The organism is Amycolatopsis sp. A133 (genome assembly GCF_031082405.1).
Taxonomy (GTDB): domain Bacteria; phylum Actinomycetota; class Actinomycetes; order Mycobacteriales; family Pseudonocardiaceae; genus Amycolatopsis.
The window spans coordinates 401768-502085 of sequence record NZ_JAVHJU010000057.1 but is presented as its reverse complement, the minus strand read 5'-3'; the positions used below and the strand labels follow the sequence as shown (position 1 = coordinate 502085).

At 72.9% G+C, this 100318-nt stretch carries 75 protein-coding genes and 1 pseudogene; 48 read left to right on the top strand and 28 right to left on the bottom strand.

Annotated features, from left to right (window positions below; all coding sequences use genetic code 11):
- The first annotated feature begins 154 nt into the window (after positions 1-154).
- The gene (locus tag Q5425_RS34595) at positions 155-313 is read left to right on the top strand and encodes a hypothetical protein (protein ID WP_308676570.1); all 159 of its coding nucleotides are present in this window, start codon (positions 155-157) and stop codon (positions 311-313) included.
- Between the two features lie 7 nt (positions 314-320).
- Here the strand turns inward: Q5425_RS34595 and Q5425_RS34590 are convergent.
- Positions 321-3617, bottom strand: a pseudogene (locus Q5425_RS34590) (TM0106 family RecB-like putative nuclease); the annotation flags it as partial.
- 165 nt (positions 3618-3782) lie between these two features.
- Between Q5425_RS34590 and Q5425_RS34585 the strand changes: the two are divergent.
- From Q5425_RS34585 to Q5425_RS34555, 7 genes are all read left to right on the top strand, one after another.
- Positions 3783-6371, top strand: a complete 2589-nt coding sequence (locus Q5425_RS34585) for an alpha-glucuronidase family glycosyl hydrolase (protein WP_308676568.1) — start codon at positions 3783-3785, stop codon at positions 6369-6371.
- An 86-nt stretch (positions 6372-6457) separates the two neighbouring features.
- Entirely contained in the window at positions 6458-7399 is a 942-nt protein-coding gene (locus Q5425_RS34580) for an acyl-ACP desaturase (RefSeq protein WP_308676567.1), read from the top strand.
- Between the two features lie 22 nt (positions 7400-7421).
- Positions 7422-8180 (top strand): IclR family transcriptional regulator, encoded by a 759-nt coding sequence (locus Q5425_RS34575; protein WP_308676566.1) that lies wholly within the window; start codon positions 7422-7424, stop codon positions 8178-8180.
- Positions 8181-8265: 85 nt separating this feature from the next.
- The gene (locus Q5425_RS34570) at positions 8266-9297 is read left to right on the top strand and encodes an aromatic ring-hydroxylating dioxygenase subunit alpha (protein ID WP_308676565.1); all 1032 of its coding nucleotides are present in this window, start codon (positions 8266-8268) and stop codon (positions 9295-9297) included.
- Complete coding sequence (locus Q5425_RS34565; RefSeq protein WP_308676564.1) at positions 9294-9452, top strand: hypothetical protein; 159 nt, start codon at positions 9294-9296, stop codon at positions 9450-9452. The genes Q5425_RS34570 and Q5425_RS34565 overlap by 4 nt, the downstream gene beginning before the upstream one ends.
- The gene (locus tag Q5425_RS34560) at positions 9452-10372 is read left to right on the top strand and encodes a PDR/VanB family oxidoreductase (protein WP_308676563.1); all 921 of its coding nucleotides are present in this window, start codon (positions 9452-9454) and stop codon (positions 10370-10372) included. Before Q5425_RS34565 ends, Q5425_RS34560 begins: the two co-directional genes overlap by 1 nt.
- A gap of 51 nt (positions 10373-10423) precedes the next feature.
- Positions 10424-11881 carry a phospholipase D-like domain-containing protein gene (locus tag Q5425_RS34555; protein ID WP_308676562.1) on the top strand — a complete coding sequence of 486 codons (1458 nt, stop codon included), beginning with the start codon at positions 10424-10426 and terminating at the stop codon, positions 11879-11881.
- 27 nt (positions 11882-11908) lie between these two features.
- Here Q5425_RS34555 and Q5425_RS34550 read toward each other — a convergent pair whose 3' ends face one another.
- The 5 genes from Q5425_RS34550 to Q5425_RS34530 all read right to left on the bottom strand — a co-directional run bounded on the left by Q5425_RS34550 (position 11909) and on the right by Q5425_RS34530 (position 16974).
- A complete protein-coding gene (locus Q5425_RS34550) occupies positions 11909-12277 on the bottom strand; it encodes a hypothetical protein (protein WP_308676561.1) in 369 nt (122 codons plus the stop codon).
- A gap of 81 nt (positions 12278-12358) precedes the next feature.
- A complete protein-coding gene (locus Q5425_RS34545; protein ID WP_308676560.1) occupies positions 12359-13933 on the bottom strand; it encodes a succinic semialdehyde dehydrogenase in 1575 nt (524 codons plus the stop codon).
- Entirely contained in the window at positions 13930-15567 is a 1638-nt protein-coding gene (locus Q5425_RS34540) for a GMC family oxidoreductase N-terminal domain-containing protein (protein ID WP_308676559.1), read from the bottom strand. The genes Q5425_RS34545 and Q5425_RS34540 overlap by 4 nt, the downstream gene beginning before the upstream one ends.
- 154 nt (positions 15568-15721) lie before the next feature.
- Positions 15722-16180, bottom strand: coding sequence for a dihydrofolate reductase (locus Q5425_RS34535; RefSeq protein WP_308676558.1), 459 nt, complete (start codon positions 16178-16180; stop codon positions 15722-15724).
- On the bottom strand, positions 16177-16974 hold the full coding sequence (locus tag Q5425_RS34530) for a thymidylate synthase (protein WP_308676557.1): 798 nt from the start codon (positions 16972-16974) through the stop codon (positions 16177-16179). Before Q5425_RS34530 ends, Q5425_RS34535 begins: the two co-directional genes overlap by 4 nt.
- A 106-nt stretch (positions 16975-17080) precedes the next feature.
- On the opposite strand from Q5425_RS34530, the gene Q5425_RS34525 reads away from it, so the two are divergent.
- From Q5425_RS34525 to Q5425_RS34515, 3 genes are all read left to right on the top strand, one after another.
- Positions 17081-17533 (top strand): Fur family transcriptional regulator, encoded by a 453-nt coding sequence (locus tag Q5425_RS34525; RefSeq protein WP_308676556.1) that lies wholly within the window; start codon positions 17081-17083, stop codon positions 17531-17533.
- Positions 17530-19803 carry a catalase/peroxidase HPI gene (gene katG / locus Q5425_RS34520; RefSeq protein WP_308676555.1) on the top strand — a complete coding sequence of 758 codons (2274 nt, stop codon included), beginning with the start codon at positions 17530-17532 and terminating at the stop codon, positions 19801-19803. Before Q5425_RS34525 ends, katG begins: the two co-directional genes overlap by 4 nt.
- A gap of 177 nt (positions 19804-19980) precedes the next feature.
- A complete protein-coding gene (locus Q5425_RS34515; protein WP_308676554.1) occupies positions 19981-20745 on the top strand; it encodes a polysaccharide lyase family 7 protein in 765 nt (254 codons plus the stop codon).
- Positions 20746-20785: 40 nt separating this feature from the next.
- Here the strand turns inward: Q5425_RS34515 and Q5425_RS34510 are convergent, their stop codons facing one another.
- Positions 20786-21808, bottom strand: a complete 1023-nt coding sequence (locus Q5425_RS34510; RefSeq protein WP_308676553.1) for an LLM class flavin-dependent oxidoreductase — start codon at positions 21806-21808, stop codon at positions 20786-20788.
- A 128-nt stretch (positions 21809-21936) separates the two neighbouring features.
- Here Q5425_RS34510 and Q5425_RS34505 point away from each other — a divergent pair, with 128 nt between their 5' ends.
- On the top strand, positions 21937-22452 hold the full coding sequence (locus Q5425_RS34505; protein WP_308676552.1) for a hypothetical protein: 516 nt from the start codon (positions 21937-21939) through the stop codon (positions 22450-22452).
- Between the two features lie 136 nt (positions 22453-22588).
- Positions 22589-24256 (top strand): alpha/beta fold hydrolase, encoded by a 1668-nt coding sequence (locus tag Q5425_RS34500; protein ID WP_308676551.1) that lies wholly within the window; start codon positions 22589-22591, stop codon positions 24254-24256.
- Here Q5425_RS34500 and Q5425_RS34495 read toward each other — a convergent pair.
- Positions 24240-24443 carry a hypothetical protein gene (locus tag Q5425_RS34495; RefSeq protein WP_308676550.1) on the bottom strand — a complete coding sequence of 68 codons (204 nt, stop codon included), beginning with the start codon at positions 24441-24443 and terminating at the stop codon, positions 24240-24242. The genes Q5425_RS34500 and Q5425_RS34495 overlap by 17 nt on opposite strands.
- A gap of 93 nt (positions 24444-24536) precedes the next feature.
- On the opposite strand from Q5425_RS34495, the gene Q5425_RS34490 reads away from it, so the two are divergent.
- The 3 genes from Q5425_RS34490 (at position 24537) to Q5425_RS34480 (ending at position 29772) form a co-directional block, all read left to right on the top strand.
- A complete protein-coding gene (locus Q5425_RS34490; RefSeq protein WP_308676549.1) occupies positions 24537-27833 on the top strand; it encodes a DUF4132 domain-containing protein in 3297 nt (1098 codons plus the stop codon).
- Between the two features lie 657 nt (positions 27834-28490).
- The gene (locus Q5425_RS34485) at positions 28491-28868 is read left to right on the top strand and encodes a helix-turn-helix domain-containing protein (protein ID WP_308676548.1); all 378 of its coding nucleotides are present in this window, start codon (positions 28491-28493) and stop codon (positions 28866-28868) included.
- Between the two features lie 571 nt (positions 28869-29439).
- A complete protein-coding gene (locus Q5425_RS34480; protein ID WP_308676547.1) occupies positions 29440-29772 on the top strand; it encodes a MerR family transcriptional regulator in 333 nt (110 codons plus the stop codon).
- Positions 29773-29937: 165 nt separating this feature from the next.
- On the opposite strand, the gene Q5425_RS34475 is transcribed toward Q5425_RS34480, so the two are convergent.
- A complete protein-coding gene (locus Q5425_RS34475; protein WP_308676546.1) occupies positions 29938-30192 on the bottom strand; it encodes a hypothetical protein in 255 nt (84 codons plus the stop codon).
- On the opposite strand from Q5425_RS34475, the gene Q5425_RS34470 reads away from it, so the two are divergent.
- From Q5425_RS34470 to Q5425_RS34450, 5 genes are all read left to right on the top strand, one after another.
- The gene (locus Q5425_RS34470; protein ID WP_308676545.1) at positions 30161-34021 is read left to right on the top strand and encodes a tetratricopeptide repeat protein; all 3861 of its coding nucleotides are present in this window, start codon (positions 30161-30163) and stop codon (positions 34019-34021) included. The genes Q5425_RS34475 and Q5425_RS34470 overlap by 32 nt on opposite strands.
- 104 nt (positions 34022-34125) lie before the next feature.
- Positions 34126-35526: a cellulase family glycosylhydrolase gene (locus Q5425_RS34465; protein ID WP_308676544.1), complete on the top strand. Its 1401-nt coding sequence runs from the start codon at positions 34126-34128 to the stop codon at positions 35524-35526.
- Between the two features lie 115 nt (positions 35527-35641).
- Positions 35642-36001 carry a metalloregulator ArsR/SmtB family transcription factor gene (locus tag Q5425_RS34460; protein WP_308676543.1) on the top strand — a complete coding sequence of 120 codons (360 nt, stop codon included), beginning with the start codon at positions 35642-35644 and terminating at the stop codon, positions 35999-36001.
- Positions 35998-36486, top strand: a complete 489-nt coding sequence (locus Q5425_RS34455; RefSeq protein ID WP_308676542.1) for an SRPBCC family protein — start codon at positions 35998-36000, stop codon at positions 36484-36486. The genes Q5425_RS34460 and Q5425_RS34455 overlap by 4 nt, the downstream gene beginning before the upstream one ends.
- A gap of 1 nt (position 36487) precedes the next feature.
- A complete protein-coding gene (locus tag Q5425_RS34450) occupies positions 36488-37054 on the top strand; it encodes a TIGR03086 family metal-binding protein (protein ID WP_308676541.1) in 567 nt (188 codons plus the stop codon).
- A gap of 7 nt (positions 37055-37061) precedes the next feature.
- Here the strand turns inward: Q5425_RS34450 and Q5425_RS34445 are convergent, their stop codons facing one another.
- Positions 37062-37442 carry a VOC family protein gene (locus Q5425_RS34445; protein WP_308676540.1) on the bottom strand — a complete coding sequence of 127 codons (381 nt, stop codon included), beginning with the start codon at positions 37440-37442 and terminating at the stop codon, positions 37062-37064.
- A gap of 122 nt (positions 37443-37564) precedes the next feature.
- Here Q5425_RS34445 and Q5425_RS34440 point away from each other — a divergent pair, with 122 nt between their 5' ends.
- Positions 37565-40609: an MGH1-like glycoside hydrolase domain-containing protein gene (locus Q5425_RS34440; protein ID WP_308676539.1), complete on the top strand. Its 3045-nt coding sequence runs from the start codon at positions 37565-37567 to the stop codon at positions 40607-40609.
- A gap of 139 nt (positions 40610-40748) precedes the next feature.
- Here the strand turns inward: Q5425_RS34440 and Q5425_RS34435 are convergent, their stop codons facing one another.
- Positions 40749-41492 (bottom strand): alpha/beta hydrolase, encoded by a 744-nt coding sequence (locus Q5425_RS34435; protein ID WP_308676538.1) that lies wholly within the window; start codon positions 41490-41492, stop codon positions 40749-40751.
- Positions 41492-41860, bottom strand: coding sequence for a DUF1330 domain-containing protein (locus Q5425_RS34430; protein WP_308676537.1), 369 nt, complete (start codon positions 41858-41860; stop codon positions 41492-41494). The genes Q5425_RS34435 and Q5425_RS34430 overlap by 1 nt, the downstream gene beginning before the upstream one ends.
- 77 nt (positions 41861-41937) lie before the next feature.
- Between Q5425_RS34430 and Q5425_RS34425 the strand changes: the two genes are divergently transcribed.
- Positions 41938-42528 carry a TetR/AcrR family transcriptional regulator gene (locus tag Q5425_RS34425; protein WP_308676536.1) on the top strand — a complete coding sequence of 197 codons (591 nt, stop codon included), beginning with the start codon at positions 41938-41940 and terminating at the stop codon, positions 42526-42528.
- A gap of 252 nt (positions 42529-42780) precedes the next feature.
- Here Q5425_RS34425 and Q5425_RS34420 read toward each other — a convergent pair whose 3' ends face one another.
- The 4 genes from Q5425_RS34420 to Q5425_RS34405 form a co-directional block, all read right to left on the bottom strand.
- A complete protein-coding gene (locus Q5425_RS34420) occupies positions 42781-43626 on the bottom strand; it encodes an SGNH/GDSL hydrolase family protein (RefSeq protein ID WP_308676535.1) in 846 nt (281 codons plus the stop codon).
- Positions 43627-43805: 179 nt separating this feature from the next.
- Positions 43806-44816, bottom strand: coding sequence for a DUF5914 domain-containing protein (locus tag Q5425_RS34415; protein ID WP_308676534.1), 1011 nt, complete (start codon positions 44814-44816; stop codon positions 43806-43808).
- Positions 44817-45080: 264 nt separating this feature from the next.
- Complete coding sequence (locus Q5425_RS34410; protein WP_308676533.1) at positions 45081-45971, bottom strand: MerR family transcriptional regulator; 891 nt, start codon at positions 45969-45971, stop codon at positions 45081-45083.
- A 269-nt stretch (positions 45972-46240) separates the two neighbouring features.
- Positions 46241-47194, bottom strand: a complete 954-nt coding sequence (locus tag Q5425_RS34405) for a YhjD/YihY/BrkB family envelope integrity protein (RefSeq protein ID WP_308676532.1) — start codon at positions 47192-47194, stop codon at positions 46241-46243.
- Here Q5425_RS34405 and Q5425_RS34400 point away from each other — a divergent pair.
- Positions 47183-47809, top strand: a complete 627-nt coding sequence (locus Q5425_RS34400; protein ID WP_308676531.1) for a CDP-alcohol phosphatidyltransferase family protein — start codon at positions 47183-47185, stop codon at positions 47807-47809. The genes Q5425_RS34405 and Q5425_RS34400 overlap by 12 nt on opposite strands.
- Positions 47810-47927: 118 nt before the next feature.
- Here Q5425_RS34400 and Q5425_RS34395 read toward each other — a convergent pair whose 3' ends face one another.
- From Q5425_RS34395 to Q5425_RS34385, 3 genes are all read right to left on the bottom strand, one after another.
- Positions 47928-49439, bottom strand: coding sequence for a phytoene desaturase family protein (locus tag Q5425_RS34395; protein ID WP_396135300.1), 1512 nt, complete (start codon positions 49437-49439; stop codon positions 47928-47930).
- Positions 49440-49548: 109 nt separating this feature from the next.
- Complete coding sequence (locus tag Q5425_RS34390) at positions 49549-50673, bottom strand: glycosyltransferase family 2 protein (protein ID WP_308676529.1); 1125 nt, start codon at positions 50671-50673, stop codon at positions 49549-49551.
- Entirely contained in the window at positions 50652-51470 is an 819-nt protein-coding gene (locus Q5425_RS34385; protein WP_308676528.1) for a carotenoid biosynthesis protein, read from the bottom strand. The genes Q5425_RS34390 and Q5425_RS34385 overlap by 22 nt, the downstream gene beginning before the upstream one ends.
- Positions 51471-51796: 326 nt before the next feature.
- Between Q5425_RS34385 and Q5425_RS34380 the strand changes: the two genes are divergently transcribed.
- The 9 genes from Q5425_RS34380 to Q5425_RS34340 all read left to right on the top strand — a co-directional run bounded on the left by Q5425_RS34380 (position 51797) and on the right by Q5425_RS34340 (position 62140).
- Positions 51797-52897 carry a polyprenyl synthetase family protein gene (locus Q5425_RS34380; protein WP_308676527.1) on the top strand — a complete coding sequence of 367 codons (1101 nt, stop codon included), beginning with the start codon at positions 51797-51799 and terminating at the stop codon, positions 52895-52897.
- A gap of 321 nt (positions 52898-53218) precedes the next feature.
- Positions 53219-54694 carry a phytoene desaturase family protein gene (gene crtI / locus Q5425_RS34375; protein WP_308676526.1) on the top strand — a complete coding sequence of 492 codons (1476 nt, stop codon included), beginning with the start codon at positions 53219-53221 and terminating at the stop codon, positions 54692-54694.
- Complete coding sequence (locus Q5425_RS34370) at positions 54691-55653, top strand: phytoene/squalene synthase family protein (protein WP_308676525.1); 963 nt, start codon at positions 54691-54693, stop codon at positions 55651-55653. The genes crtI and Q5425_RS34370 overlap by 4 nt, the downstream gene beginning before the upstream one ends.
- A gap of 1 nt (position 55654) precedes the next feature.
- Positions 55655-55996 (top strand): lycopene cyclase domain-containing protein, encoded by a 342-nt coding sequence (locus tag Q5425_RS34365; protein WP_308676524.1) that lies wholly within the window; start codon positions 55655-55657, stop codon positions 55994-55996.
- On the top strand, positions 55993-56313 hold the full coding sequence (locus Q5425_RS34360) for a lycopene cyclase domain-containing protein (RefSeq protein WP_308676523.1): 321 nt from the start codon (positions 55993-55995) through the stop codon (positions 56311-56313). Before Q5425_RS34365 ends, Q5425_RS34360 begins: the two co-directional genes overlap by 4 nt.
- The gene (locus Q5425_RS34355; protein WP_308676522.1) at positions 56310-57041 is read left to right on the top strand and encodes a class I SAM-dependent methyltransferase; all 732 of its coding nucleotides are present in this window, start codon (positions 56310-56312) and stop codon (positions 57039-57041) included. Before Q5425_RS34360 ends, Q5425_RS34355 begins: the two co-directional genes overlap by 4 nt.
- Positions 57038-58579: an FAD-dependent oxidoreductase gene (locus Q5425_RS34350; RefSeq protein WP_308676521.1), complete on the top strand. Its 1542-nt coding sequence runs from the start codon at positions 57038-57040 to the stop codon at positions 58577-58579. The genes Q5425_RS34355 and Q5425_RS34350 overlap by 4 nt, the downstream gene beginning before the upstream one ends.
- A gap of 5 nt (positions 58580-58584) precedes the next feature.
- Positions 58585-59820 carry an NAD(P)/FAD-dependent oxidoreductase gene (locus tag Q5425_RS34345; RefSeq protein WP_308676520.1) on the top strand — a complete coding sequence of 412 codons (1236 nt, stop codon included), beginning with the start codon at positions 58585-58587 and terminating at the stop codon, positions 59818-59820.
- A gap of 445 nt (positions 59821-60265) precedes the next feature.
- A complete protein-coding gene (locus Q5425_RS34340) occupies positions 60266-62140 on the top strand; it encodes a Calx-beta domain-containing protein (RefSeq protein WP_308676519.1) in 1875 nt (624 codons plus the stop codon).
- Between the two features lie 45 nt (positions 62141-62185).
- Here Q5425_RS34340 and Q5425_RS34335 read toward each other — a convergent pair whose 3' ends face one another.
- From Q5425_RS34335 to Q5425_RS34325, 3 genes are read right to left on the bottom strand one after another with little or no spacing between them, the layout of a single operon-like run.
- On the bottom strand, positions 62186-63172 hold the full coding sequence (locus Q5425_RS34335) for a 3-oxoacyl-ACP synthase (protein ID WP_308676518.1): 987 nt from the start codon (positions 63170-63172) through the stop codon (positions 62186-62188).
- Entirely contained in the window at positions 63169-68565 is a 5397-nt protein-coding gene (locus Q5425_RS34330) for a condensation domain-containing protein (protein WP_308676517.1), read from the bottom strand. Before Q5425_RS34330 ends, Q5425_RS34335 begins: the two co-directional genes overlap by 4 nt.
- A gap of 13 nt (positions 68566-68578) precedes the next feature.
- Positions 68579-76999 carry a non-ribosomal peptide synthetase gene (locus Q5425_RS34325; protein WP_308676516.1) on the bottom strand — a complete coding sequence of 2807 codons (8421 nt, stop codon included), beginning with the start codon at positions 76997-76999 and terminating at the stop codon, positions 68579-68581.
- 254 nt (positions 77000-77253) lie between these two features.
- On the opposite strand from Q5425_RS34325, the gene Q5425_RS34320 reads away from it, so the two are divergent.
- The 4 genes from Q5425_RS34320 to Q5425_RS34305 are packed head-to-tail and all read left to right on the top strand — an operon-like array spanning position 77254 to position 80490.
- Positions 77254-77538, top strand: a complete 285-nt coding sequence (locus tag Q5425_RS34320; RefSeq protein WP_308676515.1) for an acyl carrier protein — start codon at positions 77254-77256, stop codon at positions 77536-77538.
- 5 nt (positions 77539-77543) lie between these two features.
- Positions 77544-78638 (top strand): acyl-CoA dehydrogenase family protein, encoded by a 1095-nt coding sequence (locus Q5425_RS34315; protein ID WP_308676514.1) that lies wholly within the window; start codon positions 77544-77546, stop codon positions 78636-78638.
- Positions 78635-79657 carry an HAD-IIIC family phosphatase gene (locus Q5425_RS34310; RefSeq protein WP_308676513.1) on the top strand — a complete coding sequence of 341 codons (1023 nt, stop codon included), beginning with the start codon at positions 78635-78637 and terminating at the stop codon, positions 79655-79657. The genes Q5425_RS34315 and Q5425_RS34310 overlap by 4 nt, the downstream gene beginning before the upstream one ends.
- The gene (locus tag Q5425_RS34305; protein WP_308676512.1) at positions 79654-80490 is read left to right on the top strand and encodes a 3-hydroxyacyl-CoA dehydrogenase family protein; all 837 of its coding nucleotides are present in this window, start codon (positions 79654-79656) and stop codon (positions 80488-80490) included. The genes Q5425_RS34310 and Q5425_RS34305 overlap by 4 nt, the downstream gene beginning before the upstream one ends.
- Here Q5425_RS34305 and Q5425_RS34300 read toward each other — a convergent pair.
- Positions 80478-81308, bottom strand: coding sequence for a PaaX family transcriptional regulator C-terminal domain-containing protein (locus Q5425_RS34300; protein WP_308676511.1), 831 nt, complete (start codon positions 81306-81308; stop codon positions 80478-80480). The two genes, Q5425_RS34305 and Q5425_RS34300, sit on opposite strands and share 13 nt — an antisense overlap.
- A 154-nt stretch (positions 81309-81462) precedes the next feature.
- On the opposite strand from Q5425_RS34300, the gene Q5425_RS34295 reads away from it, so the two are divergent.
- The 3 genes from Q5425_RS34295 to Q5425_RS34285 all read left to right on the top strand — a co-directional run bounded on the left by Q5425_RS34295 (position 81463) and on the right by Q5425_RS34285 (position 84823).
- Positions 81463-82776, top strand: coding sequence for an MFS transporter (locus tag Q5425_RS34295; protein ID WP_308676510.1), 1314 nt, complete (start codon positions 81463-81465; stop codon positions 82774-82776).
- Complete coding sequence (locus Q5425_RS34290) at positions 82773-84116, top strand: alpha/beta hydrolase (RefSeq protein ID WP_308676509.1); 1344 nt, start codon at positions 82773-82775, stop codon at positions 84114-84116. Before Q5425_RS34295 ends, Q5425_RS34290 begins: the two co-directional genes overlap by 4 nt.
- Positions 84117-84214: 98 nt before the next feature.
- On the top strand, positions 84215-84823 hold the full coding sequence (locus Q5425_RS34285; protein ID WP_308676508.1) for an SDR family oxidoreductase: 609 nt from the start codon (positions 84215-84217) through the stop codon (positions 84821-84823).
- A 184-nt stretch (positions 84824-85007) separates the two neighbouring features.
- Here the strand turns inward: Q5425_RS34285 and Q5425_RS34280 are convergent, their stop codons facing one another.
- On the bottom strand, positions 85008-85913 hold the full coding sequence (locus Q5425_RS34280; protein WP_308676507.1) for a LysR family transcriptional regulator: 906 nt from the start codon (positions 85911-85913) through the stop codon (positions 85008-85010).
- A 27-nt stretch (positions 85914-85940) separates the two neighbouring features.
- On the opposite strand from Q5425_RS34280, the gene Q5425_RS34275 reads away from it, so the two are divergent.
- On the top strand, positions 85941-86714 hold the full coding sequence (locus tag Q5425_RS34275) for an inositol monophosphatase (protein ID WP_308676506.1): 774 nt from the start codon (positions 85941-85943) through the stop codon (positions 86712-86714).
- A gap of 108 nt (positions 86715-86822) precedes the next feature.
- Here Q5425_RS34275 and Q5425_RS34270 read toward each other — a convergent pair whose 3' ends face one another.
- The 3 genes from Q5425_RS34270 to Q5425_RS34260 all read right to left on the bottom strand — a co-directional run bounded on the left by Q5425_RS34270 (position 86823) and on the right by Q5425_RS34260 (position 89403).
- Positions 86823-87701 (bottom strand): discoidin domain-containing protein, encoded by an 879-nt coding sequence (locus tag Q5425_RS34270; protein WP_308676505.1) that lies wholly within the window; start codon positions 87699-87701, stop codon positions 86823-86825.
- Complete coding sequence (locus Q5425_RS34265) at positions 87698-88240, bottom strand: alpha-L-fucosidase (protein WP_308676504.1); 543 nt, start codon at positions 88238-88240, stop codon at positions 87698-87700. Before Q5425_RS34265 ends, Q5425_RS34270 begins: the two co-directional genes overlap by 4 nt.
- 227 nt (positions 88241-88467) lie before the next feature.
- Positions 88468-89403 (bottom strand): PHB depolymerase family esterase, encoded by a 936-nt coding sequence (locus tag Q5425_RS34260; RefSeq protein WP_308676503.1) that lies wholly within the window; start codon positions 89401-89403, stop codon positions 88468-88470.
- A gap of 212 nt (positions 89404-89615) precedes the next feature.
- Here Q5425_RS34260 and Q5425_RS34255 point away from each other — a divergent pair, with 212 nt between their 5' ends.
- The 6 genes from Q5425_RS34255 (at position 89616) to Q5425_RS34230 (ending at position 97467) form a co-directional block, all read left to right on the top strand.
- Positions 89616-90452 carry a PaaX family transcriptional regulator C-terminal domain-containing protein gene (locus tag Q5425_RS34255; protein ID WP_308676502.1) on the top strand — a complete coding sequence of 279 codons (837 nt, stop codon included), beginning with the start codon at positions 89616-89618 and terminating at the stop codon, positions 90450-90452.
- Positions 90453-90528: 76 nt separating this feature from the next.
- Positions 90529-91977 carry a hypothetical protein gene (locus tag Q5425_RS34250; RefSeq protein WP_308676501.1) on the top strand — a complete coding sequence of 483 codons (1449 nt, stop codon included), beginning with the start codon at positions 90529-90531 and terminating at the stop codon, positions 91975-91977.
- A 303-nt stretch (positions 91978-92280) separates the two neighbouring features.
- Positions 92281-93882, top strand: a complete 1602-nt coding sequence (locus Q5425_RS34245; RefSeq protein WP_308676500.1) for a S8 family serine peptidase — start codon at positions 92281-92283, stop codon at positions 93880-93882.
- The gene (locus tag Q5425_RS34240; protein WP_308676499.1) at positions 93879-94472 is read left to right on the top strand and encodes a sigma-70 family RNA polymerase sigma factor; all 594 of its coding nucleotides are present in this window, start codon (positions 93879-93881) and stop codon (positions 94470-94472) included. The genes Q5425_RS34245 and Q5425_RS34240 overlap by 4 nt, the downstream gene beginning before the upstream one ends.
- Positions 94472-94930 (top strand): hypothetical protein, encoded by a 459-nt coding sequence (locus Q5425_RS34235; protein ID WP_308676498.1) that lies wholly within the window; start codon positions 94472-94474, stop codon positions 94928-94930. The genes Q5425_RS34240 and Q5425_RS34235 overlap by 1 nt, the downstream gene beginning before the upstream one ends.
- The gene (locus Q5425_RS34230; protein WP_308676497.1) at positions 94927-97467 is read left to right on the top strand and encodes a CHAT domain-containing protein; all 2541 of its coding nucleotides are present in this window, start codon (positions 94927-94929) and stop codon (positions 97465-97467) included. The genes Q5425_RS34235 and Q5425_RS34230 overlap by 4 nt, the downstream gene beginning before the upstream one ends.
- A 279-nt stretch (positions 97468-97746) precedes the next feature.
- On the opposite strand, the gene Q5425_RS34225 is transcribed toward Q5425_RS34230, so the two are convergent.
- The gene (locus Q5425_RS34225) at positions 97747-97992 is read right to left on the bottom strand and encodes an ATP F0F1 synthase subunit C (RefSeq protein ID WP_308676496.1); all 246 of its coding nucleotides are present in this window, start codon (positions 97990-97992) and stop codon (positions 97747-97749) included.
- A gap of 1538 nt (positions 97993-99530) precedes the next feature.
- Between Q5425_RS34225 and Q5425_RS34220 the strand changes: the two genes are divergently transcribed.
- A complete protein-coding gene (locus Q5425_RS34220; RefSeq protein WP_308676684.1) occupies positions 99531-100280 on the top strand; it encodes an AfsR/SARP family transcriptional regulator in 750 nt (249 codons plus the stop codon).
- Positions 100281-100318: the final 38 nt, after the last annotated feature.

Below are 100318 nucleotides of genomic sequence, written 5' to 3'. Positions count from 1 at the left end.
GCACGACTGGGACAGCCTGGCGTGGCAGCCGGAAGCCGCGCTGGCCGGCGCGGCGTCCGGGGTCGGAGGTCCCGAATGAGTCATTCGCGACACCGGATCCCTCCCCCGGGCCGCCTGCGGTGTGCAGAGCCGGCGCCCGGGGTAACCGCCTCCCATGACCGAATCCGAGAACCAGCCCCTGACCCCCGACGCCCCGCGGCCGCCGGGCACCCCGGAGCTCGACCTCGACGTCGAGATCCCCGAAGCCGACCGGAAGAAGCCCGACACGGAAGACGTCGAGGAAGACGCGGGCGAAGTCGAACCGCCCAGCTGACCGGCTACCCGGCCGGCCAGGGGCGCGCCGCGGCCGTCAGGCCGATCATGCCCGCGACCAGCCGCATCTGGTCCACCGTCCGGATGTCGGCCTCGACGAGCCGGGGCGAGCACACCAGGACCGCCAGCGCCTGCGCCCGCGACAGCGCCACGTTGAGGCGGTTGCGGGAGAGCAGGAAGTCGAGGCCGCGGGGCAGGTCGACCGCCGACGACGACGTCATCGTGGTGATCACCACCGGGGCCTCCTGGCCCTGGAACCGGTCGACCGTGCCCACCCGGACCTGCGCGAACCCGGCCTCCTCCAGGACACGGGTCACCGTGCGCGCCTGGAGGTTGTAGGGCGCGACGACCACGATGTCGTGGTCGCCCAGCGGCCGCGTCCGTCCGTGGTCGGTCCACAAGCGACCGTGCACTTCGGACACGATCCGCACGACGGCGGCCGCTTCTTCCACCGAGCGGGTCGTGTTGCCGCGGTGGTCGGTCTCGGCCAGGTACAGCCCCGCGTCGACGCCCTCGATCGCGCGGTCCGCGGCCGACGGGTGGGCGTGCAGCTGCCCGGCGTAGGACAGCTTCGACACCGGTTCGCACACGGCCGGGTGCATGCGGCGGGTCTCGTCGAGGAAGTAGCCCAGCGAAGGCGGCATGATGTCGGCGTCGCCGATCAGGTGGCCCAGCGCCGAAGCCTCGGCGCCCGCGGGATGCGTGCCCTGCACCACCTGGGGCAGCTGCTGCGGGTCGCCCAGCAGCAGGACGTTCTTGGCGCACATCGACACCGCGAGCGCGTCGGCGAGGGCGAACTGGCCTGCCTCGTCGATGATCAGCAGGTCGAAGGGTTCTTCGCGGATCGCGGCGTTGGCGAACGTCCACGCCGTCCCGCCGACCAGGTGCCCGGTGTCGTGCTCTTCGCGCCACTTGACCAGCGCGGGATTGCTCTTCGGCTGCTCCCACGGCGCGGCCGGGTCCGGGGTCTTCTTCGCGCGCTTGGCGCACGGCAGCTCCGGCGCGCTCTTCATGGCCGCGCTCAGCACGTTCTCCACCGCCTTGTGGCTGGTGGAGGTGACCGCGACGGTCCGCCCCGCCCGCACGAGCCGGGCGATCAGCTTGCCGGCCAGGTAGGTCTTGCCCGCTCCCGGCGGCCCCTGCACGGCGAGCGTCGAGCCGTCGAGCGCGTCGACCGCCTCGATCACCGTGGCGACCAGGTCCTCCCCCGGTGCCGGCAGCGCCGCGCCGCCGCGCAGCCGCGGTGGCGTCCGCCGGAGCAGGTCGACGCCGGGGTGCCGCGGCAGCTCCGGCAGCGTGTCGACGACCAGGCGCGCGAGGTCGGCGACCGCTTCGTCCTTGGGCGAGGGCCGCACCGGGCTGCCGGGCAGCACCGCGGTCGGCCGGTCGTTCGTGGTCGCGTCCGGCGGGCAGCTCTCTTCCAGAGTCAGTTCCACGGCCGACGCGGCGACGACCTTCGCGTCGCGGGCGGTGTCGCCGTAGCGCAGCCGCACGTCGTCGCCGGGGGCGAACGGGTGCGGCCGGTCGGGGTCGCACGCCAGCAGCAGCGTCCGCTTCGCGGTGCGCGCCCGCCCGGCCGGCGGCACCCACTCCCCCGCCTCCAGCGAGACCGGCACCGCGCACGCGGTGTCCACTTCGAGGTCGCCCAGCGGGGCGGCCAGCTGGCGGAAGTACTCCCACCACGCCGGGTTCGTCTCGCGGCGGTGGTAGCCGACGGACGCCGCCAGCAGCGCGCGGGCCCGCTCTTCGCCGGTGAAGTCGCCCGGGTCGTCCGGCAGCCCTTCGAGGAGGGGGTCGACCAGCGCGGCCAGCTGCGCGGCCCGTTCGGCGCGGCGCTCGGCGGCGACGTCTTCCTCGGCCGCGCGCAGCAGCGCGTCCTCGGCGGATTCCTCCGCCGGCTCCGGGACTTCGATCCCCGCCTCGGCGCGGACCCGGTGCAGGAACCCGAACAGCCGCTGCGCGGAGACGCAGTCGTCCTCGGTGTTCTCGCCGATGCGGCGCAGGACTTCCTCGGCGCGTTGCGGCTCCCCGGACTGGGCGAGCGCCAGGTACTCCTCGTACGCCTCGACGTCCGACACGGCGGTCTTCCCGCGGGCGCCGGGCTGGTAGAGCGGCTCGAGGTGCCGGATCGAGTACGACCGCTGCGACACGCGCAGCGCCTTGCGCACGACCGCGTGCAGGTCGACCACCGCGCCGCTGCGCAGCAGGTGGTCGACGGTCTCCTCGCGGGTCCCGTGCACCGCCGCGAGCCGCTTGATCGCGGTGACCTCGTAGGGCGCGTAGTGGTAGACGTGCGAGCCGGGGTGTTCGGCGACCTGCGCCGCGGCGAAGTCGACGAACTCCTCGAACGCGCGCCGCTCCTGGGTGCGGCTGTGCGCCCAGAACGGCGTGAACCGGCGCTCGCCGTCCGCGGTGACCGCGCCGAAGAGGTACTCCAGCCCTTCGCCCGAGAGAGCGTGCGGGTCGCCGGCGACCTCGACGAACACGTCACCCGGCGCGGGGGCCGGCAGGGTGGCCAGCGCGTCGGGATCGACGATTTCGTAGGCGATCTCGCCGGTGGCGTCCTGGCGGACCTGCAGCGCGGCCTGGGCGCGCAGGGCCGCGAACGACGTCACCGACAGGTCCCGCGGCCGGTCGTCCGGACCGGCCGCGGCCAGCGCGTCGATCGAGCCGAGCCCGGCGGCGGCCAGCTTGCGGCGCTGGTCGGCGCGCATCCCGGCGACCAGCGAGAGGTCCCGGTCGGCTTCCCGGGCCGACGCGCAGTGCCGGTCGAACCGGCAGCCGGCGCAGGCCGGGCGTTCGTCGGCCCACAGCGGGACCGGCAGCCGCGGCGGCCGGCCCAGCAGCCGGGCCCGCAGGCGGTCCACCAGCGGCCGGAAGTCCTCGACGCGCAGCGTGCGGGTGCCGCCGTCGGTCAGCCGGAGGTGCAGGTGCGGCCCGGCCGGCCAGCCCGCCCGGCTCACCGCGTCGGCGCACGCCGTCAGCCGGACCACCGCGGCGGGCGTCGCTTGCCGGACCGGGGTCGTGTCGTGGACCTCGTAGCGGCCTTCGCCGTCCTGAACCAGGAGGTCCGCCTGCGCCGAGAACTCGCCGTCGAGGAAGACGGCCCGGTGGATCACCGGCACTCCGGACCGCAATGCCTCTTCGGTCGCCTTCGCGGCGAGCGTGAGGTCTTCGACGCCGGCGATCCCGTGGCTCCCGGGGGCGGGCCGCGGTGCTCCCGGCAGGCCGGCGGCCAGCGCCTGGACGAGGATGCTGCGGTGCTCGCACTCGAGCAGGTCGGCGAGATCGGCTGGGGTGAGCATCGCCGCGCAGTCTGACACGGCCGGTCATCCGGGCCGGAGCACGGCGTGCCGACACGCCGAAACTTTCGAGAATTCCCTGGTATATCGCCAATTCTTGACAGCGCGGACCACGCCCGCAATAGTGCGGGAACCGAACTAAATACTCGTGAACACGATGGGGGCGCGGTGTCTTCCAGCGACGAGAACGAGCAGAGCCGGTTGCGCCGGCGTTCCTTCCTGATCGGCAGCGGAGCTGTCGTGGCCACCTCGATGTTCAGCGCCGCTCCGGCGCAGGCGAGTCCTCCGGGCGCCTTCCCGGGCGACTACGACGGCTCGGACCTGTGGCTGCGCTACGAGCCGGTCGCCGATCCCGGTCTGCTGGCCCGGTACCGGGCCGCGCTCGGCGCGATCGTCGTGGAGAACGCCGGCCGGAGCCCGGTCCACCGCCACACGGCGAACCTGAGCATGGCCCCCGGGTCCACCGAGCACCTGGTGCAGAGCACCCTGGAAGCGGCGCGGGACGAACTCGTCCGTGGCCTCGGCGGGCTGCTGGGGCGGTCCGTGCCGGTGCGGGACGGGTTCCCCGACCGCGCGGTGGTCGTGGGCACCCCGGACAGCTCGTCCCTGGTACGCCGGTACGTTCCCGCCCACGACCTGAAGCCGCTCGGTGACGACGGCTACCTCATCCGCTCGCTGTCGCGGGGCGGGCACCGGGCGATCGTCATCGCGGGCAACACCGATCTCGCCGCCCTGTACGGGACGTTCGCCTTCCTCCGGCGTCTGCAGGCCCAGCAGCCCGTCACCCACCTGGACCTCTCGTCGGTGCCCAGGATCAACCACCGGTACCTCAACTACTGGGAGACCGAGCGCCTCTACGCCGGGAACAACCCGGCGGGCACGGGCGGGCTGAACGGCGAAAACGGGGCGATCTTCGACTTCACCGCCACCGGCGCGTCCGCCGGGCTGAACCTGCCGGTGATCCTCGACCGCTACCTCGTGGCCGCACGGGCGATGGCTTCCGTGGGCATCAACGGCATCACGATCAACAACGTCAACGCCAACAGCTTCTACCTCACCCCGGCCGCCATCGAGCAGGAAGCCGCGCTGGCGGACGCGTTGCGCCCGTACGGGATCAAGCTGGCCGTGTCCATCAACTACGCGGCCCCGACAGACGCCCGGTTCGCGCCCGACACCCTCACCCGGGAACAGCTGGATCCCTACAGCGACCGGTTCCGGGACTGGTGGACCCGCCGGGCCCGGCAGCTGCAGGCCGCGATCCCCGACTTCATGGGGTTCACCGTCAAAGCCAACTCCGAGGGCCAGCCGGGTCCCCAGGACCTGGGCTACGACCACGGTGACGGCGCCAACGGCATGGCGGCGGCGGTGGCGCCGCTCGGGATGCGGATCTTCTGGCGGACGTTCGTCTACAACGCCGACGTGGACGAGGACCGACTGAAGCGCGCCTACCTGGAGTTCGGCCCCATCGACGAGGAGCCGCAGCCCGACGGGACGACGGGCCGGTTCGCGGAGAACGTCTTCCTGCAGACCAAGAACGGGCCGCTCGACTACCAGGCCCGGGAGCCCGCCAACCCGCTGTTCGGCCGGATGGAACACACGAACCAGGCCCTGGAACTGCAGGTCACCCAGGAGTACACCGGGCAGAACACGATGCTGTGCTACCTCGGCCCGTTGTGGGAAGAGGTGCTCAACTCCGACACCTACGCCACCGACGAGCACGGCAAGCTGCTGCGCCGGCGCCTGGTGGGCCACGTGGTGGACGGCACGGCCCAGGGCCACCCGGACAGCGCGATCGTCGGCGTGGCCAACTTCGGCAACGCCGGCAACCTGACCGGGCACCACTTCGCGCAGGCGAACCTGTACGCCTTCGGCAGGCTGGCGTGGGACTGGACCCTGGACTCCCGGAGCATCGCCGAGGACTGGGTCCGGCTGACCTGGGGCAACCGCGACTTCCTCGTCCGGACCGTCGTGGCGATGATGATGGGTTCCCGGGAAGCGCTGGTGAGCTACCAGACCCCGCTCGGCGTCGCGCACCAGTTCCGGTCCAGCGACCACTACGGCCCCAACCCCGCCGAACGGCTGGCGCGGGACGACTGGAGCCCGGTGTACTACAACCGCGCCGACCCGGCCGGGCTGGGTTACGACCGCTCGCCCACCGGGAGCGGCTTCACCGCGCAGTACTTCCCGGTGCTCGCGGCCCGGTACGGCGACATCGAGACCGTCCCCGAGAACCTGCTGATGTGGTTCCACCACGTGCCGTGGGACCGGCGGATGCGCAGCGGCCGGATCTTCTGGGACGAACTGGTGTACCGCTACCAGACGGGCGTCCACTACGTGAGCTGGATGCGCCGGGCTTGGGACTCCCTGGAGCCCCACGTCGACGCGCGGCGCTTCGCCGAGGTGAAGGCCAAGCTGGCCGCCCACGAGGCCGACGCGGGCAGCTGGCGGGACACCTGCGTGCGCTATTGGCAGGAGTTCAACGGCCGGCCCGTCCCGACGAACGGGCCGCTCGCGATCTCGATCGTGGTCGGCGGCCGGACGATCGGCGGGTTCGACGCCGGCGCCGCGTCCTCTCCGATCCCGCTGCCGGCCGGTGCTTCGCCGAAGATCACCAAGGTCGTGCCCGCCGATCCCACCGTCAGATGCGAGGTCCTCTCGCAAGCTCGTGAGGTGCCGGGGCGCGCCGTCGTGCGGGTCACCGGGAGGAGCTTCTTCGGGCCCATCCTCAAGGATTACGTGTTTGACCTCACGCACTGAGGGGAACCTCCGCGCACCCGCGTCCGTTGTCGTTATCCTACGGCACCGTAAGTTACGGTCGCGTAGGTACGGAAGGACGTCCCCTCATGCCGGTCCCCGAAACCACCCGCCTGCTCCACGAACTCGAAGGCACGGTCGAAGAGAACCTCAACCGGCACCTCGCCGCCGCCCAGGAGTGGATGCCGCACGAATACGTCCCCTGGAGCCAGGGACGCGACTTCGCCGAGCTCGGCGGTGAGGCGTGGGACCCGGAGCAGTCGCGGGTGACCCCGATCGCGCGGACGGCCCTGGAAGTCAACCTGCTCACCGAGGACAACCTGCCCAGCTACCACCGCGAGATCGAGCGCGCGTTCGGCCGCGACGGCGCGTGGGGCACCTGGGTGCACCGGTGGACGGCCGAAGAGGGCCGCCACGGCATCTGCATCCGCGACTACCTGCTGGTCACCCGCGCCGTCGACCCCGTCGAGCTGGAGCGGATGCGGATGGAGACGATGCAGGCGGGTTACGACACCGGCGACAAGCCGCTGCTGAACGTCTGCGCGTACGTCTCCTTCCAGGAGCTGGCGACCCGGCTTTCGCACCGCAACACCGGCCGCTACACCCAGGACCCGCTGGCCGAGCGGCTGCTCGCCCGCGTGTCGACGGACGAGAACCTCCACATGGTCTTCTACCGCAACCTCGTCAAGGCGGCCCTGGAGATCTCGCCCGACGCGATGATGCGGGCGATCACCGACGAGGTGCTGAACTTCGCGATGCCGGGCGCGGTGATCCCGAGCTTCCAGCGCAAGGCGGCGCTGATGGCCAAGGCCGGCATCTACGACCTGCGCATCCACCACGACGACGTCGTCCAGCCGCTGCTGCGGTACTGGAAGGTCTTCGACCTGACCGGCCTCGGCGCGGCCGGCGAAGCCGCGCGGGAGGAACTCGCCACCTTCGTCAAGGGGCTCGACACGCAGGCGTCCCGCTTCGAGGAACGCCGGGACGCGGCCGCCGCGCGCCGGGCGGCGCGGGGCATAGTGGACCTCTGAGCCGCACCCGCCGGAGGTCGCCGTGCCGCACCGAGGTCGCGTTCCCGGCACCACCGGGCCCGTGCTCGGGCGCGCACTGCGGGTGCTCGAGGCGTTCTCCCCGGACCGCCCGGAGCTGCGGTTGAGCGAGGTCGCGCGCCGGACCGGGCTGCCCGCCGCGACCGCGCACCGGCTGCTGCGGGAGTTCTGCGCGTGGGGCGCGCTGGAGCGCGACGAGGCCGGCGTCTACCGGGTCGGGCTGCGGCTGTGGGAGCTGGGCTCGCTCGCGCCGCGGGGCCTCGGCCTGCGCGAACGCGCCCTGCCGTTCCTGGAGGACCTCTCGCAGATCACCCGGGAGAACGTCCAGCTCGCCGTCCGCGAGGGGACCGAAGTCGTGTACATCGAGCGGATCGCCGGAACCGGGGCCGTGCCCGTGCTGACCCGCGTCGGCGGGCGGTTCGCGCTGACCGCGACGGGTGTCGGGCTCGTCCTGCTCGCCCACGCCCCCGCCGAAGTGCAGGAAGACGTCCTCGGCCGTCCGATCGAGCGGTACACCAGCGAGACCGTGACCGACCCGGACCGGGTGCGGCACCTGCTGGCCGACGTGCGCACCCACGGGTTCTCCATCAGCGAGCGCCAGGTCACCATGGACGCGCTGTCGGTCGGCGCGCCGATCCACGACGCGCGGGGCCGGGTGATCGCCGCGGTGTCGCTCGTCGTCCGGTACGGCAGCGTCCCGCCGCACGCCCTCGCCCCGCTGGTCATGACCAGCGCGCGGGCGATCTCACGGGCACTGGGCTGAACTTTTCATCTTATGGAATCGCCCTTCGTGGCGCCGGGCCGCTCCCCCAGGCTGTGACCCGGCCCACCACGAAAGGACGACCCCGATGAGCGCCATTCCCCGCGACCAGTGGTACGTCGCCGCCTACGGCTCCGAGATCGGCGCCGAGCTGTTCGGCCGGACGATCTGCGGCGAGCCGATCCTGTTCTGGCGGACCCGCGACGGGAGCGTCACCGCGGTGGCCGACCGGTGCGTGCACCGGCGGTTCCCGTTGTCGCAGGCGCCTTCCCGGCTGGTCGACGACCAGGTCGTGTGCGGCTACCACGGGTTCACCTACGGCGTGGACGGCAAGTGCGTGGCCGTGCCCGGGCAGACCCGGGTGCCGCGGACCGCGCGGCTGACGCACTACCCGCTGGTGGAGCAGGACTCCTTCGTCTGGGTGTTCATCGGCGACCCCGCGAAGGCCGACGCCTCGGCGATCCCGCGGGCGCCCTGGCTCGACTCGCCGGGCTACACCACGGTCGCCGGGATGGAACCGCTCAAGGCGCGGTACTCGCTGCTGGTGGACAACCTGCTGGACCTGTCCCATGAGACCTACCTGCACGGCGGCTACATCGGCACCCCGGAGGTCGCCGAAACGCCGATCACGACCGAAGTCGACGAAGAAGCCGGCATCGTCTACGTCTCGCGGCACATGGCGGACGCGGCGTGCCCGCCCTTCTACGCCAAGTCGACCGGCTTGGAGGGCCGCATCACCCGCTGGCAGGACATCGAGTACACGCCGCCGTGCCTGTACAAGCTGCACAGCCGGATCGCCCCGGTCGGGTCGGTGCCGAACCCGGACGGCAGCGACCCGGACGCCTTCCACGTCGAGGTCGTCTACGCGATCACGCCCGAGACCGAGCGCTCCACGCACGACTTCTGGGCGGTGGCCCGGGACTTCGCTCTCGACGACGAAGGCGTTTCGGCGTTCCTCGCGGAGAACAACCGCACGGTGGTGCTGCAGGACGTCGAAGCGCTGGACGTCCTCGAGCGGGTGATCGCCACCGAGCCGGACGGCTACCAGGAGCTGTCGATCAACATCGACACCGGCGGCCTCGCGGCCCGCCGCATGCTCCAGCGGCTGGCGGCCTCGTGAACCGGCCGATGCTCGCCGGCGACCGCGTCTACCGGATCCACTGGGTGCTGGGCACCGACCGGTTGCGCGCGGTCTGCCACTGCGGCGCCGAGCGCGAGTTCGAAGACCCCGTGCAGCTGTGGGACTGGCTGCTCGCCCACCCCGAAGGACACTGATGACCCTCGATCTCCTGGTGGACCACAAGGAAAAGGCGGCCGACGGCGTCGTCCGCCTCACCCTCCGCGCGCCGGGCGGCGGGCCGCTGCCGCCGTGGGAGCCGGGCGCCCACGTCGACCTCCTGCTGCCCGACGGCGTCGTGCGGCAGTACTCGCTGTGCGGAGATCCGGCAGACACGTCGGTGTACCAGGTCGCGGTGCTGCGGGAGCCCGGCGGCCGCGGCGGCTCGGCGTACGTGCACGACAAGCTGCTCGCCGGGGACCGCGTCCGGGTGGACGGCCCCCGCAACCACTTCGCGCTGGTGGACGCCGAGCGGTACCTGTTCATCGCGGGCGGCATCGGCATCACGCCGATCCTGCCGATGCTCGCCCGGGCCACGACGACCGGCCGCGACTGGCAATTGGTCTACGGCGGCCGCACGCGCGCGTCGATGGCGTTCACGGAGGAGCTGTCCCGCCACGGCGACCGCGTGACGTTCCGCCCCCAGGACGAGCACGGGCTGCTGGACCTGCCGGCGTTGCTGGCCGCGGCCGAGCCGGGCACGGCGGTGTACTGCTGCGGCCCGGAACCGCTGCTGGCCGCGGTGGAGGCACTCGCCCCGGCCGACCTGCACGTCGAGCGCTTCACCGCTCGGCTGGAGGAAGGTCCGCGCACGGCGTTCGAGGTCGAGCTGGCCGGGTCGGGGCGGGTGCTGCCGGTGCCGGCGGACCGGTCGATCCTCGAGGTGGTGGAGGAGGCGGGGGTCCCGGTGCTGTCTTCGTGCCGCGAGGGGACGTGCGGGACCTGCGAGACCGGTGTGCTCGGCGGCGAGCCGGACCACCGCGACTCGGTGCTGACCGCGGATGAGCGGCTGGAGAACGAGGTGATGATGCTCTGCGTCTCGCGGGCTTGTTCGCCGCGGTTGGTGCTCGACCTCTGACAGAGAGTCACTGCACGGCGAGCCGCGCCGATCTGTAGTGATATTGGACGGGTGAAGACCTTTCACTCTTTCCTGGACAAGGTGGACGAGCGGCTGGGCGACGGTTTGGAGGGCGCCCTGTGCGCCCACCACCGGCGGCGGCTGCGCGGGCTCGGCTGGGGCTCGGTGCTCGAACCGGGTGGTGCGGAGGACCGGCTCGGCGGGCGGGCGCCCGTCCGCGACGGCAACCGCGTCGAGGTGCTCATCGACGGCGAAGAGTCGCTGCCGGCCGTCGCCGAGGCCATCCGGCAGGCGAAATCGCACGTGCACATCGCCAACTGGCACGCGAGCGCCGACTTCCGGCTGACGCGGGAGCCCGGCTCACCCACCCTGCGTGAGCTGCTCGCCGAGGTCGCCGGCCGGGGGGTCGAGGTCCGGGTCCTGCTCTGGGCGGGGCCGCCCTTCCCCGCGTTCCAGCCGTCGCGGAAGCTGGCGCGGTCCGAACGGCGGAAGTTCACCGAGGGCACCGATGTGCGCTGCGTGCTGGATTCCCGCGAGCGGACCCTGCACTGCCACCACGAGAAGCTCGTGATCGTCGACGACGCCGTCGCGTTCGTGGGCGGGGTGGACTTCACCGCGCTGGAGGGCGACCGGCACGACAGCCCGGACCACCCGCCGCGGCAGATCGGGTGGCACGACCTGATGGCGCGGCTCCACGGCCCGGTGGTCGCCGACGTCGCCGACCACTTCCGGCGGCGGTGGACCGAGGTGGCCGGTGAAGAACTGCCGCAGCCTGCGGTGCCGGCACCCGTGGGTGGCAGCCGCGTGCAGCTGCAGCGGACGGTGCCGAACAACACGTACGACTTCCTGCCGAAAGGCGAGTTCACGCTCCTCGACGGCTACCTGCGGGCCCTGCGCTCGGCGCGGCGGCTGATCTACCTGGAGAACCAGTTCCTGTGGTCGCCGGAGATCGCCGAGGTGCTGCTCGACAAGCTGCGCAACCCGCCGGACGACCAGTTCCGCGTGGTCCTGCTGCTGCCGCGCAAGCCGAGCAACGGCTCGGACACCACGCGCGGCCAGCTGGGCAGGCTGCTGGACGCGGACGACGGCCACCACCGCCTGCTGGCCGCGACGATCAGCGCCCACGACGGCGACTCCGCGGCCCCGGTGTACGTCCACGCCAAGCTCGGCATCGTGGACGACGAGTGGCTGACGGTGGGCTCGGCGAACCTCAACGAGCATTCGCTGTTCAACGACACGGAGGTCAACATCGCGACCGACGACCCGGAGGTGGCCCGGGGCGCGCGGCTGCGGCTGTGGGCCGAGCACCTGGGCCGTCCGGTGGAGGAGCTGGCGGACCGGGACCCGGCGGACGTGGTGGACAACCTGTGGCGGCCGCTGGCCGAGGAGCAGGCCGAGCGGGAACGCCGCGGCGAGCAGCGGACCCACCGGCTGGTGCTGCTGCCGGGGGCCTCACGCCGCGCGGCCCGGCTGCAGGGCCCGCTGAGGGGACTGCTCGTGGACGGCTGAGCGGGTGTGCCTGGGGAAGCACTCCTCTCAGGGTGTGCGACCAAGCCGCTCCAGCGCGACGATGGCAACATTTCCCAGTCGTCTCGGGCAAGCTCTGCCAAGATGCTCCCGGGAGTGTTCCGGTGCCGCGCCACCAAGACGAACCAGCAGCTCCGAGGTCAGCTTCCTCTTCATGGCCACCGCCAACCGAACCCTTGAGCTCGGATCCTCGGCGAGAACGGCCAGCGCTTTGATCGGCACGGTCTTGTTGTGAGCCACCCACACCCGAGATTCCGGATACCGCTCGATGACGTCGAGCCAGACCTCCAACGGCGCCGATTCGCCGGCCGCACGCCGATAGTCGGCAGGGTCGGCACTGTGCCTGAGCCTGATGAACTCGTCAGCCGAGGTGATCATCGCCGGCGCATCCGCTCCGAAACAGTGGAAGCCAGGCGGATCTCCGCCATCCCGGCAACCATACCGGAGCGCCCGATGCGGCTACCGGATCCGCAGCTTCCGCATCAGCTTCAGCCCGGAAAGCATGCTCTCCACGTACTTCTCGTACCCCTGCCCCGGCCGGGGCCCCATCACCTGCTTCTTCAGCACGGCCAGGTTCTTCACGTCGGTGTACTTGAGCAGCCCCTGGTCACCGTGGCGCGCGCCGACGCCGGAGTTCTTCACCCCGCCGGACGGTGTCCCCTTGGCCGCGTACGCGGTCGCCAGGATGTCGTTCACGTTCACGTTGCCGGACTCGATCCGGGCCGCCACCGCGCGCGCCGCCGCGACGTCGGTGCTCCAGACCGAGGCGTTCAGGCCGTAGTCGGTGTTGTTGGCCAGCGCCACCGCTTCGTCGACCGTGCGGTACCTGTGCAGCGCCACCACCGGCCCGAACGTCTCGGTGACGCCGCAGAGCATGTCCGTGGTGACGCCCTCGAGGACGGTCGGCTCGAAAAAGGCCGGGCCGAGGTCGGGGCGGGGCTTGCCGCCGCAGAGGACCGTGGCGCCCTTGGCCACCGCGTCGTCCACATGGGACTTGACGCGGCGCATGTGGTCGACCGAGACCAGCGAGCCCATGTCGGGCCCGAAGTCGTACGCCGCGCGGAAGTCGAGGGCCGAAGCCGCCGCCACGAACGCCGTCTTGAACTCCTCGTAGCGGGACTCCGGCAGGTAGATCCGCTCGATGTGCATGCAGATCTGGCCGGTGTTGCCGAACGCCCCGAAGACCGCGCCCTGGACGGCTTCTTCGAGCGACGCGTCCTCCAGCAGGATCATCGGGTTCTTGCCGCCGAGCTCGAGGCAGCAGCCGATGAGGTTGCGGCCCGCCCGCTCGCCGATGACCCGGCCGGTCGCCGTCGAACCGGTGAACATCACGTAGTCCGCGTGGTCGATCAACGTCGGTCCGACGTCGGGCCCCTCGCCGCAGACCACCTGGAACAGCCCTTCCGGCAGGCCCGCTTCCTCCAGCAGCCGGACGCCGTAGAGCGGCGAAAGCGCCGTCTTGTTGTCGGGCTTCAGCACGACCGCGTTGCCGGCCATCAGCGCCGGCACCGCGTCGGAAACGCCGGTGGCGAACGGGAAGTTCCAGGGCGCGATGATGCCGACGACGCCCTTGGGCTGCCGGATCTCGGTCGACGTCGTCAGCAGCGGCACCGGGCCGCCGCGCCGGGTGGGTGCCAGCAGCCGGGCGGCCCGCTTCAGGTAATGGCTCATCACCATCGGCGGGTCGCAGGTCTCCTCGATCGCCATCCGCCGGTTCTTGCCGCTCTCGACCTGGATGAGGTCGGCGATCGCCCGCGCGCGGTCGACGAACAGCGCGTGCGCCCGCTTGAACACCGCCAGCCGGTCCTTGAGCGGCGTGGCCGCCCATTTCAGCTGGGCCTCGCGCGCGACGGCGAACGCCCGCTCGATGTCTTCCGGCGCCGACTGCGGTAGTTCGACGAGCACGTCGCCGGTGTAGACCTCGGTCAGCTTCCAGGTCGCGCCGGACGAGCCCGGCACGCGCGCCACGAGCTGCGCCAGGAACGCGTCCGTCACCGACGCCGGACGGGTGAGTTCGAGTGGCGTGAGGGTCATGGCCGGCTCCCGAGGACGAGCTGGGCGCCCATTTCCCCGATCATGATGCAGGGCGCGTTGGTGTTGCCGCCGGTGATCGACGGCATGATCGAGGCGTCGCAGACCCGCAGGCCCTCGACGCCGCGCACGCGCAGGTCGGAGCCGACGACGGCGAGCTCGTCGACACCCATCCGGCAGGTGCCGACGCCGTGGTAGACCGAGGTCGCGCGGTTGAGGATCGCGTCACGCAGCGGCTGGCCGCGCAGGTCCTTCCCCGGGTGGATCTCTTCCTTGACCGCACCCTTGAACGCCTTCGACGCGAAGATCTCGCGCACCATCTCCGAGCCTTCGCCGAGCAGCTCGAGGTCGGCCGGGTCGGACAGGTACCGGAAGTCGATGAGCGGTGCCGCGGCGGGATCGGCCGAGGCGAGCCGCAGCGTGCCGCGGCTCTTCGGGTAGATCAGCGTCGTCAGCACGGTGAGCGCGGGGCGCTTGTCGACGTCGTGGCGGATCGGCGCGTCCTGGTTGGGCGACACGTACGCCCACGGCAGCAGGTGCAGCTGCAGGTCGGGGATCGCTTCGGCCTGCGAGGTCCGCAGGAACGCGACGGCTTCGAAGACCGAGTTGGCCAGGAAGGTGGTGCCGGGCCGGAGCAGCTCCCGGGCCAGCCCGCGCGCGAAGTACGGCGCCGTGCCCTTGTTCTTGCTGGTGGACACGTGGAACGTCAGGGCGTGGAACATGTGGTCGTGCATGTTGTCCCCGACCGGCAGGTCGGCGAGCACGTCGATGCCGTGCTCCTTCAGGTGCTCGGCGTGGCCGATGCCGGACAGCATGAGCAGCTGCGCGGAGCCGACGAACCCGGCGGAGAGGATGACCTCCTTGCCGGCGCGGACGGTCCGGACGGTCCGCGGACGGCCCCGGTCGACGACCTCGACGCCGACGGCGCGGCCGTTCTCGATGAGCACCTTCGTCACCAGCACCCCGGACTGCAGCTGCAGCGTCGGGGGCGCGAGGTGGTGGAGGTAGCCGCGCGAGGCGCTGTAGCGCAGGCCGTCGGCGGCGTTCTGCTGCATCCGGCTGACGCCTTCTTGGGACTCGGCGTTGTAGTCGTCGAGGATCTTGCAGCCGAGCGCGTCGGCGGTGGCGTCGACGAACTGCAGCGAGCCCTCTTGGGGGTTCTTCGCACGGGTGACCCGGATCGGCCCGCCCGCGCCGCGGAAGGCGTTCTCGCCGTCCTCGAAGTCCTCCATCCGCTTGTAGGCGGTGTTGACGCTGTCGGCGTCCCAGCCGGTGTTGCCCTCGGCGGCCCAGGAGTCGAAGTTGGCGCGGTTGCCGCGGACGTAGACCATGCCGTTGATGGAGCTGGAGCCGCCGACGACCCGGCCGCGCGGCACCGGCATCCGGCGATCGAGAACGTGTTTCTGCGGGACGCCGTAGAAGCCCCAGTCGAGCGGTTTCTTCAGCTGCGGCACCGCGTGCATCGGACCGACCAGCCCGGGTTTCTTGACCAGCAGCCCCTGGTCGCTCTTCCCGGCCTCCAGGACGATCACGCTGGCCCCGGACTGGGCGAGCCGTCCCGCAATCGCGGCTCCCGAGCTCCCCGACCCGACGACGACGTAGTCGGCCTCGTCGCCGAGCGCCGCCCTTTTCGCCATGCTCGCTCCTCGGTACGACCGGTCACGCGAACTATAACGTGTTCTAGTTCAGTCAACCGTATAGCGTCCGCCCGGAGGTGCGCAACGGCCCGCCGGCGGCACTTTCACGTGAAAGTGCCGCCCCGAGGTGGGCACTTTCACGTGAAAGTGCCGGTCAGGTCCAGGTCAGGAAGCGGTAGTGCAGACCGGTCGAGGACTCCAGCCACTCCCCCGCCGATTCCGGCGCCCGCCCCACCTCCGGCGCGTAGGTGTCTCCCTCGAAGGACTCGCGGATCTCGGTAACCACGATCCGGTCCGCGAACGGCAGCGCCGCCCGGTACACCGCCGCCCCGCCGATCACCCACAGGTCCCCCGCCTCCGCGGCGAGCGCCGAAGGCAGGTCCGCGAATGTCTCCACACCCTCCTGCGGCGTACCGGACAGCACCAGATTCCGCCGCCCGGGCAGCGGCCGGAACCGCGGCGGCAGCGACTCCCACGTGCGGCGGCCCATCAGCACCGCCGCTCCCGCGGTCACCGCGCGGAAGTGCCGCAGATCCTCCGGCAGGTACCACGGCAGCGCGCCGTCCCGCCCGATGACCCCGTTCGCCGACTGCGCCCAGACGAGCCCGATCACACCGCCACCGGCGCCTTGATGCCCGGGTGCGGGTCGTAGCCGTCGAGCGCGAAGTGCTCGTACGTGTAGTCGAACAGGCTGTCCGCCGGCTTCAGGCTCAGCGTGGGGAACGGCCGCGCGTCCCGCGCAAGCTGCGTGCGCACCTGCTCGACGTGGTTGTCGTAGATGTGGCAGTCGCCGCCGGTCCAGATGAAGTCGCCGACGCCGAGCCCGACCTGCTCGGCGATCAGGTGCGTCAGCAGCGCGTAGCTGGCGATGTTGAACGGCACGCCGAGGAACAGGTCCGCGCTGCGCTGGTACAGCTGGCAGGACAGCTCGCCGCCGGCGACGTAGAACTGGAAGAACGCGTGGCACGGCGGCAGCGCCATGCGCGGGATGTCGGCGACGTTCCACGCGGACACGATGATCCGCCGCGAGTCGGGGTTCTCACGCAGCGTGCGCAGCACCTCGGCGATCTGGTCGACGTGTCCGCCGTCCGGGGTCGGCCACGAGCGCCACTGCACGCCGTAGACCGGCCCCAGATCACCGTCGTCGGCCGCCCATTCGTCCCAGATCGTGACGCCGTGCTCGCGCAGCCACGAGACGTTCGCGTCGCCGCGCAGGAACCACAGCAGCTCGTAGGCGATCGAGCGGAAGTGGACTTTCTTCGTGGTGACGAGCGGAAATCCCTCGGACAGGCGGTACCGCAGCTGGTGGCCGAAGATCGACCGCGTGCCCGTGCCGGTACGGTCGCCCTTGCGGGCCCCCGTGTCGAGGACGTGGCGGAGGAGGTCTTCGTACTGCGTGTCCGGCATGCCCGGGAGCCTAGCCATGCCGCTGACTCAGCGTGAATCCCGGATGGCCCAATCCCGCCGACCGATAACTTGACTCATTCCAGAAAACGCCCTAGGCTCGGCAGCAATGTCGGACTTCGAAGCTCAGCTGCGTGCGGTTTCGCTGCGGGTCACCCGGCCCCGGCTGGCCGTGCTCGCCGCGCTGCGCGACCATCCCCACGTCGACACCGAGACGGTGATCGACCTGGTGCGCGCCGAGCACCCGACGGTTTCGCACCAGACGATCTACGACGTATTGCGGGCGCTCACCGACACCGGGCTCATCCGGCGCATCCAGCCGGCCGGCGCGAACGCCCGCTACGAGGCGCGGGTGGGTGACAACCACCACCACGTCGTGTGCCGTTCGTGCGGGGCGATAGCGGACGTCGACTGCGCCGTCGGCCACACCCCCTGTCTCACCGCTTCGGACGACCACGGTTTCGTGATCGACCAGGCGGAGGTCGTCTACTGGGGCACCTGCCCCGATTGCGCGGCCGACCGTCCCCGAAAAGATTCGCCGCTCCCGGAAGGAAGTAAATGAGCTCCACCCAGGACACCCCGTCCAGCGCGCAGGGCGTGGACAAGAAGGCGGCGGCCGGTTGCCCGGTCGCACACGACTCGGTGACCTCGCACGGCAGTGAGAGCGAGAACCCGGCGATCGACTCGCCGAAGCCGAAGACGGGCGGACGTCCGCGCACGAACAAGGACTGGTGGCCCAACCAGCTCGACCTGTCGGTGCTGCACGCCCACTCCACCAAGGGCAACCCGCTCGGCGAGAACTTCAGCTACGCCAAGGAGTTCGCCAAGCTCGACGTCGACGCCCTCAAGCGCGACATCACCGAGGTGCTCACCACCTCGCAGGACTGGTGGCCCGCCGACTTCGGCCACTACGGCGGCCTGATGATCCGGATGAGCTGGCACGCCGCGGGCACCTACCGCATCCACGACGGCCGCGGCGGCGCCGGGGACGGCAACCAGCGCTTCGCCCCGCTCAACAGCTGGCCCGACAACGCCAACCTCGACAAGGCGCGCCGCCTGCTGTGGCCGGTCAAGCAGAAGTACGGCCAGAAGATCTCGTGGGCCGACCTGCTCGTGCTCGCCGGCAACGTCGCCCTGGAGTCGATGGGCTTCAAGACCTTCGGCTTCGGCTTCGGCCGCGTCGACGTCTGGGAGCCCGAGGAGATCATCTGGGGCCCGGAGGACGACTGGCTGGGTGACGAGCGCTACGTCAGCGACTCGGAGATGGCGCCCGAGGTGGGCGCGACCGAGATGGGCCTCATCTACGTCAACCCCGAGGGTCCCCGCGGCAGCGCGGACTTCGAGGCCGCGGCCCACTTCATCCGCGAGACCTTCGGCCGGATGGCGATGAACGACGAGGAGACCGTCGCCCTCATCGCCGGTGGCCACACGTTCGGCAAGACCCACGGCGCCGGCATCGCCGACGACCACGTGGGCCCGGAGCCGGAGGGCGCGAACCTGGAGGCGCAGGGCCTCGGCTGGCTGAGCACACACGGCAGCGGCAAGGGCCCGGACACGATCACCAGTGGCCTCGAGGTGACGTGGACCGACAAGCCGACCGAGTGGAGCAACCGCTTCTTCGAGATCCTGTTCGGCTACGAATGGGAGCTCACCACGAGCCCCGGTGGCGCCAAGCAGTACGTCGCCAAGGACGCGCCGGAGATCATCCCGGACCCGTACGACCCGAACAAGAAGCACAAGCCGACGATGCTCACGACGGACCTGTCGCTGCGCTTCGACCCGGTCTACGGCCCGATCTCGCGCCGCTTCCTGGAGAACCCGGACGAGTTCGCGCTGGCGTTCGCCAAGGCCTGGTACAAGCTGCTGCACCGCGACATGGGCCCGGTCGACCGCTTCCTGGGCCCGTGGGTGGCCGAGCCGCAGCTGTGGCAGGACCCGGTGCCGGCCGTCGAGGGCGACCTCGTGGGCGAGGCCGACATCGCCACCCTCAAGGCGAAGGTGCTGGAGTCCGGCCTGAGCACCGCCCAGCTCGTCACCACGGCGTGGGCGTCGGCCGCGAGCTTCCGCTCCACCGACAAGCGCGGTGGCGCGAACGGCGCCCGGATCCGCCTGGAGCCGCAGCGCAACTGGGAGGTCAACCAGCCCGAGCAGCTCGGCAAGGTCCTGGAGGTCCTCGAGGGCATCCAGCGCGAGTTCAACGAGGCCGGCGGCGCGAAGATCTCGCTGGCCGACCTGATCGTGCTGGCCGGCTCGGCCGCCGTCGAGAAGGCGGCGCGCGACGCCGGCGTCGAGACGACCGTGCCGTTCCACCCGGGCCGCACCGACGCCTCGCAGGAGCAGACCGACGTCGAGTCGTTCAAGGCGATGGAGCTGCGCGCCGACGGGTTCCGCAACTACCTGCGGGCCGGCGAGAAGCTGCAGCCGGAGGTGCTGCTCGTCGAGCGCGCCTACATGCTCGGCCTGTCCGCACCCGAGATGACCGTCCTGGTCGGCGGCCTGCGCTCGCTCGGCACCAACCACGGCGGTGCCGCGCACGGTGTCCTCACCGACAAGCCGGGCGTGCTCTCAGGCGACTTCTTCGCCAACCTGCTCGCGCCGGGCACCCGGTGGAAGGCGTCGGAGTCCGAGGAGAACGTCTACGAGATCCGCGACGTGGCGACCGACGAGGTGAAGTGGACCGCCACCTCGGTCGACCTCGTCTTCGGCTCGAACTCGCAGCTGCGGGCTCTCGCCGAGGTCTACGCCAGTGACGACGCCCGCGAGAAGTTCGTGGCGGACTTCGTGGCGGCGTGGACGAAGGTCATGGAGCTCGACCGCTTCGACCTCGCCTGATCAACCCCGGACGGGCCCGGCCGATCCTCGTGATCGGCCGGGCCCGTTCGCGTGGGCGGCGATCTTGACAAGGGGTGATCGCCGACCTACCGTGAGTCCCACGCCGCCGGGTTGTCCAGACCATTTATTTCACGTCTGTGAATGAATGGTGCGTCCCACCGCGAAAGGACACCCACGATGCGCGTGCGTGCCTTGCTCGTCCTCCTGGCGATCCCGGCCCTGGCCGCGGCGACCGCGTCCCCCGCACTGGCGGCGGACCCGTCCGTGGCCCCGGGCGGCAACTTCGACCTCTCGATCTGGCAGCTGCAGGAGCCGGTCGGCTCGCCGGGCAAGCCGACGACCATCTCCTCGTCCCGGCTGCAGGGGCCGAACGGCTTCCAGGACAGCTACTTCTACACCGACACCCGCGACGGCGCGATGACCTTCTGGGCGCCGGAGAAGGGCGTCACCACGCCGAATTCGAACTACGCGCGCTCGGAGCTGCGCGAGATGAACCGCGACGGGTCAGCGGCGAACTGGTCGCTGAGCGGGTCGCACAAGCTGAGCGCCACCCTGCGCGTGGTCTCGGTGACGTCGAACGTGTGCGTCGGCCAGGTGCATCTCGGCACCGGCGGCTCGTCGACGAAACCGCTGCTGGAGCTGTACTACCGGGCGAGCGGGGACATCGTGCTGGGCACGGAGAACTCCCCCGACGGCGGGCAGACGCCGCACACCGTCGGCCACGTCTCGCTCGGCAAGACGTGGACCTACACGATCGGCATCTCCGGCGGCAACACCATCGACCTCACGGTCAACGGGAGCACCACGCACTACAGCATCCCGTCGTCGTTCAAGCCCTACAAGCAGTACTTCAAGGCCGGCTCGTACAACCAGTCCTCTTCGAGCAGCACGACGAAGGGCGCACGAGTCGCGTTCTACGGCCTGAACGTCTCCCACAGCTGAGGCGGCGAGCGGCCCGGCCGCCACCGGGCCGCCTTCGGCGTCAGCGCCAGCCCAGTTCCGGGGCCACGTGGGTGAGGATGTTCTCCAGCACATGGGCGTTGTACTCGACGCCGAGCTGGTTCGGGATGGTGAGCAGCAGGGTGTCCGCGGCCTGGACGGCTTCGTCCTCCTTGAGCTGCCGCACGAGTTCGTCGGGCTCGCCGGCGTAGGACCGGCCGAAGATCGCCCGGGTGTTCTCGTCGATCATGCCGACCTGGTCGCGCGAGTGGCGGTCACGGCCGAAGTACGCCCGGTCCTGGTCGGTGGTCAGCGCGAAGATGCTCCGGCTGACCGAAACCCGCGGCTCCCGCTCGTGGCCGGCTTCCGTCCACGCCTCGCGGTAGGCCTCGATCTGCTTGCGCTGCTGGACGTGCAGCGGCTCGCCCGTCTCGTCGTCCTTGAGCGTGGAGCTCTGCAGGTTCATGCCCAGCTTCGCGGCCCAGACGCTCGTCGCGTTCGAGCCGGAGCCCCACCAGATGCGCTCGCGCAGGCCTTCCGAGTGCGGCTCGAGCCGCAGGAGCCCCGGCGGGTTGGCGAACATCGGGCGCGGGTTCGGCTGCGCGAAGCCTTCGCCGTCGAGCAGCTTGAGGAACACCTCGGTGTGCTGCCGCGCCATGTCGGCGTCCGTCTCGCCCTCGCCGGGGGCGTACCCGAAGTAGCGCCACCCGTCGATCACCTGCTCGGGGGATCCCCGGCTGATGCCGAGCTGGAGCCGTCCACCGGAGATGAGGTCGGCGGCGCCCGCGTCCTCGATCATGTACAGCGGGTTCTCGTAGCGCATGTCGATCACGCCGGTGCCGATCTCGATCTTCGACGTCCGCGCGCCGATCGCCGCCAGCAGCGGGAACGGGCTGCCCGCCTGCCGCGCGAAGTGGTGCACGCGGAAGTAGGCGCCGTCCACGCCGAGCTCTTCGGCGGCGACCGCCAGGTCGATCGACTGGTGCAGGAAGTCGGCGGCCGACCGGGTCTCGGAGTGCGCGCTCGCCGACCAGTGGCCGAACGAGAGGAAGCCAATCTTCTTCACGCCTGCTCAAGCGTCCGGCGGCCGGGTTTGATTCCCGGTCGGCGCGGGCCGGCCGGTCGCTCGTTCCGGTGAACCGGCGTCCGCGCGCGGCCCCACCGGGTACTCCACCGGAAACGAGGAGGAGACGCATGCCCGACAACGACCTCACGAGCTTCCTGATCATCGGACTGGTCATCGTGGTGGCCGACGGCCAGGTCCTCTACCGCGGTGGCCGGCGCTACCTCAGCGGGCCGGACGGCGGTGAGGGGACCGGCTCGATGGCGTGGATGGTGGTGACGGTCTTCCACCTCGTCTCGTTCGGCGTCCTCGCCCTGCTCTCGGTGGTCGGCCCGCAGTGGTCGGGGTCGACGGCCGCCCTGGTCGGCCGGCTCGGCATCTTCCTCCTGCTGATGGCCGTGGCGCACGTGCTCACGCTGGCCGTGCTCGCCCGCCGCCGTCAGGACCGGATCGTCGAGGAGCACTTCCAGGACCGGGAAAGCGAACGGCCCGGCGCCGAAACCTACGTCCGCCCGGCCACCGAGGTGCTCGTCGAGCCGTCGACGGATCCCACGTGGCGCCCCGCCGTCACCCCGGTGCCCGGCCAGGACGGCCCGCAGCCGCGCGTGAGCCCGGATCTCGGCAACCACGGCCCGTACCGGGTCTGACCACGGCTTCGCGTTCACCGGATCGAGCGGTTCGCGGCCTTCGCGCTGCCTCATCCGCACTGGCTGTGATTGGATCTTCACGGCCGGTGCGCGAGGAAGGAATACTGCGGTGCGAACGTCCCGAGCGGGGTTGGCGGTGACTGTCTCGGTTCTGGTGGCGGCCACGGCGCCCGCCGCCGCGACCACGCCCGACCCGCTCGCGCCGTACCGGGGCCAGGAGGTCACCTGGGGCGCCTGCCCCTTCAAACAGCGGACCCAGCCCCGGCAGGCGCAGTGCGCGCGGATCACCGTCCCCCGGGACTGGTCGGCCCCGGCCGGGGGCACCGACCTGCAGGTCGCGATCAGCCGCGCGCCGGCCACCGGCACCAGGCAGGGCGCGATCCTGGTGAACCCCGGCGGGCCCGGCGGCCGCGGCACGTCGCTCGCGGGCGCGCTGGCCGGCCTGGAGCCGTCGGTGAACGAGCACTACGACATCGTCGGCATGGATCCCCGGGGCACCGGCCAGGAAGGCGGCGACGACCAGGGGTACGTGTGCCGGGTACCGCTGGCGCGGCTGCCCCAGGAGGACGACCTCGACGCCCGCGACCGCTCGGCGGCCAGCATCGCGCTGCACCAGCAGACGCCGCGGGTCCTGGCCGAAGCGTGCCAGAGCGACGCGCGCGCACCCTTCATCACCACCTGGCAGACCGCGCACGACATGGACCTGATCCGCACGCTGCTGGGCGACGAGAAGCTGAACTACCTCGGCTTCTCCTACGGCACCTGGCTCGGCGCGAAGTACGCGTCGCTGTTCCCCGAGCGCGCCGGCAAGATGGTCCTCGACTCCAGCGTAAACTTCGAAGGCCGCCTCCAGGCCGCGTTCGAAGCGTTCCCGAAGATCGACCAGCGCCAGTTCGACCGCGTCTACGCGCCCTGGCTGGCCCGCCGGTTCCCGGACCAGCTGGGCAAGACCGCCGCGGAGGTCCGGGCCAAGTGGGAGCGGCTGCGGACCTATTTCAAGACCAAGGGCGTCCCGCCCGACGTCTTCGACCAGGTCTTCGTCGGCAACGGCAGCACCCGGCAGTGGATGACCGGCGCCCTGGTCCTGACCAAGGGGGCGGCGGCGCTCGACGGCGCGGCCACCCCGCCGCCGCCCGCCGCACTGAGGAACGACCTCGACCGGGCCTCGCGTGCGGTCTTCGGCCTTCCGGCGGACCGGCTGACCGCCACCGACGTGGCCGAGGACCCGCCGGAGCCCGACTACGCCGACGTGCCCGGGACCCGGCTGGCCGTGGCGTGCGGCGACCAGCCGGCGCGGACGGCGAGCTGGTACAAGCTGCTCAGCGACCTGCAGGGGCCGGCCTACCCGCTGTTCGGCTGGGCGTACGGCCTCAGCGAGCCGTGCGGCTACTGGTCCGACGAGCCCCGGCACGAGCTGCCGAAGCTCCCGGCGCGCGCCGCGAAGAACATCCTGGTCGTCCAGGGCGAGTTCGATCCGCAGACCGGTTACGAGCAGGCCGAGGCGGCGGCGAGGGCGGCCGGGATCCCGATGATCTCGGTGGCCGACTCGCCCTTCCACGGCCAGTACGCCGTCAGCGGGAACTCCTGTGTGGACGATCTGGTGAACGGCTTCTTCCTCGGCAACGCGCGGCCGGCGGCCACGATCTGCCCCGGGGTCCCGCTGCCCGGCGAGCACCAGGTCTTCCCGGTGCCGGGTCCGGCGGGCGAACCGGCCCAGACCACGGCGCCCGCACCGCGCGACGCCCGCTCGACGGTCCGCGAACGGCTGCAGGACAACATCAGCGCCGTCAACCGCCGCCAGTGACCTGGTACGCCACCCCGAGCCGTTCGATGTCGTCCAGGTCTTTCGGATAGCGGCCCCGAGCGCCGTCCCGGCAACTCCGGGACGGCCGGCTTCGCGTGCGACGATCATCGCGGTGTGCGGTCGCGATGGCCGCTTCGCCCACGGTGACGGGGTTTTCGGCCACCAAGCCGGCGGTCAGCTCCGCCACCAGCTCGAGCCGGGCTGGAGCCGCGGGCCACCGGAAATTGTCGGACCCGTCCCGTAGCCTCCGTCCCGAGATCGACCGACTTGGGGGGCAGCAGTGAGCGAGACGACGTTCGCACCGGATCCGTCGTGGAGACCGTTCGTCCACGTGCGGCGCGGCGGGTGGTTCCGGCCGGAAGCCGAACCCGCGGCGGACGCGGTCGCCTGGTGGCAGGCCGTACCGGCCGGGGACGACCTGGCGACCGCCGCTCTGCGGCACCCGGAGAGCGACCCGGAGCTGGTCGGCGCCGCCCGGGCGGGCGGCGAGGACGTCCTGGGTGCGGCCGTCCTGGCGGTACTGCTGCACCGCGGCCTGGCGCGGAAAACCGGCGGACCGCACGAGACGTGGCGAATCGCCGACGCGTGGTGGGCGCGCGGGCCCGGGTTCGCGGTCCGGGCCGCGGCCACGATGGCCCAGGTCGTCCACATCGACCGCTACGACCAAGGCACCTCGGTGCTGAAGCGGCGGCAATCGGTTCACCAGAGGTACTTCTCGCCCGGAGAACACCCGCTGTTCCGGCGGCTGCGCACGCTCCTCGCGGCGGCCGGCGACGCCGATTACGAGGCGGCGACGGCGGCATTGGCACCATGCCGGGCCGACCTGTCCGGCAAGGTGGTGGCCTCGTACCTGGTGCCGACGCGCGAAGACTGGGCCGACGAACTGGCGGCCGCGGTCCGGCCGGTCGACGACTTCCACTACTTCGACTGGCCATCGGTGCTGCAGGCACTGTCCACCCGGGACCAGCTCGAAGCGGTTCCCACCACGGTGCTCCGGTGGCGCCTGCAGGACAAGGAGGTCCGCTACACGCTGCTGGAGGCGATGGGGCCCGCTTCGGCGACCACGTTCGCCCGCGTCGCCGACGCCGATCCGAACGGCGGCGACTCCCGCAAGCTCCTGCTGTCCGCGCTGGCCGGCCTCCCCGGTGACGAGGCGTTCGAGCTGCTCGTGAAGCGGCTGGGACAGAAGCACGTGCAGCCGCTGCTGACCGCCGCGATGGCCCGCACTCCGGAGCGTGCGGTCAGGCTGCTGGCCCGGGGCGCGACCGCGCAAGCGGGTTACGCCGAAGAAGCGGGTTTTCTGCTGCGCTGCCACGTCGCCGCGCACCCGGACGTCGCGGCCGGCGTCCTGCCCGCTCTCGAAGGGGAGGATCACGCGCTGGTCGAACGCGCCCTGGCGGGCGAAGAACGGCTGCCGGTCGTGGCCGGGGAGGCGCTGCCGCGGGTGCTCGTGGATCCGCCGTGGGCTTCGGAGCGCCCGGCGCGGGAGCCCATCGTCCTCAATGGACTGACCGTCCCGGCCGAGCCGGAGCTGGTGTGGGCGCCGGGTGAACAGCGCGACTGGGCGGAGTGGCACACCCGGTTGCGCGCCGGCTTGTACGGCGGCTGGCAGCGCGCGGCCGAGACGTACGACGCCGGGAAGCTGTCCGGGTCGGCCGTGGCGACCCTGTTCGTGCAGGCCCCGGACGACTGGGTGCGTGCGCGGCTGGCGTCGTGGCGCCCGGACGAGGCGTCGCAGGGCCAGATCTGGGGCCGCGTCTTGGCGAGCCGGCACGGGTTGCTCGCCCACCGGCCGCTGGTGGCGATGGCGGCGGCCAATCCGGGGCACCGCGGAGAGGTGCTGCTGCCGTACGTGAGCCCGGAAGTCGCGCTGCTCATGGCGGATTGGCTGGTCCGGCTGAAGAAGGCCCGGCCGGTCGCGCTGGCGTGGTTCGGCCAGCACCCCGCGGCCGGGACGAAGTTCCTGGTGCCCCCGGCACTGGGGCCGGCGGGCCCGGCCAGGAGCACCGCCGAGGCCGCGCTGCGGGTGCTGGCCAAGAGCGGGCACGAGCAGGCGGTGTCCGAGGCGGCCGCCCACCACGGCGCGGAGGCGGCCGAGGCCGTCGCGGAGCTGCTCGCCGCCGACCCGCTGGACGTCCTGCCGGCGCGGCTGCCGGTCCCCGGAGCGTGGGCCGATCCCGCGGTGCTGCCGCAGATCCGCGTCCGCGACGGTGAACAGGCGCTGCCCGGCCAGGCGATCCCGCACGTGCTCACGGTGCTCGCGCTGTCGAAGCCCGGCGAGGTCTACCCGGGCCTGGCGCACATCCGCGAATTCTGCGACCCCGGTTCGCTCGCCGGGTTCGCGTGGGCGGTGTTCCGCCGCTGGCGGGCCGCGGACTACCCGGTCAAGGACGGCTGGGTCCTCACCGCACTGGCCGAGCTGGGTGACGACGACGTCGTGCGCGGGCTGAGCCCGCTGATCCGGGCGTGGCCCGGCGAAGGCGGCCACGCGCGGGCGGCCGCGGCGCTGGACGTGCTGGCCGGCATCGGCACCGACCTCGCGTTGCTGCACTTGAACTCCATCGCGCAGAAGGTGAAATTCAAGGCGCTGAAGTTGAAGGCGCAGGAGAAGATCGCCGCCGTCGCCGAGGGACTCGGCCTCTCGGCCGACCAGCTGGCCGACCGCCTGGTGCCCACGCTGGGCCTCGACGAAGCAGCAACGGCGGTGATCGACTACGGCCCGCGCAGGTTCGTCGTCGGATTCGACGAGCAGCTCAAACCGTACGTGACCGACACCGACGGCAAGCCACGCAAGGCATTGCCGAAACCGGGCGCAAAAGACGGCGCCGACTTGGCGGCCGCCGAGTACAAGCGGTTCGCGGCGTTGAAGAAGGACGTCCGCACGGTCGCCGCGGAGCAGATTTCGCGTCTGGAGTCGGCCATGGTCCTGAGCCGCCGCTGGCCCGCGGCGGAGTTCGAGCAGCTGCTGGCCGGCCACCCCCTGCTGATCCACTTGGTGCGCAGGCTGGTCTGGCGCACCACGGCGGGCGAAACGTTCCGCTGCGCCGAAGACCGCACGTACGCCGACGTCCACGACGAGGAGTACGCCCTGCCACGAACGGCGGAAGTGGGCATAGCCCACCCCATCGAGCTCGCCGACGAGCTGACGGCCTGGTCGGACGTGTTCGCGGACTACGAGATCCTCCAGCCATTCCCCCAGCTCGGCCGCCCGGCGGCGCGCCTGGAGGAAGCCGAGAGGTCGGCAACGACGTTGAAGCGGTTCGAGAACCGAACGGTCCCGGTGGGCAAGCTGCTGGGCCTCACGCAGCGTACCTGGGTCCGCGGAGCGGTCTTGGACAACGGAGTGGAGGGCTGGATCCTCCGCCCCCTCCCCGCCGGCGGCGCGGTGGTGGTGAACCTGGACCCGGGCATCACGGTGGGAAACCCGGCCGACGACCCGGCCCAGGAACTGACGGACATCTGGCTGGACGAAACCGCCACCGGCGCCTGGGCACCCCGGGGCGAAAGGGTTTTCGGCAACCTGGACCCGGTGACGGCTTCGGAGCTGCTCGGCGAGCTGACCGAACTGACCGGGTGAGCGCGGAGCCGGGGCTGCCGGGACGCCGGCGCCGAGGGGCTTGAGTGGGCCGGGCCCGAGCTCGGCTGGGCCTGGCCGAGCCGGGCCAAGCCGGGCCGGGCCGAGCCAAGCCGGGCCGGGCCGGGCCGGGCCGGGCCAGGCCAGGCCGAGCCGGGCCGAGCCAAGCCGGGCTGGGCCGAGCCGGGCCGGGCCGGGCTGGGCCAAGCCGGGCCGAGCCGAGCCGGGCCGGGCTGGGCTGGGCCAGGTCTGAGCCAGGCCGAGCCCAAGTGGGCGCCCCACCCTGAGCAAACCCGACCGGCGCTGGAACGAGCCGGCGACGAGTCGCCGGCCGGGAGCCTCGGTCGCCGCGTTCACCCACCCGGGACCTTGGTGTCCCCCTCCCGCGACAGCCAAGATCAACACACCTCCGGACGACGAACCCACCACAGCCCAGAAGGCGACCCGCAACCAGGAACACATCCGCGAACCGAGGGGCGAACCCGCGGTGACCACGGCCCACACACACCTCGCTCGTACGAGCGAACCGGTAGAACACGTCTGGCGGTGTACGCCTTCGCGTCCATCGTTTTGCCTGGAGGAACACCCCAGATCGCCGGGAACGGCAGCGACGCAAGCCCCGGCGATACCGGATCAGCTGTTCGGGGCGGCGATGATCTCGTGAACGAGGCCGGGGAAGAGCACGGACCGAACCGGCGGGCCCACCGGCTTCCCGCCGAGGTACCGGCCGACGAAGCCGCCGAATTGAAACGCCGGTACCTGGCCGGCGACACGTTGAGCACCCTGTTGGCCGACTTCGACGGCAGCTACCGGACGCTGCGCCTCGTCCTGCAGAACCAGGGCGTCAAGTTCCGGCCGCCACAACCGATCACACCTCCCGCGCCCCCGGGACTGGTCGAGACCTATCGCAGCGGCAAGTCGATCATCGAGACGGGGAAGGCCTTCGGCCTCGGCCGGGACATCACCAAGCGCATGCTGCTCGAAGCCGGCGTCGAACTCCGCGGACGCGGACGGCCCCCGCGGTCCAGGGACCACTGAGCCGAACCCCGGCGGCCTCGGAGAAAATCTACGCCGACCGCAGGAGACATTCCGCGCCGTCTGCGTGTAGAGTTCTCTTGTACCGAGAAAGACAACGTCCAGCAGGCGCGGGAGAGAATGCAACTACCCGCGAGGTGAGACAAGACGGACAGGCAGTGCGGGGCCGATCAAGGTTCGGGGTTCCGGCTGGTGTCCGTGGCAGTGAACCCGGGCCGGGTTGTGAAGAGGTTGCACCAGGTAGTACCGGCCCCGGGAGCTACACCCGGGCGGAGCACGTGCGCCCGGAGCGATCAGCAGTGTGCTTTGCGGTAGGAAGTGGAAACACGGAAGAAGGGAACGGGCACATCATTGGATCGCCCGCAGCGGTTCGGTAGCGCCGCGCGGGTGCCGTAGTCCCATCGAGTTCGGAGGTGGTGCTCGGTCACGAATGAGCGATCCCCGCGGGATCCGGCTTCGCGCCGGACGCGGGTGCAGGAAGCCGGCGGTCACGTCGGTTGACAATGGTGATACCCAACCCTGAGGACCCCGGGCGCCGCAACGGCGCCCGGGGTCCTCGTGACGCGGAGGTGGAATGATTCCTGAACAGGACAGACCGGCGACACCTGCCGAGACCGGCAAGTTCGACGATGAGAACTACCCCGGCTACACCATGGGCCGGGCCGCGGACATGCTGGGCACGACCCAAGGGTTCCTGCGCAGCCTCGACGAAGCGGGCCTGATCACGCCGCAACGGTCCGCCGGCGGGCACCGCCGCTACTCCCGGCACCAGCTGCGCCTGGCCGCCCGCGTCCGGGAACTGGTCGACCACGGCACCGCCGTCGACGCCGCCTGCCGCATCGTCACCCTCGAAGACCAGCTCCACGAAGCACGCAACCTCAACCGGTCCCTCCAAAGCGAACCCTGACTCCGCGATGCGGCACGCGGCCCCGGCGGCCGCGTGCCGGGCGACTCGGCGATCCACAGTGGACCGCAACCCGTCCTCGACTTCCGGCCGGTGCACTGGTTGCCGCCTTCGCCGAGGTAAGGGATCGCCCGTTCTCCTTGCCAGGCTGGACGAAGAACGCGTCGATCAGGCGTTCTCCCCGCCGTAGAGCAGACCCGGACGCGCGGCGCCCCGCGGGCACGACTTCTTCCACCGGCTTGCGCCAAGGCCACCACGACCGGCGGGTTCCACGGCGGTGTCGCCGTAGACCCACGTGCCGCCGGTGTGCACGTATCCCCCGCCGGGCAGCACCGTCCCGTCCCTCGAACGGCCGAAGCGCCCGGCCGGGCCGGTGTAGTCCACTACGCCGGTGAACGCGTCGGATCCCAGAACCCAGGTCACCTCCCTGCGCCGGGCCTGCCGGTACGCCGAGGCCGAAGAGGCCATCAAAAAGCTCCTGGACGGCGCCGACGCGCACGTGGAACTCGGGCGGATCGCGTTCGAGCGGGGACGTTCGGAGATCGCTTCCCGGCACTTCGCCCGCGCTTTGGAGCTTGACCCCCACAACGAGCCGGCCCAGGCGTGGCGGGTGGCGGGGCTGAGCAGGCAGCGGCAGTACACCGAGGCGCGGGCCATCGCGGACGCCGTGCTGGCGCAGCACCCCGAAGCGCACTTGGTCCGGATCGCCCGCGGCCGGGTGGCCGAAGACGAAACCGACGAGGAGCAGTACCTGCTCGACGAGCTCGAAACCGTGCTCGCCGCCGCCCCCGATCACCTGGAGGCGCTGGAGGTCCGCGTCCGCACGCTGGGGAAGCTGAACCGTCCCGGCGATGCGGCGGCGGCCGCCGAAAAGGCACTGGAGTGCCACCCGGACGCGGCGGAACTGTACGTGGCGTGGGGCGAGGCTTCGGCCTACGCCTGCCGGTTCACCACCGCGATCGAGAAGTACGACCAAGCCCTGGAAATCCGGCCGGAGTACGTGGAAGCGCACTACCGGAAGCTCCAGGCGCTGAACAACACCCACCACTACGACAAGACGTTCGCTCACGCCGAAGCGGCGGTCGAGCGGTTGCCCGGAGCGAGCCGCCTGTACTTCACCTGGGGCGTGGCGCTGCACCGGATCCAGGACTTCGCCGGGGCCCTGGCGAAGTTCGAGCACGCCGCCGGCATCGATCCCGACCGCGCGAACCACCACCGGTGGCGGGCCGTGACCCTGGACAAGATGGACCGGGGCGCCGACGGCGCCGAGGTCTTGCGGAGTGCGCTGGCCGCCTCTCCGGACAGCGTCAGCCTGCTGGTCGAACAGGCTTGGCACCACCACCGCCTCGGTGATCTCGAAGCGGCGGTCGCCATCGCCGAGAAGGCCGTAGCCCTCGCTCCGACGGACGGGCCCGCGTTGACCTGCCACGTCACGGTCCTGAGGACGTCCCATCGGTTCGCCGAAGCCGAAGCCGCTGTCCGGTCGGCGATCCGGGTGCGTCCGGGCGACGCGGAGCTGCACAACGACCTGGGCTGGATCCACGCCGACCAGGATCAGGACGAGGGGGCGCTGCACTGGTTCCGCCGGGCGAGCGAGCTGGAACCCTTCGATCCCGGGTACCTCACGGACGTCAGCAGGGCCGTCCGCTGGCTCTACCGGCACGACGAGGCCCGAGAGCTGCTTGCCGAAGCCTCCGCGCAACTGCCCGAATCACCCGAGATCCCGGAACAGCGCGCCCTGCTCCTCGAAGACACCGGCGCCACCGCCGACGCGGTCGAGATCTACACGGAGATGAACCGCCGCTGGCCGCAGTACCCGGGGGCGTGGATCGGCCGGATCCGCTTGCTGTCGAATCAGGAACGGCAGATCGAAGCGGAGCAAGTCGCGCAGCAGGCCGTGGAGCTCAATCCGTGCATCATCTACCTCCGAAGCTGGGCCGCGGGGATCCAGCAGAAGATCGGCGGCCCGGGCGCCGCGGCCGCATCGCTGCGCAGTGCCTGCACCGCCCTTCCCGGCCGGCTGACGCTGTCGCTGGAACTGAGCTGGTACCTCCGCGGTGCCGGGGATTACAGCGAGGCCCGGGCGGTGCTGTGGCAGCTGCCGGAGCACGCGGACGTCCTCATCTACCGCATCGGCCTGCTGCGTGACGTCCGGGAGCACGAGCAAGCGGTCGACGTCGCCGTGGCGGGCAGAGAACGCTTTCCCCGGGATCTGCGGTTCCGGCGGATCCTCGGCGACATCCGGGCCGACCTGGGCGAGGACGAGCAGGCGCTGGCGGAATTCGAAGCGAACCTGGCCCTCAATCCCACCGACCGCGCGAGCCTGCGCGGAAAGCTCCTCTGCCTGCGGCGGCTGCGCCGGTTCGACGAGGCCGTGCGCATCCTGCTCGGAGAGATCGCCCGCCGCCCGAACTACGTGGACCTGCGCGTCGAGCTGGCCCGGACCTACGCGCGGATGGAACGCCGCGAAGAGGCGATCACCGTCTACGAGAAGGCCCTCGAAATCGATCCACGGGACGGCTCGGCCCGGCTGTACCACGCTCGGGCCCTGTGGCTCGCCGGACGGCTCGAGGACGCGGAGGCCGCCTTGACCACCGCCCTGGACCTGTTGCCCGGCAACGCGTCGCTCGTCCTGGAGATGGGTGACCTGCGCGACGCGCAGAACCGGCACGAAGAAGCACTCACCTGGTTCGACCGGGGCCTCGCCTTGGCGCCGCGGTCCGTGTGGGCGCTGGTGTCGAAATCGGCCGCGCTGCGCTCGCTGGGCCGCTTCGGCGAGGCCGAGCGCCTGCTCGCGCCGGAGCTGGTCAATCCGACGGTCACCGCCGCCATCGTGATCGAGTGGGGCTGGGTGCTGCGCGACCGCGGCGAGCTCAACCGGGCCGGCGAAGCGTTCGAACGCGCCCTCGGGCTCGCCGTCGGCAAGCGGAGCCGGGCCGACGCCCGGCACGGCCTCGGCTGGGTCGCCTTCAGCGCGCGCGACTTCGAGCAGGCCGCCGTGCGGTTCCGGGCCGCGATCGCCGAGAACCCCCAGTCCCGCGACGCACGGGTCGGCCTCGCGTGGACGCTGGTGCACGAAGGGGAACCGAACGGCGAGGACGAAGCCGAACGCCTGTGCCTCGCCGTCTTGGCCGAAGCGCCGCGCCGGCACCTCGCGCACACCTGCCTCGGCGTCCTCTACGCCCGGCAAGGCAACCTTCCCCAGGCCGAGTACCACCTCCGCCGGTCCATCGAAATCGATCCCTACGGCGGGAGCTACGTCGACCTGGGTGCGCTCTTCGCCCAGATGGGCCGGTTCGAAGAGGCCGAAACCCTGCTGCTCAAGGCGTTGGAGCGCAACTGGTACGACAGCCAGGCCCACATCGAACTGGGTGCCCTCCACCTCCAGCGCGACTTCGACGGCACCGACGACCCGGCCGACGCGCGGCGGGCGGCCCGGCACTTCCGCCAGGCCCTGGTCATCGAGCCCACCCGCGGTGCCGCGGCCATCGGGCTGTCGCTGGCCCTGGTCAAGTCGCCCGGCGACCTGCCGGCCGCGGAACGCGTGCTGCGGGACGCCCTGCGGCGCCAGGACTGCGACCAGCCGCGGTGGCAGCTGCTCGTTGCGCTCGCGCGGCTGCTCATCGGGCGCGGGGACGAAACCCAGCGCCGCGACCTGCACCTGGAAGCGCTGAGCACGGCCCGCCAGGCGATCGAGCTGGCCGCCGGACGGCCCGACCCGCACTACGTCGCCGGTGTCGCGGCGTACAAGGCCGGGGAAAGCGGGCCGGAGGCCCAGGCGCGGCCGTACTACCGCCGCCGCGCCCTGCACCACTTCCGGCGCTGCCTGCACCACGATCCCGAGCACATCGAAGCGCGGCGGGTGATGACGCTGGCCGAACAGAGCCTGGCCATCACCCGGAACAGCCTCGCGGGCAGCGCGATGATGATCGCGGTGGCCGGTGGCCTGCTGATCACGTTGTGGCTCGGCTTCTTCCTCACCGGCAAGGTGACCACGGTGATGATCAGCACGCTGACGCCGATCCTCGTCGGCCTGGTGGCGCTGGGTTTTGTGCTGCCCTTCCTGGTGCGGCTGAAGCTGCCCGGCGGCGTCGAAGCCGACCTGTCCGCCAGCCTGAACCAGGTGTCGTCCGGCCCGACCGGTGAAGTGAGCATCGGCCCGGGACGGCTGGTCGGAAACAGTTCCGACAGCTCTCCGGCGTGGTCCCCGCTCGGCACCGGCCCGCGCGGCGAACTGCCGCGCCTGGGGTAACCGCCCGGCCGCCCGGCCCTTGACGTTCCCCGGCGGCGGATGTTCTCATCTGGGAGCGCTCCCAGCCCGTCGAAACGTTCGAACACCGGATCAAAGGGAGTTCAATGAAGCGCTCCATCGCTGCGCTGGCGGCCGCCGGCGCGACGGTTCTCGGTTCCGCCTGCCTGGTGCTGCTGCCCCAGGCCTCCGCCGCCACCGCGGGCTGCCGGGTCGACTACACCGTCACCAACCAGTGGCAAGGCGGGTTCCAGGCCGGGGTGAAGGTCACCAACCTGGGCGACGCGATCACCGGCTGGTCGCTCCGGTTCACCTTCCCCGACACCGGCCAGAAGGTGGCCCAAGGCTGGAACGCCACGTGGTCGCAGTCCGGCGCGACGGCGACCGCGGCCAACGCCGACTGGAACCGGCAACTGGCCACGGGTGCCTCGACCGACCTCGGCTTCACCGGCACCACGACCGGCGCCAACCCCGTGCCGGCGTCGTTCACCCTCAACGGCGTCACCTGCACCGGCACCACCGGCCCGACGACGACCACCACCCCCACCACCCCGACGACCACCACGACACCGTCCCCGGGCAGCACGCCGCTGGCGGCCAACGGGCAGCTGCACGTCTGCGGTGTCCACCTGTGCAACGAGGCGAACCGGGCGATCCAGCTGCGCGGCATGAGCACGCACGGCCTCCAGTGGTTCGACTCCTGCTACAACGACGCGTCCCTGGACGCGCTCGCGAAGGACTGGCACGCCGACCTGCTGCGCATCGCGATGTACGTGCAGGAAAAGGGTTACGAGACGAACCCGGCGTGGTTCACCGACCGGGTCAACAGCCTGGTCGGCGAGGCCGAGGAACGCGGGATGTACGCGGTGATCGACTTCCACACCCTCACCCCGGGCGACCCGAACTACAACCTCGACCGCGCCAAGACGTTCTTCGCGGCGGTGGCCGCGCGCAACGCGGCGCGGAAGAACGTGATCTACGAGATCGCGAACGAACCCAACGGCGTCAGCTGGAGCGCGATCAAGAACTACGCCGAGCAGGTCATCCCGGTGATCCGCGCCGCCGACCCGGACGCCGTCGTGATCGTCGGCACCCGCGGCTGGTCGTCCCTCGGCGTCTCCGACGGCTCGAACGAGACCGAGATCGTCAACAACCCCGTCAACGCCACGAACATCATGTACACGTTCCACTTCTACGCCGCCAGCCACAAGGACAACTACCGCTCCACGGTGAGCCGGGCGGCCGCGAAGCTGCCGCTGTTCGTCACGGAGTTCGGCACGGTGACCGCCACCGGCGGCGGCACGCTGGACCAGGCGAGCACCACGGCCTGGCTGGACCTGCTCGACCAGCTGCAGATCAGCTACGCGAACTGGACGTACTCCGACGCGGACGAAAGCAGCGCCGCGCTGCGCCCCGGCACCTGCGCGGGCGGTGACTACGGCACCGGCAGCTTGACCGCGTCCGGCGCACTGGTCAGGAGCCGCATCAGCACTCCCGACAATTTCTGATCCACTGGGGCGGGGTTCCGTGCGCGGAACCCCGCCCCCTTTTCTCAACCATCGAGTTGACAACGCCGGAGCGGCACCCTAGCGTCGTCCGCAACCGAAGAGTTGAGGAAGACAGGTGGACGAAAACACCGAGCGGCTGAACCGGGTGTTCGCGGCGCTGGCCGACCCGACCCGGCGCGATCTGGTCGCCCGGCTGGCCGGCGCGGACGCGACCGTGGGCGAACTGGCCGAGCCGTACGCCATGAGTCTCCAGGCGGTCTCCAAGCACGTGAAGGTGCTCGAGGAGGCCGGGCTGGTGACCCGCAGCAAGGACGCCCAGCGCCGTCCGGTCCACCTGGACGCGGAGGTGTTCGACCTGATGACCAAGTGGATCGAGCGGTACCGGCGGCAGGCCGAAGAGCGCTACCGGCGTCTCGACGCCCTGCTGGGCCGCATGACCGGCGAAGAAACCCGACCCCGTGAGGACGCATCATGACCCAGACGAAAGCCGGGACCGGGATCGAGGCGGACACGACGGTCCCGACGATCCGGATCGTCCGCGACTTCGACGCGGCTCCCGCGCAGGTGTTCCGCGCGCACGTCGACCCCGGGCTCTACGCGCAGTGGGTCGGGCCGCGCTCGGTCACCACGAGGATCCTGCGGTGGGACGCGCGCACGGGCGGCGAATGGGCGTTCGCCAACGACCGGGGCGGCGAGGAGATCGCCGCGTTCCACGGCAGCTTCCACGAAGTGCGGCCGGACGAGCGGATCGTGTGGACGTTCACCTACGACGGCGAGCCCGACGGGGTCGCCCTGGAAACGCTGACCCTCGAAGAACTCGAAGGCGGCCGCACCCGGCTGCGGGTGCTGAGTGTGGTGCAGGACTTCGAAACGCGGGACGGCATGCTGGCGAGCGGCATGGAAGTCGGCGTCGACGAGGGGTACGCAAAACTCGACGAACTGCTCGCGAAGGAGTCCTGAGATGACATCGACGCCCACGGGCCCGGCCCGCAAGCACGCCGGCGAAGCCGCCCGGTTCACCGAACTGGTCGAGTCGGCCGCACCGGGCGACTGGGCGCGGCCGTCCCCGGTCGCGGAGTGGACGGCGCTCGACGTCGTGCGGCACCTGGTCGAGTGGCCGCGCGGCTTCCTCCGCGGCGCGGGGATCGAACTCCCGGCGCTGGCGGTGGACGCCGACCCGGCCGGCGCCTGGAAGCAGCACGTGGCCGACATCCAGGCCATCCTCGAGGACCCCGCCGGGCGGGTGCTCAGCAACCCGCACACCGGCGACAAGCCGGTGGAGGAGGCGATCGACCAGTTCTACACGGGCGACGTCTGGCTGCACTCGTGGGATCTCGCGAAAGCGCTCGGCCGCGAGCCCGACCTGGGCGAGCAGCGGTGCGCCGAGGCACTGGCCGCGATGCGGCCGATGGAGCAGGTGTTGCGGGACAGCGGGCAGTTCGGCGCGGCAGTTCCGGTCGAGGACGGCGCTCCGGCGCAGGACCGGCTGATGGGCTTCCTGGGGCGCGACCCGGCTTGGCGGCCCTGAGGTCCGGTCAGGGCCAGGTGTTCGCGAGCCGGTGGAACGTCTCCGGATCGCTGTGGACCGGGACCACGCAGAGCAGGTGCCCACCGGGGGCCCGCAGGGTGTGGCACTCCAGCCAGCGGGAGACGGGTTCGGCGCCGAGCGCGATCAGGCGGGCGACCTCCGCCGCGACGTCGTCGGTCTCGATGTCGACGTGGTAGCGGGGGTCGCCGTCGATCGCCTGGATGTCGAGGATCAAGCCGGGAAGGGCACCGTCCAGCGCGGTGAACTGTTCTTCGCCGTCGACGGGACGAGCGGGCGCCCCCAGCGTGGCGGACCAGAAGGCCGCCGCCGCGCCGGCTTCGGCGGCAGGTGTGTCGACGAAGATCCCGAACAACCGGCTGCGATGCACGGCGTGAGGCTACCGGAACCCGGCCCGGCCCCGATACAACGTTGTAAAGCGCTATTTACAACGTTGTATCGGCTCGGCTACCGTCTCCCCACACCGGTCCCCGGATCACGAGGAGCGTCGGCATGCGCTCGCTTCGACGTCTGTGCACGGTTCTGACCACCGTCGTCACCCTGTCCGCCGCCGTGATCCCCGCCTCGGCGGGCGAGCCCGGCCCGCCGCCGCCGGTGTACCCGGACACCGGGCCCGGCACGCACCTGCTCGACCACGCCGGGAAACTGGCCGGCTTCGACGATCCCGGCTGGTACGAGGCCAACATCCCCTTCGTCGACCTGCCGGACCAGGCGATCGAAGACACCTACTACTACCGGTGGCGCACCTACAAGGAAGCCCTCAAGTACACCGGCCCGGAGGACGGCTGGATCGTCTCGGAATTCCTCGGCCCGGTCGGCTACTCCGCCCCCGGCGGCGGGATCGACGCCGCCGCCGGGCACCACCTCTACGAGGGGCGGTGGCTGCGCGACCACCGGTACCTCGACGACTACGTCGACTACTGGCTGCGCGGCAGCGGCGCGGGGCCCAAGCCGGCCACCGACGGCCTCAACGAGAACACCACCGACTGGGCCCACGAGTACTCGTTCTGGGCCGCCGACGCCGTGCTCGCCCGGGCCGCCGTCGACGGCCGGTGGGGGTTCGCCGTCGACCGGATCCCCGAACTGCAACGGCAGTGGGCCGCCTGGTCGCCCCAGTTCGACCCGCAGCTCGGGCTCTACTGGCAGGTACCCGTGTGGGACGCCATGGAGTACACCGCGAGCTCCTACCAGAGCCCCGACCCCTACCACGGCGGAGCGGGCTTCCGCCCCACTCTCAACGCCTACCAGTACGGCGACGCGCTGGCCATCGCGAACCTCCTGCGCCGGCGCGGCGCTCCCGGCGACCGGCAGCTCGCCGACCGGTACGAACAGCAGGCCCGCAGCCTGCAGGCGAACCAGGACCGGTCCCTGTGGGACAGCGGCGACCGGTTCTACAAGCACGTGATGCGGGACGGCAACCCCGAGCGCACCAAGATCGCGGACCGGGAGCAGATGGGGTTCGTGCCCTGGTACTTCCACATGGCCCCGGCCGGTGCCGCCGCCGCGTGGGCGCAGCTCACCGATCCGGCGGGGTTCGCGGCCCCCTTCGGGCCCACCACCGTGGAACGGCGGAGCCCGTGGTTCATGCACGACGCGCTCGTGGGGTGCTGCCGCTGGTCGGGTCCCAGCTGGCCCTACGCCACCAGCCAGACGCTCACCGCGCTGGCGAACCTGCTCGTCGACTATCCCCCGCAGCCCTACGTCTCCGCGCAGGACTACTACACCCTGCTGCGCGGGTATGCCCTCACCCAGCGGAAGAACGGCCGTCCGTACGTCGCCGAAGCGCACTCACCGGACGAAGACCGCTGGCTGTACGACTCCCCCGGGCACAGCGAGGACTACAACCACTCGACGTTCGACGACCTGGTGCTGTCGGGGCTGCTCGGCATCCGGCCCCAGCAGGGCGACCACGTGCGGCTCGCGCCGCTCGTACCGTCTGCTTGGGACCACTTCGCCGTCGAAAACGTGCCCTACCACGGACGCAACCTGACGGTCGCGTGGGACCGTGACGGCCACGTCTACCGGCAGGGCGCCGGGCTGAGCGTCTGGCTGGACGGCAAGCTCGTGCACCGCCAGGCCGGCCTGACGGCGGTCGACGTGCCGGTGCGCCCCGGCCGGGCCGCCGACGCCGCCCACGTCGTCGACGACCTCGCGAACATCGACCGCACCGGCTATCCGGCGGCCTCGGCCTCCTACACCTGGCGCGGGGACAGCCCGGCGAACGCCGTCGACGGCCAAGACTTCGCCCTCGCCGTCCCGTCGACGCGCTGGACCAGCTACGGCAGCCCGAACCGGAGCGACTGGCTGGCGGTCGACCTCGGCGCGGCCACCGACGTCTCCGACGTCCGGCTCTCCTTCTACGACGACGGCGGCGGTGTCCGCACCCCGGACGGCTACGCCCTGCAGTACCGCACCGCGGACGGGTCGTGGGCCGATGTGCCCGGTCAGCAACGGGAACCGGGCGCGCCGGTGCGGGGCAGGCCGAACCGCGTCGTCGTCCGGCCGCCGGTCCGCACCGACGGGCTCCGCGTTCTCCCGTCCAGAGTGGACGGTGGGGCGGTGGGCATCACGGCGGTGCAGGCGTGGCGCGCCGAGGACGACCGGCTCGCCGTCCGCCTCCAAGACGACCCGGCGCGGATCCGGCCCGGGCAGACGGCCGAGATCGGCGGTTCGGTCCGGAGCTCGCAGGCGATGACCGTGCGGCCCGCGCTCACGCTGCCCCGCGGCTGGACGGCCCAGCCGATCGGCCCGGGCGGCGACCTGCGGCTCACCCCCGGGCGGGCGGTGCCGCTGCGGTGGCGCGTGTCGGCCCCCGCGGACGTGCCGGTGGGCACCCGGGCCCCGGTGCGGCTGCTGGTCACCACGCTCGACCACGGCACCCCGGTGCGCAGCACCGCGGACGTGGTGCGGGCGGAGGTCGCGTTCGACCCCGCCGACTTCGGCACGCCGGTCTGGGACGACGACTTCACCGCGGACCGGCCGGGTGCCTACCGGATCGGCGCGCGGTTCGGGGAGCCCGTCCCCGAACTCACCCAGGCGGACGGCGCCTTGGTCGCCTCGGCGAGCCGGCAGTCCTCGGCCGTGCTCGTGGCGCCGGTGCCCGCACCGGCCGGCGATTTCGCCGTGATCCTCGAACCCCGCGCGTTCGCCGGCGGCGCCCCGGAGGACAGCGTGCTCCTCGGCCGCGCCGCGGGACCCGACGACCTGGCCCTGGCCTGGTACAACCACCACTTCGGCACGTCCGGCGCGGACGTGCGGGCGGACGGGCGCGACCACGGCGACGACGCGACCGGCGGGTGCTGTGCCTCCGTCACGTGGACCCCGGGCGACCGGTTCGCGGTCGTGGCCGACCACCGGGGCACGCTGACGAGCTGGCTGGGCCACCAGGGGCAGTGGCGGCTGCTGCGCACGATCCCGGCGGGCGCGGCCGTCGGCCCCCAGCGGCTCGCCGGCTGGTCCCCCGCGATCGGCCTGCGGCTGACCACGGGCCGGCTCACGCTCGACCGGCTGACCGTCGTGGCGCGCGGGCCGGCTTAAGGAGGGGGTTGAAAACCGGCGGGGGCGGGGAGCGCTTCGAGTCACCGGCGTGGCCGCCGGGGCGGCGACGACCTGGGGCGCCGTCGCCACCGGAGCGGCCCGGCCACCGGCCGGGTTGACCTGCACCCCCCGCTGCTCCTCAGCCGATCGTCGCCCAGAACCCGGTCAGCGCCGCGGCGGCGCGGGCCGGCTCGTGGGTCATCCACCAGTGGCCCAGACCGTCGAGGACGGCGACGCGGGCTCCCGCACGGGCGGCCGACCGGCGCCGTTGGTCTTCGCTGCCGGCGACGTGGTCGGCCGTGGCCAGGATGGCGAGGCCCGGGCGGGCCGCCGCGCGTTCCAGCGGCAGCCCCAGGCCGGGCACGTCGGCCGACCGGTACAGGGTGAGCACCGCACGGCCCATCTCCTCGTCCTGGCCCGCCGCGACGCGGGCCGCGACCGCCCGGGCCATGCCCCGTTCCACCAGGACCGCCGTGCGCTCCTCGAGCGGGCCACCGAACCGCGCCGCGACGTCGGCCTCGCCGATGCCCGGGGTCCGCCAGCGACGGGCGAGTTCGTGCCACTCGTAGCCCGGGTCGTACATCCCGAGCGCGTCGCTGACCCAGCTGCGGACCAGGTGCGGGTGACTCAGCACGACGTTCACGACGTGCCCGCCGCCGAAGTCGTGGCCCACCAGGTCCACCGGCTCGCCGAACGCCGCGAGCTCGCCGGCCAGCCAGTCCCGGTAGCCGGCGGGGGTGGCGGCGAACCCGGCGGGCAAGGGCGCGCCGAAGCCGGGCGGGGAAAGGCAGACCAGATCGGGCCGCGACGGCGTCAGCTCGGCCAGCAGCAGGTCCCAGACCGCCGGGGTCTCGGGGTTGCCGTGGACGAACACCGCGGGCATCAGGCCCCCACCGGCGTGGTCGGCTGCAGGACCGATTCCACCAGCGCCTCGGTGCGCAGGTGGGTGATCGCCCGGTAGTCGGGATTGCGGACCATGGCGGCGAACGCCTGCCGGTCCGGGTAGCGGACCAGCGCCACCATGTCCCAGGCCTGCCCGTCTTCGGCGACGAGCGCCCGGCCGCCGTGGCCGAGGTATTCCACCTCCAGGCCGTACCGGGCGTTGAGCTCCTTCCGGAGAGCTTCGGCGTAGCGCTGGTAGCTCTCGCGCCCGCCGTCCGGGCGGAACCGCAGCAGGTTGAGCATCACGACCGGGCCACCCGGGTCGTCGGCGAGCAGCGTGTCGAGGGCGTGGTCTTCGATTTTGATCATCGGAACCTCCTGGGTCTCGCCGCCACCCTACACTTACTTGTCGGTCAACACGCAAGTTACTTTGCTAGACTCCGGACATGCGCCGCACCCAGCAGGAACGCCGCGACCAGGCCGAAACCGCATTGCTGACCGCCGCCGCCGAGCTCGTCGTCGAGCAGGGCGTCCGTTCGCTGACCCTCGCCCGCGTCGGCGAGCGAGCCGGCTACAGCCGCGGCATCGTCACCCACCACTTCGGCGCGAAGCAGGCACTGGTCGAACGGCTGGCGCGCGCCACGCAGGCCGGATTCGTCCCGGGCCTCGAGAACGAGCCGCCGGGCCTCGACCGCCTGCTGCGGCTGATCGACGGCTACCTCGGCGAGCTCGGCCGGATCGCGGTGTTCAACCAGGCGTTCCTGCTGCTGTGGGCGGAATCGGCCACCCAGCCGGAACTGGCCCCGATCTTCCGCGAGCGGGACGCGGCCTTCCGCGCCGACCTGGCCGAAGACGTCGAGGCGGGCATCGCGGACGGCACGATCGTGGAAAGCGCCGTCGCGGACGAGGTCGCGATCGCCGTCGTCGGGCAGCTGCGCGGGATCGCGTTGCAGCGGCTGCTGGATCCGGGCAGTGTCGACACGGAGAAGCTGCGCCGGAGCGTCACCGGCTCGTGGAGGCGGGCCCTCCGGCGGTGAGCGATGGCGATTTGGTCACCTTCGCAACAAGCTGTCGCGCCAGACGACTGAGTGACTTCGCAGGCTTTGCCTACCGAAGGAGGACGGGCACACTCGGGCGAGTCATCATCGATGAACCGGAGCTCGTCCGACGCCTGATCGCCACGGATCGAGAGACGGCCCACCAGGAATCGGAGATGACCCACTCGTGCGCCACGAGCGGCCCATCCGCGGCGAGGGCGGAACCGGCTGACGCCGGCCCGCCCGGCCCGCCTACCTGAGATAGCTCGCCAACGAAATCCCCTGATCCCGCAACGCCTTCGCCACCACCCCGGCGATCTTGTCCGCGCCCGCGGCTTCGAAGTGCGTGTGGTCGTTGCAGAAGAACGCGCCCACCGCTCCCTTCGTGTAATCGCCGTCGTTCGGGCACAGCTTCAGCGTGTTGTACAGCGTGTAGCTCAGCCTGTGCAGGTCGATCAGCGGGGCTGCCGTCGCCGTGGCCGCCGCCGAGGTTTCGGTCAGGAAGCCGCGGTTGCCGACCGCCGTGCTGCCGTTGCACGTGATCGCCGCGACCGGGGTCAGCAGGATCGGGTGGGCTCCTCGGTCCTGGGCCGCCTTGGCCATCGTCGTCAGGAGGCTCTGGTAGCGGGCGCGGCCGACGTGGCGGGGGCAGTTCGGGTCGCCGTCGTTGATGCCGAACTGGACGACCAGGTAGTCGCCCGCGTGCATGCCCTGCGCCGGGTCGAGCATGTCCAGCCAGCGCTGGGCGTACGTCTTCGGGTTCACCACGCACTCACCGGACGAGTCCTTCGTCCCGGTCACGTTCGACTCGTACAACCACGTCTGGACGCTGCGCCCCGCCACCGCCTTGTTGACGACCGTCACGTCGTCGGTGAACAGCCGGTCGAAGCGGCTGCCCCAGCCCACCGGGCAGGCCGACTTCGGGTCCGCCATCGTCGAGTCGCCCGCCAGCCACACCTTGACCGGGGCCGCCGCCGTCTTCGTCACCGCCGTGCCGGCCGCACAGGGCGACGCGGCGGCCGTCCCCTCCCCCACCACCAGCGGCGTGCTCAGCAGCACCGAAAAAGCCACAACAGCAGTGCGTACTTTGTTCTTCACCACGGATGTCCCTCCACACAGGATTCGAGCCGGGCACGGTTCCAGGCGCCGCCGGCGACGACGACGCGGTAGCGCAAGTCCAGTGTCCCGCCCGGCGCAAGGCCGGACTCGTCGAAGAAGTCGAAGGGGTCGAAGATGTCGAAGGGGTTACCGTCCGGACCGCCGAAGGGCGCGGCGGGTCAGCGGTGATCGTCCCGCAGCGCGTAACGCCGTTCGGCGTAGGCGAGGTCGTCCCGCCACAACCGGGCGGCGGCGCGGCGCATGAGCGGCCGCAGCACCGGCGCCATCCGGGCCGCCTTGGCGAAGCCCGGCCGGCCGGACGCGGCGATCGTCGCTTCGATCACCGCCGTGCGCGGGCGGCCGTCGGGGCCGGGGCCGAGCGGGGTCGCGTGGGTCTCCACCACACTGCCGGTGCCCTCACCGTCCACAATGGTCATCAGGACCGTGCGCGGGCCGGGACAGGTGAATTCGGCGACCACCGGGACGCCGATCTTGCCCGCGAGCCGGAACGTCACCTCGACGACGAACCGGTCGTCGGCCTCCGCGACGTCGACCCCCTGCGGCGCCGAAAGCACCCGCAGCCGCGCGAACGAGTACGGGTGGAACCAGGCGCCGTGCCACGGGTCGAGGCGGTTGGCGACGACGTCTTCGGGCTCGCAGACGCCGGCCAGCGTCGCGACCGCGTCGACCGTGGTGCCGTCCGGGCGGACGGGCACGACCGGGCGATCGGTGGGTGGTTCGCCGCCGGCCCGGTCGAGCCGGACCCACGCCAGGACGCCGTCGTCGTAGGACGGCAGGGCCGTCCACCCGGGGCGGCCGGCACCGACGCGCAGGCCGTGCCACCGGCAGACCAGCTCACCGCAGTGCACGCGCGCCTGGTCCAGCGGAGCACCGAGGTGGGGGCACGCACCGGGACCGACGACCAGCGCACCGTCCGGCCCGCGCCACGCGACCAGTTCCCGGCCGCCCACGCGGACGCCGAGCGGCCGGTCGGCCCGCACTTCACGCCCGGCGGCGAAGACGAACCAGTTACCCGACGGCCGGGCGCCCGCCCGTTTGACCGCGGCTTCGATGAGGGCGGGGCTGCAGTCGGCGTAGGTCGGTTCCTGGCGAGCCCACGCCGGCTCCCGGAACGGCTGCACCGGCCACCGCGCCGGCCAGCGCTCGATCACCTGCCGTTTGAGGTCCACCGGACACGCTCCCGCCTGGAAAGGCCGGCCGAGCAGACCGGCACGCGAGCCATCCTCGGCCATCTGGAGCGATTCCGCAACGCTTTCGGGGGGACGGTGGGTGCGGGTTCACGCCTTCAGGGGTTCGGCGGCCAGGTCGGGAGCGGTCGCCAAGGCACCGGGCCCGTGGCAGGGTTCCGCCTTGGCGCGGCTCACGCCTTCAGGGCTCAGCGGCCAGGTCGGGAGCGGTCGCCAGGGCACCGGCCCGCGCCACCTCGACACGGTTCACGCCTTCAGGCGCTCCGAGGCCAGATCCAGCGCCCCGGCCAGGTCGTTGACCCAAGCCACCTCCCGCTCGGCGGGGTCGCCCCACCCCGGCCCGGCCACGGCGATGTCGAAACCACTCCGCCGGAGGCGCTGGACCAGCGAGTCGTCGATCGTGTCAGCGGACATCGACCACAGGAACAGCACGACCGGGTCGAGCTTGGCCGCGATCGCGAGCGTCGTCTCGGCCGGGACCATCTGGCCCAGGTAGACCGCCGGGATGCCGACCTCCACCATGGCCGCCCGCAGCACCTCCATCGGCAGGCTGTGCCGCTCCTCCGGGCAGCAGGCCAGCAGCACCGCCCGGCCGGGCGGGGTGTTCGCGAACCTGGCGCTGTAGCGCTGCAGGGCGAGCGAAATCTCCCCGGTCAGCGCCCATTCGGTCTCGAAGCACACGTCGCCGCGCAGCCAGCGGCCGCCGAGGTGGCGCAGCACCGGGACCAGCACCTCGGTCCACGCCGCGGCGGGGCCGAGCGCGTCCAGCGTTTCGTCCAGCAGCGCGGCCAGCGAGCCGAATTCGAGGCCCTCCGCGGCCCGCTCGAGCTCCTCGATGAGCCGGTCGACCGAGACCTCCGGAACCGCGTCCTCGACCCCGGAAAACGCGGCCGCGGCAGCTTCGCGGGCCCGCATGCCCCGGTCGATGAGCCGCTGCATGTACTGCAGGCGGCGGACGTCGGCGTCGGAGTAGCGCCGGTGCCTGCCGTCGTCGCGCAGCGTCGGGCCGACCCCGTAGCGCGCGGCCCAGGTGCGCAGCGTCACCGGCGAGACGCCCAGCAGTTCGGCGACCTTGCCCGGCGTCCACGAACCCCCGGCCCGGGGCCCGTCCCGGCCACTCACCGCGTCGACGTCCATCAACACCACGTTCCCACACGCCAGGGACGTCCACCGGTGCGGCCACCAGGCGGTGACGTCCCGGCGGAACAGCCTGCGATCGGCTGTGTCCGCTCTAACGGATACGGCATCCGACGGCCGTTCGACACTCCCCGTGGCCGAGAAGCACCCCAGGAGGGGACCTTTGTGACTCGAATCACAGTTTATTCGAGGCGCGACCGGCCGCTCAGAGCGGACGACGCGCTTGTGCAACGCTTGGAAGTGACGGTCGTCCAGCGAAGCCGGCCGACTCAGGCGAGGCTGCGGGAATGCTCCCACGTCCGGCTCGTTTCTGCATCGTTTTCCGGAGGCTCGGTCGCCCCGAGGCGCGTGCGCTCGGCGCTGAGCGTCACCCGGTAGCCGAGCAGGAGCAGCACGTGGAGCAGGTAGAGCCACAGGACCAACGCCGACACCGCACCGACCGGCGCGAGGCCGCCGAACGGCACGCTCCAGTCGAGCGGGATGGCCAGGAACAGGAGGAACCCGTGGAAGAACCCCGCGAGCACGGCGGCCACGGCGAACGCACCCGCCACCAGCGGCCCGCGGCGCACACCGCGCGGGGCGCTGCCGGCGAACACGATCGCGGTCACCACCGCGATGATCAGCCAGTCGATGTGGAACGACAGCGCGATGCCCCAGAACGTCGGCCAGCCGCCACGCGTGTAGAGGCCGGCCACCGTGTCGGCGGTGGCCAGCGGCGCGATCGCCAAGGTCGGGCTGAGGATCAGGACGGGCACGAACATCAGCCGCCCGCGCCAGCCGACGAGGGCGCCGGCGGGCCGTCTGGCGACCTGGACCAAGCCGCGCAGCAGGCCTTCGCCGTAGAAGGTGGCCGGCAGCAGGGTGACGATCAGCGCGGTCCACGGGGTTTCGAGCGCGGCCGAGGCCAGGGCTTCGAGCGCCGGTCCCGGTCCGTGGCCGGGGGGCAGCGCGTCCACCCAGCGCGCGACGCCGTGGCGGACGAACCCCGCCGACCCGAGGAACGCGGCGCCCCGCAGGGCGACCAGCGCCAGCGGGACGACCGCCAGCACGGCGAAGAAGGTGACGCCGGCGGCCCACAGGGACAGGTCGCGGCCACGGAGTTCCCGGCCGGCGTCCCGCAGGACCACGACCGCCCGGCGGGCCACCTCCCGGGCGCTCACGCCGTCGCCCCGGACCGCGAGGAGGACGACGGCGTGGCGGGGTGGTCCCGCGTGCACGAGCACGACGTGTCCGGCAGCGCGCTCGCCGTCGGCTGGCTGCGGGCGATCCACCTGCTGGCCCGCCCGCTGCTCGGCGTGCCCCCCGACGTGCTCACCGGCTGCGGGGTGCTGAGCGCGGCGGCCGCGGTCTGGCTCGCCTCACTGGGTGGCGACGCGCTGTGGCTCGCCCTCGCGGCGATCGTGGCCACGGGGATCTTCGACGGCCTGGACGGCGCGGTCGCGTTGCGCACCGGACGCGCCCGCCCGCTGGGCGCCGTCCTCGACGCGGCCTCCGACCGGCTGACCGAACTGTGCTTCGTGGCGGTGTTGTTCGTCCTGGGAGCACCCGGAGCGTGGTGCGCGGCGATGGCGGCGCTGCTCCTGCTGCACGAGTACGTCCGCGCCCGCGCGCAGGCCGCGGGCCTGCGAGGGGCAGGGGCGATCACCGTCGCCGAGCGCCCGACGCGGCTGGTCGTGGCGGCGGTCGCGGTCACCGGAGCCGCGCTGGCTCCGGGCGGCACCCCGTGGACGGGCTGGCCGTGGGGCACGACCTGCGCGGTACTGGGAACCGGTCTGTCGGTCATCGGCCTGGCCCATCTGTGGGTGGGGGTCGCGCGGGGGCTCGGGGGGCGTGGCTGACGGTGGGACGGCGCGGGGTCCGGGCTGCCCGGGCAACGCGGCTGACGGTGGAGGTCGCGTCCGGACGACCCGGCGAGCCCGGCTGACCGGTGACATGCGGAACCGTTCGACCCGTCGCTCATCGGCCCCCGGGCCCTCTCCGCGCCGGTTGCCCGGCCGGCCCGACGAGCCCGGCCACGATCTCCGCCGACATCGCCACCAACGGCAGCCCGCCGCCGGGGTGGGCCGATCCGCCGGCGAGGTACAACCCGGGCACCGGGCTCGCGTTCGCCGGGCGCAAGAGCGCCGCGCGCGGGCCGTTGGACGATGATCCGTAGATCGACCCGCCCGGCGCGCCCGTGTCGCGTTCCAGGTCGGCCGGTGTGCGGATCTCGCGCCACAGCAGGCGTTCGCGCACGTCCAGGCCGCGGGCGGCGAGGACGTCGAGCACCCGGTCCGCGTAGCGCTCCGCCCGTCCCGGCGTGGTCCAGTCCACTCCGGACACCGGGTCGTGGCGCGGGGCGTTCACCAGCACGAACCAGGCTTCGCAGCCCGGCGGGTGCAGCTGCGGGTCGTCGGGTGCGCAGAGGTACACCGTGGGGTCGTCGACCGGCCGGGGCGCCGGGCCGAAGATCGCGTCGAATTCGGCGTCGTAATCAGCGGGGAAGAGCACTCTGTGGTGACTGGGATCCGGTGTTGTGCCGCGCAACGCGAGCAGCAGGACGAACCCGGCCAAGGACGGCTGCGTCCGCCGCAGGGCCCGCCGCGCCCGGGCGTCGTCGAGCAGATCGTCGTAGACGTGCGTCGCGTCCGCGTTGGCCACGACGACCGGGGCGGCGAGCCGTTCGCCGTCGGTCAGCCGCACCCCGCGGACGCCCGCCGGGCCGGTTTCGATCGCGGCGACCTCCGCGCCCGTCCGGACTTCGACCCCCATCGCGACGAGCCGGGCCACCAGTGCGTCCCCCAGCCGGCGCAGGCCGCCGCGGACGTGCCACGCACCGAACTCCTGCTCCACGAACGGGACGACGCTGAGCACGGCGGGCAGCCGCCGCGGGTCCGAGCCGGTGTAGGTCGCGTAGCGGTCCAGCAGCATCCGGGCGCGCGGGTCGCTCAGCCGGCGGCGGCCGATCCCGCGCAACGTGCGCCACGGCGCGATCGCGGCCAGGTCCCGGATTCCCCTGGCGTGCCGCAGCAGGTCACGGGGGCCGTTCAACGGGCGGCGCAGCACCGGCTCGCCGACCAGGCCCCAAAGCCGTTCCGCGTCGCGCATCAGCCCGCGCCACTCTTCGCCGGCGCCACCGCCGAAGGCCGCTTCGAGCGCTTCGGGCACCGCCGCGCGCTCGTGGGGCACGGCCAGTTCGGTGCCGTCGGCGAACCGGTAGCGGCAGGCCGGATCGACCGGGACGATGTCGACCAGGTCGTCCAGGTCCGCGCCGGTGGCCGCGAAGAGCTCGCGGTAGACCGAGGGCAGGGTCAGCAGCGAAGGACCGGTGTCGAAGGTGAAACCGTCGCGCGTGCGGGTGCCGAGCTTGCCGCCGCAGTCCGCCGATCGCTCCAGCACGGTCACCCGGTGCCCGGCGGCGGCGAGCCGGGCCGCCGACGCCAGGCCGCCCATACCGCCGCCGACCACCACGACCTCGCTCACGCGCATCCCCCGCCCGGCAGCGGACGGTGCCGTCGGACCGGCCCCGCCGAGGACGCCGGGTCACCACCGAGCCGCCGTGCCACGGACCCCGCGCCACCACCGGCCACCACGCCCCTCACGCAGCACCCCCTCCCGGCACCGGACGTCCCTTCCACACCAGCCGGCCCGTGGCCCGGGCTCGCCACGACCGGCCGATCAGCCCGGTCAGCGCGAGCACCGATACGGGGTGGGCCAGGCTGTCCGGCCACACGCGGCCCCCGGTGCGCCGAGCCGCCACGACGCGGCCGGCCACGCCGGCCGCGTACCCGGCCATCCCGGCCCGCGAGCCGCCCAAAGCCGCTACGGCCGGCAGCACCCACACGACGAGGAACAGCCCCGCGATCACCAGCGCCGCCGGGGCCGAGCCGGTGGCCGACCAGAGCGACTTCGTGTAGCCGTCCCGCAGCTGCGGCCACGTCGAGTACATGTGGCACTCCGCGACCCCGCTGCCGTCGGCGACCACCCCGCGGCCGCCGGCGCGTTTCACCGCGCGCATCAGCGCGATGTCGTCCAGCACTTCGCCGGCGACCGCGGCGAACCCGCCGCACTTGCGCAGCATCGCGGCGTCGATGACGAAGAACTGGCCGTTGGCGGCGGCGAGCGACGGCCGCGGGGACGTCTCGGCGAGCCGCAACGGCAGCAGCACCAGCCACGACCACTGCAGCAGCGGCTGCACCAGCCGGGCGGCGAGCCCTTCGGCGCGCTGGCGGGGAAACGGCGAAACCGCGTCGAGGTCCGCTTCGCGCAGGAGCGTCACCGCGGCGGCGACCGCGTGGGGGGCCAGGACGACGTCCGCGTCGACGCAGACGAGCACACTCCCCCGCGCCCGCCGGGCGAGCTGGTGACACGCGTGCGGTTTGCCCAGCACCCCCGGCGGCGGCTCCGCCCCGGTCAGCAGCGTGACCCGCGGGTCCGGCCCGGCGATCCGGCGGACGACGTCGGCCGTGCCGTCGGTGGAACCGTCGTCCAGCACCAGGATTTCGGCGTCGTCGAGGCCGCGCTGCGCCAGCAGGGAGCGCAACGCCGGGGCGACGCGGGCGGCCTCGTCGCGCAGGGGCAGCAGGATCGACACCGGTTCGCGGCACCGGGCCGGCCCTTCCCGCGGCGCGCGGACGATCCGCGCGTTGTACGCCGCATGCCCCGCAGCGGCGACTGCGGCCAGTGCGGCGGCGCGCACGATCAGGCGGACACGCGAGCCCATCGCCACCCCTTTCCCAGCCGGATGGCGAACGGCACGGCCACCGCGCCCATGAGGACGCCCCCGGCGACGGCCACCCACGGCCTGCCGAAGAACGCGAAGTGCGCCCACACCGAGGAAAACCACGTCCAGAGGTACAACGCGGGCGCCGGGCCGGCGACCGGATCGGGGATCGGGTCCGGCGGCCGGGGCACCCACCGGTGCAACGCGGCCTGGATCAGCACGGCGACCAGCAGCCAGCCCGCGAAGTTCGTCACCGGGATGCCGTGCACCAGCGGCAACGAAGGCTCGGGCGAAGACCAGACCCAGTACCCTTCGTCGACCATCTGGGGGTCGAGGAAGACGTCCCACGCCGCCAGCGCGCCCGCCGCCACCGCGACCACGCCCGCCGGCTTCACCGCCAGTGCGCGCCCGGCGAGCAACGCCGGCCACGCCATCATCAGCCAGGCCAGCGGGACGATGCCCGGCACGCCGGCGACCGGCCAGCCGAGCAGTCCGGTGTATTCGTAGTGCCCGAAGGGAAACCCGGTGTGCAGGCCCGCCACCTCGGCCAGCAGCCCGCCGCCGCCCGCCACGGCCACCAGCGTGACCACCGCACGGGCCCCGGCGCGCGACCACGCGTCGGCGAGCGACGCGGCGGCGAAGCAGAGCACGGTGAGGACGGTCAGCGGGGTGCGGCCGCCGGGCTCGGTGACCGAGTAGAGGATCTGGCAGAGCACGGTCGCCGCGGCGCAGAGCCAGGCGACCAGCGCGGGCGCGGCCGGGCGGAGACGGGTGAATGCGGCAGTCCGCGAAACCATCACCCCTTCGGGAAAATCGGTGCGAAATGGGACTTGAAATGCCCGACAAACACCCGGCGACGCCCCGGTGTGGGCGGGGCGTCGCCGGGCGCCGGGCCCGCCGAAGCAGCCGGCGGACCCGCCGGGGCGGCGTGTGGCATCGCCGTCCCGGCCACAGTGAGGTCGCTCCCGGTCCGATCCACCCTGCCGCGCAGAGCGTGGCACCCAGCCCGGCGTACCGGGCGGATTCGGGGTGGTGGCCTGGTGTTCACCGGGTTCAAGTGGACAAGCTACACCACATGTGAAACGGTTGCGAATCGAATAGGCTGACAGCGGGAGGGCGGCTGATGACCGCGACCATGACGACGGGGGTGGCCCCCGTGGGCGACGCACCCGCCGAGCGGCTGGACGCACTGGGCCGTCGTTGCCTCGCCGAGGCGCACGGTTTTGTGAGCGCCCGGGCGGCGGAACACTTCTCCGGGCGCAGTGAGGGAGCGCTTGCGGAAACCGCGCTGCCGGAGTTCGTGGCGGGCGGGAAATGCCTCCGCCCGCTTTTTGCGTACGTGGGGTGGCGGTGCGGGCAGCCGGAATCCGACGCCGCGATCCGCGCGGCCGCGGCGCTGGAACTGCTGCATTGTTTCGCCCTGGTCCAGGACGACGTGATGGACGGCTCGCCGCTGCGCCGGGGCCGCACCGCGCTGCACGTCCGGTTCGCACGGTGGCACGAGGAGCAGGGCTGGGCGGGCTCGGCACCCCGGTTCGGCGAGTCCGCGGCGATCCTGTTCGGCGACCTCTTCCTGGTGTGGTCCGAGCAGATGCTGCGCGAAAGCGGCGTGGCGGCGGCGCAGCTGGCGCGCGGCTGGGCGCACTACGACGCGATGCGGGCGGAGCTGGCGGTCGGCCAGCTCGCCGACCTGGTGAACGACGCGCGGGCGTTGCCGAGCTGGGACACCCTGCTCGACGTCCTGCGCCGCAAGTCCGGCAACTACACGGTGCGGCGGCCCCTGGAATTCGGTGCGGCGCTGGCCGGCTGCGGCCCGGAGCTGATGGCGGGGCTGGCCGAGTACGGCGGCCTGGTGGGCGAGGCGTTCCAGCTGCGCGACGACCTGCTGGGCGTGTTCGGCGAGCCGGCGGTGACGGGCAAGCCGGCCGGCCAGGACCTGCGCGACCGCAAGGCCTCGAGCGTGGTGGTGCTCGCCGCGGCCATGGCCGACCGGCGCGGGCAGACCGAGCTCGCCGAGCTGCTCGACCTCCCCACGGTGGACGACGAGGCGGTGCACCGCTGGCGCGAGCTGATCGTGGCCACGGGCGCGCGCGAACGCCTGGGCGAGCTGATCAGGGAACGAGCGGACAAAGCCCTGGCGGCGATCGACCCCGCGGTGGTCCCGCGCCACGCGGGCGATTTGCTCGCCGCCCTCGCGGCCAGGTGCACGGAGCGCGACCGATGAGGAGCGAGCTGATCCGCGAACAAATCGACGCAACCTCCAGGCCCGCGGTGATCCCGCGGCACGCAGGTGATTTGCCCGCCGCCCACACAGCCCGCCCCACGGAGCACCACCGATGAGGAGCGAACCGATCCGCCGACGAACCCACGCAACCCCCAGGCCCGCGGTGATCCCACGGCACGCAGGTGATCTGCTCGCGGCCTCTGCCCCCGCGGTGATCCAACGACCGGTTCGCGACCTGCCAGCCGCCCCCGCAGCCCCCGCCGCGGTGATCCAACGACCGGCCCGCGACCTACCCGCCGCCCGAGGCACGGAGTGCGTCCGATGAAGACCGTGCCCGGGCCGGCCGACCGCGTAGTCGTCGTAGGCGCGGGCCTGTCCGGCCTCGCCGCGGCCCTGCACCTCGCCGGCCGCGGGCGGGAAGTCACCGTTCTCGAACGGGATCCCGGTCCCGGTGGCCGGGCCGGGCGGGTCGAACACCACGGCTACCTGCTCGACACCGGGCCCACCGTGCTCACCATGCCCTCGATCCTCGCCGACACCTTCGGGGCGGTTGGCGCGGCCCTCGCCACCGAACTCCCCCTGACCCGGCTCGACCCGGCGTACGTCGCGCGGTTCGCCGACGGCAGCACGCTGCCCGTGCACACCGACGGCGCCGCCATGGCCGATGCCGTCCGGGAGTTCGCCGGGCCCGCCGAGGCCGCCGGCTACACCCGGCTGCGGGACTGGCTGACCCAGCTCTACCGCGCCGAGTTCGGCCGGTTCATCAACGCCAACATCGACTCCCCGCTCGGCATGGTCCGGCCGGAACTGGCCCGGCTCGTGGCGCTGGGCGGGTTCCGGCGGCTGGACGGCCAGGTCGGCCGGTTCCTCTCCGACGAGCGGCTGAAGCGGGTGTTCACCTTCCAGGCGCTCTACGCCGGCGAGTCCCCGATGCGGGCGCTGGCCCTGTACGCGGTCATCTCCTACATGGACACCGTCGGCGGGGTGTACTTCCCGCCCGGCGGCATCGCGGCCCTGCCGCAGGCGCTGGCCCGCGTCGCGGCCGATGCCGGGGTGAAGTTCGGCTACGGCGACTCCGTGAGCGAGCTCGAACGCGCCGGGGCCCGCGTCACCGCGGTCCGGACCGCTTCCGGGGCCCGCTACCCGTGCGACGCCGTCGTCCTCACCACCGAACTGCCCGAGAGCTACCGGCTGCTCGGACGACGTCCACGACGGCCCGTCCCGCTCCGGGCCGCGCCGTCGGCGCTCGTCGTGCACGCCGGCGGTCCCGCCGGCCGTTCCGAGGTCGGCCACCACACGATCTCCTTCGGGCACGGGTGGCGGTCGACGTTCGACGAGCTCATCGTCCAGGGCAGGCGGATGAGCGACCCGTCGCTGCTCGTCACGCGCCCGACCGCGACCGATCCCGGGCTCGCCCCGCCCGGCCGCGAGCTCTACTCGATCCTCGCCCCGGTGCCCAACCTCGACCGCGGACCCGCGGACTGGACCGCCGAGTCGGGCTCGTATGCGGAAGAGGTCCTCGACGTGGCCCGTGAGCGGCTCCTGCCCGGCTTCGAACCGGAATTCACCCACGTCATCGGCCCGGCTGAATGGGCGGACCGCGGCCTGGTCGCCGGGACGCCGTTCAGCTACGCGCACTCGTTCGTCCAAACCGGACCGTTCCGGCCGCGGAACCTCCCCCGCGGCACGGACAACGTCGTCCTGGCCGGCGGCGCCACCGTCCCCGGCGTCGGCGTGCCGACCGTGCTGATCTCCGGCAGGCTCGCCGCCGACCGGATCACCGGAGGAACCCCATGACCCGACGCGAACTCGACGCCGCCGGCATCACCGACCCCGGCCTGCGCGCGGCCTACACGTGGTGCCGCGAGCTCAACGCCCGGCACGGCCGCACGTACTTCCTCGCGACGCGGATGCTGACCCCGGCGCAGCGGCCGGCGATCCACGCGCTCTACGGCTTCGCCCGCTGGCTCGACGACATCGTCGACGAGCCGGACGACGACGCCACCCCCGAAACGCTCGACGCCCGCCTGGCGGAGGTCGAAAAGCGCTTCCTGGCCGACCTCGACGCCGGCGCGAGCGACGACCCGCTGCTGACCGCGGTGATCGACACGGCGGCCCGCTACACCCTCGCGAAGGCGTACTTCGAGGCGTTCTTCACCTCGATGCGGATGGACCTCAGCGTCGCCGGCTACGCCACCCGCGAGGAGCTCGACACCTACGTCCACGGCTCGGCCGAGGTGATCGGGCTGCAGGTGCTGCCGGTGCTCGGCTTCGTCGCGCCGCGCGAGGAGGCCGAGCCGAGGGCCGCCGCGCTCGGCAAAGCGTTCCAGCTCACCAACTTCCTGCGCGACGTCGCCGAGGACCTGGCCCGCGGGCGCGTCTACCTGCCCGCCGACGAGCTGGCCGTCCACGGCGTCGACCGCGAACGGCTGGCCTGGTGCGCCGCTCGGGGGCAGGCCGACCAGCCGGTGCGGGCCGCGATCCGCAACCAGATCGCCGTGACCCGCGACGTCTACGCCGAGGCCGAACCGGGCATCGCCATGCTGCACCCGGTTTCCCGCCCGTGCGTGGCCACGGCGGCGACGCTGTACGGAGGCATCCTCGACCGCATCGAAGACGCCGGCCACGACGTTTTCGCCGGCCGCGCGGCCGTCTCCCGCGGGCAGCGGCTCGCGGTCGCGTGCGGTGCGGTCGCGCGCACGCAGTGGGCCCGGCGGCGCCACCCCGCGCCGGCGCTCCCGGTGGCGGTGGGCTGAGGTGGGCCAGGCCGAATACCTCGTCGTGCTGGCCGCGTGCGTCCTGGTCACCCTGCCGCTGGAGATCGCGGGCGCGCGCGTCTACCGGCAGCCGCGGCGGCTGGCGCGCGCGGTGCTGCCGGTCGCGCTGGTGTTCCTCGTCTGGGACGCGCTGGCCATCGCCGGCGGGGTCTGGGACTACGCGCCGGAACACGTCACCGGCATCCGCGCGCCCTTCGGCGTGCCGCTGGAGGAGATCCTGTTCTTCGTCGTGATCCCCGTCTGCGGGGTGCTGACCTACGAAATCGTCCAGCTCACGCTCGCGGTGCTCGGGCGGCGCAGCCGGCAGGAGGCCCGCCGGTGATCCCGTGGGGCTACACCGTGCCGGCGGTCGCCGCCGTGGCCGCGGTCGTCCTGGCCGAGCTGTTCCTGCTGCGCACGGGGCTGTTCCGCCGGCCCGCCTACTGGATCACGATCGCCATCGTGACCGGCTTCCAGATCCCGGTGGACGGCTGGCTGACCAAGCTTTCCGACCCGATCGTGCGGTACGCGCCCCAGCACATCACGAACTGGCGCCTACCGTGGGACATCCCCGTCGAAGACTTCCTCTTCGGCTTCGCGCTCGTGACCGCCGTGCTGCTGGTCTGGGAACGAGCCGACCCCCGTCGGGAGCGAGCATGAACGCGATGGCGAAGGACGGTCTCCCCCGCGGCGCCGTCCCGTCGGCCTTCGACACCGAAGCCCGGTGGTACGACCGGCTGGTCGGGGCCAACCCGGGCTACCACGAGCACCTCCAGCTCTCGGCGCAGCGGCTGGAGCTGCCGTCGGACGGGACCGGCCTGCGGCTGCTGGACGCCGGCTGCGGCACCGGCGCGTCGACGGCCGCACTGGTGTCGGTCGCGCCCGGGGCGCGGATCACCGCGTTCGACGCCTCCGGGGAGATGCTCGCGCAAGCCCGGGCCAAGGACTGGCCGGACGGGGTCACCTTCGTCCACACGCCGGTCGAGGACCTCGACGGGATCGACGGCCCCTTCGACGCGATCCTGGCGGCGTACCTGCTGCGCAACCTCACCGCGCCGACCCGGCAGCTGCGGCGGCTGCGCGGGCTGCTGCGCCCCGGTGGCCGCATCGCGGTCCACGAGTACTCCGTCCACGACTCGCGGCGCGCCCGGTGGGTGTGGAACGCGGTCTGCGCGGGCGTGATCATCCCGCTCGGGAAGGTCACCACCGGCGACGCGACCCTCTACCGGCACCTGCGCCGCAGTGTCCTGGAATTCGACGGGATCGGCGCACTCGCCCGCCGGCTCTCGGACGCCGGCTTCACCGACGTCCGCACCGCCACGATGCCGGGCTGGCAGCACGGCGTCGTCCACACCGTCCTCGGCACCAACCCGCAGGAGCACCCGTGACCCGCCCCCTCGGCACCGACCGCCGGATCGAGACGCGCCCGGCCCCACCCGGCCTCGCCGACGCGGGACTGCTCGGCCGCCGCCCGACCGCGGCGGTCGTCGGCGGCGGCATCGCGGGCCTCACCGCCGCCACCGGGCTGGCCGAGCGGGGCGTCACGGTGACGCTCTTCGAACGCGACGGCCACCTCGGCGGGCGGGTCGGCGGCTGGGCCGACCGGCTGCCGGACGGCACCGCGGTGACCATGAGCCGGGGCTTCCACGCCTTCTTCCGCCAGTACTACAACCTGCGGTCCCTGCTCATGCGCACCGATCCCGCGCTGGACCGGCTGGCCCCGCTGGCCGACTACCCCCTGCTGGACGCGCAGGGCCGCACGGACACCTTCGCGGGGCTCCCCCGGACCCCGCCGTGGAACGCGCTGGCGTTCGCCTGGCGCAGCCCGACGTTCACCCCGCGGGACCTGGTGCGGATCAACGGCCGCGGAGCCCTGCCGCTGGCGACGGTGAGCGTCCCGGAGACCTACCACCGGCTCGACGGCACCGACGCCGCGAGCTTCCTCGACACGATCAACTTCCCCGACGCGGCCAAGCACCTCGCGTTCGAGGTGTTCTCCCGCAGCTTCTTCGCCGACCCCCGCGAGCTGTCCGCGGCGGAACTGGCGACCATGTTCCACCTGTACTTCCTGGGCTCCAGCGAAGGCCTGGTGTTCGACGTGCCCACCGAGCCGTTCCCCCAGGCCCTGTGGGATCCCTTGGCCGGGTACCTGACCGATCGCCGGGTGCGCATCCGCACCGGCACCGCGGTGGCGTCCCTGGACCGCACGGCCGAGGGGTTCGCGGTCACGACGGCGGCGGACACCACGCAGTTCGACACCGTCGTGCTCGCCTGTGACGTCCGGGGGTTGCAGCAGATCATCGGCGCGTCGCCCACCGTCGGCACTCCGGAATGGCGAGCGGCCGTGACCGGGTTGCGGACGGCACCGCCGTTCCTCGTCCGCCGGCTCTGGCTCGACCGGCCCGTCGACAGCGCCCGGCCGCCGTTCCTCGGCACCGGGAGCGTGCCGCCGCTGGACAACATCAGCCTGCTCGACCGCTACGAGGGCGAGGCACGGCGGTGGGCGGCCCGCACCGGCGGCTCGGTCGTCGAGCTGCACGCGTACGCGGTCACCACCGACGACCGCGAGACGCTGGTGAAGGCCGTGGACGACCGGCTGCACACGATCTACCCCGAAACCCTCGACGCCACGGTCAGCGCGTCGATTTCCCTGTGGCGCGAGGATTGCCCGCTGTTCGGGCTGGGCGGCTTCGCGCGCCGCCCGACGGTGACCACGCCGGACCCGGCGCTGGCCCTGGCCGGCGACGGCGTGCGGATCGACCTCCCGGTCGCCCTGATGGAACGCGCGGCCACCACCGGCTGGGCCGCGGCCAACACACTGCTGTCCGGCTGGGGGCTCGCCGGGCACCCGCTGCGCTCGGTCCCCAACCGCGGCCGGATCGGCTGGCTGAACCGGCTCGCCTCGACCAAGCACTTCGGCGGGTGACCGGGATGGCCGACCACGAAGCCGTCATCGTCGGCGCCGGGCTCGCCGGGCTGGCCGCCGCCGTGACCCTGCACCGGGCCGGGGTGGCGTGCGTGGTGCTGGAAGCCGCCGACGACGTGGGCGGGCGGGTGCGCACCGACGTCGTCGACGGGTTCCGGCTCGACCGCGGGTTCCAGATCCTCAACCCGGCCTACCCGGCGATCCGGCGCCTGGTGGACGTCGGCGCCCTGGACCTCGGCCGGTTCTGGCGCGCGGTCCGGGTGGCCGACGACGACCGCGTCTCCCTGCTGGGGAACCCCCTGGACACGCCCAAGGCGCTGCGCGACATCGCGGCCCGGCGCTACCTGTCGGCGAAGGACCTGGCCGCGCTCGGCGCACTGTCCGCCCGCGTCGCCGCGGGGCCGGCCCAGGCGATCATCGACCGCGACGACCGCACGACGCTCGGCGAGCTGCAGCGCGCCGGGGTGTCCGCGCGGGCCGTGGAGACCGTGTTCCGGCCGTTCCTCTCCGGGGTGTTCCTGGAAGCCGGGCTGACCACCTCGGCCCGCTTCTTCCAGCTGGTGTGGCGCAGTTTCCTGCGCTCGGCCCCGTCGCTGCCGGCGCTGGGCATGGGTGAGCTGCCGCGGCAGCTCGCCCGCTCCCTGCCGACGGCGGCCGTCCGGACGGGCACCCCGGTCGAGGAGGTCCGGCCGGGCCGGGTCCGCACGGCCGGCGGCGAGGTCCGCACGGCCCGCGCGGTCGTCGTCGCGACCGACGGCTCGACGGCCGCCCGCCTCACCGGCGTCGCCGAGCCGCGGTGGAACAGCGGGACCACGTGGTACTTCGCGCCACCGCGATCGCCGTTGCGCGAGCCGGTCATCGTGATCGACGCGCGGGGCGGGCCGCTGACCAGCACCAGCGTGGTCAGCGAGGTGTGCCCGTCCTACGCCCCGCCGGGAGCCGCGCTCGTGAGCGCGTCGGCCCTGACCACGCTGCCGGAGGACGAGGTGCGCCGGGCGCTGGGCCGGATGTACCGCACGGACGCGACCCGCTGGCCCCTGGTCGGCCGGTACGAGATCACCCACGGGCTCCCGGCGATGCCGTCCCCGCACGAGCTCCGGCGCGAGGTCCGGCTGGGCGAGGGCCGGTACGTGTGCGGGGATCACCGGGACACGAGTTCCCTCCAGGGCGCGCTGGCTTCCGGAACGCGAGCGGCCCGGGCGGTGCTCGCCGACCTCGGCCCCCGGCCTCGCTCCGGCTGATCGGGACAGGCCCGGGTCCGGCCCGGGTCCGGGGGTCGCGAATGACTCATTGGGGACCTCCGGCGTCGCGAATGACTCATTCGCGACCTTCCGGCAGCCGAGCCGGACCCGCGGCGAGGCACCGGAACGGCGCTGCGCGTTACGACATCCGGGCGTAAATCCACGTCACGCACGGCGAAAACCGCCAAGATCCCGCCCACCGGCCGGTACCGATCGTGCCGGTCCGGTCCGGCTTCATCGCTGGATCGAGTGAATCCCATCCCGTGATCTTCAGTGTTCCGGCCCAGCGCGCCCGTGGTCCGGGTGGCCCCGATCCGGTGGCGTGCCCCGTTGAGCTCCTTGACACAGGGCGCTCCGGGTGACGTTCTCCCGGCTCGCTAACAAAATCCCCGCCGTTCCGTCTTCCCGAGGCAACCCGCAGTAATCCGGCCTTCGAAGGGAAGTCATGTCGCGGAGATCATCGTTCGTCGCGCTGATCACGATCAGTGCCTTGCTCACCCCGGCCGCGGTGGCGGCCGCGGCGCCGCCCGGGGTCGATCCGGCCACCGTCGACCTCACGCTCGCCGCGGGGCAGAGCACCGGCATCACCAAGCACGTCACCACCTCCGCCGTCCCCCCGAACCCCGACCTCGTCCTGCTCGCCGACACCACCGGCAGCATGAGCGGCGCGATCACCGACGTCCGCACGAACGCCGGCGCCATCACGAGCGACGTGCTCGCCGCGCAGCCGACCGCGCGGTTCGGCGTCGCCGAGTACAAGGACTTCACCGACTCCGTGCCCTTCAAGGTCAACCAGGGCATCACCGGCGACACCGCCGCGGTCCAGGCCGGGATCAACCAGTGGTCGGCGGGCGGTGGCGGCGACTTCCCCGAAGCCGACCTCAACGCCCTCTACGAGCTGGCCACCGGCGCGGTCGCCTTCCGCCCGGACGGCACCCGCATCATCGCCTGGTTCGGCGACGCGCCGTCGCACGACCCCAGCGGCGGGCACACCCTCGCCCAGACCGTCGACGCGCTCAAGGCGGCGAACATCCGCGTGGTCGCGGTCAACGTCGGCGCGCTGGACGCCGACGGCCAGGCCAGTGCGATCGCCACGGCCACCGGGGGCGTGCTGCTGAACAACGTGCCCTCGGACGAGGTCTCGCAGGCCATCCTCGCCGGCATCAAGTCCATCGAGGTGACGGTGACGCCGAAGGTCACCACCTGCGACCCGCAGCTGACGGTCACCAACGCCCCGGCGAGCGTCAAGGTGCCCAGCGGGGACGTCGCGACGTTCACCGAAACCGTCACCGCCGCGGCCGACGCTGCGCCCGGCACCTACCACTGCACGGTCGACTACCTGGTCGACGGCGTGTCCCGCGGGTTCGTCGAGACGACGACCGTGCGCGTGCTGGGCCTGAGCATCAACGACGTCACGGTGGCCGAGGGTTCCGGCGGCGCGCCGGTCCCGGCCACCTTCACCGTGTCGCTGCTCGGCGGCGCGAGCCCGAACCCGGTGTCGGTCCACTACGCCACCGCCAACGGCACCGCGACCGCACCGGCCGACTACCAGGCGGCGAGTGGTGACGTGACCTTCGCACCCGGCGAGACGGCCAAGCCGGTGACCGTGCTGGTCAACCCGGACACCGTCGACGAGCCGGACGAGACGTTCACCGTGACGCTCTCGGCCCCGGCCGGCGCCGGGCTGGTCGACCCCACCGGTGTCGGCACGATCGTCGACGACGACCGCGACGGCGTCTTCTCCTGCACCGGCACCGCCGCGAACGTCATCGGCATCACCGCCGCCGTGGCGAACCCGGCGAACCTGCCCTGCGCCGACGACAGCAAGTCCGTCCTCGACGCGACGCTCAACGCCGGCCTGATCAACGTGCAGACCCACGCGCTGACCTCCGCGACCGACCTGACGCCGGACAACCAGTCGGCGGCTCCGGCGGCCGGTGACCACGCGCAGGCGTCGGCCAAGATCGACAAGACGGTGATCAGCACGCTCGGGCTGACCATCGAGCTGGGCGTGATCCAGTCCCAGGCGGCGGCGACCTGCCAGCCGGCTCCGGGCGGGCTCGCCCCGGCGCTGACCGGCAGTTCCAGCGTTGCTTCGCTGAAGATCAACGGCGTCTCGGTCGCGGTGGGCTCGGCGCCGCTGACCATCGCGCTGGTCGTCGGCTCGCTGAAGCTGAACGGCCAGACGATCGCGGACGGCGTCGTGAAGCAGCAGGCCGTCGCGCTGGAAACCCCGCTGGCGAAGATCGTGCTCGCGGAGTCCCAGGCCGACGTGCACGGCACCGCCGCGCACCCGGCGGGCCACCCCTGCAAGCGGTGATCCGGTGAACTCCCCGGGGCGGGCGGCTTCCGCCCGCCCCGGGGCTCACAGCTCGTGGGCCGTCGTGCCGCCGGTGGTGACCAGCAGCGCGCTCCAAGCCGCGGAGGGGCTGATGTTGAGCAGCACCGCGCGGCCGTCGAACTCTCCGGTCTCCCGGGCGCTGGAGAGGTTGAAGAAGACGTCGTTGGGTCCGAGGTGGCCGTAGCGGGCCAGGTTGTCGAAGCACGCTTTTGCGATCGGGACGCCGATCGCCTCCGACCAGTTCCGGAACGCGGCCGTGGACAGGTTCTGCGTCAGGCAGCACGGGACGTCGCCGAGGCTCAGCCCGTTGCGGCCGAGGAGGCGGGTGACCAGCCCCCGCAGCCGGTTGCGGGTCTCCACCGCCAGCCGGAACGAATAGACCGCCGGATCGGTGCACTCCTCCCGCCACCGCGCGAACTCCTCGTCGCGGTATTCGACCCGGAACAGGTCCGCGTAGGCACCGTTCGTCTCCAGCAGGATGTCCCGGATCCGGAGCGATCCCCGGCGGCGCAGCAGAAGCGCGCCGCCGCTGTCGCCGTTGACCGTGACGGGGTGGCGGTAGCGCCCGGGGGTGGCGGGTTTGCTCCCGTGCAGGACCAGAACGTTCGCCAGGCCCGGATCGGCGCGCAGCAGCCCGCTCGCGGCGAGCAGCGCCGGGGTCAGCGACGCGCAGCCGAGGCCACCGACGGAAAACGCCATCGCGCGCCCGGCGCCGAGCATCGCCTGCAGCCGGGTCGCTTCCGAGCTGACCAACGTCTGCGGGGCCCGCGGCTCCACCGTCAAGACGACGTCGACGTCGTCGGCGCCGAGGCCCGCGGTGGCGAGCACCCGCCGTCCCGCGCGGGCGGCCAGCTCGGCCGCGGTGAGCGTGTCGTCGGCGGGCACCCGGTCGATGCCCAGTGCGGCGCAGGTCGCGCGCTCGGTGTCGGACAGCGAAGCCAGCTCGGGCAGCTCGGTGACGGCGATGGACGTCTCCGGCAGGTACCACGCCGAGGCGGCGAGGGCGATCACGCGCCGGGCAGTTCGGTGAAGGCGCCCGTGATCTCGTCGGCGAGCGCGTCCAGCCGGTCCTGGCCGACGCCGCCGGCCACGGCCAGCCGCAGTGCGCCGTCGCGCACCGCGCTCGTGACGACCAGCGGGAACCACGACGCGACCGCGCGTTTGAGGTTCACCGACAGGTCCCAGCGGGTCCGCAGCAGGCGGACGCCGGAGTCGAACGCGGAGGTGTCGCTCGGCCCGTGCAGCACCAGGACCTCCGGCTCGGGCAGGGCGCGCAGCCGGGCGGTGCCCGGCGAGTCCGGCGAGAGGTGGCGCAGGATCCCGTACCCGACGCCGTCGTTCGGCACCGACCGCGCGCGGTCGGCGATCTCCGGCAGGCCGTCCCGGGCCGCGCTGCCCGCTTCGACCGGCAGCACCAGCGGGTGCAGGGTGGTGAACCAGCCGACCGACGGGCCGCGGCCGGCCAGCCGGAACGGGTTGGGCGTCGCCTCCCCCTCGGTCATCACGAACGCGATCGGCGCGTCCTGCCACCGGGCCAGGCCGTACGACACCGCGCACAGCGCCGCCTCCCGGCCCTCGGCACCGCCGGCGGACAGCAGCGCGGCGACCGCCGGATCCGCCAGCGTCCGGGTGGTGATGCCGTCGCCGGGCGAGCCGCCGACGGTCCCCGCGGCCGCGGCCGCCTGCAGGGTCGCCGTCCAGTAGGTGAGTTCCCCGGACAGCTCGTCCGAGGCCGCCATCGCCCGCAGGTGCTCGGCCCACTCCCGCCACCGCGCCGGCCGCGGCGCCGGGGCCGGGCTGCGGCCCGCCGTGAGGTCGGCGAGCAGGACGTCGAGGTCGTCGAGGACGACCACAGTGGACATGTTGTCGAAGACGAAGTGGTTGACCAGCAACACGAGCAGCCCGCCGCGGGCGCGCCCGCGGTCGTAGTGGCGGACGCGGAACAGCGGCCCGCGCGCGGGGTCCATCTCCGCCTTCATCGCCAGGCAGTCGTCCGCGACGATCCCGAGTTCCTCGTCGGTGCTCAGCGGCGGGAGCACCTTCGTGTCGAACACGTCGGCCGCGGTGACGTCCGCGACCTCGAGCCGGGCGCCCAGTGCGTTGCGCCGCAGCCGGTAGCGCAGCGGCTCGTGCAGGGCCAGCAGGTGCCCGACGGCCGTCCGGATCGCGGCCGCGCCGATCTCGGGGGTGGTCTCCACCGTGTGCACGTCGACGAAGTCGCCGACCTCGTCCGGCACCCGCTGCAGGAAGCTGTGCATGATCGGGGTCGGCGGGATCGCGCGGAGGGCTTCGGGGACGGGAACCGGTGCCCCGGACGACACGGGCCCGGGTACCGGCGCCGGGCCGTCGACGACCGCGGCCCGCGCCAGCTCGGCGAGCGTGCGGCACTGCAGCAGCTGCTGCGGGGTGAAGTGGACGCCGTCCTTCGCCGCGCGGGCGGCCACCCGGACGCCGAGGACCGAATCGCCGCCGAGGTCGAAGAAGTTGTCCTTGGGGCGGACCGGGTCGCCGGCGGTCAGCAGGTCCGCGCAGATCGCGGTGAGGACCCGTTCGGCGCGGGCGACGGTGTCACTGTCCACAGGGGAAGGTGCGGTCATGGCGGGCTCCCGGTGGGTGGTGGCGGGGACCGGCTCGCCGTCGACGGCCGGGAGTGCGTCGAGTGGGCGGCCGGGTTCGCGCAGCACGGCGTCGAGCAGGCCGGGCAGCAGGCGGGCGAGCGCCGCCGCGGTCTCCCGGTCGAACAGCGCCGTCGCGTACTCGAAGTAGCCGTCCATCGGCCCGTCCTGCTGGTCGATGACGCCGACGGTGAGGTCGAACTTCGCGGTGCCCGGCGCGATCCCGGCGATCGTGCCGCCGTCGGAGAAGCGCGAGCAGCCGAGCCCGCCCAGTTCGGCGGTGTCCTGCGGGACGTTCTGGTAGGTGTAGGCCACGTCGAACAGCGGCTGCCGGCCGGGCTCGCGGGGTCCGCACACCGCCGAGACGATCTTCTCCAGGGGGATTTCCTCGTGGTCGAGGACCTTCGCGACGGTGTCCGCGCAGCGCCGGACCAGATCGGTGAACGTCAGCGAGCCCTCGACGCGCGTGCGGAACGGCGGCAGGTTGTTGAAGTACCCCATGAGGTCATGCGTCGCCGGGTGCGTCCGGCCCGAGGTGGCCACGCCGACGACGACGTCGGTGAACCCGGCCCAGCGGTGCAGCAGGGCGTCGACCAGCGCGAGCATCGTGACGAACGTCGTCACGCCGTGTTCGCGGCTGAACTTGCGGGCGGCCTCGGCCGCCGGTTCGGCCACGGTGAACTCCACGAGCCCGCCGTCGAAGCGCTGGGCCGCGGGGCGCGGCCGGTCCAGCGGGAGCTGCCCGGACGGCAGCCCGGCCAGCTCGGCGCGCCAGAACCGCAGGCCGCGCTCGAGGGTCTCCCCCGACAGGCGTTCCCGTTGCCAGGCCGCAAAATCGGCGAACTGGAACGGCAGTCCGGGCAGCTCCGGCTCGCGGCCGGCCAGCCGTGCGTGGTACAGCTCGGTGAAGTCGCGGAAGAAGATCGTCGGCGACCAGCCGTCGAAGACGATGTGGTGGTAGGTCCACAGCAGGACGTGGTCGTCGGCGGCCAGGCGCAGCAGCGTGACGCGCACCAGCGGGCCCGTGGCGAGGTCGAACGGGCGGACGGCCTCTTGGTCGGCCAGTTCGCCCGCCGCCGCGTTCCGCTCGGTTTCGGGTAACCCGCTCAGGTCGTGCACCACCAGCCGGGGCCCGGGATCGGCGAGCGCCACGAAGGGCACGCCGTCCTCGTCGGGGATGCAGGTGCGCAGCACCTCGTGCCGGGCGAGCAGGTCGTGCACCGCGCCGGTGAGCGCCGTTTCGTCGAGCGGGCCGGACAGCCGCAGGTCGTGCGGGATGTTGTAGAGCGCGCTGCCGGGGTTCAGCCGGTCCAGGTACCACAGCTGTTCCTGGCCGGACGACAGCGGCAGCGGGCCGCCGCGCGGCAGCGCCGTGATGGCGGGGAGGTTTTCGGACGGGCCGCGCTCGGCCCGCACCGCCTGGATGCGGGCGGCGAAGGCCCGCACGGTCGGGTAGCCGTACAGATCGGCGAAGGTCAGCTCGACGCCGAAGTCGCGTTCCATGGTGCGCAACGCGGTGATCGCTGCGATCGACGTCCCGCCGAGGGCGAAGTAGTCCGATCCGGACGCGAGCCCGTCCTCGCCCAGCGCGCGCCCCCACACCTCGGCGACCCGGCGCTCGGTGTCCACATCGGACACCGCCGCGGGTGGGGGTGCCGGGGCCGGGGTTTCGGCGGCCGGCGCACCCGGCGGGCGGCACCAGCAGCGGACGTTCTCGAGCGGGTACGCCGGGGCTTCGATCCTCGGCACGGCCGCGCCGTCGTAGTGGCGGTCCCAGTCGAGGCGGACGCCGAGCCGGTAGAGCGACGCCACCTGCCGCAGCACCGGCCGCCGTCCGGCACCGGCGACGAGCTCGACGCAGCCGAGCTCGGGGGCGAGGCGGCGCATCGTCCGCGACAGCACACCGCCGGTGCCCAGCTCGACCAGCACCGCGCCGTCCCGGACGAACCCGCGGACCGCCTCGGCCAGCCGTCCGGCGTCGTGCCCGGGACCGACGGCCCGGCCCGTCGCGGCCTGCAGCCCGCCCTGGAGCGACATCTCCCCGCGCGCGATCCGCACCGACAGGTTGCCCGCGCCGGAACCGACGAGGTGGGTGTCGGGGATGCCCAGCGACCGGGCCAGCCGGTGCAGGGCGTGGTGGACGGCGACCAGCCGCGGGCCCGGCTCATCGGGCAGCGGGTCCTCGCCGAGGACCGGCCACGCCGCGCACAGCCGGTCCCAGAGCTCGGGTTCAACCCCGCCGTCGCCGGAGAAGAGCAGCACCACCGGCGGGTCGTCCGCGGCGGGGGCGTCCGGGAGGGCGGCGGATCGCAGGGCCGCGGCGAGAGCGCCGGGTCCGTCGGCGACGACGGCGAGCCGGAAGGGGTGGTCGTCGCGGCCCCGGTTCATCGCGTGCCCGACGGCGAGCACGCCGTGCCCGCTGTCCTCGGCGAACGCGGCGAGCCGGTCGCGGTAGCGGGCGAGCGCGGCCGCCGACTTCGCCGACACCGTGACCAGGTGGTCGGTGCCGTCCGGTTCCGCGGGCACCGGAGCCGGCGGGGCCTGTTCCACGACGGCGTGCACGTTGGTCCCGGTGAGCCCGAACGAGCTGAGGCCCGCGCGCCGCGGCACGGCGTCGTCCCACGGCCCGAACGCGGGGTTGACCCGCACCGGGCCGCCGAAGTCGATCAGCGGGTTGGGCGTCTCGAAGTGCGCGGTCGGGTACCGGACGCCGCGCCGCACGCTGAGCAGTACCTTCACCAGCCCGGCGACCCCGGCGGCGTTGTCCAGGTGCCCGATGTTGCCCTTGATCGAGCCGATCGCGCAGTGCGGGGCCGTCACGCCGGCGTCGACGAACGCCTGGCGCAGGGCCTCGACCTCGACGACGTCGCCGAGCGGGGTGGCCGAGCCGTGGCACTCGACGTACCCGACGGTGGCCGCGTCGACGCCGGCGTCGCGCCAGGCCGCGGTGATCACCTCGGTCTGGGCCGCCCGGCTCGGCGCGCTCATGCTGGCCATCCGGTAGCCGTTGTGGTTGACCGCGATGCCCTTCAGCACCGCGTGCACGTGGTCGCCGTCGGCCAGCGCGGCCGGCAGCGGCTTGAGCACGACGATCCCGCCGCCTTCGCCGCCGACCGCCCCGGTGGCCTTCTCGTCGAACGGGCGGCACCGGCCTTCGGGCGACTCGACCCCGCGGACCGGGACGTGCCCGGCCTCCCGGATCGGCACCGGCCGCACGCTGATGCCGCCCGCCAGTGCCAGTTCCGCGGCCCCGCTGCGCAGCAGGGCGACGGCGTGGGCGACCGCGACCAGGCTGCCGCTGCACGCGGTGTCGAGGACGAGCGCGGGACCGGTGAAGTCGTGGCGGTAGCTGATCCGCGCCGCGAGCGAGGCCCCCAGGATGCCCAAGATCTGCTGCGGGTCTTCCTCGTCGAAGAGGTCTTCGTAGTCGGAGCGGGAGTTGCCGAGCACGACGGCGGTCCGCGAGCCCCGCAACGCTTGAGGCGCGTAACACGCGTTCTCCAGGGCTTCGTGGGCCAGCTGCAGGATCAGCCGCTGGTGCGGGTCCATCCACGTGGCCTCGGCCGGCGGCACCCCGAAGAACCGGTGGTCGAACCGGTCGATCCGGTCGAGGTAGCCCATCGGCAGGTAGCCGGGGCCGTCCGCGAAGCCGTTCTCCCGCAGCCGCTCCGGATCGGGTTGCCCGACGGTGTCCCGGCTTTCGGCGAGCAGTTCGTGCACGGCGTCCAGCCCGTGGGCGCCCGGGAGCAGGGCGGACACCCCGATGATCGCCACGTCGTCGTTGCGCACCGGCTCCGACCTCCTAGAGCTCGTAGTCCTTCGGCGGGTTCAGGCCGCGGTCCACCGCCCGGCCCAGTGCTTCGAGCGTGGGGTGTTCCAGCATCAGGGCCAGCGCCCCGACCGTCGGGTTGTCGAACAGCGCCCGCGGCGGCAGCGCCGCGCCGAAGTCCGCACGCAGGCGGGCGGTGACCCGCAGGCACAGCAGCGAATCGCCGCCGAGGGCGAAGAAGTCGTCGTCGACGCCCACCCGTTCCACGGCGAGGACCTCGGCCCAGATCCGGCTCAGCGTCCGCTCGGTCGCGGTGCGGGGCGCGAGGTAGGCGGCGTCGGTCCCGGCCGGGGCGGGTGGTGCGGGCGGGCGGTCACGCGGCGGCAGCACGGCCGGCCGGGCCGGTTCCCGCAGCAGGTCGGCGAGTTCGACGGCGAGGGCCTCGGCCGTGCCCGGGTCGAAGAGCGCGGGGTCGTAACCGAGCTGCAGCGTCAGCGGTTCGTCGTCGCGGGCGCTGCCGTGGGCGACGAGGGCCAGCGGGTAGTTGGTGATCTCGACGGCGGTCAGCTCCGCCACGTGCAGCCCGCGCTCGGCCAGGCTGTCGCGGTCGAAGGGGTAGTTCTCGAACACGACGATGCTGTCGAAGAGGCTGGTGCGGGCGGGCAGCCCGCTCCAGCGGCGCAGCGCGGCGAGCGAGACGTGCCCGAACCGGCGCGCCTCGGCCTGATCGGCCTGCAGCCGCCGGAACCAGCCCGGCCGGTCTTCGCCCTCGGCCACGGTGACGCGGACGGGCACGGTGTTGACGAACATGCCGACGATCGCGTCGACGCCGGGCAGTTCGGCCGGGCGGCCGGACACCACCGCACCGAAGCAGACGTCCGGGTCCCCGCCGTGCCGGGCGAGCAGCCGCGCCCACGAGCCCTGCACCACGGCGTTGACGGTCAGGCGGTGCCGCCGGGCGAAGGCGGCCAGCCGCGCGGAGTCCACAGCGGACAGTGTTCGTTCCACTGTGGACGTCGAGCGGGTGCGGTGGGCGCGACCGGGCGGCCGGTCGAACGGCAGCCGGGTCGGCGTGAGGCCGGAGAGGACCTTCCGCCAGTGGGTTTCGGCGGCCGCCGCGTCCTGCCGGGCCAGCCACGCGAGGTGGTCGGCGAAGGGACGGCGCCGCTTGGCGGGCCGCCCGGACAGGTGGGCCAGGACGTCGGTGAGCACCTCGAAGACGCTCCAGCCGTCCAGGATCACGTGGTGGAAGGTCCAGAGCAGCCGGATCCGGGCGCCGGCCAGCCGGATCAGGGCGACCCGCATCAGCGGCGCCACGGCCGGGTCCAGCCCGGCGTCCCGGTCGGCGGCCAGCAGCTGCCGGAAGGCGGCGTCGGGGTCGCTCCGCTGCCGCCAGTCGTGCACGGTCACCGGCAGCGTCACGGATCGGTGCACCACCTGGACCGGTTCGCGGACGCCGGTCCAGCGCACGGCGGTGCGCAGGGCCGGGATCTCCTCAACGGCCCGCCGCCAGGCGCGTTCCAGTGCGGCCGGGTCGTCGGCGCCGCTCAGGGTGAAGGAGACCTGCTCGAGGTAGGTGCCCGGTTCCGACAGGCTGTGGAACAGCATCCCGGCCTGCATCGGGGTCAGCGGGTAGACGTCTTCGACGGCGCGGCCGTCGCCGAGGAGCCGGTCGAGTTCCGCCTGCGTCGCGGCGGCGAGCGGGAAGTCGGAGGGGGTACGGCCACCGGCACCCGGCTCGGTGCAGTGGGCGGTGATCTCGCGCACCGCGGCGAGGACACCGTCGGCGAGGCGGGCGACGGTGCCCGGTTCGTGCGCGCCCGGGGAGTAGGTCCATTCGAATTCGAGTTCCCCGGCGGCGGTGACGGCCGCGGTGACGTCGAGCCGGGCGGTGCCGGTGAGGTGGGGTGCGCGGCTCAGGCCGATCGCCGAAGGAGCGGAACGGAACAGCTCGCCGGCCGGGGCGGCGGTATCCGGCCGCCCGGCGCCGGGAACAGCGTCCGGCTCGCCGGCCGGGGCAAGGGCATGTGGGCGCTGGGCCCCGGCAACACCATCCGGCCCGCCACCGGCCGAGGCCACGGCATCCCGCCGCCCCGCCTCGGCGATAATCGCGGTCCCGTACCCTTCACCGTCGGCGAGGTCGAACCGGCCGAGGTAGTTGAACGCCACCACCGGCCGGGGCGCTCCGAGCGGTGTCTCCCCCAGGTACCGCAGCGCGCCGTACCCCAGCCCGCGGTCCGGTGCCGCTCGCAGGCTCTCCTTCACCGACTTCAGCACCGCGCCCCAGCCGCCGTCCCGCGGGATCTGCACCGGGCACGGGTACAGCGTCGTGAACCAGCCGACCGTCCGTGACAGGTCCACGTCACCGAAAATCTCCTCGCGGCCGTGGCCCTCCAGCTCCAGGACCACCCGGTCGTGCCCGGTCCACCCGGCCAGTACCCGGCCGAGCGCGCTCACCAGCAGGTCGTCGATGCGGGTGCGGTAGGCGGCCGGGGCGTCGCGCAGCAACGCCCCGGTCTCCCCCGCGTCGAGCCGGACCGTCACCGTGCGCTGCGGGCCCGGACGGCCGTCGGGCGGTGCCTCGGCGCCGTCGATCGCCCGGTTCCAGAACGCGAGCTGGTCGTCGAAGCCGCCCGCCGCCACGTGGGCCGCCAGGCGGCGGGACCACTCGCCGAACGAGGTCGTCCGCGGGGGCAGCTCCACCGGCCGTCCGGCGCGGGCCGCCCGGTAGGCCGTGCGCAGGTCCGCCAGCAGGATCCGCCACGAAACGCCGTCCACGACGAGGTGGTGGGCGGCCAGGAGCAGGCGCGAGCCGTCCGCCACCGCCGTGAACAACGCACCGCCGTCGAGCTCGAAGAAATCCATAGTGGACACAGGACCAACGCGGAACACAGTGTCCGGCACGGTTTCCGCGTACTCCTGCCGCCACTCGCCGCCGACGTGCCGGAAGCGCAGGCGGAGCGCGTCGTGGTGGCGGACCAGCGCCTCGACGGCCGTGCGCAGTACCGTGAGGTCGGTGTCCGCGGCGAGTTCGGCCGACACCCACTGCGTGAAGTGCCCGGGGTGCTCGGTGATCGTCGCGAAGAACCAGTGCTGGACCGGGGACAGCGGCACCGGCCCGGACGGCCGGGGCGCCTCGCGGGCCGCCGGTTCCGCCCAGACCCCGGCCGCGGCCAGCTCGGCCGGGGTCTGGCGGAGGAAGACGTCCTTGGCGCTCAGCCGCAGCCCGAGCTGCCGGGCCCGCGCCACGACCTGGATGCCGAGGATCGAATCGCCGCCGAGCTCGAAGAAGTTGTCCGCCGCCCCGACGTGCTCCACGCCGAGCACCTCGGCCCACACCCGGGTCACCAGCTCCTCGGCCGGCCCGCGGGGCGCGGTGCGGGCGCGGGCGGTCCCCGGCCGCGGGGCCGGCAGCGCCCGGCGGTCGATCTTGCCCTGCGGTGTCAGCGGGAACCGGTCGAGCAACACCAGCGCGCCGGGGACGAGGTGGCCGGGCAGGCTCTGGCCGAGGAATTCCCGCAGCACACCGGCCTCGACCGGGCGGCGCGGGACGACGTAGCCGGCCAGCCGCTTGTGGCCGGGGGTGTCCTCCCGGGCCAGCACGACGGCTTCGGCGACGTCCGGGTGCCGCCGCAGCGCCGCCTCGACCTCGCCCACCTCGATCCGGAAGCCGCGGATCTTGACCTGGTCGTCGGACCGGCCGAGGAAGTCCAGCACCCACTCCTCGCCGGCGCGCCAGCGGACGACGTCGCCGGTGCGGTACAGCCGGGTGCCGTCGCCGAACGGGTCGGCCACGAACCGGTCGGCCGTCAGCCCGGGCCGGTCCAGGTAGCCGCGGGCCAGGCCGCTGCCGCCGATGTACAGCTCGCCGGGCACGCCGGCCGGCACGGGGTCGAGGTTGCGGTCCAGCACCAGGCAGCGCGTGCCGGTGATCGGCCGCCCGATCGGCACCGGGCGACCCCCGTCGGCGGCCCGGACCCGGTGGCAGGCGGTGAACGTGGTGCCCTCGGTGGGCCCGTAGCCGTTGACCAGCTCCAGCTCCGGCCACCGGCGCAGGACGGTCGCGCACTGCTGCGGCGACAAGACGTCGCCCCCGGAAACGAGCCGCCGCAGGCCCGCGAACACGCCGGGGTCGGCCGCCGCGACCTCGTGGAACATCCCCGCGGTCAGCCAGAGCGCGGTCACGCCCTCGGCGCGGGCGAACGCGCCGAGCGCCTCGACCGACGGCACGTCTTCGGAGTCGATCGCCAGCCGCGCCCCGGACAGCAGCGCACCCCAGATCTCCAGCGTCGAGGCATCGAACGACAGCGGCGCGTACTGCGTCGAGACGTCGTCCGGGCCGAGCCGGGCGTACGGGTCGGCGCACAGCCGGGTCACCGAACGGTGCTCGATCAGCACGCCCTTCGGCCGGCCCGACGAACCGGACGTGTAGAGCACGCAGGCCAGGTTCCCCGGCCGGGCCCGGCTCACCGGGGAGTCACCGGGCCGGTCGGGTTCCCACCCGTCGTCCAGGGTCAGCACGCGCGCCCCGCGAGGCACCCGGTCTCGCACCTCCGGCGTCGTGAGCACCACCGCGGCCCCGGAATCCGCCAGCAGCAACGCCAATCGTTCGTCCGGGTAGCGGGGGTCGAGCGGGACGTAGGCGCCGCCGGCCTTCAGGACGGCCAGCATGCCCACAACCGCGTCGATCCCCCGCGGTACGCACAGGCCGATCCGGACGTCCGGATCGGCGCCGTGCGCGCTCAGCCTGCGTGCGAGCCGGTCGGCGCACGTGTCCAGCTCCCGGTAGGTCAGGGCGGTGCCGGCGCAGGTCACCGCGACCGCGTCCGGGCGCTCGCGGACGCGCTCGGCGAAGACGTCCGGCACGGTCAGCCCGGGCCCCTCCGCCGTCGAACGGCCCACCGCCAGCAGCTCCCGCCGTTGCCCGGGCGCCGGGAACGTCAGCCGGGACAACCGCCGCCCCGGGTCGTCGGCGATGCCCGTGAGCAGCGTGAGCAGGTTTTCGGCCAGCCGCCGGATCGTGCCGGGCTCGAACAGCTCGGTGCTGTACTCGACGGTGGTGCGCAGGCCGCCGTCCCGCGGCTCGAACTCCACCGTGAGGTCGAACTGCGCCGACCGCCGGGGCAGGTCGAGCTCCTCGACCACCAGCCCGCTCAGTTCCGGCACCGCCGACGGCGCGTTCTGCAGCACCACCATCACGTTCACCAGCGGCGACCGGCTCGCGTCGCGGTCCGGGGCGAGCAGCTCGACCAGGCGGCCGAACGGGACGTCGTCGTGGGCCATCGCGTCGAGCACGGTGGAGCGGACGCCGGCCAGGAAGTCCGCGAAGGACGGGTCGCCGTCGAGGCGGGAGCGGATCACGACGGTGTTGACGAAGAAACCGACGAGGCCCGCGAGTTCGTCCCAGGACCGCCCGGCGGTGACCGTGCCGAGCGCGACGTCGCGCTGGCCCGTGTAGCGGGCGAAGAGCACTTGCGCCGCCGCGATCAGGGTCATGAAGAGCGTGGCGCCGCGTTCCCGGCCGAGTGCGGCCAGCCGCGTGGTGGTGGCGGCGGGCACGGTGAACCGGTGGGTCGCGCCCGCCGTCCCGCGCACCGCGGGCCGCGGCCGGTCGGTGGGCAGCTCCAGCGCGGGCACCCCGGACAGCTGCCGCTCCCAGTAGGCGATCCGGTCGTCCGGCTCGGACCCGGCGAGGCGGTCGCGTTGCCAGGCGGCGAAGTCGGCGTACCGCAACGGCAACGGGGGCAGCTCGGCCGCCGCGTCGGAGTACAACCGGCCGAGCTCGACGGCGAGGACGCCCATGGACCAGCCGTCGGTGACGATGTGGTGCAGCACCAGCACCAGGAGGTGGTCGTCCTCGCCGAGCTCGAACACCGTCGCGCGGAACAGCGGGCCGCGGGCGAGGTCGAAGGGCCGCTGCACCTCGGCGAGCAGGTCCCGCTCGATGTCTCCGGCGGCACGGACGTCCGGCCGGACCTCCCGCGGCGGCCCGACGACCTGGACCCCCCGCCCGCGCACGGTGGGGAACGTGGTGCGCAGCGACTCGTGGCGCTCGGCCAAGGCCGTGAGCGCGGCGGACAGCGCGTCGAGCGACAGGGGCCCGCGCAGCCGGTAACCGGCGCTGGTGTTGTACTCGGCCCCGCCCGGAGAGAGCTGGTCGAGGAACCAGAGCCGCTCCTGCCCGGACGAGAGCGCGGTGCCCGGTGTCGTCCGGGCCGGTGCGCGGCCGGTGTGCGCGGCGGGGAGCGCCGCCGCGAGCCCGGCGACCGTCCGGTGTTCGAAGACGGCCTGGGCGGGCAGCGCCGTCCCCCAGCGCCGGTTGAGCGTGCCGGCCACCCGCATCGCGAGGATCGAGTCCCCGCCCAGCTCGACGAAGTCGTCCGAGACGCCGACGTGGGGTACGCCGAGTGCCTCGCGCCAGATCCCGGCGACCAGCTCCTCCGCCGGGTTCCGCGGCGCCGTGACCGTTTCGGCGGGGCCGGCGGGCTCGGGCAGCGCCCGGCGGTCGAGCTTGCCGCGGCCGGTCAGCGGCAGGGCGGCCAGCTCGACGAACCGGGCGGGCACCAGGTGCTCCGGGACGCGGCCGCGCAGGAAGGCCCGCAGCCGCGCGGGCGGCGGTGCGGGAGCGGTGACCGGGACGACGTAGGCGACCAGGTGGTCGGCGTCGCGGCCGTCCCGCCGCGCCACGACCGCCGCGGCGGCCAGTTCGGGGTGGCTCAGCAGGGCCGCTTCGGCTTCGGCGGGGTCGACGCGGATGCCGCGGATCTTGACCTGCCCGTCGGCGCGGCCGAGGAAGTCCAGCAGCCCGTCGTCCCGCCGGCGCACCCGGTCGCCGGTGCGGTACATCCGCGAGCCGGGCGGCCCGGCCGGATCGGCCACGAACGCGGCCGCGGTCGCCCCGGGCCGGCCGAGGTAGCCGCGGGCGAGCCCGTCTCCGGACAGGCAGAGCTCTCCTTCCGCGGCCGGCCGCAGCCCGGCGTCCAGCACCTGGGCGCGCGTCCCGGCGACGGGCCTGCCGAGCACCGGAGGTCCTTCGGTCCGCGCCGGGCAGAGCAGACTGTCCACAGTGGTCTCGGTGGTGCCGTAGACGTTGTGGACGGTCACCCCGGCGGCGGCGAGCGCGGCACCCAGCTCCGGATCGACCGGCTCCCCACCGGCGAGGACGACCCGGGGCCGCCCGGGCCCGTCGAGCAGCCCGGCGAGCAGCAGCACCCGCAGGTAGGAGGGGGTCTCATCAAGAACGTCGACCCGCGCGGCCGCCAGCGCGGCCACCGTGGCCCGCGGATCCCGCCGGTCCAGGACGTGCAGTTCGTGGCCGTCCAGCATCCACAGCAGCGGAACCCAGGAGGCGTCGAAGGAGAGGGGGGCGGTGTGCGCAACCCGCAGCCGCCGCCCGCCCGCGGCCCGGGCGGCGGGCTCGAAGAGGGCCACGCGGTGGGCGGCGAAGAGGCGGCGCAGCCCGCGGTGGGTGCCGAGCACGCCCCGGGGGCGGCCGGTCGAGCCGGAGGTGTAGAGCACGTAGGCGAGGTTGTCGGGCCGGGTCCGCGGGCGGGGTGGGGTGGTGGTGTCGGGCCGGGTTGCGCCGGTGTCGCCGCTCGCCACCGAGTCGGGTGGGGTGCCGGTGGAACCGCCGGGCGCGACCGGGGCGGGAGTGCTCGTCGGCGGGACGCAGTTCGGCCGGGTTGCGCCGGTCTCGCCGCTCGCCACCGAGTCGGGTGGGGTGCCGGCGGAACCGCCGGGCGCAGCCGGGGCGGGAATGCTCGACGGCGGGACGCAGTTCGGCCGGGTTGCGCCGGTCTCGCCGCTCGCCACCGAGTCGGGTGAGGTGCCAGCGGAACCGCCGGGCGCGGCCGAGGCGGGAGAGCTCGTCGGCGGCACGCAGTCGGACCGGGTTGCGCCGGTCTCGCCACTCGCCACCGAGCCGGGCGGGATCCCAGCGGAATCGCTGTGCCCCGGCGCGGCCGTCGCCGGCATGCAGTCAGGCTGGGTCCCGCCAATCTCGCCACCTGCCCCGCAACCGGGCGAGATCCCAGCGCCGCCATCCGGGGCACCCGCGCCACTGTCCGTCACGAACACCGGTACGCACCCCGGCGGCAACCCACCCGCCAGCCCCGGCTCGGTCAGCACCAGCGTCACCCCGGCGTCGGCGAGCAGCGAAGCCCGGTGCCGCTGCGGGTGCTCCGGCTCCAACGGCACGTACGCCGCCCCCGCTCGCAACACTCCGAACACCGCCACCACCATGTCGACCCCGCGCTCGACGAGGAGTCCGACCCGGCTCTCCGGGCCGGCGCCCCGCGCGGCCAGGCGCGCCGCCACTTCGTCGCTGCGTGCGGCCAGTTCCGCGTAGCTCAGGCGGTCCCGGCCGCAGACCAGTGCGGTCGCCGCGGGGTCGCGGGACGCCCGGTCCGCGAGCACGTCGCCGATGCCGCTCGATGGTTCAGTCGTGGCTGTCATCCCCAGAATTTCCCCAGACACAATGCCGGAATGGTTTTTCCCGGCGGTGACGAACTCCGGATACTTCCAGCGGCCTCGCACCAGCGGCAAGCCGCCGAACGAGGGACCGGCCGTCACTGTCCATAATTGCACTCGGCCACAAGGGAAATTGATCGTCCACTAAGGACATATTAGGCGATTACGCCGTTCGGCGCCGTCGGCCGCACCCGGGGCGTGTTAGCTTCGGGGCGGGGGAAATCGTCGAGGGAGGGCGCGTGGCAGGCCAGCAGCCGGTGGGCGCGGACGTCGCCGCCGAAGAAATCCTGGCGGAGCTGACCGGGTTCTTCGCCACGGCGACCGGCGGGAACGCCCCCGGGCCCGACGAAGACTACTTCGCACTGGGACTGGTGAATTCGCTGCTGGCCCTGGAGCTGGTGGCGCACGTCGAACGCCGGTTCGGCATCGAAGTCGCGGTCGAAGACCTGGACCTCGACAATTTCCGGACCATGAACCGCGTCACCGGCTTCGTGCTCCGGAAACGCGCGGGCGGGCTCCCGTGACCACAATGGACTCCGCCGCGTTCGCGGCCGAGGTGCGGCTTGGCGCCGCGGACTGGGACGCCCGCGGCGCCGTGCCGGCGGACGTCGTCAAAGCCCTGGCGCACGCGGGTTTCCTCGCCGCCGACTTGCCCGCCTCCGCCGGTGGCGCCGGCCGCACCCAGGCCGAGCTCGGCGAGCTGTGCGCCGATTTCGGTGGTGTGTGCAGTGCGTTGCGAGCCCTGATCACGGTGCAGGGCATGGTCGCCGCGGCCGTCCGGCGCTGGGGCACCCCCGAGCAGCGCGCCCGCTGGTTGCCGGGGCTGGCCCGCGGGGACGTGCTGGCCGGGTTCGCGGCCACCGAACCCGGCGCCGGGAGCGACCTGTCGGCCGTGACCACCTCCGCCGAGCGCGAAGCCGGGCAGGTGCGCCTGCGGGGCCGCAAGCTGTGGGTCACCTTCGGGCAGGTCGCCGACGTCTTCCTGGTGCTCGCCACCTGCGCGGGCCGTCCCGTCGCCGTGCTGGTCGAGGCCGACCGGCCCGGCACGGCGATCGAGCCGGTGCGGGGCCAGCTGGGGCTGCGCGCGGCCCAGCTCGCCCACGTCCGCTTCGACGGCGTGCTCGTGCCGGCCGGGAACCTGCTCGCCCCGCCGGGGTTCGGCCTGTCCCACGTCGTGGCGACGGCGCTGGACCACGGGCGGTTCACCGTCGCCTGGGGCTGCGTCGGCATGGCGGAGGCCTGTCTGCGCGCCGCCGCGGCCCACGCTTCGGACCGCGTCCAGGGCGGTGTGCGGCTGGCCGAGCACCCGGCAGTGCGGGCGCTGCTCGGGCGCAGCTTGGCCGACACCAGCGCCGCGCGCGAGCTGTGCATCCGCGCCGCGGCCCAGCGGGACGGCGGCGAGCCGGCCGCGGTGGCCGGGACCGTGCTGGCCAAGTACGTCGCGGCCGGTGCGGCCGCCGCGGTCGCCGACCGGGCCGGGCAGGTCCTCGGGGCGGCGGGCTGCGCGGAAGACAGCCTGGTGGGCCGGTTCTTCCGCGACGCCAAGGTCATGCGGATCATCGAAGGCGCCGACGAGGTCGCCGAACAGCAGCTCGGCGGGTACGCGTTGCGGTGGCGGCCGTGAACCCGGTCAAGTGCCTGGTGTGGGACCTCGACGACACGCTCTGGGACGGCGTCGTGCTCGAAGGCGACCGGCCCCGGCCGTTCCCCGCCGCGGTGGCCGCGCTGCACACGCTGGACCGGCGCGGGATCCTGCACGCCGTGGCGGGCCGGGGCGAGTTCGCGCGCGCCACCGGGCACCTCGCCGAACACGGCCTGGCGGAGCTGTTCTGCGCGGTCGAAGTCGGCTGGGGCGAGAAGTCCGCGGCCATCCGCCGCATCGCCGCGGAGCTGAACCTCGGCCTGGACACGATCGCCTTCGCCGACAACGACCCGGCCGAGCGCGCCGAGGTCGCCGCCGCGCTGCCGATGGTCCGCTGCTACCCCGCCGAGCGGGTCGGCGAGTTCCCCGGGCTGGCCGAGTTCCGGCCGGAGGTGGTGACCGGCGAGTCGCGGCGCCGCCGCCACCGGTACCTCGCCGAACGGGACCGGGCCGCGGCGGAACGCGCGTTCCCCGGTTCGCCGCCCGAATTCCTCGCCTCGCTCGGGCTCGCGATGACCGTGCGGCCCGCCACCGAGGACGACTTCGCCCGCGCGCACGAACTCACCCTCCGGACCCACCAGCTCAACACCACCGGCCGCACCCTCGACGCCGCGCAGCTGCGCGAGCTGTGCGCTTCCCGCGAGCACGAGGTGCTGGTCGCGGACGTGGCCGACCGGTTCGGCGCGCACGGCACGGTCGGGCTCGCCGTCCTCCACCACAACGGCCCCGACACGGTCCTGGAACTGCTGCTGACGTCGTGCCGGGTGCTCAACCGCGGGATCGGCACCGTGCTGCTCGGCCACCTCGTGCGGGACGCCCTCGCGCGCGGACGGCGTCCCGTCGCCCGTTTTGTGCCCACCGCCGCCAACCGGGTCATGCTGGTGACGCTGCGGTTCGCCGGCTTCGAACCGGCCGGGCCCGGGGTGCTGGCGTTCGACCCGCGGCGACCGCCACCCCCGCGGCCGGGGCACGTCCGGATCGTCGACGGGAGAAGCCGGTGAAGGTCGGGATCGTGGGAGCCGGGGTGATGGGCACCGGTGTCGCGCAGTGCTTCGCCGCGGCCGGGCACGACGTCGTCGTCGCCGACACCGACCCGCGGGCACTGGACCGGGGTCCGGCGCGGATCCGGGACGGCCTGCGGATGGCGGCCCTGCTCGGCCGCCGTCCCCCGGCCGCGGTGGCGGACCGGATCCGCTGGACCGGCCGGCTCGGCGAACTGGGCGCCAGCGAGTTCGTCGTCGAATGCGCCGCCGAACGCCTGCCGGTGAAGGAAAAGCTGTTCGGGGACCTCGACCGCCTCTGTCCCGCCGCGACGGTCCTCGCTTCCTGCACCTCCGCCGTCCCGATCGGCAGGCTCGCCGCCGCCACCGCACGCGCGGAGCGGGTCGTCGGCACCCACTTCATGAACCCGGCCCCGCTCAAGGACGCGGTCGAGGTGGTCCGCGCGGCGGCGACCGGCGAGGAAGCGGTCCGCACCACCACCGACGTGCTGGCCGGCCTCGGCAAACGGGCGATCGTGGTCGCCGACGGCCCCGGCTTCGTCGCCAACCGCGTGCTGATGGCCACGATCAACGAGGCGATCGCGACGGTCGGGGACGGCATCGCCGACGCCGTCACCGTCGACCAGGTCTTCGAAAACTGCTTCGGGCACACGATGGGCCCGCTGCGCACGGCCGACCTCATCGGGCTCGACGTCATCCTGGACACCTTGGTGGTGCTGCTGGAGTGCACCGGAAATCCGATGTACCGCCCGTGCCCGCTGCTGACCGAGCTCGTCGGCACCGGCAGGCTGGGCCGCAAGACCGGCCGGGGCCTGCACGCCTACCCGGGCTGATCCGCCGGCAGCAGTTCGAGCGTCTCGTCCGCCAGCCGGGCCGCGCCGTCGCGGTAGTCTTCGTCGAGCTTGCGGAACAGCGTCTCGGCCTGGATGGCCGGCCAGTCGCGGGGCAGGTGCCCGGCCGGGAGGTGGGGATCCCGCCGGACGACGTGCAGCCAGTCCGAGTGCAGCATCAGCTGGCGCGTCAGGTCGTCGGGGAACGACGGCTTCCCGGCGTCCCACTTGTCGAGGAAGTCGTGGTAGCGCGAAGCGATCGTCGCCGTGTCGAAGGCTTTGCCGACGAGCTCGGCCGCTTCCGTCGGCTTCGCCGGCTGCGCCGTGAAAACCGTCACGTGCCCGTCGAGACCGAGCTGCTCGACGATGGCCGCGACGTCCCGGACGCCGGGGGCGACCCACAAACCGTTCTGCAGCAGGCCGAAGCCCGCCCAGGTCAGCTGACGGCGCAGGTCGTGGCGATCGCCGCGGCGGGTGTCCGGCAGCGAGAAGCCGACCAGCGTCCAGCCGCCGTCCTCGGACCGGTTGACCGCGCCGGTCTCCCAGATCCGCCGCCTGCCGTCTTCGAGGACCGCGGCCAGCCGCGCGCTCAGACCGAAGTAGACCTTCCGCCCGTTCCGGTGCCGGGTCAGCAGTCCGGTGCCCGCCATGCGGGTCAGCGTCGAGCGGACCGCCTCCTCCGACACGCCGACCCGCGCGAACACGTCGATCACGCTGCCCGAGTAGATCGCCGTCTCCCGGCCGAGCAGGTGGATGCCCAGGAACGTGAGCATGACGGACTTCGGGCGGGGCCCGGAGCCGGTCTCGGCGGAGTGCGTCACGAGCGCCAGCCTAACCCGGCCCGCCACTTGATGTTGTGCAGATTATTGACGGCCGTCATGGCCCTGACTAACGTTGGGGCCCGCTCCTCCGTCGTCCGCCACGGACGAACCTGTTCCCCCGCAGTGCCCCGCCCCCGACGACGAGGGTGTCCCCATGAGCACTCAGCTCCGCAGAGCGGTCGCGTCCAGCTTTCTCGGCAGCCTCATCGAGTACTACGACTTCCTCCTCTACGCCACGGCCAGCGCAGTGGTCTTCGGCAAGGTCTTCTTCGCCGACCTCGATCCGGCGCTGGCCACCGTCGCCAGCTTCGGCACCTTCACCACCGGTTATCTCGCCCGCCCGCTCGGCGGCCTGATCTTCGGCCACTTCGGCGACCGGCTGGGCCGCAAGCGGATGCTCGTGCTCACGATGAGCATGATGGGCGTCGCGAGCTTCCTCATCGGCCTGCTGCCCGGCTACGACCAGATCGGTCCGGTCGCCCCGCTCGGCCTGGTCCTGCTGCGCGTCGTCCAGGGCATCGCGGTCGGCGGCGAGTGGGGCGGCGCCGTGCTGATGTCCGCCGAACACGCGCGGTCGCGCCGTGGCCTGTGGGCGGGCTTCACCAACGCCGGCGCGCCCAGCGGCATGGTCGTCTCGACGCTGGCCATGTCCGGCACCGCCGCCCTCACCTCCGAGGCGGACTTCCTCGCCTGGGGCTGGCGGATCCCGTTCCTGCTCAGCATCGTCCTGCTCGCGATCGGCCTGTTCGTGCGCTCCCGCGTCGACGAAACCCCCGCGTTCCTGGCCGCACGCAAGGAAGAACGCCGGCGGCTCCCGGTCGTCGCCGTCCTGCGGGACCACCCGCGCGTGCTGCTGCTGAGCGTCGGCGTCGGGCTCGCCGCGTTTGTCGTCCAAGCCACGCTGACCACCTTCGTGCTCGCTTACGGCGTCCAGCACGGGCACCCGCGGCAAGAGGTGCTCAACGCGCTCACCCTGTCCTCGGCCTGCGCGGTGGCGGGCATCCTGCTGTGGTCCGCGCTGTCGGACCGGATCGGCCGCCGCCCGGTCGTCCTGGCGGGGGTCGCCGCCATGGCGGTGTTCGGGTTCCTGCTGTTCCCGATGGTCCGCAGCGGCAGCGGGCTGCTGCTCGTCCTGGCGCTGGTGATCGGCCAGGGCGTGATCCACCCGATGATGTACGGCCCGCTGGCCGCCCTGTACACCGAGCTCTTCGCCACCGAAAACCGGTACACCGGCGCGTCGCTGGGCTACCAGCTCGCCGGGCTCGGCGCCGGCTTCGCCCCGCTGATCTTCGCCGAGCTCCAGCGCGCCAACGGCGGCGGTTCGACCACCCCGGTGTCGTGGACCATCGCCGCGTTCTGCGTCCTGTCCGCCGGCTGCGTCCTGGCGCTGCGGGAAACCCACCGCCGCGAGCTCTCCCCCGAGCCGTCCGTCCCCGCGGCCGCCCAACCGGAAGGGAACCGAGGATGAGCAAGTGGCTCCGCCGGGCCGGCGCCCTCGTCGCGACGACGCTGACCGCGTTCGGCCTCACCACGGGAAGCACGGCGCAGGCCGCCACCCCCGCGCACTACACCGGCGTGCTGCCGGACGGCGCGAGCTGGGTGGCGGACGTGCCGTCGGCCTGGAACGGGACCATCATCCTCTACAGCCACGGCTTCGGCCCGCTCGTGGCGCGCAACGCCCCGGACGAGCCGACCGGGCAGGCGCTGCTCGCCGGCGGTTACGCCCTGATCGGCTCGTCCTACAGCGGGCCGTCGCTGTGGGCGCTCGCCTCCGCCCCGCGGGACCAGTTCGCCTCGCTGGACGAGCTCGTGCGCAAGATCGGCGAGCCCCGCCGCACCATCGCGTGGGGCACCTCGATGGGCGGGCTGGTCAGCGCGCTCGAAGCCGAGTCCGGCACCCGGCGGCTCGACGGTGCGCTGACCACGTGCGGCCTGGTCGGCGGCGCGCTGAACCTGAACAACTACCAGCTCGACGGCGAATACGCGCTGTCGCGCCTGCTCGCCCCGGCCCAGCCGGTGAAGCTCGTCCGCTACGCGAGCGCCGACGAAGCGAGCGCGGCGGGCGCGGCGCTGACGAAGATCGTCACCGACGCCCAGGGCACCGCGGCCGGCCGGGCCCGGATCGCCCTCGGGGCCGCGCTGATGAACATGCCGCCCTGGCTGACCGGCGACGCACCGCCCGGCCCCGCCGACTACGCGGGCCAGGAACAGCAACAGCAGCAGGCGCTGAGCCAGTTCGTGCTCGGCTTCGTCGTGCCCGGCCGCTACCAGATCGAACTGGCGGCCGGTGGCAACAGCGCGTTCACCGCCGGCGTCGACTACCGCACCCTGCTGGCCGGCAGCCCGCTGGCCCGGCAGGTCCGGGCGCTCTACCGCGCCGCGGGGCTCGACCTCGACGCCGACCTGGCCGAGCTGACCCGCCACGCGGACATCACGCCCGACCCCCACGCCGTCCGCACGCTCGCCCGCACTTCGACCGCGACCGGCCGGCTCAGCGTTCCGGAGCTCGCCATCCACACGACCGCGGATCACCTGGTGCCGGTCGAACAGGAGAACTCCTACGCCCGCCGGGTGCGCGCGGCGGGACGGGAATCGTTGCTGCGCCAGGCTTACGTCGGCGCGGCGGGGCACTGTGCCTTCCAGCCGTCGGAGACCTTGGCGGCCCTGCACGCCCTCGAATCCCGGATCGAGACCGGCCACTGGCCGGACCTGCGGCCCGAACGCCTCAACGCGGCCGCGGCCGCGCTCGGCGCCCCCGGGCGCTACCTCCGCTACACCCCGGCGCCGCTCACCGGCGAACGCCGCTGACGCAAGGGGCGGCTTCGGCCGCCCCTTGCGTCTGCGTAAATCTTTCCTTTCCAAACTTGCATTTGAAGTTAACGACCTGAGTCCCTAGCGTGGTCGGTATGAACCTCACCGTCCTCGCGGCGTCCGGCCGGACCGGCCTCGCACTCACCCGGGAAGCATTGCGGCGCGGGCACACCGTCACCGCGATCGCCCGCGACCCCGGCCGCATCGACCTTCCCGACACGGCCGGCCTGCACAAGGTGGCGGGTGACGTCGAGGACCCGGCGAGCATCGCCGCCGTCACCGGTGCGGACTCGGTCGTCCTTTCCGCACTCGGCACGGAGCGCGCGGGCATCCTGCTGGCCGGCGCCAAGGCGGTGGTCGCCGCCGGGCCGCGGCGGATCATCTGGCTGGGTGCGTACGGCACGGGCGAGTCCGCCGGGGCGGCGGGCGAAGCCGCCGGGATGCTCGGGAAGCTGCTGGGCGACCGGCTCGGCGACAAGGTCGAGGCCGACGGGACGATCCTCGCGGCCGGGGGCACGGTGTTCCACGCCGGGCTGCTCGCCGACGGCCCGGAAGACCCGCAGCGTCGCACGGTCGGGCTCGACGCCGCACCGGAGTTGGACCTCCGGACGTCGATCAGCCGGGACACCGTCGCGGCCGCGATGCTCGACGAGGCCGAGAACCCCCGCTTCCCGGGAGTGGTCGCGGTACCGCTGGCCGGCTAGCTCCCCGGTTGCCCGAGCGCCCCAATGTGGCGTTCGGTGCTCCATCCATGCCCCCGCCACCACCCTCAATGGAGGCGCTCCGCGCCGCAGTGCCGATTCAACGCACCCAATGTGGCGTTCGGTGCGTTGAACGCAACCAACGCCACATTGGGGCGCTCGGGACCGGGCCGGGCCGGACGCGGGGTCAGTGCTCGGCGGTGGTGATCTCTTCCAGGGCGGACCGGACCTGGTCGCGGAGCCAGGCGTGGGCGGGGTCGGAGTCGTAGCGCTGGTGCCACGTGCAGCTGACCTCCGCCTCCGGGGATTCGGCCGGCAGCGGGCGGGTGATCAGCCCGAACGCGTCGATGAGCGGTCGGCCGAGGAGCGCCGTGCAGCTGACCAGCGCGTCGCTGCGGGCGGCCATCTGCAGCGCCGTGGCGAGGGTCGCCACGGAGGCGATCACCCGGCGGCGCAGCCCCTCGGCCGCCAGCACGTCGTCGATCGGGGCGCTGAGCCGGCCGCGGCGGGACACCAGCACGTGCGGGTACGCGGCGAACGACGGCAGGTCGAGGCCGCCGGCGCACGGGTGCCCGGGGCGCATCGCCACGACGAGCGGGTCGCGCCCCAGCACTTCGGACCGGAACTCGGGCAGGTGGGGCCGTCCACCGCCGAGTTCGAGGTCGACGCGGCCGTGGCGCAGGTCGTCGGTGTCGGCGGAGTGTTCGGCCAGCACCCGCAGCTGCACGCCGGGAGCCTGCTCCTGGATCCGGCAGGCCAGCACCGGCACGACCGACGCGCTGAGCGCGTCGTGGCACTGGATCGTGAAGGTGCGGTCCAGTTCGCCGAGGTTCAGCTCGCGGGCCGGCCGGAGCACCTCGCGGGCCCGCCGGACCAGCCGGTGCACGTCCTCGCGGATCGCCACGGCGTACGGCGTCGGCACCATCGTGTGGCCGGTGCGGACCAGGATGTCGTCGCCGGTCACCGCCCGCAGCCGGCCGAGGGTGCGGCTGACCGCGGGTGACGACAGGTGCAGCCGCTCGGCCGCGCCCATCACGCTGCCCTCTTCGAGCAGCGCATCGAGCACCGTGAGCAAGTTCAAGTCGAGTTGCACGAACGCAAGACAACCACAGGAGGACCCATGAGCCAGGACCTGCTCGCCGACACCGCCGCCGCCGTCCGCGCCGCCGGCGCCCGGATGCTGGAGCGCTACTCCCCCGGCGACCGCCAGCCCGGGCTGACCGAGCTGCTGGCGAGCCTGCACCAGAACGACTCGGCCGTCGCCGACGTGCTGCGGCCGGCGTTGGCCGGGATCCGGCCGCAGGCGCGCTGGCTCGACGACGAACACGGATCCGGGCCCATCCCCCCGGGCGAGTGGTGGCTCATCGATCCCGTGGGCGGCAACGTCAACGCCGTGCACGGCATGCCGGACTGGAACATCGGCGTGAGCCTCGTCCGCGACGGGCGCCCGGTGCTGGCGGTGCTGTACTTCCCGGTGCTCGGCGAGGTGTTCACCGCCGCCGAAGGCGCCGGGGCGTACCTGAACGGCGAGCGGCTGCAGGTCTCCGCCAAGACGTCGCTGGACGGCGCACTGGCGGGCACCGGCCAGGCCCGGCCCGGCCACGGCTTCCTCGAGGAGATGGGCCGTTCGTTCGCCGCGATGTCGCAGGCGGCGCTGTACGTGCGGATCTCCGTGCCGGTGACCCACCAGCTCGCCCAGGTCGCCGCGGGCCGGATGGACCTGCACTGGCAATTCGGCAACGTCCGCGCCCACGCCGCCGGGGTGCTGCTGGTCCAGGAGGCCGGCGGCGTCGTCACCCACTTCGACGGAACGCCGTGGGACCTGGCGGGCGAGGGTTACCTCGCCGCCGCGCCCGGGGTGCACGCCGCCGCGTTGAAGGTGCTCACCGCCTGACGGCTTCGGCCGGGGCCGGCCGGTCTGCACCAGAACCGCCATCTGGGGAGCAGATCTGGTTCCCGGCGGTGCCCCGTCCGGAACAGTCCTCCTGAAGCGCAGCCGCGGTCAGGACCGGCCGCAGTCGAGCTGGCTCGCCACCGCGGCCGCGCCGTTCGCGGCCGTTGCCGTGAACCGGACGTACCGCGCCGCGCGGGGGCTGAACTTCGTGTGCTTGAGCGCCTTGTCCGCCGGCCAGCCGCCCCGGGCCGCCGGGGTGAAGCGGACGCCGTCGGTGCTCGTCTCGACCCGGAAGCCGGTGACGTTGCCGGTGGTGACGTACCGGCCGGCCACCTCGTCCTGGCGGGGCAGGTAGGTGAGCATGTCGATGCCGGGCCGGACGGCGCCGAGGTCCAGCGTCACCGACTGCGGCAGCCGCGCGGCGGACTCCCAGAGCGTCTGCTGGGCTCCGCCGTTGTAGTCGCTGTAGCCGTCGATCGCCTTGGCCGCGTCACCGCTCGTGGCCGTCGCGGACACCGGCGCCACCGGGTGGGTCAGGGCCGGGCGCTGCCGCGGCAGCGGTGGCCGGGCGGGGTCCGGCCGCCACATCGTGCCGACCTCGCGCAGCCGCCGGACGATGTTGTCGTCGAGCAGGCCCCGCGGCCCCGGTGGGCAGTTCAGGATGAACGTCGACCACCGGGGCTCGAGCTGGGCCAGGTGCCCCCGCACGATGTCGTCCGCGGTCAGCAACGACGTCGTCGGCGTGTCCGGGTGCCAGAACCAGCCGTTGGCGGCGATCGTCTGCCCCTGGCAGGCCGCGTACGAGTTGTCCGGCGCCGTCCACACGCCCTTGGGCTCCTCGTAGAACACGACGTCGGTGCCCCACGGTTCGGTGATCCCGGTCAGGCAGACCACCGCGCACCGCGGCTGCAGCGACCGGATGTGGTCGCGGATCTCCCCGTAGGGCACCTCCCGCAGCCCCATCTGCCACGACCAGCCGTCGATCACCAGCGCCGGGATCTCCCGTAACCGGTCAGCAGCTCGGTCAGCTGGCCCTTGACGAAGTCCAGGTCGGCGCGGCCGACCGAGCCGGCCGCGACCCCCTGCGTCCGGTCCCAGATGGAGAAGTACAACGCGGGGACCAGGCCCCGGGACCGGAACGCGCGGACGTACTCGGCGACCACGTCGCGGCGGTGGGAGCTGTTCGCCACCGTGTAGCCGGTCAGTTTCGACGGCCACAGGCAGAAGCCGTCGTGGTGCTTGGTGGTGAGGACCCCGAAGGTCATCCCGGCCGCCTTCGCCGCATCCGCCCACTGGCCGCAGTCCAGCGCGGCGGGGGCGAACGTCTTCGGGTCCTGGCCCGGCTCCACCCATTCCGCGTCGTGGAAGGTTCCCATGTTGAAGTGCAGGAACATCCCGAACCGCAGGTTCACGAAGAACGCCGCGGGATCGTCCACCGCGGACGCACCGGCGAGCGACGGCCACCCCAGCAGCATCGACGTGGCGGCGGTCGCTTTCAGCAGGCCACGACGGGAAAGTCCGGACACGGCGCGAAATCCCTTCGGGAGCGGCGGACCCGCGTCTGCAAGCGCTTTCTCGCTCGACACCGGCAGCGGATCGACATCGCACTATGTCCCCGGATTTTGTTTCGTGTCAATGTTTCTGCGGCCGGCTCCCACCACCGGCCGAGTATTCGACGCTTTCGGCGATTATTCCGCACGGCAGCGCCGGCGGGGGCGGCCCCGCCGGCGCGTTCCGGCGTCCCGCGAAGCGGTCAGCCGGCCAACCCGAAGAAAGTGATGGCGGCCGCGGCCATCCCGGCCGCGGGCAGGCTGTGCCCGGCGCCCTGGATGCTGTAGGCCTCCACCCGGACCGTGCCGGCGCTGTCGGCGTAACGGCGGCGGTTCCAGCCGGCCTGGGGCGTGTCGGACGAAGTCGGCGTCTGGCTCAGGCCGAACACGTTGGTCCACTGCTCGATTTCCTCCTGCAGCAGCGAATACGGCACGAGCGTGTCGGCGGTGCCGTGCCACAGCTGGACCCGCGGGCGGGCGCCGGTGTAGCCGGGGTAGGCCTGCCGGACGGCGTCACCCCACTGCTGGGGCGTGCGGTTCATGCTGCCGCCGGTGCACTTGCTGCTCCACGGCGGGAAGTCGGCGGCGTTCGCGAAGCAGCCGAAGGGCACGCCCATGAACGCCGCACCCGCTTTGAACACGTCCGGGTAGAGGGCGAGCATCTCGTTGGTCATCATGCCGCCGGAGGACGAACCCGTGGCGAAGACGCGGTTCGGGTCGCCGCCGTAGCGCTGCTCGGCGTAGGTCACCATCGACGCGATCGAAACCGGGTCGCTGCCGCCGCCGCGCCGCTTCGCCGCGTCGGACCAGGTGTCGAAGCACTTCCCGAAGCCGGCCTGCTGCTGGGCGCTCGGGTAGATGACGAGGAACCCGTACCGGTCGGCCAGCGAAGCGAACTCGCTGCCGGAGTAGAAGCCGGGCCCCGAACCGCCGCAGCCGTGCATGGCGACCACGATCGCGGGATTGGCCGGCCGGGTGTCGGGCACGTAGACGTGCATGCGCATCCCGCCCGGGTTGTTCCCGAAGCCGGTCACTTCCACCAGCGATGCGGCCGCCGCCGGGGCCGGCGCCACAGCTCCGGCGGCGGCGATCAGCAGGGTGCTGGTCAGTGTCACGAACGCCGTTCTGAATCCACTCATCGGTGACCTCCGGTCGGCGAAGCCCCCTCGCGAATGAGGTTAGGCAGATCGACAACGACCGTCAACGATTCATCAAATATCTGCGTCGACCGATAGTTTCGAACTCCGAGAACACCCGAGAAAGTGCGACAAATGGATGATGATCGCTAGCGAAACGGTGAACAAATCTCCACGGTAGGTTGGAGCCCGGCGATCAGGCGAGGAGGCGGCGCATGCTCGAAGCGGCCGGCTGGGCGGAGGACGAGGGTGTTCCGGGCGTGCGGCCCGAAGCCCTGCTGCTCACCCTCTTCGGCGACCACGTGCTGGACCGCGGGATCGCCGTGTCCACCGGCGGGGTCATCGCCGCGCTCGACCGCCTCGGCGTCGGCGAACACGCGACGCGGGCGACGCTGAGCCGGATGACCCGCCGCGACCTGCTCCGCACCGTCCGCCGGGGCCGCCAGGCCTTCCTGGCCCTCACCGGGCACGGCACAGCCGTGCTGCGCGACGGGCAGCGCAAGCTCGACGGCGACGTCGTCGAACGGCACTGGGACGGCCGGTGGACCCTGCTGACGTTCTCGGTGCCGGAAACCCGCCGCGCGGACCGGTACGCCCTGCGCACCCGGCTGGGCTGGTTCGGTTTCGGGCCGCTGCGCAGCGGGCTGTGGGTCTCGGCCAGTGCCGCCGACATCGCGCCGGCGCTGGCCGAACTGGACCTGCTCGACCACGCCGAAGTGTTCCGCGCCGAACCGTTCATGTGGACCGATCCCGCGCGGATCGCCCGGGAAGCCTGGGACCTGCCCCGGATCGCGGCCGGCTACGAGCAGTTCCTCCGCCGGTGGTCCGGCAGCGCCGGCGACGAGCTCGGCGACGCGCTGTCCCGGCGCATCCGGCTGGGCGCGGAATGGCTGCTGCTCATCCGCCGCGACCCCGTCCTGCCGCCCGCGCTGCTGCCGCCGGACTGGCCGGGCACGCGCGCCGCGGCGTTGTTCCGCACCCTGCGTCACCAGTGGACGCGGCCGGCCGAGGAACAAGCCGGCGAACTCCTGGAGTCGCTCGTCGAGGAATGAGGCCGACGGCGGTTGCCACGTTGCATGCCACGTTGCAAACTGGGAGCCCCGCCGTCCCCTGCCCCGGAGGTCAAAGGTGACCGACTTCGATCGACGCGACGTGCTGCGTGCCCTCACCGCGCTGGGGGTGACCGGGGTGACCGCGAGCCTGTTCGGCGGCACCGCCGAAGCAGCCGGCACGAGCCCGCTGGACCTGGAGTTCTCCGTCGCGGAGCAGTTCCGGCCGTTCGACCTGATCGCGCCGAAGTTCGTCCAGCTCGACACCGCCGCCCGGCCGGGCCGGCTCGTCAAGACCGGCATCCGGCCGAAGGCGCCTTACGGGACGGTGACCGTGCAGGTGCGCGACGACCGCGCCCCCGTCGTCGCCGGGCTGGCCGGGGACGGCGTTTCGGTGCTCGGCACCTACGACGCCGCCGCGGGACAGGCCGGCATCGAGATCACCACCCCGGCCGGCACCACCGTGGTCAAGACCGCTCCGGCGGACCTGCGGGCGCCGTTCGGCTTCGCCGTCGTGGTCAACGAGAACGCCGTCACGGTGCTGGCCGACCGGGGCACCGGCTGGCAGCCGCTGCTGACCGAGCGCGACCAGGTCCGCGCCCGCATCGACCTGCGCGACCCGGCGGTGCTGGGCCGGCTCGGCTACGCCTACGGCAGCCGGGGGCCGGCGCGGCTGGGCCGGGTCCGGGCCGGGTACTTCGGCCAGGCCGGCGTCCGCGACCCGCACGTGGTGCAGCACGCCGACGGCCGGCCCTACATCCGCCACGGCAAGCTCTACCTGACCATGACCAACGCCGGTCTCGGGTTCTTCCAGCAGGCGCACTGGGCGGTGTGGACGCTCGACCTCGCCGACCCGACGAGGCTGGAGCAGGTGGCGACGCTGTTCTTCGCGCGCGACGGCGTCGTGCTCGGCGACCACGCCGGCCAGATCGTCCGCGACGACGAGCACGACCGGTTCATCCTGCTGATGAGCTCCTGGGGCGACTTCGCCTTCACCGGCGTCCACGTGCGCCACACCGTCACCCGCGCCGACGTGCTTTCGGGCGTCCACGTCCTGCCGACCGAGCAGCTGGCGCTGCCCACGACGGTGAGTTCGTGGGACCCGGCGCTGACGAAGATCGACGGCCGCTGGCACCTTGCGTTCGTCGAAAGCCCCGCCCAGCAACCGGCGTTCGTGTTCCACCCCGCGCTGGCCGCCGCGCCGCGCGGCGCCGACTACGACCACGGCTTGACGCTGCTGGGCGCCGACACGTCCGTCGACCAGACCGAAGGCACCATCCTGCAGCGGGTGGGCGGCCGCTGGTACCTGTTCGCCAGCGACGGCGACGCCCGCGAATACCCGATCTACGACCTGAAGCTGCGCAAGCTCGGCACGCTGAACGCGCCTTACGGCACGAACATCCCGCACCCGATGCTGGTCCGCATCGGCAACCGCTGGTGGATGCCGACATTCGACGGCACGCAGTACGCCGAGGACGTCCTCGGTTATGGCGGCCACGGCGACTTCATCCTGATGCAGACGCACTAGCCGGACCACACCGGATTCTTTCCGCATTCGCCGCCGAAAAAATTTGGCACACCCACCCCATTCGACAACTATTGATCACCTGTTTCAACGCTTTTTACACCGGTCGGGTGAGTGAGATTACGACACCCGATAGCCGTGTTATTCTCGATGCCGCGCCGACGGGCAGCCGAGCCGGTTCGAGGGGCCGCCGGGATTTATCGCATCGTGACCGGGGGGCGTATCTGCCGGGTCGCGCGCCGACCTTCCCGACAGTGGCAGCGGTTCCGGCAGCAGGCCGGCCGCACCGGCTCGAGGGAGCGAAGCATGGTGGTCCGATTCGATCCGCCGGAACCGCAGCGGCCCGGGGACCCGGGTCCCGGCACCCCGGGGTTCGTACCCGCGATTTCCCCGGAACTGCTGGACCGGCACGGCGGCCGGGTGCTCGACCCCGACGTGAACGTCGTCGAAGGGTGGCCGGTGCGCGGCGGCCGGTACCGGCCCACGGTCTACCGGCCAGGCGTGCTGCTGGTCCCCGCCGAAATCTGGGAGGCGAAAAACAGCGCGATCAACGACGTGCTCGGCCAGATCGAGCTGCGCGCGGAAACCCCGGAAATCCTGCCCTCGCGCGCGCCCGTCCGGATCGCGCTGCGGCCGCGGGAGGACGGCATTTCCGTGTCCGTCGATTCCTGGCGCGCGCTGCAGCACCTGCGGGCCTCGGTGCCGCCGCCGGACGTCGACGGCGAGCCGGACGCGGACCGCCAGGGGGCCGCGCTCACCCGGGCCGACGTGCTGCGGTGCTCGCTGGAACACCTCATCGCCACCACCGACGACACGCTGGTGCTGAAGCCGTGGGCGATCAGCGACACGCCGGCGACGAACTCGCTGCGGTCGTCGTTCCGCGGCCGGTTCCCGGTGGTCCTGCCCGGCGCGGCGCCGCACCGGGAGCCCGCCGCCCGCCGTCCGGTGATCGCCGTCGTGGACAGCGGCCACGCCGCCCACCCGCTGCTCGACGTCCACGAAGCCGGTCCGGGCAGCCCGTTCGCCGACCAGTTCGTCACCGTGTCCCCGGACATCCAGGACGAGATCGCGCGGAACCACTCCGCCGGCGCGTTCCCGGCCACCCGGATCATCGAGGGGTACACCGACGCCCCGGAATCCACCGAACCGCTCGTCGGCGCGCTCGAGGACGCCTACGGGCACGGCACCTTCATCGCCGGCCTCATCCGCCAGGCCGCGCCCCGGGCCCGCGTCCTCGCGATCCGGGCGGTGCACAGCGACAAGATCGGCTACTCGGGCGACGCGTTGACGGCGTTGCACGAGATTCTGGCCCAGGTGATCGACGCGCAGGACAACGGCCGTCCGGAGCGGATGGTCGACGTCGTCTCGTTCTCGGCGGGGTACTACGACGAATGGGACGGGACGTCGGCGCTCATCGAGGTGGTGGACGGGCTGATCGGACGCGGTGTCGTGGTCGTGGCCGCCGCGGGCAACGAATCGACCGCCCGGCCGTTCCTGCCGGCGGCGCTGGCCGACCGGCCCGGCGACCCGGACGGCGGCCCGCAGGTCATCGGGGTCGGCGCGCTGAACCCGGATGGCAGCAAGGCCCTTTTCTCCAACGAAAACCGGTCCGTGACGGCGTGGGCCAGCGGCGTCAACGTGGTCAGCACCTACCCGCCGGCGGCCGACGGTTCGGAAACGCCGGAACGCGCGGTGCCCGGATTGGACCGGTATTCGCTGGATCCGGACAAGTTCACCGGTGAATACGCCGTGTGGAGCGGCACGTCGTTCGCGACGCCGCTGGTCGCCGCCGAAATCGCGAACCGGCTGCTGCGGGTCGGGGAAGAGCGGGCCGAGCTCGCGCTGACCCGAGTGGACCGGGACACCACCGTCGAACGCGCCCGCGCGGCGCTCCCGGAGATGCCATGAGCACTGCCGAAGCCGGCCGGTCGCCGGCGAATCCCCTCGACCACGACCGGGTGGCCGCGGTCTTCACCGCCGCCCGCGCCGGGGACCACCGGGCGTTCGACGAGCTGATCGGCCTGCTCACCCCGCTGCTGTGGAACGTCGCCCGCGCCCAGGGCCTCGACCGGGACCGCAGCGGCGACGTCGTCCAGTCGGCGTGGCTGCGGCTGCTCGGCTCGCTGGAGGAGATCCGCTCCCCGGTGGCCCTGACCAGCTGGCTGGTCACCGTGACCAAGCGCCAGGCGTGGCGGACGCTGGCGCAGAACCGGGCCGAGCTGCCGGTCGACGAGCGGTGGTTCCCCGTCCGCGAAGACGCCACTCCGGGCCCGGAACACCGCGTGCTGACCGACGATCGCCGGGCGCGCCTGTGGGAGGCGGTGAACCGGCTGCCCGAGCGGTGCCGCCGGTTGCTGCGCATCGTCGCGTTCGTGCCGCGGCCCGACTACGACGAGGTCAGCGCCGCGCTCGGGATGAAGAAGGGCAGCATCGGCCCGACCCGGGGCCGGTGCCTGAGCCGGCTGCGGTCCCTGCTGGCGGACGGGGACTGGGCGTGATGCCGGAGCCGGCGACCGCGGAAGAGCACGAGCTGCTGGCCGACCTGCGGCAGCTGTGGGCGGACGCCGACCCCGTACCGCCGTCGCTGACCGGCCGGATCCGCTTCGCGGTGCGGCTGGCGAACCTGGAGTCCGAGCTGACGTCGATGCCCGTCCTGCTCGAGGTCGCGTCGGTCCGGGGAGACGGCGGCACCCGGGTGCTGACGTTCGAACGGGACGGGCTCGCCGTGCTCGTGAACGTGACCACCGGCGAACCCGGCACCGTCCGGGTGGACGGCTGGCTCGCCCCGCCGGCCGCGCACGAAGTCGAGCTCCTGACGACGGCCGGCACGCGGACGACGCGGTGCGACGGGGACGGGCGCTTCGTGATCAAGGCCGCGCACGCCGGCCTGGCCCGGCTGACGGTCCGGCCCGCCGGGGACGGCCGCCGGGTGGCCACCCCGGTCATCGACCTGTGACGGCGCAGGCGCTTCCGGAGCTCGGCGACCAGGTGCGGGCGCTGCAGCAGCGGGCGGTCGAGGCGACCAACAACGGACGCCCGCTGGCCGGACGGCGCCTGCTGCTCACCGCGCTGCGCCGGCTCGGCTGGGCGTCGCCGGAAGAGCCGCCGGCGCCCGGGCCGGACCGGCTCGCGGCCCGGGTGCTGACCAGCCTGGCCGGCGTGGAGGTCGTGCTCGGCCACAGCGAGCACGGCTTCCACCTGCTCGACACCGCCGCCGCGGCGGTCGCGCCGGAAGACCGCGGCGTCCTCCTGCAGCAGCGGGGCCTGCTGCTGGTCCTCGTCGGCCGGATGGGCGAAGCGCTGCCGTACCTCGACGATGCCATCCCGCTGCTCCGCCGCGCCGGCGAAGAAGTCGTCCTGGCGAGGTCGCTGCTCAACCGGGCGCTGCTGCACCAGATCGCCGGGCGGGTGCGCCCGGCGATGGCCGACCTCGGCCAGTGCGCGGAAATCGGCGGCCGGTACGGAACCGAACGCGCGCTGGTCGCCAAGGCGCGGCACGGCCGGGGCCAGTGCCGCGTCCTCACCGGGGACATCCCGGGCGCCCTGCGGGACTTCGACGCGGCCGGCGCCGTCTACGCCGAGCTGTGCGCGGAAATGCTGGGGCCGCTCGGGGTCGACAAGGCGCGGGCGTTGCTCGCCGCGGGACTGCCGAGCGAAGCCGCCATCGAACTCGATTCGGCGCTCGGCCTGTTCGCGGTGTCCCGGCTCGACCAGGAACACGCCGAGGCGGAGCTCACCCGGGCGCGCGCGGCGCTGGCGACCGGCCGGCCCGCGGAGGCCCGGAAGTGGGCGGCGCGGGCCCGGCAGCACTTCCGGCGGCGGGGCAACGAAACCTGGGCCGCGGTCGCGACGCTCACCGTGCTGCGCGCCGATTTTGCGGCCGGGCGGCGGATGGCCGCCGTCGCCGCGGCCACGGCGGCGCTCGCCGACCAGCTGAGAGCGCTGGGCCTGCGCAACGACGCCGAAGCCGCGTCGCTGCTGTCGGCACGGGCGAACATCGCCCGCCGGGAGATCGCCCGCGCCGGGGACCAGCTGTCGGGGCGGCTCGGGGCCGGCGCCCCGCTGACCACCCACCTGCTGCGCAACCTGGCGCGGGCCGAGCTGGCGATGGCCAAGGGAGACCGCCGGGGCGCGTTCGCGAACGCGCGCGCGGGCCTGGACCGCCTGGACGCCCACCGCGTCCGGTCCGGCAGTTTCGACCTGCAGACCGGCGCCGGTTCGCTCGGCGACGAGCTCGCCAGGACCGGGCTCACCGCGGCGCTGGGCACCGCGGACCCCCGGGTGGTCTTCCGCTGGCTGGAGCGTTCGCGGGCCCGGGCGTTCCAGGTCCCGGCCGTGCGCGCCCCGACCGACGAGCGCACCCTCGACGCCGTCGCCGAGCTCCGGCACCTCGCGCACGAGGCGCGCACCGCCGAGCTGGCCGGGCGGCCCGCGACCCAGGCCCGGCGCCGGTGCCTGGCGCTGGAGCGGGTGATCCGGGCCCGGGACTGGCAGACCGGCGGCGGGACCGGCCGGCACGCCGACGCGTCGTTCACCGACGTCGCCGCCGAGCTGGCCGGCGCGGGCGGCGTCATGATCAGCTTCCTGGCCGACCGGGCCGGCTTCAAGGCGCTGGTGCTCGACGGCAGGCGGCCGGCGCTGGTCGCGCTCGGGGACCCGGCCACGGTCGCCGAAGCGCTGGCCCGCCTGCACAGCGACCTCGACACCCGGTGCGGGCGCCGGCTGCCGCACGCGATCGACGAGGTCGTGCGGGCGTCCCTGCGGCGGCAGCTCGCCGTGCTGACCGAGCAGCTGCTGACCCCGCTGGCGGCCGCGATCGGCGACGCGGACGTCGTGATCGTGCCGAACGGGCCGCTGTCCACCGTGCCCTGGGGCCTGCTGCCCCCGCTGCGGGGCCGTCCGGTGACGGTGAGCCCGTCACCGTCCGCCTGGCTCACGGCCCGGCGCGGCGCGGCCGGTGCGCCGGCCGGCAAGGTCCTGGTCGTCGCGGGCCCGGCCCTCGACCACGCACCCGCCGAAGCGAGCCGGATTTCCGCGGTGTACCCGGAAGGCACCCTGTTGACGGGCGCGCGGGCGACGGTGGACGCCACGCTCGGCGCGCTCGAGGACGCGACGATCGTCCACTTCGCGGCCCACGGCCACCACGAACCCGAGAACGTGCTGTTCTCCCGCCTCGACCTCGCGGACGGGCCCCTGATGGCCTACGACGTCCACCGGCTGGCCACGGCCCCGCGGCACGTGGTGCTGTCCGCCTGCGACGTCGGCCGGTCGGTGGTGCGCCCGGGCGACGAGTTCCTGGGTTTCACCGCGGCACTGCTGCATTCGGGGAGCCGCACGGTGGTCTCCAGCGTCGCCCGCGTCGACGACCAGGCGGCGGTCGAGGTGATGTACGCGTACCACCGGGCCCTGGCCCGCGGGGTTCCGGCGCCCCGCGCGCTGGCCGATGCCGGCCGGGGGGAGCACTTCATTCCCTTCGTTTGTTTCGGCGCCTGAGCTTCAGGTTGCGGCTGGGGCGGCTGCGCGCCGATCGAGGGGACCGTGGCCGGGCGGTCCGGCGCTGCAGCCGGTGGTCCGGGCGCGCCGACTGTCCTGATCAGCAATCGTCGCGCGGCGGGATTCGTTGGTGCGCCCCGGGTTCCGCCCGGCCGCGCAGCCCGGTGCCGGGGCAGGCGACCGGCCGTGCCGCCTGCCCCGGCACCCCTCAGTGCCGCGCAATCCGTTCGCCCGCAGCGAAATCCGTCATCCCATCGCGAAGACGATCACCCCGCCGGATCACCGGTTGGACGCGATGAAATAGACGACGACACCGATCAACGCGAGCACCTCGCTCAGCACGAAGGTCGAGTAGCCGAGGGTTTGCAGTTTCCCGCGCGCTTCCGGCTGCCGGGCGGTACCATTGATGACGGCGGCGAAGATCAGGCCGACACCGATTCCCGGACCGATCGCCCCCAATCCGTAACCGATGGCGGCGAGGCCGGGGTTGATGTTGACAGCCTGGGCCAGAACTGTGTCAGTCATGGACTTTCCCCTTCACATCGGTCCACGCGCACGCTCGCGTGGAACAGCGGCTCGTGCGTCACACCGGAGATGGGCGAGGGCGTCAAAATCGGAGACGGTCGTCGAATGGGCAGATCGCGCCGGCGAGCGGGATTTGTCGGTAATCGAGTGGTCCGATCACCGACAGGATATCACGGCGAATCGGGAACCGCCGCCGGAAAGCGGACACGTGGGCTCGGGCCGGGTCCATGCTGGAGAGGTGCACTGTCCATTGTGGCCGGACGACGCCGGCGAGTTCGGCGCGGTGGCGACCGACGGGCGACGGGCAACGGGCGACGGGCGACGGGCGACGGGCGACGGGCGACGGGCGACGGGCGACGGCCAGGATCCTCCGGGGCGGTGCGATGCGGGGCGAGCGATGCCGGGGCCATGCGATGCGAGGCTCGCGATGACGGGGCCATGCGAGGCGGGCGATGCCGAAGCCATGCGAGGCGGGCCCGGCCGGGCCGGGCGAACACGGCCGCCGCCGCCGCCGTCGCGGGCGATCCGCGCATTCGCGGACTCGTCGACCGGCGCCACAGCCGACCGACTCCCCCGCTCCGAGGACACACCCGCGAAGCCGGCCCGGCCCGGCCCGGCTCCGTGAATTCTCAACGAAGCACGCCGCCGACCCGGCCACGTACCGACCGGCTGGTACGTCCACCGCAACCCGGCTCGGCCGCGAACGCACCGGCGCGACCACCCAGCAGAGCGCGCTCACTCACCGTCACCGAACCGTCGCGATCCCGGCCCGCCACGATCGCCCGTTCCCGCCCCGGCGACAAGGCACCAAAGCGGCACCGGGTCGAATCCCACCACGCACCCGCCTGGCCCACGACCACCCGCAGACCGCGTCCGGGAGCAGTTCCCGAGGCCTTTGCCGAGGTAGCCCGAGTGGCGCTTCCCCGCCGAATGCAACCGGCCCCCGTTCACGCCCGCGGAAAAACGCAGGCGAAAAAACCAGGCGATCGATGTATCCAGCGTTGACCCCTGCAGATACATTCCCGACCGGGAAATCCCCGAATGGGGTAAGCACGCCGTTTGCCGGGCCGTCGGCACCCCGGCCGCCGGTGCGTCCGGCCGCCGTCCCCGGCCGGTCGCCGACGGGCTCCGGGCCCGGTGGATCGGCAGGTCCAGGACCCCCTACCGATAAGCCCTCAGCTTGGGTTCGCGCCGTAATGACCTGCTTGCCGATCGTACAAGTACGGGGGCGGATGCCGCCGGCACCGAGGACCCTACCAGCGTAGATCAGAACCCTCTGTCGGAGTGCTGACACCACCATTAATGGTGGTGCTAACACCACCATGACTCGCGATGTCCGAATACACGCCGAGCCAAACCGTCCACCTGCTGATACTACTGACGAGTTAGGCGTTTCACTGGTCCGAACGGAGGTACCTAAGCCACCGCCCCTCTGCCACTATCTTGCGCAAAATACATCTTCGGGTGGTCCGGCCGATAAGTATCGGGCTGCCCGAATCTGGGGGTCGATCGAAGTGGAAATTGAACTGCTAGGCGCCATGGAAATAAGATCGAATGGGAGAATTTACTCGATACGCGCGAAGAAAGTGCGTACCTTACTGGCGATGATGGCTCTGTCGCCGGGCCGCCCGGTGTCGTACGAGCAACTGGCGGACGAGCTCTGGGGCCCGCGGTCACTTGCCAACTCCCGCAACGCACTGCAAGCGAATATCGCACGGCTGCGGCGGCTTTTCAAGCCGATCACCGACGCGAGCGGGGAGGAGATCGTCCGGACGACCTACAGCGGTTACCAGCTGGAGGTGCCCGCCGACGCGATCGACTCGCACCGGTTCCTCGAGCTCGCGCGGCGCGGCACCACCCTGGTCGCCTCGGCACCGCACGAAGCGACCGGGATCCTCCGCGAGGCCTTGGTGCAGTGGCGGGGGCCGGCACTGATGGACGTGCAGGAGGGGGTGCGGTGCCGGGCCGCGGCCACGCACCTGAACGAGCGGCGGCTGGCCGTCCAGGAAGACCTGATCGCCGCGCGGCTGGCCACGGGCGAACACCACGACATCGTGCACGAACTGCGGCTGCTGGCCAGCGAGAACCCGGGACGGGAGCGGCTCAGCGAGCTGCTGATGATCGCCCTCTACCGGACCGGCCAGCAGAGCGAAGCGCTGTCGGTGTTCCACCACACCAGCAAGTGGCTCGGCAGTGAGCTCGGTCTTTCCCCTGGCCGGGCGCTGCGTCAGCTGTACCAGGCCATCCTGGTCCAGGACGGCATGCTGGACGCGACCACGCTCCGCTGAACCACTCCGCTCCACCGAAGTTCCACCCCACCGCAGGG

Bases quoted from the DNA above. Each gene is read 5' to 3' on its own strand.
- Q5425_RS34595 (WP_308676570.1), top strand. From the start codon at position 155: ATGACCGAATCCGAGAACCAGCCCCTGACCCCCGACGCCCCGCGGCCG.
- Q5425_RS34580 (WP_308676567.1), top strand. From the start codon at position 6,458: ATGCCGGTCCCCGAAACCACCCGCCTGCTCCACGAACTCGAAGGCACG.
- Q5425_RS34570 (WP_308676565.1), top strand. From the start codon at position 8,266: ATGAGCGCCATTCCCCGCGACCAGTGGTACGTCGCCGCCTACGGCTCC.
- Q5425_RS34560 (WP_308676563.1), top strand. From the start codon at position 9,452: ATGACCCTCGATCTCCTGGTGGACCACAAGGAAAAGGCGGCCGACGGC.
- Q5425_RS34550 (WP_308676561.1), bottom strand. From the start codon at position 12,277: ATGATCACCTCGGCTGACGAGTTCATCAGGCTCAGGCACAGTGCCGAC.
- Q5425_RS34545 (WP_308676560.1), bottom strand. From the start codon at position 13,933: ATGACCCTCACGCCACTCGAACTCACCCGTCCGGCGTCGGTGACGGAC.
- Q5425_RS34540 (WP_308676559.1), bottom strand. From the start codon at position 15,567: ATGGCGAAAAGGGCGGCGCTCGGCGACGAGGCCGACTACGTCGTCGTC.
- Q5425_RS34530 (WP_308676557.1), bottom strand. From the start codon at position 16,974: ATGCCGGACACGCAGTACGAAGACCTCCTCCGCCACGTCCTCGACACG.
- Q5425_RS34525 (WP_308676556.1), top strand. From the start codon at position 17,081: ATGTCGGACTTCGAAGCTCAGCTGCGTGCGGTTTCGCTGCGGGTCACC.
- katG (WP_308676555.1), top strand. From the start codon at position 17,530: ATGAGCTCCACCCAGGACACCCCGTCCAGCGCGCAGGGCGTGGACAAG.
- Q5425_RS34515 (WP_308676554.1), top strand. From the start codon at position 19,981: ATGCGCGTGCGTGCCTTGCTCGTCCTCCTGGCGATCCCGGCCCTGGCC.
- Q5425_RS34505 (WP_308676552.1), top strand. From the start codon at position 21,937: ATGCCCGACAACGACCTCACGAGCTTCCTGATCATCGGACTGGTCATC.
- Q5425_RS34480 (WP_308676547.1), top strand. From the start codon at position 29,440: ATGATTCCTGAACAGGACAGACCGGCGACACCTGCCGAGACCGGCAAG.
- Q5425_RS34465 (WP_308676544.1), top strand. From the start codon at position 34,126: ATGAAGCGCTCCATCGCTGCGCTGGCGGCCGCCGGCGCGACGGTTCTC.
- Q5425_RS34455 (WP_308676542.1), top strand. From the start codon at position 35,998: ATGACCCAGACGAAAGCCGGGACCGGGATCGAGGCGGACACGACGGTC.
- Q5425_RS34450 (WP_308676541.1), top strand. From the start codon at position 36,488: ATGACATCGACGCCCACGGGCCCGGCCCGCAAGCACGCCGGCGAAGCC.
- Q5425_RS34440 (WP_308676539.1), top strand. From the start codon at position 37,565: ATGCGCTCGCTTCGACGTCTGTGCACGGTTCTGACCACCGTCGTCACC.
- Q5425_RS34435 (WP_308676538.1), bottom strand. From the start codon at position 41,492: ATGCCCGCGGTGTTCGTCCACGGCAACCCCGAGACCCCGGCGGTCTGG.
- Q5425_RS34430 (WP_308676537.1), bottom strand. From the start codon at position 41,860: ATGATCAAAATCGAAGACCACGCCCTCGACACGCTGCTCGCCGACGAC.
- Q5425_RS34425 (WP_308676536.1), top strand. From the start codon at position 41,938: ATGCGCCGCACCCAGCAGGAACGCCGCGACCAGGCCGAAACCGCATTG.
- Q5425_RS34410 (WP_308676533.1), bottom strand. From the start codon at position 45,971: ATGGACGTCGACGCGGTGAGTGGCCGGGACGGGCCCCGGGCCGGGGGT.
- Q5425_RS34395 (WP_396135300.1), bottom strand. From the start codon at position 49,439: ATGCGCGTGAGCGAGGTCGTGGTGGTCGGCGGCGGTATGGGCGGCCTG.
- Q5425_RS34390 (WP_308676529.1), bottom strand. From the start codon at position 50,673: ATGGGCTCGCGTGTCCGCCTGATCGTGCGCGCCGCCGCACTGGCCGCA.
- Q5425_RS34385 (WP_308676528.1), bottom strand. From the start codon at position 51,470: ATGGTTTCGCGGACTGCCGCATTCACCCGTCTCCGCCCGGCCGCGCCC.
- Q5425_RS34380 (WP_308676527.1), top strand. From the start codon at position 51,797: ATGACCGCGACCATGACGACGGGGGTGGCCCCCGTGGGCGACGCACCC.
- crtI (WP_308676526.1), top strand. From the start codon at position 53,219: ATGAAGACCGTGCCCGGGCCGGCCGACCGCGTAGTCGTCGTAGGCGCG.
- Q5425_RS34370 (WP_308676525.1), top strand. From the start codon at position 54,691: ATGACCCGACGCGAACTCGACGCCGCCGGCATCACCGACCCCGGCCTG.
- Q5425_RS34355 (WP_308676522.1), top strand. From the start codon at position 56,310: ATGAACGCGATGGCGAAGGACGGTCTCCCCCGCGGCGCCGTCCCGTCG.
- Q5425_RS34345 (WP_308676520.1), top strand. From the start codon at position 58,585: ATGGCCGACCACGAAGCCGTCATCGTCGGCGCCGGGCTCGCCGGGCTG.
- Q5425_RS34340 (WP_308676519.1), top strand. From the start codon at position 60,266: ATGTCGCGGAGATCATCGTTCGTCGCGCTGATCACGATCAGTGCCTTG.
- Q5425_RS34325 (WP_308676516.1), bottom strand. From the start codon at position 76,999: ATGACAGCCACGACTGAACCATCGAGCGGCATCGGCGACGTGCTCGCG.
- Q5425_RS34315 (WP_308676514.1), top strand. From the start codon at position 77,544: ATGGACTCCGCCGCGTTCGCGGCCGAGGTGCGGCTTGGCGCCGCGGAC.
- Q5425_RS34295 (WP_308676510.1), top strand. From the start codon at position 81,463: ATGAGCACTCAGCTCCGCAGAGCGGTCGCGTCCAGCTTTCTCGGCAGC.
- Q5425_RS34290 (WP_308676509.1), top strand. From the start codon at position 82,773: ATGAGCAAGTGGCTCCGCCGGGCCGGCGCCCTCGTCGCGACGACGCTG.
- Q5425_RS34285 (WP_308676508.1), top strand. From the start codon at position 84,215: ATGAACCTCACCGTCCTCGCGGCGTCCGGCCGGACCGGCCTCGCACTC.
- Q5425_RS34275 (WP_308676506.1), top strand. From the start codon at position 85,941: ATGAGCCAGGACCTGCTCGCCGACACCGCCGCCGCCGTCCGCGCCGCC.
- Q5425_RS34260 (WP_308676503.1), bottom strand. From the start codon at position 89,403: ATGAGTGGATTCAGAACGGCGTTCGTGACACTGACCAGCACCCTGCTG.
- Q5425_RS34255 (WP_308676502.1), top strand. From the start codon at position 89,616: ATGCTCGAAGCGGCCGGCTGGGCGGAGGACGAGGGTGTTCCGGGCGTG.
- Q5425_RS34245 (WP_308676500.1), top strand. From the start codon at position 92,281: ATGGTGGTCCGATTCGATCCGCCGGAACCGCAGCGGCCCGGGGACCCG.
- Q5425_RS34240 (WP_308676499.1), top strand. From the start codon at position 93,879: ATGAGCACTGCCGAAGCCGGCCGGTCGCCGGCGAATCCCCTCGACCAC.
- Q5425_RS34235 (WP_308676498.1), top strand. From the start codon at position 94,472: ATGCCGGAGCCGGCGACCGCGGAAGAGCACGAGCTGCTGGCCGACCTG.
- Q5425_RS34225 (WP_308676496.1), bottom strand. From the start codon at position 97,992: ATGACTGACACAGTTCTGGCCCAGGCTGTCAACATCAACCCCGGCCTC.
- Q5425_RS34220 (WP_308676684.1), top strand. From the start codon at position 99,531: ATGGAAATAAGATCGAATGGGAGAATTTACTCGATACGCGCGAAGAAA.